The following is a 115,343-nucleotide window of genomic DNA, read 5'->3' as shown; positions in this document are numbered from 1 at the left end:
GGTAGCCGTCCATGTTAGGCATATTAACGTCGGTGAGAAGGATATCGATTTCTGAGCGGCCGATAACGTTCAGCGCATCGATACCGTCCTGAGCTGTTTTAACCTGATATCCGAGGGTACACAACTGCTCGGAAAGCAGCATGCGGTTAATCGGATGGTCGTCGACTATCAAGATCAAAATGTCATTGTTTAAGTCTGGACGTACTAACGCCGGTAATTGGGCCTCTGCGTCATTTGAATCAATCTCCACACAGTAAATTTTTTCCAGCAGCGCTGGCAGCTCATGCGGCGTTGCCGTGCTTATAATCCAGTTTCCCGGCAGGCGCTCAAAAGGTGCATCAATATGACGACTGTCAACAATAATGCCGGTTCGCGCCGCGGGTTTGACGTCGTGCAGAAAGTCGGTAATAACAATATCTTTAGCACTCCAGCTGGGAGCGTCACTACGTAGCACTTCAAAACCGTACGCATCAAGCAAACGCGTGAGATACGCAGCCAACGCATCGTTACGCATTACAAGCCAACAACGCTGCCCCACAAGTGCCTCACTCAGCGACGGCGCCACCACGCTGCCATTATATAGCGGAATGCGCACAATGAACTGACTGCCCATACCCGGCTCTGAGTCCACTTCAATGTCGCCATCCATCATGTTAATCAGCTTTTCGCAGATGGCCAGCCCCAAACCTGTACCCTGAAAGTTACGCTGTACGCCGGTTCCCACCTGGAAAAAAGGGTCGAACAGACGCGTCACCTCGCGGGCCGGTATGCCAACACCAGTATCCCGCACGCGAATAGCAAGGTAGCCATCACGTACAAATGCGTGCAATGTTATACCACCGATGTGGGTAAATTTAATGGCGTTATTCAGCAGATTTGAAATGACTTGCTGCAAACGCATAGGATCACCGTTCATAGAGGCAGGTACATCGCTTTCAATAAATACATAAAGAGCCAGATGCTTTTTTACAATCAGCGAATGATAATTGGCAGTTATATGCGTCAGGATCTCAACCGGCGAAAACTCGCGCGGTTCAATACGTAGCTGTTCAGACTCTATTTTAGAAAAGTCCAGGATATCATTGATAATTTTCAACAGCAGATTTGATGAGTTGTCCATCGCGGTAACCAGCGTATCAACGCCTTTGGGCAACGATTTAGTCTGCAACAAGTCAAGATTACCAATAATGCCATACAGTGGCGTACGCAATTCATGACTGACGGTTGCCAGAAACATCGACTTTGACTGGCTGGCCTGTTCTGCCGCCTGCGCCATTTCATGTAGAGACTGCTCCATTTGGACGCGGGCGCTCACATCGACCAGCACGCAAATCGCCACATTTTCATTACGATAACGCGTGTGGACAAAACTTATTTGCAGATTGGTATTACTACCGGTCAGTACATCAACAAAATTTACCTGCTGACCGTTGATCATCTCCGTCAGGCGCTGGCGATCCTGCTCAGTCAGCATATTAAGATAGTTATGCGCCAGCTCGTTACTGAGAACATTAGTACCATCACTGATACGCAGAATACAGATACCAACCGGCGCGGAGGCGACAATTTTACGATTAAATTGCTCATGCTCTTCAAGCCGATGGGCATTATCCTCAGCCGGTAAAAACATACGCCGCTCAAAAAACCAGGCGAGCGTGACCAGAATTAATGCATCAATAACATTCAATAAGATTGCATTAACCACCATCATCCTAAGCTGTTCAACCAATACCGAACTCGGCACGGAATAAACAATACTTAAATTAGATGGTGGCAATACTCGCTTTAAAACCAGTTGATCATAGCTGTCAATATAGCCAAACCAGCTGTAGTCTGCGGGTAAATTACTCTGGTTAACGGGAATTGAGCGAGACGAGCTCATTAGCGGTTGATTATTTTGATCCACCAACGTGGCGACCACCGGCATACTGCCTGGCATAATAAAATCTACCAGACGCAGACTTTGCTCAACACCAAGCAGCGCCGAGACCTTATTTGCCAGATAGAACGACGTCATCATATAAAAAGAGCCAACGCCCTCCTGACCGTCAGGCGAAACCCATACCATGCTGTTCTTACGCTCACCATCGCTACCGTTACGGTAACGAATAATATGCTCCTGCAGCGATTTGAAAGTCTTATCCTGATCAAAGGCGATATTACCGACATTAAAGTTTGCCACGCACCGACTATCGCTACTGCTAAAAAAAACCCGGTTTAATTCATATGAGGTTGTAAAATTGGATTTCCAGTGTCGCAGGAAATAGCTAAGTGAATTCAGAGAGTTATGCCATGCACCACCCATAAGATGGCAATCTGCTCTGGCGTCCAGCGGATAGAACGCCAGCAGGTTGTTATTCCTATATGACAATGTGCCGTTGACCGTGCCCGGATCGTTAGCAGAACTGTTCAGACGCGTCGCTGCAATAAATTTAAGCTGACGTGTAACATTGACAGAGTCGCGCACAAATGCAGCCAGCTGCTCATAGTTAACCGTAAACTCCTGGCGAATTGCCGCTTCTCGCTTGTGCAAGGCGTTAATAATATAAAACGCCGTCAACAGTGCACCCAATAGCCATAGTAATAGCGCCAGTCCCCTTAACAAATAGCGGGAAATACGAAGCGTAGTACGAAAAGAAACCAGATATTTCAAAGAGTGCTCACTGCAATATGCATGACAGAAAGACAGGTGTTATCAATTGGATATACACTAGCGTTATCCCCTGTAGAAAGCCAGTCACAGACGGCAAATGTACGCAAACAGATGCTGAGTCCTTAAGATTATTAACGGCTAAGATTGATATTGTACGCCCCTGTTGTTTCAGACTCACGGCGTAACAGGAATGACTACACTCCTGTTCAGAGATAGTACGTTGTCACGGCTATCAATGCCGGAGACTATCTCGTTTAATTATCGCGACGGGGGCGCTAAAATCCAGCCTTAATAATTCTCCATCATTCACAAACACTCACCACCCGGGGTAGGGAAAAATATCAGGCCGAACGCTGAAACCTTTAATTATCTGAAGAAATAACGATCAGCGTAAATGCATTCGTGAGTCTAAAATTTTCGCTAACGCAGTCGTCTTCAACAGAACAGTAAAACGCCTCACAGACGAAAGGATAATGCTGCTGATCGACTTCACTCGCAAATCTGGCTTACAAGAGCGGCATCTAACAGGATTGCCGGATATATTGATATTCAACAGGGGTATAAGTTGCTGTGATTTTGCTGGCAAAAAAAAAAGAGCCTTACGGCTCCTTTTTTACTGGCATAAAAAACTTATTCTTCGTCTTCTGTAGGGGCATCGTCACTGTCGGCCTCAGGAGCTATCTCATCTTCCCCTTCTGCCACGCTACCATCGATAGAATCCAGCTCTTCATCTTCGACGGGTTCAGCAACGCGCTGCAAACCTACCACGTTTTCGTCATCGGCTGTGCGGATCAGGATAACCCCCTGGGTGTTACGTCCGACCACGCTGACTTCGGATACACGGGTACGAACCAGCGTACCGGCATCGGTGATCATCATGATTTGATCGCCATCGACAACCTGAACGGCACCAACCACTGGTCCGTTACGCTCTGTGACTTTAATTGAAATAACACCCTGGGTCGCACGTGATTTAGTGGGATACTCGTCGTTGCCAGTACGCTTGCCGTAACCATTTTGCGTAACGGTCAGGATAGCCCCCTCGTCACGCGGTACGATTAATGATACTACGCGATCGCCTTCAGCCAACCTGATACCACGTACACCTGAAGCGGTACGTCCCATCGGTCGCACTGCCTGCTCACTAAAGCGCACCACTTTGCCGCCAGCGGAGAACAGCATGGCTTCATCCTGACCGTTGGTCAGAGACACACCGATCAGCTCATCATCTTCACGCAGATTAACCGCAATAATACCGGCGCTGCGTGGACGACTAAACTCACTAAGCGCCGTTTTCTTCACCGTCCCATTGGCGGTCGCCATGAATACATTCCAGCCTTGGGCATATTCACGTACCGGCAGGATAGCGGTAATACGCTCATTGGCCTCAAGCGGCAATAGGTTGATAATTGGACGACCGCGGGCACCACGACTGGCCTCCGGCAGCTGGTAGACCTTCATCCAGTAGAGGCGGCCACGGCTGGAAAAACAGAGAATAGTGTCGTGGGTATTTGCCACCAGCAATCGATCGATAAAATCTTCGTCTTTAATTCTCGCCGCACTACGGCCTTTACCACCACGGCGCTGTGCTTCATAGTCGCTCAGCGGCTGATATTTTACATACCCCTGATGTGACAGTGTGACTACCACGTCTTCCTGATTAATCAGATCTTCGATATTAATATCAGCACTGTTAGCGGTAATTTCGGTGCGACGTTTGTCGCCAAACTGCTCGCGCATGGCTTCCAGTTCTTCCCGAATCACTTCCATCAGGCGCTCAGCGCTTTCCAGAATGCGTAGCAGCTCGGCAATCTGCTCAAGTAGCTCTTTATACTCATCAAGCAACTTCTCGTGCTCAAGGCCAGTCAGCTTTTGCAATCGCAGGTCCAGAATAGCCTGTGCCTGTTGCTCAGTCAGATAATACTGGCCGTCACGAATGCCGTATTGCTCCTCGAGCCACTCCGGGCGGGCAGCATCATCACCGGCACGTTCAAGCATTGCCGCCACGTTGCCCAGCGTCCAGGACTGTGCCATCAGGCCTGCTTTAGCTTCAGCCGGCGTTGGCGCACGGCGAATAAGCTCAATGATGGGATCGATATTCGCCAGCGCTACCGCCAGACCTTCCAGAATATGAGCGCGGTCACGCGCTTTACGCAGTTCAAAGATGGTACGGCGCGTAACCACTTCGCGACGGTGACGCACAAAGGCTTCAAGAATATCCTTCAGCGTCATGATCTTCGGCTGTCCCTGATGCAGGGCAACCATATTGATACCGAAAGATATTTGCAGCTGAGTCAGTGAATAAAGATTATTAAGAACGACCTCACCCACGGCATCGCGCTTTACTTCGATAACGATACGCATGCCGTCTTTATCAGATTCATCGCGCAATGCACTGATGCCTTCAACGCGCTTATCCTTGACCAGCTCGGCGATTTTTTCGATCAGTCGCGCTTTGTTAACCTGGTAGGGAATTTCGTGAATGATGATGGTTTCGCGACCGCTTTTAGCGTCAGCTTCAACTTCACCACGCGCACGGATATAAATTTTTCCGCGACCAGTACGATAAGCTTCTTCAATCCCACGACGCCCGTTAATAATCGCGGCGGTTGGAAAATCGGGGCCGGGAATATATTCCATCAACCCTTCAACCGAAATGTTTTCGTTATCGATATAGGCCAGGCAGCCATTGATAACTTCGGTGATGTTATGCGGGGGTATGTTGGTTGCCATACCCACCGCTATTCCTGAAGAGCCGTTGATCAGCAGGTTCGGAATTTTGGTTGGCATCACTTCGGGGATCTGCTCGGTACCGTCGTAGTTTGCGACAAAATCAACGGTCTCTTTTTCCAAATCCGCCTGTAACTCATGGGCAATTTTTGCCATGCGCACTTCGGTATAACGCATTGCCGCCGCAGAGTCGCCGTCGATTGAGCCAAAGTTGCCCTGGCCATCGACCAGCATATAGCGCAGTGAGAAAGGTTGAGCCATACGGACAATAGTGTCGTAAACAGCAGAATCACCATGAGGGTGATATTTACCGATAACATCACCCACAACGCGGGCCGATTTTTTGTATGGCTTATTCCAGTCATTGCCCAGCACATTCATCGCAAACAGTACGCGACGATGCACTGGCTTAAGCCCGTCTCGGACATCCGGCAGCGCTCGGCCTACAATGACCGACATCGCGTAATCCAGATAAGAGTTCTTTAACTCTTCTTCAATATTAACCGGTGTGATTTCTCTGGCCAGATCGCTCATCTAGGCGCTTTCCTTCTAAATTATTCCCGGATTCAAAGGTCCAAAATAATATCACATAGTGCCCTACGGGTGAATGAAAAGCATGGCTCAAAAACCGAAATAGCGCTTTTTCGCCGCCTGCCCATTTACCGCAGAACGCGATATACTCGCGCAAAATCAAGTGGAGTGGTAAGCCAATGAATACACAACAGCAAACCAGCTTTGAAAACGTTGACAGACAGGAGATTGCAAAGTTTGAAGCACTCGCCTCGCGCTGGTGGGATACCGAGGGTGAGTTTAAACCGCTGCATCGTATTAACCCCTTGCGACTGAATTACATTGCCAGCCGCGCTAACGGTCTGTTCGGTAAAGTGGTGCTGGACGTCGGTTGCGGCGGCGGTATCCTGAGCGAAAGCATGGCACGCGAAGGCGCGACGGTAACCGGACTGGACATGGGAGCCGAACCGCTGGAAGTGGCGCGGTTGCATGCTTTAGAAAGCGGTCTTGTAATGAACTACGTTCAGCAAACCGTTGAAGACCATGCTGAACAGCATGCCGGTCTTTACGACGTTGTCACTTGTATGGAAATGCTGGAACACGTTCCCAATCCAGCCTCTGTTGTAGCGGCCTGCGCGCGACTGGTGAAACCCGGCGGCGAGGTATTCTTTTCAACCATTAACCGTAATAGCAAAGCCTGGCTGATGGCCATTATTGGCGCGGAGTATGTGCTGCGGATGGTGCCGCGCGGCACCCATGACGTAAAAAAATTTATTCGCCCTGCCGAACTGCTGCATTGGATCGATCAAACCTTCCTGCATGAGCGCCACATTATTGGGTTACATTATAATCCCCTGACCAATAAATTTTACCTCGGTGGTAACGTCGACGTGAATTATATGCTTCACGCACAGCGCCCTCAGGGCAACTGAGCAGGCAAATCGTTGCCGGAGACCGCCGGCGACGTCCCTCCAATCATAATGAATTCTTAGTGCTGCTTCGGCTGACAAATCGTTTTACTGTTTCACAGACCGGCTGCGGCCAATCAGACTGCCGATGAGTACTGGACATGCCGAAGACTTTGGCTGGCTTTCTATCATGGATAAAATAAAACCAACCGCGCGCCGGAGTGCACACGAAATCATCGTTCGATCAAATTTAAAAACATTGATAATTGCGCTTGACAGTAATCACAGCCCTTTAGCTATGCGGCATTGAGATTATTCGGCACCACTAACCTTAAAATTTTCAAAAAATCAAGACTTGTAGCTACTGGGGAACCTACTAGAATATTCATCATCTAGTGATTCTTTCATTCAGTACCCCCTATATATTGTGTTTAACCACTAAGTTACGAATATCGTAGCGGTAAGTGCATAAAACGGGGATACATTCTCATTACGGACAGGATAAAACGCGATATGAATCAGAGTCTGCTTGTCACTAAGCGCGATGGCCGCACCGAACGTATCAACCTCGATAAAATCCATCGTGTCCTTGACTGGGCTGCCGAAGGGCTAAGCAATGTATCCGTCTCACAAGTTGAGTTGCGTTCCCACATCCAGTTCTATGAAGGGATCAAAACGGCAGATATCCATGAAACTATCATTAAGTCAGCCGCTGATCTGATTTCCCGTGATGCGCCAGATTATCAGTATCTCGCAGCGCGTCTTGCCATCTTCCATTTGCGTAAAAAAGCTTATGGCCAGTTCGAACCGCCGGCGTTGTACGATCAGGTCGTGCGCATGGTGGCATTGGGCAAATACGATCGCCACCTGCTGGAAGACTATAGTCAAGAGGAGTTCGAGCAGATGGACAGTTTTATCGACCACTGGCGTGACATGAACTTCTCCTACGCGGCGGTAAAACAGCTGGAAGGAAAATATCTGGTTCAGAACCGCGTCAGCGGCGAAATCTATGAAAGCGCGCAGTTCCTTTATATTCTGGTGGCTGCCTGCCTGTTCTCCGGCTATCCGCGCGAAACCCGTATGGATTACATTAGACGCTTCTATGATGCGGTATCTACCTTCAAAATTTCTCTGCCAACGCCAATTATGGCAGGCGTGCGCACGCCAACCCGGCAGTTCAGCTCCTGCGTTCTGATCGAATGCGGAGACAGCCTTGATTCAATTAATGCTACCTCCAGCGCCATCGTTAAATATGTTTCTCAACGTGCGGGCATCGGCATCAATGCCGGACGTATTCGTGCCTTAGGTAGCCCGATCCGCGGCGGTGAAGCGTTCCATACGGGCTGTATCCCCTTCTACAAGCACTTCCAGACTGCGGTGAAGTCCTGTTCCCAGGGCGGGGTGCGGGGTGGCGCGGCCACGCTGTTCTATCCAATGTGGCATCTGGAAGTCGAGAGCCTTTTGGTGCTGAAGAACAACCGGGGAGTGGAGGGTAATCGCGTGCGCCATATGGACTATGGTGTGCAGATCAATAAGCTCATGTATCAGCGACTGCTAAAAGGCCAGGATATTACGCTCTTCAGCCCCTCTGATGTGCCCGGCCTGTACGACGCTTTCTTTGCCGATCAGGCGGAGTTCGAGCGCCTCTATATCCAATATGAACAGGATGAAAGCATCCGTAAGCAGCGCCTGCGGGCCGTTGACCTGTTCTCATTAATGATGCAGGAACGCGCTTCGACCGGCCGTATTTACATTCAGAACGTTGACCACTGCAATACGCACAGCCCGTTTGATCCGAGCATCGCACCGGTGCGCCAGTCCAATCTCTGCCTGGAAATAGCGCTGCCCACTAAACCGCTGGAAGATGTTAACGACGAGAATGGCGAAATCGCGCTCTGTACGCTTTCCGCCTTTAACCTCGGCGCCATCAATCGCCTTGATGATCTTGAGGAGCTGGCAACTCTGGCGGTACGCGCCCTCGACGCTCTGCTCGATTATCAGGACTACCCTATTCCCTCAGCCAAACGTGGCGCGATGGGGCGTCGTACGCTGGGGATTGGGGTGATTAACTTCGCCTACTATCTGGCAAAACATGGCGTGCGTTATTCCGATGGGAGCGCCAATAATCTGACCCATAAAACCTTTGAAGCAATTCAGTTTTACCTGCTGAAAGCCTCTAATGAACTGGCGAAAGAACAAGGTGCCTGCCCCTGGTTTAACGAAACGACGTATGCGCAGGGTATTTTACCGATCGATACCTACAAAAAAGATTTGGATACCATCAGCCAGGAACCGCTGCACCTTGATTGGGAAACGCTGCGTGAACAGATAAAAACCCATGGTCTGCGCAACTCTACCCTTTCTGCACTGATGCCGTCCGAAACCTCGTCGCAGATCTCAAATGCCACCAACGGTATTGAGCCACCACGAGGTCATATCAGTATCAAAGCGTCGAAAGACGGTATTCTGCGTCAGGTGGTACCGCAGTACGAAAGCCTGAAACAGCAGTATGAACTACTGTGGGAAATGCCTTCCAACGATGGTTATTTGCAGCTGGTTGGCATAATGCAGAAGTTTATCGACCAGGCGATTTCCTCTAATACCAACTATGATCCCTCACGCTTTCCGAACGGCAAAGTCCCGATGAAGCAGCTGTTAAAAGATCTGCTCACGGCCTATAAATTCGGCGTGAAAACGCTGTACTACCAGAACACGCGCGACGGCGCGGAAGACGCTCAGAACGATCTGGCTCCCTCAATTCAGGATGATGGCTGCGAAAGCGGCGCATGTAAAATTTAAAGCCGGGAGGGAGAGGCTCTCTCCCGCCTGTCTGACCTTATGGTATGGCGGATGACCTCCGCCCCTTACTCGCGGACAACGCAATGGCTTACACCACATTTTCACAGAACAAAAACAATCAGCTGGCCGAACCGATGTTCTTCGGCCAACCGGTCAACGTCGCTCGTTACGATCAACAGAAATATGATATTTTCGAAAAACTCATCGAAAAGCAGCTCTCTTTTTTCTGGCGTCCTGAAGAGGTTGATGTATCCCGCGACCGTATCGATTACCAGAGCTTGCCCGATCATGAAAAGCATATATTTATCAGTAATCTGAAATATCAGACGCTGCTGGACTCCATTCAGGGACGAAGCCCTAACGTTGCTCTTCTGCCACTTATTTCCATACCGGAACTGGAAACCTGGGTTGAGACCTGGGCGTTTTCAGAAACGATCCACTCCCGTTCTTATACCCATATCATCCGCAATATCGTGAATGATCCCGCGCTGGTTTTCGATGACATCGTAACTAACGAACAGATTCTGAAACGTGCTGAAGATATTTCCGGTTACTATGACGAGCTGATCGAGATGACCAGCTACTGGCATCTGCTGGGAGAGGGCACTCATCAGATTGATAATAAAACCGTTACCGTATCTTTATATGCGCTGAAAAAGCTGCTCTATATCTGCCTGATGAGCGTAAACGCACTGGAGGCGATCCGCTTTTACGTCAGCTTTGCCTGCTCGTTTGCCTTCGCCGAACGTGAACTCATGGAAGGTAACGCCAAGATCATTCGTTTGATCGCCCGTGACGAAGCGCTGCATCTGACTGGCACTCAGCATATGCTCAACCTGATGCGCAGCGGCGAAGACGATCCGGAAATGGCGAAGATTGCTCAGGAGTGTCGTCAGACCTGTTACGACCTGTTCAAGGACGCCGCGATTCAGGAAAAAGAGTGGGCGGAATATCTGTTCCGCGACGGCTCGATGATTGGCCTGAATAAAGATATCCTCTGTCAGTATATCGAATACATCACCAATATTCGTATGCAGGCAGTGGGTCTGGACTTGCCGTTTGAAACCCGCTCAAATCCTATTCCGTGGATTAACAGCTGGCTGGTTTCCGATAACGTCCAGGTCGCGCCGCAGGAAGTCGAAGTCAGCTCTTATCTGGTTGGACAGATCGACGCCGAAGTCAGTGACGACGACTTCAATGACTTTCAGCTCTGATAATGGCAGAACCGACGATCACGCTGCGCGCTACAGGCGCGCGTATAACGTGTAAAGAACAGCATGGTTCGCTGCTGGCTGCCCTTGAGTCACATAAGGTTTGCGTTGAATACCAGTGCCGCGAAGGCTACTGCGGTTCATGCCGTACGCGCCTGCTTAAAGGTGAAGTCTGTTATGCCAGCAAGCCCCTGGCCTTTCTTCAGCCGGACGAAATATTGCCCTGCTGCTGCCAGGCCAAAGGGGATATCGAAATCGATATATGACACTTGCGGCTGTAAATACCCGGAAGGATATTTACAGCCGCTTTTCCTCAACGACCTCAACCCAGCCATAACCGCCGGTTGCTGGCTTACCCTGCAGCCAGCGGCGCAGCATATTCATTGCCGTCATCGCCACCGTCTCCTGACGGATCCGCAGAGTGTGTCGCAGTATATTGAGCTTAACCCGTTGATAAAAAGCACCCTGTGGGGTACGTAAAACAAAGGGGAGGGTTTCATCCTCCAGCACTGAGCCGACAATCAATGCCAGTGGGCAACCCTGACAGCGTTCTGCCATCACTTCGGGGGTCTCTTTCAGCACGGGCAGCACTTCCCCATAGCTGAGTGGCGCATCAGCGGAGGTAAAATGCCAGCTCAGCAAGCCGCCGGTATAGGCTTCACTGATACCCAGCGTCAATCCACGTGCTGTAATTTCGCGCGCAAGCTGTGCCGGTAACGACTCCATCCCTTCGAAAATCAGGCTATCACCGGCGATCCTGCGAACCTCAGACCAGACCTTTTCCATCTGCCGATGTATTGCCGCCGGCCCGGTCAGCTTGAGTTCAATCACCGGCATTGAGGAGCGATACCCCATCACCGCCCCCTCAGGTAGCGCCAGGCCTTCCAGTTCAGTCGCCAGCGAACTCTCCCCTCGGCCGAAAGTCGTTAATCTCAGGCAGACCGGTCCTGGGCCGGGTGAGAAACGCGTTTTAATGCGTGGAATTATCTGCTGTTTGACCATCAGTCTGAATTCGGAGGGGACGCCCGGCGTAAAGAAGATCCAGCAGCGGTTGAGCTGCATGGCGAAACCGCAGGCGGTACCGATGGGGTTATCCAGCATCTCAGTATTTTCCGGGATTTCAGCCTGCTTACGATTGCTCGCTGCCATTACCTGGCCACGTTCAGCAAACCAGCCCTCCATCTTAGCCAACCACTCTGCATGCATTTTGAGTCTGACCCCGGCCGCCGTTGCTGCGGCCAGTGAGCTGAGATCGTCACTGGTTGGCCCCAGGCCACCGTTAACAATCAGTACGTCGGCAATCAGGCTGCGCTGCTGCAATGTGACAACCAGCTCTTCAAGATTATCACCAACGGTTACCCGACTGGTCATGGGTAAGCCTTCGCTGAACAGCACGTCCGCCAGCCAGGCAGCGTTGGTGTCGACGATCTGACCGTGTAACACCTCTTCACCCGTAGCCAGCATTTCAACTCTTATCATTTTCGCTCCATCAACGCTCTTTGATCAGTCCATTGTGTTGGGATCGATATGCAAACTCAACCGCTAACAGGAAGTTAAAAACGTAACGGGAGCGCCTGGCTCCCGTTGAATTACGTAACAGATAACTCAGCGTCGGGACAGCAGCAGTCCCAATACCAGACCAATGGAAGCACCCACACCAATACCATGCCAGGGTTTTTCATGAACATAATCATCGGCGCGATAAACAGCCTGCTTCGCCCGCACATAGTAGGTATCAGAAGCATTGCTGATACGATTCTTCACATCCTTCAGCGTACTTTCAGCTTTTTTCTTCAGTTCGATATACTTCTCGTCGGACGGGTCGCCTGACGAGGCCAGAACGTCCTCCAGCGTCTCAGCCAGCAGCGCCAGATCGTCATCGAGACGGGTGTCAAACTGCTCAACAGATGTTGCCATATACTCCTCCTTGCTGTTTTATCTCTCTTCCCCCTTATCTTAAATGCCTGAGCATAAAAGATAAGGGGCCTGTGGCTATTACTATAGACAATTATCCTGCTCTACGCTGGCATCAGACTCACAATACGACGGCTCCCCTGATCCTCAGTCGTGTTATGGAACCGTCTGTATGTAAACAGGCTCGCGAATCACTGTAAATGGCGGAAAAAACTTCGCTTCTTTGATTTATCTGGTAAATTTCCACTGTACTGAATTTTTAAACGGATACGATGTCGTAAATGGATTAGCGCGGATACGTTCGGCTAAACCGGTAATGTGCCGCACAGGACGGTCACCTTAATCCTCGTTCAGCAATGGGAAATATTTCTGGCATGAATCGTAGAATGTTTATGAAAGCATCCATGGCCTTCGCAACCCTGAGCGGTATGTCAGGCCTGTCCACGCTCCTGGCGCGCTCGGCGTGGGCCAATGCTGACATCGCCGATGGCGTAGCGCAACCATTTGACTTTAACCTGTTGAAAAAGCATGCCGCGAACCTGGCTAAAAAGCCTTATGGCGGCGCTGCCGCGCCATTGCCTGACACCCTGGCAAATCTCACTCCGCAAGCCTATAACGAGATCGCCTATGATCCGGCACACGCGTTATGGAGCAACATTAAAGGCCATCAACTTGACGTACAATTTTTTCACGTGGGTATGGGTTTTAAGCGCCGTATCCGCATGTTTTCAGTTGACCCGGCAAACAGGGAAGCGCGTGAAATTCACTTCCGACCAGAATTATTCAATTACAATAAAGCCCATGTCGATACTAAACAGCTTGAAGGCAAAACCGATCTGGGCTTTGCCGGATTTCGCGTTTTCAAAGCGCCTGACCTTAGCAGCCGCGACATCGTCTCCTTTTTAGGGGCCAGCTACTTTCGCGCGGTCGACGATACCTACCAGTATGGTCTTTCTGCACGCGGCATCGCGATCAACACCTTCAGCAGCACCCCAGAAGAATTTCCTGATTTTACCGCGTACTGGTTTGAAACACCGAAAGCAGGCGACACCACCTTTACCGTCTATGCATTGCTGGACGGACCAAGCTGTACCGGTGCTTACAAGTTCACTATTCATTGTGAGAAAAAGCAGGTTGTGATGGAAATCGAAAACAATCTGTACGCGCGGAAGGATATTGCTCAGCTGGGCATTGCACCGATGACGACCATGTTCAGCTGTGGGACCAATGAACGCAGGGTGTGCGATACCATTCATCCACAAATTCACGACTCTGACCGCCTCGCTATGTGGACCGGTAAAGGCGAATGGATTTGTCGACCGCTGAATAATCCTCAACGCCTGGCCTTTAACGCTTTCGAAGATGAAAATCCACGCGGTTTCGGCATGCTTCAGACGGATCATAATTTCGATGATTACCAGGACGTTATTGGCTGGTATAACAAACGCCCCAGCCTGTGGGTTGAACCGGTCGGCAATTGGGGAAAAGGGACCATTGATCTGCTGGAGATCCCGACGACTGGCGAAACGATGGATAACATTGTTTGCTTCTGGAATCCCGCAGAAACCATCACTGCCGGCAGCGAGCACCGTTTTTCCTACAAGCTGTACTGGAGTAGTTTACCACCGGTACACAGCAACCTGGCGCGTGTATACGCCACTCGCACCGGCATGGGCGGGTTCCCCGAAGGCTGGGCACCAGGCGAACATTATCCCGATGTGTGGGCACGGCGCTTCGCCGTTGACTTCATTGGCGGCGATCTGAACGCCGCAGCGCCGAAAGGCATTACACCGGTGATTGATATCAGCTCGGGTACCATAAAACAGGTAGAGATCCTCTACGTTCAACCGTTTAACGGCTATCGCATTTTGTTTGACTGGTATCCGGACACGCCTTCAACGGAAGCCGTCAACATGCGTATGTATCTGCGCACCGGCAGCGAAACGCTGAGCGAAACCTGGCTGTACCAGTACTTTCCACCACCGCCGGATAAACGTAATTACGTTGACGATCGGCAAATGCACGCCTGATGACAAAAACGTCCTCCTGTCGGAGGGCGTTTCATTAGCGATTCTGCATATCAACATGTGGAATACCATCTTCCAGATAAATGTCGCTCATCGCCTGAAAACCAAAATGACCGTAAAAATTTTGCAGATGCGCCTGCGCTGAAAGAAATACCGTCCGTTGCGCCCAGTGTTTTTGGCAGCTCGCCATCGCGCGCACCATCAGTTGCTGACCGATTCGCGCTCCCCGCGCCGACTGCGACACGCTCACCCGACCGATTTTCACCGGTTTATCATCCTGCGTCGGAGCCAGGATGCGGGCACAGGCAACAATCTCACCGCTCCGTGAGCCAATGATATGCCGGTTTTCACCCTGGAGATCCTGATTATCAATATCCAGATACGGGCAGTTTTGTTCAACGATGAACACCTGGTTGCGCAACGCCAACAGCGCATATAGCTGGAGGGTAGTAAGTTCACTGTGATGAATATCCTGCCACGTCAGATCCATAAATAACTCCCTTAAAAGCGCGGCTTAATGGGTAAATATCCAGAACCACAGACCGCTTACCACCAAACCGTTCAGACGTCTTAAGTGCGGTGGGTAGACTGATAAAAAAAACGGGCGCCTGAGCGCCCGATCCAGTAATGTTGCCGGTTACATCAGTGGCTGAGCCATTTGCACCAGCGTAATCAGCGGCTGAGGATATACGCCCAGCGCCAGCACCAGAATAGCGGAGATCAGTACGACTATACCGCCTGCAGTAAAAGCCCAGTTAGCCGACGTGTCGCGATGGAGCAACTCAGGCGGACTCAGGTACAGGCTGACCGTTACGCGCAGATAATAGTAGAGACCAATGGCACTACCCACCACGACCGCGCCGGTCAACCACCACAGGTGCGCGCTGACCCCTACCGCCAGCACATAAAATTTACCGATAAAGCCGAGCGTTATCGGAATACCCGCCAGCGAAAGCATCATCACGGTCATCACCGCCGCGAGAACAGGACGGTGCCAGAACAATCCGCGATAGGAATGCAGCGACTCCGCATCCGGACCACGATAGGGGCTGGACATCAGGCTTATCACGCCAAATGATCCCAGACTGCTGAACAGATAACCTGCAAGGTAAACGCCGACGGTTTCCAACGGCAGCTGATGACTTTGTACGGCAATCAGCGCAACCAGCAAATAACCCATATGAGCGATAGACGAAAAGCCCAACAGCCGTTTTATGTTGCGCTGCGAGATGGCCATGATATTGCCGAACAGGATCGAAGCGAAGGCAATAATTGCCAGCACCAGGCGAACCGATTCGTTGTCCGTTACCGGGGCATAGAGAAGCAACCGCATCACTACGCTGAAGATGGCTATCTTGCTGGCCGTTGCGAGAAAAGTTGCAACCGGTGCGGGCGCACCCTGATAAACGTCAGGCGTCCACAAATGAAATGGCACCAGTGACAGTTTAAAGCCCAATCCAACAATCATCATACCTACGCCGATCAACAGCAGCGGCTGTGAGATCATGCCATCATTCAGGCTATGACCGAGAGTAGCGAAGCCGAGATTACCTGAATTAGCGTAGATCAGCGCAATGCCAAACAGCAGAAATGAAGAGGCTGCTGCCGACAGGATGGTGTATTTAATGCTGGCTTCAAGCGAACGTTTCAGCTGAAAAGCATAGCCGGTTAAGCCAAACAGCGGCAGTGAGATCAACTCAATGCCGAGGAACAGCGAGGCCAGGTGGTTAGCGCTGGCCAGCAGCAAACCGCCAAGCGCTGCAATCAATACCAGCAGATAGAACTCTTCTTTGTTGTCAGGAAAGCCCGCCAGCCACGGATAAGCGAAGGTACAGGTTGCCAGACTGGCGAGCAGCACCAGCCCGCTATAAAGCATTGAATAACCATCAATACGTAACAATGGCGTAACGTCCATCGCGCCGACATGCCCGACAAACCAAAGTGACAGCAGCGCAAGGTTAAGGCCAATCACGGTCAGTGTGGCATTGACGAAGTGGTTGCGTCGCCACGCAATGGAGAGCATCACCACCACCACCGTCAATCCGACGATCAGCATCGGTAGCAGCGCGATCAGTTGTTGAGATGTTATTGTCATGGCGAATTACGGCCTTGTAGTTGAAATTGAAGCGTTAAACCACTGCTGAATATTGCTCATCGCGGCATGGGATGTATCCATGATTGGCTGCGGATAAACGCCCAGTAGTATCAGCAGAACTACCAGAACCATAATCATGGTAAATTCGCGTGGCGTCATCCCTTTTAGCGGTGTATCCGACTTAGGCGCACCGTAATAAGCACGCTGCATCATCACCAGCGAATACACTGAAGCAAACACCAGGCCGAAAGTGGCAATGACGGTAATAACCGGAACCACATGATAACTACCGGTCAGGATCATAAACTCACCGACAAAGTTACCGGTACCCGGCATACCAAGGTTAGCCACGGCGAAGAACAGTGACAGCCCAGGGATCCATCTGATGCGTTTCCAAAGGCCGCCCATCTGACGCATATCACGGGTATGCAGACGTTCATACAGCTGACCGCAGAGAATAAACAGCGCGGCGGCTGAAAGGCCGTGGGCAATCATCTGAACCACCGCCCCCTGAAACGCAAGCTGGCTACCAGTATAGATGGCGATCAGCACGAACCCCATGTGGGAAACAGAAGTGTAAGCGATTAAGCGTTTGATGTCGGTTTGCGAGAACGCCATCCATGCGCCATAGAAAATACCGATGAGTGCCAGCACCATTACCACCGGCGCGAACTCTGCCGACGCGTTCGGGAACAGCGGCAGGCTGAAGCGCAACAGGCCATAAGCAGCGGTTTTCAGCAGTATCCCCGCAAGGTCAACTGAACCTGCGGTGGGTGCCTGACTATGTGCATCTGGCAGCCAGCCATGAAAGGGAACCACGGGCATCTTGACAGCAAAAGCGATGAAGAAGCCCAGCATCAGCATGAATTCGACGCCGTGTGACATTGGCGTTTTCAGCAGATCCTGATAGTTAAACGTCCAGACCCCGGTCGCGTTGTAATGCACGAATACCAGCGCCAGAATCGAAATCAGCATCACCAGGCCGCTGGCCTGGGTGTAGATGAAAAACTTTGTTGCCGCGTATATGCGGGTTTTGCCGTCTGTTGAATTATGTCCCCAAAGTGCGATGAGAAAATACATCGGCACCAGCATCAACTCCCAGAAGAAGAAGAACAGGAACATATCGATAGCAAGGAACACGCCAATGACACCCCCCAGTATCCACAGTAGGTTGAGGTAAAAGAACCCCTGACGATCCTGAATTTCCTGCCAGGAACAGAGAATAGCCATGACGCCCAGCAGACCCGTTAACACGATCATCAGCAGCGAAAGACCATCCAGCGCCAGATGAAAGCCAATGCCAAAGCGCGGAATCCAGGGCAACAAGAATTCAGACTGCCATTGCGGAATGCCTGCAGGCTGAATGAGGGAATAGCCGCCTTGCAGCCAGAGCTGCAACGACAAAGCCAGCGTCAGTCCCATCGCGATAAGCGCGATCCAGCGAGGTAATCTGACACTGAAGCGCTCACATTGCCAGCTCAAAAAACCGCCGATAAAGGGGATGAGGATTAGCCAGGGTAATAACATGGCAGTTTATGTCCCTTTCTTTAAATCCCGGCAAGCGATATGAGAAATCCGTCATGCCAGAATATTTTCTTTTAGATTCTTAAGGGATGGAGACAAACTCCATCCCGCCACTCACTTAAACCACCAGCAGCAACGCCAGCACAACCACCGCACCGATGCTCATTGAAGCCGCATACCAGCGCAGCTGACCGTTTTCGCTGAGCACCAGCCCTTTATTGGCTATCCGCGTAAGAAGAGATGGAATGTTCATCAGCGCATCCAGCGGATCGCGCGCCAACAGGCGGGCAATCGCTTTATAAGGTTTGACGAAGATCCAATCATACAGCCAGTCAAAGCCCCAGGCTGCAAACCACCATGCGGCAAAGAAACGCCCCGGCGCACTTTGGGCAATACGGGTTACCAGGGTACGTTTACCCAGCCAGAGCGCGGCGGCAATCGCAATACCGCTGATAGCGATCAAGCCAGAGGCGATTTCCAGTGTTGTTTTGCCTGCCTCACCGACGTGGTTTTCAGGCAGCACACCCGCCAGCGGTGGGGTAATCAACGCGCCAACAAAGGTGGAAAGCACCAGCAGCACGATTAACGGCAAATGGTGAGTGATACCTTTACCCGCGTGAGCGTGGATCTGTTCTTTACCGTGAAAGACGATAAAGATCATGCGGAAGGTATAGATGGAGGTGAGGAAAGCGCCGACCAAACCTGCCGTCATCAGATTGATATGCCCGTTAGCCAGCGCACCAAACAGAATTTCATCTTTACTGTAAAAACCAGCGGTAATCAGTGGCAGTGCTGACAGCGCTGCCCCCCCGACTAAAAAGCAGGCATATACCAGAGGGATACGCTTACGCAGCCCCCCCATTTTGAAGATATTCTGTTCGTGATGGCAGGCGAGGATAACGGAACCTGAAGAGAGGAAAAGCAACGCCTTGAAGAAAGCATGCGTCATCAGGTGGAAAATTGCCGCGTCCCAGGCCTGAACACCCAGCGCCAGAAACATATAGCCAATCTGGCTCATCGTGGAGTAAGCCAACACACGTTTGATATCGGTTTGCACTAGCGCGGCAAATCCAGCCAGTACCAGAGTGATTGCACCGATAATACCAACCAGGTGTAGCACTTCCGGTGTCAGCAGGAACAGGCCATGACTGCGTGCGATAAGATAAACACCGGCGGTCACCATAGTAGCTGCGTGGATCAGTGCGGAGACCGGTGTTGGACCAGCCATCGCATCGGCAAGCCAGGTTTGTAACGGCAGTTGAGCAGATTTACCGACCGCCCCGCCCAGCAGCAGTAACGTAGCCCACTGCAACATGTGATTATCAGCAGCAAAGTGGGCCGGTGCCAGCCTCACCATCTCGTGGAAATTCAGCGTACCCAGTTCGTTGTAAAGAATAAACAGAGCAATAGCAAGGAACACATCACCGACGCGCGTGATAATGAAAGCCTTCATGGCGGCTGCGCCATTTTTCGGATCGGTATAATAAAAACCGATCAGCAGATAAGAGCACAGCCCTACGCCTTCCCAGCCAAGATACATTAGCATCAGGTTATCAGCCAGTACCAAAACCACCATGCTGGCAATGAAGAGGTTGGTATAGGCAAAGAAGCGTGAGTAGCCCTCTTCTCCGCGCATATACCAGGAGGCGAACATATGAATAAAAAACCCTACGCCGGTTACCACTGACAACATGGTCAGTGAGAGGCCATCAAGTGCCAGGTTAACGTTGATCTCGAACTGACCAACATGCATCCATGTCCACAGAGCCTGAGTAAAAGGCTGTTGACCGTGACTGAAGAAGTCAACACCAACATAGATCGTGACCAGCGCAGCCAGCCCAACAGAGCCCATGCCGACAGTCGCGGACAGATTCTCAGACCAACGCCCGCGTGAAAAGGCCAGCAGTAAAAAGCCAATCAGCGGAAAGAGTATGGTTAAGTAAAGAAGGTTCATCCGCGCATCTCGCTTACAGTATCAATGTTCAGATTCTGGCGGCGACGATGCAGCTGCAACAGCAGCGCCAGTCCAATACTGGCTTCAGCCGCCGCGAGGCTTATCGCCAGAATATACATCACCTGGCCATCCGCCTGCCCCCAGTAGCTGCCTGCCACGATCAAAGCCAGCGCGGCGGCGTTGATCATAATCTCAAGGCTTATCAGCATAAACAACAAATTGCGGCGAATGACCACTCCGGTCAGACCCATAACAAACAGTATGGCAGCCAGAATGAGCCCGTGTTGTAGAGGGATCATGCGTGCTCCTCCTTTTTACTTTTTCCATCGCCCTGGCGATTAGCCAGCACGTCGCCTGCCCGCTCTTCGCGTCCGACATGAAATGCCACCACCAGGCCTGCCAGCAACAGCATTGATGCCAGCTCAACCGCCAGGACATAAGGGCCAAACAGGCTGATGCCTACCGCTTTAGCATCAATCATTTTGCCATCAATGCCCTGATCGTTAAGGGTATGAATGGCATAGACCATCACACATAGCAGAATGAACGATAGCACGGCCGGGCCTAGCCAGGCAGAAGGCTGCAGCCAGCGGCGCTCCTGCTCCTGAATAGAGTCGCCGAGATTGAGCATCATCACGACGAACACAAACAGCACCATAATGGCACCTGCGTAGACGATAATTTCCAGCGCGCCGGCAAACACCGCGCCCAGCGCGAAAAATACGCCCGCTATCGCCAGTAACGAAATAATCAGATACAGCAGCGCGTGAACCGGATTGGTACCAACAATGACCCTCAGGGTTGCCAGTACCGCGATTACACCGCAAATATAAAACGCAAATTCCATCTCTGGCTCCTTAAGGTAACAAGCCTTTGACGTCGACAGGCCGGGCTTCGTTTTCTGCGTCGCCTTTATCTTTGCCTTCGATCGCCATGCCCGCCATACGGTAGAAGTTATATTCCGGATATTTACCCGGACCTGAAATCAGCAGGTCTTCTTTTTCGTACACCAGATCCTGACGTTTAAACTCGCCCAGTCCGAAATCGGGTGTTAGCTGGATTGCAGTTGTCGGGCAAGCCTCTTCACACAAACCACAGAAGATGCAACGCGAAAAGTTAATGCGAAAAAATTCCGGATACCAACGACCGTCCTGCATCTCAGCTTTCTGCAACGATATACAACCAACCGGACAGGCAACCGCACAAAGGTTACAGGCAACGCAGCGTTCAGCGCCATCAGGATCGCGCGTCAACACAATGCGACCGCGGTAGCGCGGCGGCAAATACACCGGCTCCTCCGGGTACATCTGGGTCTCACGCTTAGCGAATGCGTGCATTCCGATCATCCAGATACTTCGTACCGTGGTGCCGAAACCAACGACAATATCTTTTAATGTCATATTGTTAACCCTCTACTGCGCGTTGTACAGAATCACTGCTGCGGTTGCCAGCAGGTTCAATAGCGTCAACGGCAGACAGACTTTCCAGCCGAAGGACATCACTTGGTCATAGCGCGGACGCGGCAGCGCTGCACGAATCAAAATGAACATCATCATGAAGAAAGCCGTTTTGATTGCAAACCAGATAAATGGCGGCAGCCAGGGACCATGCCATCCCCCGAAGAATAAAGTGACCATCAGCGCAGAAACCGTGGTAATACCGATATATTCTCCAACAAAGAACAAACCGAACTTCATACCGGCATATTCAATGTGGTAACCATCGGCCAGCTCCTGTTCAGCCTCTGGCTGATCGAAGGGATGGCGGTGACAGACAGCGACACCCGCGATAGCAAAGGTTACAAAACCAAAGAACTGCGGAATGATATTCCATAAATGTGCCTGGCTATTGACGATATCGATCATATTGAACGACCCCGCCTGTGCCACGACACCCATTAGCGACAGCCCGAGGAATACCTCATAACTCAGCGTCTGGGCAGAGGCGCGCACCGCCCCCAGCAGTGAATATTTGTTGTTACTGGCCCAACCGGCAAACAGCACCGCATAGACAGCCAGGCCTGCCATCATCAGAAAAAACAGGATACCAATATTCAAATCGGAAGCGGCCCAGGTTGGACTCACCGGGACAATCACAAACGCCATCAGCATTGACGTAAAAGCGATCATCGGTGCCAGCGTGAAAATGGCCCTGTCGGTAAACGGCGGGATCCAGTCCTCTTTAAAGAACATTTTGATCATATCCGCTGCCAGCTGCAGCGAGCCACCCCACCCGACACGATTAGGTCCGTAGCGGTTCTGGAACAGCCCCAGCAAACGACGCTCGGCAAAACTCATAAATGCGCCGCAAACCACGACGACCAGCAAAATAACGATCGCTTTCAGAATGCCGATTAAAACAGCAATCACTTCTGGTGTCAGCCAACTCATTGTGCAGCCTCCCGCAGCGATTCAATATGCTGTCCTGACAGGAAAGGCGGAACCCCCGGGAAGCCAAGCGGCAGACCTATCTGTCCCGCTTTTAGCGCACTGGAAAGCCGGACGGGTAAACGCAGCGTTTCACCGGCGCACTGCAACTCAACAGTCGTGCCCGTATTCACGCCCAGCCTCGCTGCGTCTTCCTGGCTGACAATGGCACAGGCTTGCTGCATACGCTGCTGAATGGCTGGCGAACGCTGGGTCATTTCCTCGCTACCAAACAGATTAAAGTATGGTGCCACCGTCCAGCCCTCCTCCGCTTTCCAGGCTGCGGGAATACCGCTGTACCAGGACAAATTCCCGGCGTCGGCCTCGAACAGCCTTACGCCGGGATCGCCGTTACGCAGCTTGCCGCCCACTTCATCCTGAAACTTGTTCCAGGCCTGCGGTGAGTTCCAGCCTGGCGCCCAGGCAAATGGGATTTGCGAACGCGGAGCGCCGGGTTGATTGTTACCTTCCATTGAGAAGGCAAACATGGTGTCTTTATCCTGCGGCTGACGCGGTTCATGCACACTGATATTGGCACGCGCAGCGGTACGACCACTGAAACGGTGCGGTGAACGCGCCAGCTTCTGACCGCTGATGCGGAAACTGGCATCCGGCGCAGCATCTTTGATACCTGCCATTTGAGGTAGTTTCGCGACGACAGCATCAATAACGTGATCCAGCTGACTCCAGTCAGGATGGCGATTGTTAATCATGCTTTCCAGCGAATGCAGCCAGCGCCAGCTTTCCAGCATGATTACACTGTCATCGTAATAGGACGGCTCATAAACCTGGAAGAAACGTTGGGCGCGGCCCTCCTGATTAATCAGCGTACCGTCGCTTTCCGCAAAGCTGGCGGTTGAAAGCAACAGGCCTGCCTTTTCAGTGGTAGCAGTACGCTGATGATCAATCACGATGATATGTTCGCTACGGCTCAGCGCCGCATCGACAGCCGCTTTAGCCGCATGACGATAGAGATCGTTTTCCATAATCACAACGGTATCAGCCGCGCCACTGCTCAGATCGCTCAGCGCTTCATCGAGGGTTTTCCCCCCCATGATGCCAAGCCCCATGCTGTTAGCTGCACTCGCCAGTAGCGTAATCCCGACGTCTGAGCCACGATTTTTTAACGCTTTAGCCACGTTGGCGGCAGCCTGAATCATCGCTTCACTGCCAGAGTGGGTGCCGGAAATAATCAGCGGTTTCTTCGCGCCAGCCAGAGCCTGAACGACGACGTCAATCTTTCCAGCCAGCGCCTTATCGAGATCGTTAACCGCAGGTGCACTGTCATCCAGCGCATGGGCAATAGCAAAACCAAGGCGCGCCTGATCTGCCACCGGTGCGCGGTAACTCCATGCGGAGATATCATCCAGCCTTGTTTCATCCACGCTGGTAGTGAATAGCGGGTGCTTAGCATGCTGGCCAATATTGAGAATAGCGGCAATCTGCCAGTCAGCGACTTTCTGTGCAGCTGCCATCTCACGCGCTTTACCTTTTACGGCCTGACGAACCGACAGCGCAACGCGCGCGCCCGTTTGGGTTAAATCCTCGCCCAGCACCAGAACCGCATCGTAGCTTTCAATTTCGCGTAAAGCCGGCGTATGAACACCGCTTTCCCGCAGGATATCCAGCATCAGTGCCAGACGTTGCTGTTCACCCGCAGGCATACCGGTGTAGAAGTTTTCGGCACCAACCAATTCCCGCAGGGCAAAATTACTTTCCACGCTGGCCCTTGGTGAACCGATGCCGATGGTACGTTTGGACTGACGCACTATATCCGCCGCACCGCCCAGTGCCTGATCGGCGTTCAGTTTTATGAGATCATGTCCGCGACGCTGTTCAGGCTGCCGCGGGCGATCTTTGCGGTTGACGTAGCCGTAACCAAAACGACCACGGTCACATAAAAAATAGTGGTTAACCGTTCCGTTGTAGCGGTTTTCAATGCGACGCAATTCGCCGTAGCGTTCACCAGGGCTGGTATTACAGCCTACGCTGCACTGATGGCAGATACTCGGTGCGAACTGCATATCCCATTTACGGTTATAACGTTCGGAGTGGGTTTTATCGGTAAACACTCCGGTCGGGCAAACTTCGACCAGATTGCCGGAAAATTCGCTTTCCAGAACGCCATCTTCGGCACGACCGAAATAGACATTATCATGCGCGCCATAAACGCCCAGGTCTTTACCGTCCGCATAATCTTTGTAGTAGCGAACGCAGCGGTAGCATGCGATGCAGCGGTTCATCTCGTGGGAAATGAATGGGCCAAGATCCTGATTACGATGGGTGCGCTTGGTAAAACGATAACGACGGAAGCTGTGTCCTGTCATCACCGTCATATCCTGCAAATGGCAGTTCCCCCCTTCCTCACAGACCGGACAGTCGTGCGGATGGTTAGTCATCAGCCACTCTACAACGCTTTCACGGAATTCGCGCGCTTCACCATCTTCGATCGAAATAAAGGTGCCATCGGAAGCCGGCGTCATGCAGGACATCACCAGCCTGCCACGGGTGTCTTCGGCATTTTGAAATTGCTTCACCGCACACTGACGGCAGGCACCTACGCTGCCAAGCGCCGGGTGCCAGCAAAAGTAAGGAATATCGAGGCCCAGCGACAGGCAAGCCTGAAGCAGATTATCAGCGCCATCAACCTCATATTCTTTACCGTCTACATGGATTGTAGCCATAGTGAACATGCTTCCATAAATCTCGTCTGAGACGAGCGTTAAACACAATGCTTCTTTCTCCAGCCTGTTCGCACCACGGCGACGTTGGCTACTGTCTGCCGGTCCGGCAGCATACCCTGGTATGCTTTCGGTGCCTTAATTTGCACTTGGATCCAAAAAGCCTGGAGTTTATAAATTATTACCAGCGTGCCTTAAGCAAGTTAGGTTGAATGCCATTTATCGCGTGCACATTGCCAAAAACTTGCGGCGCAATACCCGCTTCAAACTCTTCACGGAAATACTTGATTGCGCTTTGTAGCGGTTCTACGGCACCCGGCGCATGAGCACAAAAGGTCTTACCCGGCCCAAGTTGACGACAAAGTTGCAGCAGCGTTTCAATGTCGCCCGGTTGACCCTCTTTACGTTCGAGCGCACGTAATATTTTTACGCTCCACGGCAAACCGTCACGGCACGGTGTACACCATCCGCAGGACTCGCGGGCAAAAAATTCTTCCAGATTACGCACCAACGAAACCATATTAATTTCATTATCAACCGCCATCGCCAGGGCCGTGCCAAGACGACTGCCCGCCTTGCCAATGGTGGCGAACTCCATCGGTAGATCCAAGTGCTGATCGGTCAGGAAGTCAGTTCCCGCGCCACCCGGTTGCCAGGCCTTGAAAGTGAGTCCGTCACGCATACCACCCGCATAATCTTCCAGAATTTCACGCGCCGTGATGCCAAAAGGCAGTTCCCAAACGCCCGGATTTTTCACCCGACCGGAAAAGCCCATCATTTTGGTGCCTGTGTCATCGCTTTTCGAAATACCCTTATACCAGTCAACACCATTGGCAATAATGGCCGGTACATTAGACAGCGTTTCGACGTTATTCACACAGGTCGGTTTACCCCATACACCCGCGCTGGCAGGAAACGGCGGTTTAGAGCGCGGGTTGGCACGGCGGCCTTCAAGCGAGTTAATCAGTGCGGTTTCTTCCCCACAGATGTAGCGGCCAGCGCCGGTATGCACAATCAGTTCGAAATCAAAGCCGCTACCGAGAATATTTTTCCCCAGTAAGCCTGCTTCGTTAGCCTCCGCGATAGCGCGACGCAGATTTACCGCAGCCTCTATATATTCACCGCGCAGGAAGATGTAACCCCGCCAGGCTTTCAGCGCAAAAGCGGCGATAAGCATCCCCTCCACCAGCTGATGAGGTATCTGCTCCATCAACAGGCGGTCTTTATAGGTTCCAGGCTCCATTTCATCCGCATTACATAACAGGTAACGGATATTCATGGATTCATCTTTCGGCATCAGGCTCCATTTAAGACCGGTGGAAAATCCTGCGCCGCCACGGCCTTTTAGCCCGGCGTCTTTTACCTGAGTGACGATCTCATCAGCCGTCATACTTTTTAGCGCTTTCTCCGCACCGGCATAACCATTCTTATTACGATACTCATCAAGCCAGACTGGCTGTTTATCTTCACGTATACGCCAGGTAAGCGGATGTGTTTCAGCTGTACGAATAATCTCTTTCACACTCATGGATACTGCTCCAGTAATCCGGGAATACCTTCCGGTGTGAGATGAACGTGGGTATTCTCATCTACCATCATGGTTGGCCCCTTATCACAGTTGCCGAGACAGCAGGTAGGCAGCAGCGTGAAGCGTCCGTCGGCCGTTGTTTGGCCCGGCTTAATGTTAAGCTGTTGCTCCAGGGCAGCCTGAATCCCCTGAAAACCGGTAATATGACAAACCACGCTGTCACAGTAGCGAATAACGTGGCGACCAACCGGCTGGCGGAAGATCTGACTGTAAAAAGTCGCGACGCCTTCCACATCACTGGCGGGTATACCCAGAATGTCGGCAATGGCGCTAATCGCGCCGTCGGGCACCCAGCCACGCTGTTTTTGAACAATTTTCAACGCTTCAATCGAAGCGGCTCGCGCATCCTCATAATGGTGCTTTTCATTCTCAATCGCTTCACGTTCGCTGGCGCTCAACTCAAAAACCGCAGTCGGGTCGATCGTTGCGATCTCAATTCTTTGATCGTGCATTATTAGCGGTCCACATCTGACATAACAAAATCAATACTGCCGAGGTACACGATAAGATCGGATACCAGACAGCCCCGGATCACCGAAGGTATCTGCTGCAGGTGTGGGAAGCTTGGCGTACGTACCCGGGTGCGATAGCTGGTAGTGCTTCCATCACTGGTCAGATAGTAGCTATTGATCCCTTTGGTTGCCTCGATCATCTGAAATGATTCATTAGCAGGCATCACCGGCCCCCATGAAACCTGCAGGAAGTGGGTGATCAGGGTTTCAATGTGCTGTAACGTGCGCTCTTTCGGCGGCGGCGTGGTCAGAGGATGATCGGCCTTAAATGGTCCTTCCGGCATATTGTTCAGGCACTGCTCAAGAATGCGCAAACTCTGGCGCATCTCTTCCATTTTCAGCACGACACGGCTGTACGCATCACTGATACCATCACCGGTAGGAATTTCGAACTCGAAGTTCTCATAGCCGGAATACGGACGCCATTTGCGCACGTCAAAATCAAGGCCGGTCGCTCGCAGACCCGCGCCAGTAGTCCCCCATTCTAACGCCTCTTTCATATTGTAAGCGGCGACGCCTTTAGAACGACCAATCAATACCGTGTTTTTCAACGCGGCAGTTTCATACTCTTTCAGACGTTTCGGCAGCCAGTTAAGGAACTCACGAAGCAGACGCTCCCAGCCCTTAGGCAGATCGTGTGCCACACCGCCAATGCGAAACCATGCCGGGTGCATACGGAATCCGGTTATCGCCTCGACGATATCATAAATTTTCTGACGATCGGTGAAGGCGAAGAACACCGGGGTCATTGCCCCAACGTCCTGAATAAACGTCGAAATATACAGCAAGTGGCTGTTTATACGGAACAACTCAGATAGCATAACCCGAATAACGTTAACACGGTCGGGTACGGTAATACCGGCCAGCTTCTCGACGGCTAAGACGTATGGCATCTCGTTAACACACCCACCGAGATATTCGATACGATCGGTATAAGGAATATAGCTATGCCAAGATTGGCGTTCTCCCATTTTTTCCGCACCACGGTGGTGATAGCCCACGTCCGGCACACAATCGATAATCTCTTCGCCATCGAGTTGCAAAATAATGCGGAAAGCTCCATGCGCCGAGGGATGATTCGGCCCGAGGTTGAGGAACATATAGTCCTCATTCTGCGTACTGCGCTTCATTCCCCACTCTTCCGGCTTGAAGGTCATCGCCTCCATCTCCAGGTCTTCTTTCTGCTTCGTTAACAGATAGGGGTCAAATTCCGTCGCGCGCGCCGGATAATCTTTACGCAGCGGATGACCCTCCCAGTAGTGCGGCATCATAATACGGCTTAAATGTGGATGGCCGTCGAAGGTGATACCAAACATCTCCCAGGTCTCACGCTCATACCAGTTAGCGTTAGGATAAATTTTGGTCAGCGTCGCAAGGTGTAGATCATTTTCCGTGAGCGCAACCTTAAGCATGATGTCGTGATTGCGCTCAATTGAAATCAGATGGTAAAAAACAGAAAAATCCGCAGCAGGTAAACCGGCGCGGTTGGTACGCAGACGCTCATCCATGCCATGCAGGTCGTACAGCATGACATAAGGTTTTGGTAATTTACGCAGAAACTCCGCGATTTCCAGCAATTGCTCACGCTTAATCCAGACTACCGGAACGCCAGTGCGCGTTGGTTGGATGGTAAAGGCTTCCGGCCCAAAACGGTTACGCAGCTCGCCGATCACCGGATCATCCCGGTGATCGCGTGTTTGCCATGCTGGCTGAGCGAGATCTTGCGTGGTCAAATCAGTCATAATTTTTTTCACCATGCTGGCCCGATAAACTCAGGCACTCAGTGTTGGCGTAAGAAACTAATCTGCGCTTTACATTGTGTGTTTATTCGCGCTGATAATGTTCAATTCACTTCTGTTTAGATTTCATCCGGCGTACGCAGGTTGGTGACAGCAATGCGTTCGTCACGCTTTCTTTCCCGCTCGGATTGCATATTCGCACGGTATACCCCCTGGTCACCTACCACCCACGATAACGGACGACGCTCTTTACCGATTGATTCACGCAGCAATAACAGTGCCTGCATGTAAGCTTCCGGGCGTGGTGGGCAGCCTGGAATATACACATCAACCGGCAGGAACTTGTCTACGCCCTGTACGACAGAATAAATATCGTACATGCCACCCGAGTTAGCACAGGCCCCCATAGAAATAACCCATTTAGGCTCCAGCATCTGATCGTAAAGACGCTGTACTACCGGTGCCATCTTGGTAAAGCAGGTTCCCGCAACCACCATAAAATCGGCCTGACGCGGCGAAGCGCGCAGCACCTCGGAACCAAAACGCGCAACGTCGTGCACTGCGGTAAAAGCGGTGGTCATTTCCACATAACAACAAGAAAGGCCGAAGTTATACGGCCAGAGAGAATTTTTGCGTCCCCAGTTCACCACGTCATGCAGGGCATGCTCAAGTTTGCCCATGTAGACGCTCCGGTGAACGTGTTGCTCCAGTGGGTCGGCGACGACTTCCTGCTTTTGCAGAGGATAGCGGTCGTTACCGTTGCCCTCACCATTGGGGTCTATGCGGGTGAGCGTATAGTCCATCTGAATGCCTCGCTGTTACTGCGTATGATGGTTGGTGTGCGAGAGGTCAGTTTTTTCCGGCATTCGGCGTGAGCGTACAGGCGTCCAGTCAAGAGCGCCAATACGAGCCAGATAAACCAAACCAGCTAACAGCACCAAAATGAAAATGGCGGCTTCCGCAAAGCCAACCCATCCGCTTTCACGGATAGATGTCGACCACGCGTATAAATAGAGGGCCTCAACGTCAAAAATGACAAAAAACATGGCAACCAGATAAAATTGTGCGGAGAGGCGCAGCCTGGCTGAACCAACCGGGTTAGCCCCCGATTCGAAAGGTGTGTTTTTGTTTCTGCCTCTTGCCCGACCACCCAGGAACCAGGCTGCGGATAGCATCAGGCAACACAGGCCAACAGAAGCAATAACAAATATTGCGAATGCCCAGTGATGAGCGACGACTTCGGTGGTTGTAGACATACTCATTGCTTACTCATCAAAAGTGACGTTTAGCGTCAAGCCCTGTTTAATGGCGTTTCGCTTGCCACAACGATACAAGGGAAGGAGAAAACCTTATAAACAATGCTGGTAATTATCAAGTAGCCAGCAATTTTATGGGGGTTTTTACCCTTTTCTATAATCTTTTGTCAACTTTGACAAAGGCATATACACGCTAATTTACATATACACTGAGTTATTAACATATGATGCGAAGAAATCAGGCTTAATCGAGTCAGTCGTTAAGTATGAAAAATCCTTTTAGATGGTGCAGATGCACGATTTGTGCAGTAACCCCACATATTCTGGCAGAAACCTGCCGCTTTTCCTGTATATAACCAGGGATATTTTTTTGATCCAGAGCACACTTTTAATGTTTGAGATAAAAAAAACATCAATTCAACGCATCTGAATTTGAGCATGTGCACTGGGTTAAATTTTAAGCAACGGCAGTCGCACAATCTGCAGACCGATTCAATCCGACTTATAGAGAGCGTATTTGTCTGTTTACTAGACCTTTTTTATATGAAATTTATAGAAAAGCCTCCATAATGAGGTGATCACATGGAGGCTTTTAAAAGTTAAATATAAGCTATATTAAAAATAATTTTCTGAAGTGCGTTATTTGATTACTCCTCTTCATCAGCGTAAACAATCCCACCCTGACTATCTGTCATGCTATAGGGGTTGTTGTTCGACTCCATTGTATTGAAGATAGCTAAAGCCAGCTCATTATCACTGTCAGGGTTGCGGCACAATAAATACTCGGTGTCGGGCAGTACTGGTAAACCTTCCGCGGCCCCCATGACCCGCAGTTCAGGACTCATCATCTCTACGGGCCGGGCAGTCACGCCTAGACCTGCTTTTACCGCTGCACGCACAGCCGCCAGTGTCGAGGCAACGTAGGAGATCCGCCAAGGGATCCCAGCCTCATTGAGGTAATCAATTGCCATATCACGGTAGGGACTTGGCTCATCCAGCAATACCAGCGGAATCGCTTCACATGGCTGAAAAATATAATCAGCAGCGCAATACCACAATGTCGGCGAAGTACGCAGCACCTGCCAGGCAAAATTCACTGGACTGGAGGTCGTAACGACGAGATCAACTTCTCCCTGATTGAGCATTTCCATCATAAAAGGATTACGCTTAACCCGTACGTCAATCGCCAGCTTGGGATAAACCGACGTTACGCGGTTAAGCAGGAAAGGCAAAATGGTGTCCGAAGTATCGTCAGAAGCGCCGATCGTCAACACACCTTGAATATTGCTATACATCAGTGAGGTGCAGGCTTCATCGTTGAACCGCAAAATTTTGCGGGCGTAGCCTAACAGTTGGATGCCATGCTCTGTAAGCAGTTTATTACGTCCATGTCTGGCAAATAACTCTTTACCAACCAGCTGTTCCAGACGCTGCATTTGCTGGCTGACAGCCGACTGAGTGCGGCAAACCGCAGCTGCGGCCGCCGCAAACGTATTAAGATCCGCCACGGCTACAAAGGTACGTAACAGATCGAGATCAAGATTCATTATTGGACGATTTGCACTAGTCATATTTTTTGTTCACTTATAAGATTTTCAAACAGCTACCCTGGTGTTGTCATTCACAAAATTTGCCGCGAATGACGAGTGCGTAATAACTACCATGTTGGACAATAGGATGCATCCATTGCATCACGTTTTCGAGTCAACAGTGCTGACGCAATAACGAAGTGAGTTTACAAAATTCAGGCATCACATCGTCAAATTATCTGCTCTGTCTTATACATTGCTCATGCACGCTGTACTAACTCATAAGTTGCAGACAGTCGTACTGAAGTAATTAATTCAACCCCAGATGCCTTAACCTCGGGCCTCGATGGTACCGATAGTATTCAACAGATAAAAAAATTGAATTACCAAGACACTGTAATTGCAGTCGTTTATATTAAACATGCTTGAACAGTATAGGTATGAAACAAAATACTTTACCTATCTGAAGAAGTTCTGGTCTGGTGTAAACCACTTCTGCTGGTTATCCTGACACACTGTCGCTGGGTTTTTAAGCCCCATGCGTAAATCTTTTCACTAAAATAAGATTTCATCGACACGCGTTGTAAAACACTTTTTTCTCCGTTGAAATTTATCAAATCTCACACGCATTAAACAAAAAATTACATTTTATCGCAATCGCCGACCTGTTTTAGTTGAAGTTGAGATCGTCATTCAGCGCAAAAATCTCATATTTATCTTAAGCTGTGTTTGACGGTTTCAGAGTTCATCAATCCATAAATTTTTAACAAATTATATATATCCCGCTATGTTTAGCTTTACCATGGTCTACAACCAACGACTTGAATTGCTAGACACTATTATTTAATGAAATCAATATGCTCTTTCGAGTATTACACTTACCTCATGATCAATAGCTAAACGTATTAAAGCCTGCTTACAGCCTTCAAAAGCGACTATGAGAGGAGTACATTGAGCGGGTACATTTTCCACGGCAGGAACGGATCACTGCCAGCAAAGGCGAACGCAATGATTACAATAGAGAAATCGACAAAACTGGATAACGTCTGTTACGACATTCGCGGCCCGGTTCTGAAAGAAGCAAAGCGGCTCGAAGAAGAAGGTAATAGGGTTCTCAAGCTCAATATTGGCAACCCGGCGCCATTTGGTTTTGAAGCACCGGATGAAATTTTGGTTGATGTTATTCGCAATCTTCCCAGTGCACAGGGCTATTGCGACTCCAAAGGTCTCTATTCAGCACGTAAAGCTATCGTCCAGCATTATCAGGCGCGTGGAATGCGTGAAATGACGGTAGAAGACGTCTATATCGGTAATGGCGTTTCCGAGCTGATCGTGCAATCGATGCAGGCACTGCTTAACAGTGGGGATGAAATGCTGGTGCCTGCACCAGATTATCCACTCTGGACCGCTGCAATTTCCCTTTCAGGCGGAAAAGCCGTGCATTATATTTGTGATGAATCAGCTGGCTGGTTTCCCGACCTTGACGATATTCGCAGTAAAATAACCCCCCGGACGCGGGGCATTGTCATTATTAATCCTAATAATCCGACTGGTGCGGTCTACAGCAAAGAGTTGCTGATGGAAATCGTTTCGCTGGCCCGTGAGCATAACCTCATCATCTTTGCGGACGAAATCTACGACAAAATTCTTTACGATGCAGCTCGTCATCATTCAATTGCCGCATTAGCACCTGATCTGCTGACCGTGACGTTTAATGGTTTATCCAAAACTTATCGCGTTGCCGGCTTTCGCCAGGGTTGGATGGTGCTCAATGGCCCAAAGAAACACGCCAAAGGATACATTGAAGGACTGGAGATGCTGGCATCAATGCGCCTGTGTGCTAATGTCCCGGCGCAGCATGCCATTCAGACAGCAATAGGCGGTTATCAGAGCATCAGCGAATTTATTGTTCCCGGAGGCAGATTGTATGAGCAACGCCAGTGCGCCTGGGAGCTAATTAATGAGATCCCCGGCGTTAGCTGCGTAAAACCGGATGGCGCGCTGTATATGTTCCCAAAAATTGATGCCAAAAAGTTTAATATTCATGACGATCAGAAAATGGTGCTTGATTTCCTGCTGCAGCAAAAGGTTCTACTGGTTCAGGGAACTGCGTTTAACTGGCCCTGGCCAGACCATATTCGTATCGTTACGCTGCCGCGCGTTGACGAGCTGGAAATGGCCATCACCAAATTCGGCCGTTTTCTGGAAACTTATCATCAGTAAACACGAGTAAAACCCGTTTTTGAGCGGTGTATGCCGCTCAAAAACCATATCGGACGCTTACAATGACACAAAGCCACTTCTTCGCCCACCTTTCACGACTTAAATTAATTAACCGCTGGCCGCTGATGCGCAATGTGCGCACGGAGAACGTCTCTGAGCACAGTTTACAGGTCGCAATGGTAGCGCATGCGTTGGCTATTATTAAAAACCAGAAGTTCGGTGGCAAACTCAATGCCGACAGAGTCGCAATGCTGGCACTCTACCATGATGCCAGTGAAGTGCTGACCGGGGATTTACCCACGCCGGTCAAGTACTACAATGCACAAATTGCGCATGAATATAAAAAAATCGAAAAGATCGCCCGGCAAAAGCTGATTGAAATGCTGCCGGCTGAATTACAGGATGCCTATCGCTTGCTACTGGATGATAACCTTCACGATCCGGAGGAGACGGCTATCGTCAAGCAAGCCGACGCACTCTGCGCCTACCTTAAGTGCCTGGAAGAGCTTTCAGCAGGGAATAACGAATTTTTTCTGGCAAAAAACCGGCTGGAAGCCACCCTCAGGGAGAGGAGCAGTGAGGAAATGAACTGGTTTATTGAAGTATTTGTACCCAGCTTTAGCCTGTCACTGGATGAAATCTCTCAGGATACGCCGCTCTGAAAGCAAACGGCCAACAGCACTGGCCGTTATAATTAATGGCGGCAGTGTATGCTTACCCATCCTTCACGGTCTTCATTGATAATTATCTCCGCAAGACAGTTTAATACCATTGCTACGGCATCGAGCCACGGCGCATCCCATGAGGACTTACCGCGATGACATGTCAGCCAGTTCAGACAGAATGCCGGCATGCGCATCTTCAACAACCACGCATTCCTCCGGCTCCCATACCAGCAGCTGCGCTCCTTGCATATAAGGGGCCTGCTCTGGCTTGCCCCGCACTACTCGCTCTGCGGTAATAAAAATATCCGGAGTCGCAGGGCGACCATAGGGTTGCATGCTGAGGCAACCTGCATGCTTTGCCAGGTAACAATCGCTTAGGGAATTTGTTGCTCATAAAGCGTATCCAACAGCCGATCGACACCAGACAACACCTTAATGCCGTCAGTGTCCTCCGCCCCCTGCTTTTCCAGCAGCAAAAATTCCTGCTGGTTTTTTCTCGCTGGCGTCCTGCATAACGTATCTTACCTGGCTGATAGATTGCTTTCCGTGAACAAAATTCAGAATAGTATCGGCATCAGCGCCATGACGCGCCCCATTCTGTTCATGCACGTTCAAACACCGGCAACATACCCTATAAATCAAATAAAAATCCTTGATTTTCAATACATTATACCTTATCAGGCATCAAGGACTTGCGCTATCTCGTTTGAACTTAAATGATATTGCCGTGGGCAAGTTTGCCAAATAGCCAGCATTCGTTGATACTTTTCCCACATTGGCGTTTGGGCATTGAATCCATGCTGACCCGCATCAAAATCAGAATAACGTCCTTCGCTTTCAATCAAAAAGCGCACATATCCCAGTAACTGACCTTCAGTGGCAGCATCAAAACCCAGAAAACTCAGCCGACGTTCATTAATACCATTTTTTTCTTTCAGATTATTCCATGACACCTGGAGCGCATGATACATCTCCATTGTTTGAACAACATTCCGACAGGTCTCTTCGCTTATCAACACTCCAAGCTCGCACTCCAACTCGCGCATTTGTAGACCGTAACCGCGCTCAACGATAGTACTCAATCGGCGGTAGTGTTTCTCTTGTGTCGGCTCCAGCAACGCCAGAAGACGATACTGGTTGGAAATGATTAATCGCTGTGCATGAGATATATCCATGATGAGCTCCTGTGAGGCTGCGAAAGTTAGTTTCTGTTAAGGCAAGGAGCATGCCACAGAGATAAAATTGCAAGAAACGGAAGGGTGCGCGAATTTGATGTAGCGCAGGAAGACAGGAAATATAGTTCCCCGCGCCAAAGCCAATGGGATTAAAGATCGTCGAGGAAGGTTTTATCGAGCTGTCGGAAAGCCCGTTTGAGTATATCAGCCAGCGCCTGATAGGTGGGATGACCTTCAATCGGTGCCAGCGCCTGACCTGATTCAGCCAGCCTGGCACGAACCTCATTAAACCAGCGAAGCAAAGCCGGTGGCAAAGGCCTGACAGAACGTTTCCCCAGCCACCACAAACCTTGCATTGGTAAGCTGCAAGCGAAGAGTGCTGTTGCTACAGCTGGCCCTAATTGTCCGCCCAGGGCCACCTGCCAACAAAGTACAAATGCAGCAACCGGCGGCATAAACCGTACAGCGAAGCGCGTGGCTCTGATGACACGATTCTCTGGAAACACAGGCGCAAGCTGTTTCTCTACAGGCCATGTTTTCATGTAATGCTGACCGCGCTGGAACAGCTTAAATCCACTGATCGAATCTGAATCATTCGCCATAGCTGACCTCGTCTTCTACTTGAAAATTTAAAAAAACTCTCTAAAACACTTTACCGTGTAACTTTCAAAATATTTTGTCTTTACGGGTGGCCTTGGTTATCCTGAGCACAATTTCATTCCTGAACATGCGTCATACTAAAATCCTTAGTCAGCGAGTTCCTGGCACCCACCTTCAAAAAAATGAGCATTTTTTGCATTATTTTTTTAAAATGACTCCGATTTTTATCGATAGCATGACACCAATCATTAATGCAACAGCTTTCATACGCTACGCTGATCACCTGATTGAGTTTTTTTTCGCCATTTTTGATAAATAGGTACTTCCATGTCGAGTAAGTTAGTATTGGTTCTGAACTGCGGCAGTTCATCACTTAAGTTTGCGATCATCAATCCCGCTGACGGTGAAGAGTTCCTTTCCGGCCTGGCCGAATGTTTTCATCTTCCTGAAGCCCGTATTAAATGGAAAATCGATGGCGGCAAGCAAGAAGCACCACTGGGGGCTGGCGCCGCCCACAGCGAAGCACTTGACTTCATTAGCCAACAGATTCTGGCAAAAAAACCCGATCTTTCGGCGCAAATTACCGCAATTGGCCATCGTATCGTTCACGGCGGTGAAGCATTTACTCAGTCTGTCCTTATCTCTGACAAGGTGGTCCAGGCGATAAAAGATGCCTCTTCCTTCGCACCACTGCATAATCCCGCACACCTTATTGGTATCAACGAAGCGATGAAAAACTTTCCACATCTCTCTACGAAAAATGTGGCCGTTTTTGATACTGCGTTCCACCAAAGTATGCCTGAAGAATCTTACCTGTACGCGCTGCCTTACAATCTTTACAAAGAGCATGGCGTTCGCCGTTACGGCGCTCACGGCACCAGCCACTATTATGTCACCCAGCAAGCGTCAGGCTTTCTCAATAAGCCGATAGAAACGCTAAATCTCATCACCTGCCATCTGGGCAACGGTGGCTCTGTTTCCGCCATTCGTAATGGCCAGAGCGTAGATACTTCTATGGGGCTGACACCGCTGGAAGGTTTGGTCATGGGTACGCGTAGCGGTGATATCGATCCGGCGATTATATTTTTCCTGCATGACAGCCTGGGCATGAGCGTTGATGCCATCAACAAGCTGCTGACCAAGGAGTCCGGCTTGCTTGGGCTGACAGAAATAACCAGTGATTGTCGCTACGTTGAAGACAACTACTCGCAGAAAGAAGATGCTAAGCGCGCAATGGATGTTTACTGCCATCGACTGGCGAAGTACATCGGCTCCTACAGCGCTCTGATGGAAGGCCGACTTGATGCGGTGATATTCACTGGCGGTATCGGCGAAAATGCCGCAATGGTGCGTGAAATTACGCTGGCAAAACTGGGTCTGCTGGGCTTTGAAGTCGATCATGAACGCAATCTGGCAGCACGTTTTGGCAACGCCGGCTTTATTAATAAAGAAGGTAGCCGCCCTGCTCTGGTTATCCCAACCAACGAAGAACTGGTTATCGCTCAGGATGCGGCGCGCCTGACTGCATAAGCACTCCGCCGTCAGCAGCCGCTGGCGGCGCTTTTCCAGACACTCAGTAAATTGCCTGAGAGGTTTATTGTGTCACGTACAATAATGTTAATACCCACCAGCACCAGTACCGGTCTCACCAGCGTCAGTCTCGGCGTAATCCGCGCAATGGAGCGCAAAGGCGTGCGCCTGAGTGTGTTTAAACCCATCGCTCAGCCACGAAGCGGCGGGGATCATCCTGATCAAACCACCACTATTCTGCGTAAGAACTCCTCTATTCCTACTGCCAACCCGCTGACGATGAGTTACGTTGAATCACTGCTGAGTACTAACCAGCAGGACGTGCTGATGGAGGAGATCATCGCGCGTTTTCATGAAAACACCCGCGATGCTGAGGTTGTGCTGCTTGAAGGTCTGGTACCTACTCGTAAACACCAGTTTGCCTCTGCGCTTAATTACGAAATTGCCAAAACGCTCAACGCAGAAATTGTATTCGTAATGTCGCTGGGCAATGATTCACCGGCAGAGTTGATGGAGCGTATCAAACTGACCCAGAGTAGTTTTGGTGGCAGTAAGAACAAAAATATCACCGGCGTAATTATCAATAAGCTGAATGCCCCGGTGGACGATCAGGGACGCACTCGTCCGGATTTATCGGAAATTTTTGACGACTCAAATAAAGCCAGCGTGGCTAATATCGATCCCAACGTGTTGTTTGCCAACAGCCCGCTTCCGGTACTCGGCTGCGTGCCATGGAGTTTTGACCTGATCGCCACACGCGCTATCGATATGTGCCGCCACCTGAACGCCCGGATAATAAATGAGGGTGATATTGCCACCCGCCGCGTACGCTCAGTCACTTTCTGCGCACGTAGCTTACAGCATATGCTGGAGCATTTCCGCCCGGGTTCACTGCTGGTAACCTCTGCCGACCGTCCTGACGTTCTTGTAGCTGCCTGCCTTGCAGCGATGAATGGGCTGGAAATCGGTGCAATTCTGCTGACCGGTGGTTATGAAATTGATGAGCGCATTAGCAAACTTTGCGAACGCGCCTTCCAGACAACCGGTCTGCCAATATTTATGGTGCCAACAAACACCTGGCAGACCTCACTCAGCCTGCAAAGTTTTAATCTGGAAGTACCGGTTGACGATACACAGCGCGTAGAAAAAATTCAGGAATATGTCGCAAGCTTCATCAATCCGGACTGGATTGAATCACTGACTGCGGAATCTGAGCGTAGCCGTCGCCTTTCCCCCCCGGCCTTCCGCTATCAGCTCACCGAGCTGGCACGTAAAGCGGGCAAACGTATCGTACTTCCAGAAGGCGACGAGCCACGAACGGTTAAAGCCGCCGCTATCTGCGCCGAACGTGGTATTGCTACCTGCGTTTTGCTGGGTAATCCGGAAGAAATCCAACGTGTGGCAGCAGCCCAGGGCGTGACGCTGGGTAAAGGCGTTGAGATTATCGATCCGCATGTTGCTCGTAATAATTACGTGGCGCGCATGGTTGAGCTGCGTAAGAGTAAAGGTCTGACTGAAGTTGTCGCTCGTGAGCAGTTAGAAGACAACGTGGTACTTGGCACCATGATGCTGGAACGTGCTGAAGTCGATGGTCTGGTTTCCGGCGCAGTACATACTACCGCCAACACCATTCGGCCACCGCTGCAGCTGATTAAAACTGCGCCAAACAGTTCGCTGGTTTCTTCAGTATTCTTTATGTTGCTGCCGGAACAGGTTTTGGTTTACGGCGACTGCGCGATCAACCCCGATCCGAATCCAGAGCAGCTGGCCGAAATTGCTATTCAGTCCGCCGATTCAGCCATCGCCTTCGGTATCGAGCCGCGAGTAGCCATGATCTCCTACTCTACAGGCGACTCAGGCGCTGGTAGTGATGTAGATAAAGTCCGCGAGGCTACCCGTCTGGCTCAGGAGAAACGCCCTGACCTGATTATCGACGGTCCGCTGCAATACGACGCGGCAATTATGGCTGACGTAGCCCGATCTAAAGCGCCGAACTCACCGGTTGCAGGGCGCGCTACGGTATTCATCTTCCCTGATCTGAATACCGGTAACACCACTTACAAAGCGGTACAGCGTTCCGCCGATCTGATCTCTATCGGTCCGATGCTACAAGGGATGCGTAAGCCGGTTAATGACTTGTCTCGCGGCGCACTGGTTGATGATATCGTCTACACCATCGCCCTGACGGCAATTCAGGCGCAGCAGGCGGCAGAACAGAAAGTGTAATCGACTGCTGGTGACCGTTAAACACCAAAAGGGACCTTGCCCGGTCCCTTTTTTGTGGCCGGAACCACAGCGTTACTCAACCTACTGCTGTGCTCCTTTCGGCTTCGCTATAGCGGCTGATCCATAACGATAAAGCTTTGAGCGAGTCCGGTGTAAACTCATCACAACGCGCAGTAATTTCTTCCGGTTTCATCCAGTAAACGTCTTCAACTTCCTCTTCCTGCATAGCAAAAGGACCACGAGAGACGCAGCTAAATAACCCGCCCCAGACGCGGCAATGCGCATCTTCAAAGTAAAAAATGCCATGCTCAGCAAAGGGAACATCAGCAATGCCTAACTCTTCTTCTGCTTCCCGGCGGGCAGAGTCCAGCAATATCTCTCCGCTTTGTACTACGCCACCGGCAGTGGCATCCAGCATCCCTGGCATGAAGTCTTTGGTATCAGTGCGACGCTGAACCAAAATTTTTCCCATCCCATCATGCACCACAATGTAGGTGGCACGATGACGCAAGCATTGCGCACGCATTTGGACACGGCTGGCCTGTGCGATTACGTTATTATTTTCATCAACGATATCCACCCACTCTCCGCCCTGCTGTTGCTCCAACATTCGTTATCCTTAATGTTCAGCCTTAACTTTGCCTCGCCTCTGGCGCGGCAATTGATCCCATCCCGGTCTCTCAGTCTGCCGGTGTATGGTTCCCGAATAGCGGCGTAATTAGCTACATGAGCCACCACAGACTACTGGCTACGCTCAGCGTAAGCAACCAGCAGGCCAGACCGATATCATGATTATTTACGCCAAGCTTTGGCCAGTCATAGCTGCACCGAAGCCCGCAGTCACTGAAAATATGCCTATCCAGCCAACTGTTGAGGAACCAAATCGCCATGTAATACCAGACGATTTAGCATGACAGCCAGATCGGTATCCGCCTTTGACCACTTTCCGAAAAGATCTTGCTGTCCTGATAGCAGCCAGCGCGTGGCGACGGCGATCAGCTTTGCGCCGTCTGCTCATCCGCTTCGTCACGAGGCACAAAGCGTTGCCTGTAAAAATAACCTCAGTCGGACGCCGTTGCCATAGCGGATGAAGATCGCTTAACAGCCATGCCTGAACTTTGCGCGTTCTGGCACGCAGATCCCCATCGCCTGGATAAAGGCGCTCGTATTCTGGTGGCGCAAAGCGCTCTTCAAAATTTTCAGCATTAGCTGAAGATTCAGAAAGGTGAAAACCGGCAAACTCCAGCGCAGGCGCCCGACGTGTAAGAGAAATAGCCGTATAGTCCTCACTTTGTTATCCGTTACGCGATAGATCGACACATTCGACTGTAAAAGATATGTCTTTTTCAGATAGTGCCACATATACCGACGTGATATAGGGGATAAAATAATAGCCATCTGACCAACGCGTCACATTTGGGTTATTCATCCTGATTTCTCATCAGAAAATCAGCTTCGAGTAATTTTTGTTTATAGGTTTTCTTCCGGAATGACAATAGTTGTTAAGGATACGGTTAAATAATTTCCAAAAAAGTCCTCTTTTTTAAACTTAAAAAGTTGCACTATATTTTTTTAAACAATAGCCTCAAAAAACTGGAACAATGGATAAACTCATGATCGACCTCTATTTTTCAGCAACGCCAAATGGACAAAAAGTTGCACTCCTTTTAGAAGAAACAGCTTCACCCTATCAATTAAAACAGATTATTCTTAATAAAAATGAGCCATCGGGTAGGTATTTTCTTAATATCTCACCCAATAATAAAACTCCGGCTATCGTTGATTATCAACCTGTGGACGGTGGTAAACCAGTTGCCCTGTTTGAGTCAGGGGCAATTCTTATTTATCTGGCGGAGAAAAGCGGTAAATTTCTTAGCGCGGAATGGCGCGAGCGCGCTATCACCCTACAATGGTTATTCTGGCAAACATCAGAGCTTGGTCCAATATTCGAACAAAATTATCATTTTAATCAGGTGGCCATGCAAACTATTCCTTATGCTATCGAACGTTTTCAGCTAAAAACTCAAGGTCTATATAAAGTGCTTAATCATCAGCTTGAGCAAAATCCCTGGGTCACAGGCGATCATTATAATATTGCCGATATGGCAATCTGGCCCTGGATAAACTGTCATCAGCAGCAGCGTATTGATCTGACAAACTATCCGTCTATTCATAATTGGTTCACCCGCATTCAGAGCCGCCCGGCAACCCAGCGTGTAAGAAAAATGATGCAGAAAATCAGCTAGATCCTGTCATTGATTCTATGCTGATAAAAAGAAAAACGGTATTTAATTATGTTTGAGAAGGAAAGTCAGCGTGCATATTTTGTTTACTGGTGGTACAGGTTTGATAGGCAGCCATATTATCCCGGCCTTACTTTTCCGTCAGCATCAGGTGAGCGTTGTAACGCGCGATGTTGCCAGCGCACGCGAGCAGCTGGATAACCGCGTTAACTTATGGCCTGACCTTCATCAAAAAACCTCTTTGGACGGCATCGATATCGTCATCAACCTGGCAGGTGAACCGATTGCCAAAAAACGCTGGCGTGAAGCACAAAAACAGCGTCTTTGCGATAGTCGCTGGCAAATTACCGCACGCATTGTTGAGCTGATTAAAGCCAGTACAGTGCCGCCTCAGCTATTGATTTCGGGCTCTGCAACCGGCTTTTATGGCAATACCGACGATCTGGTACTCACCGAAAACGATCCCGGTCATCACGAGTTTACCCACTTGCTTTGCTCTCGCTGGGAAGCGCTGGCACGGCAGGCTGAGAGTAGCCAAACTCGCGTTTGTCTGCTGCGCACAGGCGTTGTGCTAACAAAATCGGGTGGCGCATTAAGCAAAATTAAACTGCCCTTCAAAATCGGGCTTGGCGGCCCACTCGGTAACGGTAAACAATATCTTCCTTGGATCCACATCAACGACTTGGTAGAAGGCGTTCTGTGGCTGATTAAACATCGCGAATTGAGCGGCCCCATAAATATGGTGGCACCTTATGCAGTCAGAAATGAGCAGTTCTCAGCTATCCTGGGAGCAGTAATGCATCGTCCGGCGCTAATACGTACTCCGGCTTTTGCTATCCGCCTGATCATGGGGGAATCCGCGGTGCTGGTGCTTGGAGGACAGCATGTACTGCCGAAAAAACTGAGTGATTCAGGCTTTTCATTTCGTTTTCGTGAACTGGAAAACGCGCTTTCCGACCTGGTATAATCAAGGCGGAGCGGGACAGCATGCCCGCTACCCGCGTTTATTATTGGGCTATTTCAGCGCTCCGGAGAGAAATTGCTGTAAGCGCGTACTTTTCGGGTTACCAAATAGCTCATCGGGTTTTCCCTCTTCTTCAATTTTACCCTGGTGCAGGAAAATCACGTGGCTGGAAACGTGGCGGGCAAACGCCATTTCGTGGGTAACCACCACCATCGTTTTTCCTTCTTCAGCCAGCTTTTGGATAATACGTAGCACCTCACCAACCAGTTCTGGATCGAGGGCAGACGTCGGTTCATCAAACAGCAGAACTTCAGGCTCCATAGCCAACGCACGGGCAATAGAAACGCGCTGTTGTTGCCCGCCAGATAAATTGATGGGATATTTGGCCCGCGCGCGTTCGTCTATTCCCACCTTATCCAGGTAGTGCACCGCACGTTGTTGCGCCTCCTGCTTGCTCAAACCCAGCACCTGGATCGGTGCCTCCATGACGTTTTCCAGCACCGTCATGTGGCTCCACAAATTGAAATGCTGGAAAACCATCGTTAATCGGGTGCGCAGCAAGCGTAGCTGTTCTTTATTTGCTACTTTAAGCTGACCATCGGAGTCACGCACCAGATTGATATTCTCGTTATTGAGCGCAATCGACCCTTCACCAGGCTTTTCGAGGAAATTAATGCAGCGCAGAAAGGTACTTTTGCCTGAGCCAGACGAGCCGATAATGCTGATGACATCGCCTGCATTGGCGCGCAGCGATACGCCCTTCAACACCTCAAGCTCACCATAACGCTTATGAAGATCGGTTACCTTTAATTTATTTCTAGACATAGATCAACTCAGTGAGACGATGAGGGTTTAACGTGTTGCAGCCAGCGTTTTTCCGCTTTGCGAAACAGGCTTATCAACACATAAGAAATCACCAGATACAGCACTGCTGCAATACCAAAAGCGGTAAAGGGCTGGTAAGTCGCGGAATTGATATCGCGCGCAACTTTCAGCAAATCAGGTACTGTTGCGGTAAACGCCAGTGCCGTAGAGTGCAGCATCAAAATAACTTCATTGCTATAGGCTGGCAGTGCGCTACGTAGGGCCGACGGTAAAATAATGCAGCGATAAAGCTTAAAGGTTGAGAAGCCATAAGCACGTGCGGCTTCAATTTCTCCATGTGCTACACCGCGAATAGCGCCGGCAATGATTTCCGTAGTATAAGCGCAGGTATTCAAGGCCAGCGCCAACACGGTACAGTTCATGCCACTGCGAAAAAATGTGTTCAGTAATTCATTTTCCTTCACCAGCGCCAGGGTATACAGGCCCGAATAGATAATTAAAAGTTGCACGTAAAGTGGCGTACCGCGAAACACATAGGTAAACACCCAGACCGGTAAACGAACCGCTCTGTAGGGTGAAACACGGGCAATGGCCAGCAGTACCGCTACGCTGCCGCCCATGACCACTGAAAGCACCAGTAGCCACAAGGTGATTGCTACGCCAGAAAAACGATAACCATCGGTCCATAGCAGGGCTTTCCAGTATTCCTGAATGATGTCTATCATATATCAGCCCGCCTTACGCCAACTGAATAGCGTTTTTCTAACCACAAAAGTACAGCGTTCGAAAGCGTGGTAAAGACCAGATAAATCACACCCGCCACGATAGCGAAATAAAACGGCTGCCAGGTACTTTTTCCTGCAAGCTGCGTGGCCTTCACCACGTCTTCCAGACCCAATAATGAAACTAATGCCGTAGATTTCAGAATAACCAGCCAGTTATTGCCGATACCGGGTAATGCAAAACGCATCATTGCCGGAAAAAGAATGCGACGAAAAGTCTGGGAACGGGTGAAACCAAAAGCAATAGCCGCTTCAATATGCCCTCCGGGTACCGCCAGATAGGCTCCGCGAAAAGTTTCGGTAAAGTAAGCACCATAGATAAAGCCGAGGGTAATGATACCGGCCCCCATCGGATTGATATCAATCTGATTAATACCGAGCAGATCGGTAATGTTATTAAGTGCAATTTGCAGACCATAGAAAATAAGTAACATCAGTACCAGGTCCGGCACTCCGCGTATCAGGGTGGTATAACCTTCAAAAATCAGCTTCAAAATACGGTTAGCGGAAAGTTTTGCACTGGCACCAATCATTCCAATGATGACAGCCAGCACCAGGGAACTCAGCGCCAACGCCAGGGTAACTGCCGCACCTCTCAAAATTACGTCTGAATATCCATACAACATAAAGTAATCCTGATTTATCTGATCTTTCCTGCATTGTGCTTTTAGCCAAAAACAGCGCCCTGCAGCGGCTCCTTATATCAGGCGTTGCTCAATCGCCGTACACGTTAAAACTGAAATACTTTTTAGCCAGCTTATCGTATGTCCCATCCTCACGCATGGCCCGGAAGGCGCTATCAACAGCCGCCTTCAGCTCAACGTTATGCTTCGGCAAGCCCATTCCAGTACCAACACCGAAAAGCTTGTCATCTCTAACCGCCGGGCCGGCAAACGCATAGTCTTTACCGATTGGCTGTTTAAGAAAGCCCTCGCTGGCAGCGACTTCATCCTGAAACGCAGCGTCAATACGCCCCGCAATTAAATCCTGGTACACCAGGTCCTGATTTGCATAAGGGGTGATAGTCACTCCCTCAGGTCGCCAGTTCTGATTGGCATAAGTTTCCTGCGTGGTACCCTGCAGCAGGCCGATATTTTTGCCCTTTAGCGACGCCAGTGTCGGCTGAATTTTTGAACCTTCAGGCGCTATCAGGCGCGCATTAGCCGCGTACAGCTTATCCGAAAAACCGATCTCTTCCTGCCGTTTAGCGGTAATTGATAAAGACGAGATAATGGCATCAATTTTCTTCGCTTTCAGAGAGGGGATAAGCGAATCGAAGTCGCTTTCAACAAAAGTACATTTTGTGTGAATACGTTTACAGATCTCATTTGCCAGATCGATATCGAACCCCACTAACTGTCCCTGCGTATTTTTTGACTCAAATGGGGCATAGGACGGATCGGTACCAATCCGTAGCGTTTGCGGCACCGCCGCCACTACGCTTCCAATGCTGGATATAGTCAGCAGTAAATAAAGGCCCAGAAGCTGCTTTTTCATTGTTAACCCTCTCATGAAGTGATTTTTATTATTTACTACTCTATAGGGGCTGATAACCTGCAGTTTTCATGCCATAAATCGCGGTGGGCCTTAATTTTGTCACGGTTTACACCGCCTGTACCCGACGGGCACAGGCTGCAGCGTTTGCGCAAAAGTTATAACAGATTTGTCATCAAGAAGTGGCTAAATTGTTTCATTATGGTGCAAATGATGCGTGGAATGCGATGCAGCACCATCGTATGCACTAACAGGGTGCATTACTGCGGGGGATTTCTACCCTTCCAGCGCAGGAATAAATCGTCAGGCAGCTCAATATCAAGTTGGTCAATAACCCGATTTACTGTCTGGTCGACAATATCCATCAAGCCAGTGGGACGGTGATAGAAAGCAGGCACCGGAGGCATAATCACGGCCCCCATCTCTGCCGCCGAGGCCATCATTCTCAGATGGCCAAGATGCAGTGGGGTTTCGCGCACGCAGAGCACTAAACGCCGCTGCTCTTTCAACATGACATCCGCTGCTCGGGTCAGCAGGTTATCAGTGTAGCCATGAACGATACCAGAGAGCGTTTTGATCGAGCAGGGCAGGATCGCCATACCGTGAGTTTTAAAAGAGCCTGAAGAAATACTGGCAGCAATATTACGCCCATCATGTACAACGTCGGCCATTGATTGCAGATCGCGCAGGCTGAAATCGGTTTCCAACGCCAGCGTCTGCCTCGCCGCGTGGCTGATCACCAGATGGGTTTCCACGTCATCTGCCTGCTGCAATACCTGCAACATTCTGATGCCATAGATAGCTCCGCTGGCACCAGAGATACCAATAATCAGTCGCTTCATTGCCTGTCCTTAAAACAAACTGGGCCGGGAATTATTTCGGCCCAGTGTAGCTGATTTATGCGCGTAAAGACTAATCAGCCTTCGTTATGCATCTCGAGGCTTTCGACTTCGTTTTGGCGCGCAAGCGCCTTGGCATCATCGTTACGCAGCGACTGGAGATACTCAAGATAATGTTGGTCGACGTCTTTGGTTACGTAAACACCGTTGAATACTGAACATTCAAACTGGACAATATCGGGATTCTCTTCATGCACCGCCTCAATAAGATCGTTGAGATCCTGAAAAATCAGCGCATCGGCTTTGATTAACTGGCAAATTTCATTCACTTCACGGCCATGAGCAATCAGTTCAGTCGCACTTGGCATATCGATGCCATAGACGTTAGGAAAGCGGATCTCCGGCGCCGCTGAGGCAAGATAAACCTTCTTCGCTCCTGCTTCGCGGGCCATCTCAATAATCTGCTCTGATGTCGTACCGCGCACAATAGAATCATCAACCAGCAGCACATTTTTATCGCGGAATTCTGCGCGATTAGCATTCAGCTTGCGGCGAACCGCACTACGACGCATCTGCTGACCGGGCATAATAAAGGTGCGCCCTACATAGCGATTTTTTACAAAACCCTGACGATATGGCTTGTCCAGAATGCGCGCGATTTCCAGCGCGATATCCGTCGAGGTTTCCGGGATAGGAATGACGACGTCAATATCAAGATCTTCCCACTCGCGAGCAATCTTTTCACCCAGCTTAGTGCCCATACGCACCCTCGCGCTGTACACCGAAATCTTATCGATAAATGAATCTGGTCGGGCAAAATAAACATATTCGAACAGGCAAGGATTACTGCACGGATTATCGGCGCACTGACGGGTAAACAGCTGACCTTTTTCGGTAACATAAATCGCTTCGCCTGCTGCCACATCGCGCAGGAATTCAAAACCGAGCGTATCAAGCGCCACGCTCTCCGAAGCGACCATATACTCCGTGCGTCCATCGCTTAGCACGCGTCTGCCGAGCACCAGTGGACGGATCCCGTTAGGATCGCGAAAGGCGATCATGCCGTGTCCTATTATCATCGCGACACAGGCATAAGCACCACGGACTTTGGTATGAACTGCAGCAATAGCCGTAAAAATATTTTCCGCCACCAGCGGATGCTGACAGCGATCCAGCTCTTCGGCAAAAATATTCAGTAAAATTTCTGAATCGGAAGTGGTATTAACATGACGACGCCCACTTTGAAAAAGGTAGCTACGCAATTGATGCGCATTGGTAAGGTTACCGTTGTGCGCAAGAGTAATGCCATACGGAGAGTTTACATAAAAAGGCTGAGCCTCCGAAGCGCTGGAACTACCGGCTGTGGGATAGCGAACGTGACCAATACCTATATTCCCCTGCAAGCGTTGCATATGACGTGCTTCGAACACATCATTGACCAACCCGTTTGCTTTGCGCAGTCGGAAACAATTCGTGGCATCAATGGTGACAATGCCTGCGGCATCCTGGCCACGGTGCTGAAGCACCGTTAACGCGTCATAAATCGACTGGTTTACCGGCATGAAACCGGCGATCCCGACAATACCACACATGCTGTTATTTCCTCATAGCCGCTGCCCCAGCGCGATTACTGAGACATAAAACTCGACGTGCTCTTCAGATAATCAAAAAACCACCTGATGATGGAGCTGAACTCCGGGATAAGCTGTGACTGATGCCAGTCCGGACTCTTTGAAAATCCGGTAAATGTATCAAGGAAAAATAAAAACGCCGCGACAATCAATACCCCGCGCAGTGCCCCAAAACAGACGCCCAGCACCCTGTCTGTACCGGACAGACCCGTTTTTTCAACCAGCGATCCGATAACATAGTTCACAATCGCCCCCACAACCAAGGTGGCAATAAACAGCACGGCGATGGCAATACCATTGCGAATCAGCTCATCTTTAAAACCGGTAAACCAGATGGCAAGGTAAGGATAGTAATGACTGGCAACAAAAAAAGCACACCCCCAGGTAACCAGAGACAGCGCCTCGCGAACAAAACCGCGAATCAGGCTAATCAGTGCTGAAAAACTAATAATGCCAATGATGGCGTAATCAATCCAGTTCATGAACTATCCCAGCGATAAGGCCCCTGCATCCAGTTCGGGGCGCATTTTATCAGAAAAAGAAAACGTTTGCGTAGGGTTTTGCTGACCAACAAAAAAGAAAAGCAAGCTGATCAATAAATATGTTAGATTACAACAATTTAATATCTATCTTCACCCTGGAATTACCACGAAAATCAGCGCTTCTGGCACCCAACCGCTGGCCGAATCTCCGTTGCCGGTTAACGCACGCTGTAAGGCTTAACCACGCCCCCTAACCCGCTGATGGTTTTTAACTCGCTCACAGCAGACTGCATTTTCGCCCTATTCACATCCGGACCGACGTAGATACGCGTAATTTGCCCCTGAATCGGCGTTGCCGGAATTGTATAAGCACGATAACCAGACAGCCGCAGTTGGGCGATGATCTCGTTAACCCGGCTGGCATTTTTCAACGCACCAAGCTGTACCACCCAGGCCCGCCCTGTTGGTACACTTCCCGACGGCGGTGTCTGCTCGTTAGTTTTCGGCATCTCAACCGGTTCAGATTGCTGCAGATTCTTAATTTTTGGCGGCGTGGCCTCAGGCTGCAGTTTTTGTACGGGCTCAGACACAGTCTGAGACGATGGCTGTTTTACAGGCGGCAGAGAGATAACTGTTGGCGGAGTGGATTCAGCAGGCTTGCTGCTGCCCGTATCCGCGAGATTATTGCCCGCGATCGCGCCAGCCGTAGCGCTGTTAGCGTCGGTACCCGCTGACGGCAGTGAAGGCAGAGGCTGCGTTACCGGTGGTAGCATCTCCGTATCCTGCTGATCCCCTGGTTTTGGCACCAGAGGGATGGCGGCAAAATCATCTTTGTAATGCTTTTTTTTACCATCCAGCAGGCCGGGGAGGATAATCACACCCAGCGCGACAATAACTATCGTACCTACCAGGCGGTTTTGAAACTTACTGGCCACAACCCTTCTCCGTTTCCATTGTGTTCATTACTTCAGCGACGGTGTGAAACGAACCACAAACCAGCACAATATCCTGATCCGTTGCTTGTTTCATTGCCCGCCGCCAGGCAATCGTAACAGAATCATAATTTCTCGCTCGTGGCAGGTGGGCGCTAAGCTGTTGTGCACTGGCACCGCGTGGTCCGGTTAATGGCGCGCAATACCAGTAGTCAACGGCCGGAGCCAGCGCCGCCAGGGTACCGGCAATATCTTTATCATGCAACATGCCAACCACGGCATGCACCTCACCCGATGGATTAAGCTGTGTAATCTGCCGGGCCAGATAGCTTGCTGCATGGGGGTTGTGCGCGACATCGAGAATCAGCCTGGGCGACTGCTGCACGGTCTGAAAACGGCCCGGCAGCTCGGCCGTGGCAAGATATTCACGGATTACATTCTCGCGAACAACCAGCCCTGATGCCTGTAATGCCGCCAGCGCCGTTGCTGCATTTGCCAGTGGCACCTGCGGAAATGGCAGATCATTCAATACGCTCTGGTTAAAACGAAAAGACCAGCCGCTGTCACTCTGCTGTAGCGACCAGTCACGATCGCGGCACAGTAGCTGCGCGCCTGCCTCTTCTGCCACAATCGCAATGCTTGCCGGCATGTCTGGATCGCCAACCACTGCCGGCTTACCCGCGCGAAAAATGCCGGCTTTTTCCCGGCCGATACTTTCACGGTCTGGCCCAAGCCAGTCGGTATGATCCAGTGCAATACTGGTGACGACAGCAACGTCGGCATCAACAATATTGGTAGCATCAAGACGGCCACCCAATCCGACCTCAAGAATGACTACGTCCAGTTGAGCTGCGCGAAACAGCCATAGCGCCGATAGTGTACCGTATTCAAAGTAGCTTAATGAGAGGGTCTCTCGTCCCGCTTCAATAGCAGAAAAAGATGCAGTGTGAGCCGATTCACTGAGTTCCTGTCCCTGCACGCGCACCCGCTCGGTATAGCGAACCAGATGCGGAGAGCTATAAACACCGACGCGGAACCCGGCCGCTAACAGCAGCGTTTCCAGCGTCCGGCAGGTAGTGCCTTTGCCATTAGTTCCGGCAACGGTAAAGACGAATGGTGCTGGTTTAAGTAGATCGAGGCGACGAGCCACCTGTTGCACTCGGGTGAGGCCAAGCTCAATTGCCTGACTGTGAAGATTTTCCAGATAATAAAGCCACGTTGCAAGAGGCGACGTGGCTTCAGGGATGTGAAGATTGTCCATGGATACCGTTATTTATTGACGATACGTTGCGGGAGGGAATACCTCCCGATCATCTGTCAGGCTTCCTGGCGATCAGCGTCATTAGCTGCCTGAATTGACGCATCTTCCGGCGCTGACAGATTCATCATTTTTGCCAGAATGCTAGCCAGCCTGAAACGAAGATCCGGGCGGCGAATAATCATATCAATCGCACCTTTTTCTATCAGGAACTCGCTACGCTGGAAACCGGCAGGTAACTTTTCACGTACAGTTTGTTCGATAACACGCGGACCGGCAAATCCTATCAGCGCTTTCGGCTCCGCCACGTTCAGATCGCCCAGCATCGCGAAGCTTGCAGAGACACCGCCCATCGTCGGATCAGTCAGCACGGAGATATAGGGCAAACCCCGTTCGCGCATTTTGGCTAATGCTGCGCTGGTTTTTGCCATCTGCATCAGTGACATCAATGCTTCCTGCATACGCGCACCGCCGGAAGCGGAAAAGCAGATCAGCGGGCAGTTATCTTCAAGGGCCTGTTCCACCGCACGCACAAAGCGGGCGCCCACCACGGATCCCATAGAGCCGCCCATAAAAGCGAACTCAAAGGCAGCAGCAACGACCGGCTTACCGTAAAGTTCACCTTTCATGACAATCAGCGCATCTTTTTCTTCGGTTTCTTTTTGCGCGGCGGTCAGGCGATCTTTGTACTTTTTGGAATCCCGGAACTTGAGGACATCTTTCGGCTCCAGCTCGCTACCCAATTCCAACAGGGTACCTTCATCTAACAGACTGTTCAGACGCTCGCGCGCATGCATACGCATGTGATGGTCGCACTTAGGACAGACCTCAAGGTTACGCTCCAGCTCGGCGCGGTAGAGCACCTGACCACAGCTATCGCATTTGGTCCATACCCCTTCAGGAATACTCGCTTTACGCGTTGGCGTCGTGCTCTTACTCAGAATTCGTTCAATCCAGCTCATTGATGATAAACAATCCGGTTATTATGTAAAATCAGTTAGTTATCGTGTTTTTTAGCCTGCAATTTAGGCGATATTAGAGCACATATCACAACATTACGCTACATATACATCAATAGGATAGATACCCATTTTGGATGAATTTATCCATTAAAATGGCGCACTGCGCCGACGATTTGTAACCCGGAGTTACCTTACGACAGGCAGATCCGAGTATCTCGTCGTATAAGCCGGTGATAGCCTTTCACGTTTCATTGCCCAGTGCTTTTGTATTCCCTGCCCTGCAAACCAAAGCTTACCTTTTCCACTCTGGTTTATTCCATCGACGACCTGCATCAGTGCGTTGCAGTCAGCACGCGGGGCGTTGTCGTCAAACAGCTGAAATTGCGCTACGCCATGACTATAAAAATCACCCAGCATGACGCCTGCTTTCATATATCGATGTCCCTCTATCCATATTCGATCCAGGCATTTCACCGCAACACCAATAATATCCCGGGTATCGTTAGAGGGCGTGAGCAGTTTTTCACTGGCCTGATTACCATAAAAGGTCTCACCGGATATATGGGGATTGGTGCGAATAAACACGCTGATATATTTGCAATACTGACTTTCACCTCTGAGTTTCTCAGCAGCCCGCTCCGCATATGCGCAAACAGCTTGCCTCATAGACTCATAATCAGTGATACGCGCGCCAAATGACCGACTGCAAACTATCTGCTGTTTTGTAGGCACTTCTTCAAGCGCCAGGCAAGGCTCACCGCGCAACTCACGAACCGTTCTCTCAAGCACGACATTAAACGACTTCCTGATTGTCCACGCGCTGGCGTCAGCAAGATCCAATGCAGTACTGATGCCCATCGCTTCCAATTTCTTACTAATACGAAGACCAACGCCCCATACCTCATTAACCGGTACCAGCGCCATCAGTTTTCGTTGTCGATCGACATTTGACAGGTCAACGACACTGCCTGTTCCTCGGTATTTTTTGGCCGCATAATTCGCCAGTTTTGCCAGGGTCTTTGTCTGCGCAATCCCCACGCCTACTGCCAGATGCGTTTCACGCTGAATGCGTTGCCTGATTTGATGCCCGAACACCTCCAGGTTAATGCAGTTTCGTACTCCCGACAGGTTGAGAAAAGCTTCGTCAATGCTATACATTTCCAGCGCCGGAGCCATCTCCTCCAACGTAGACATCACGCGATGGCTCATATCGGCATATAGCGCATAGTTACTGCTAAACACCTGCACTCTGTGCCGTCTGATAATGTCACGCATCAGGAAATACGGCGCCCCCATTTTAATATTGAGCTTTTTGGCTTCAGCCGATCGGGCTATCACGCAGCCATCGTTGTTACTGAGCACAACGATCGGTAACCCACGGAGGTCGGGACGAAAAACTGCCTCACAGCTTGCATAGAATGCGTTGACATCAACCAGGGCAAACATGTCAGTGTGTCGATTTAATCACGTACGTTACCACACCAAAGACGTCCAACGCGTCCTCGCTACTGATAGATATCGGGCTGTATGCGCTGTTCATGGGCATCAATTGGACGTTAGGGCGTAGCAGCAGTTTTTTAACCGTGAACTCGCCACCAACCGAAGCGATGACAATATCGCCGTGGCCTGCCGTAAGCGAGCTGTCCACAACAAGCATATCGCCATCGCTGATACCGGCGTCAACCATTGAGTCACCGCTGACACGCACAAAGTAAGTCGCACTGGGACGCTGCACCAGCAGTTCATTGAGATCAATCCGCCGTTCAACGTAGTCCTGTGCAGGCGATGGAAAACCACACTGGACACGTTCTATGTATAGCGGTAGTGGGAGAAAACCCCGAATTTCAACAGGTGGGATAAGCCGCATAATAAGCACCGTAACAATGAATACTGTATATTAATACAGTAATATCGATCGCTGATGACAATCAAGTCTATTTTTGGCATTTTTGGGAAGGGACTGAGCGGCAAAGAAATTTAAAAAAACATCGGTGGAACACCGTCCTTGGCTCCCCTCGTGGCTTTTGACATTAGCACTGAATTGCCTCACTCATCGCCATAGCGCCAATTTTTTCGCAAATGGCTACCGGGATGTGCCAATGCACTCCCCGCAATTTCCGCTCCGCACAGAAATGCAATCGCCCCACAACCTGCCCGTGCATATCGCCCGGCCCGCAGCGATCATTTCGCTCCTCACACCGGCTGTTTTCCTGCGCTTTATGAAGTCCGGTACGCCGGAGTAACCATGAATCAGCCGATGAGCGTATTTTGAAATGAAGGAGAGACCAGGGATGATATCGTCCGTCAACACCAGTCGTAATAACGTCTGACAGGCGTCATGTATAAATTGACAGTGAGTTTTATTATGCCCCTTCAAGTTGGAAACGGCGATTCACGCGCCGCAATCAGCAGCCGCCATCACATAACGCCTACCGCCTGCCCTGATACCCCGCCTGAAATAAGCGTATGGGAAAAAATTGAGGCGTTTTTCTGCTCAACGAACAAGCCTGAAGTGCTGGCGCTTATCCGGCAGATTTGTCATCCTCCGGCCGGCACGACGCGGGAGGCGATGGCCGGCAGATTTGAACAGCTCAGAACGCTCGCGTATGGCGGATTTGAGGAAAACATTCAGTCCGGCCGGCACGAGGAAAACCACTTCTGTATTCTGGACGAAAACAGCCGGGAGATGCTGTCGGTCACCCTTGATGAGGCCGGGAAATATACCGTGACGTGTCAGGGGCATGATAAAACGCACACTCTCCACACGGACACGGCGCGGGCGGAGGATTGTGCAGAACAGGCGGAAGGTGCATACGGAACGCTCCGGGCAGAACATACCGCCGCCACAACCGCACCACTGACGGCAGAAGATGATGAAGCGGCCTGGTCCGCGTGGGAAAGGGCTGCGCCGACAGGAGAGGCCACAGATCGTGCTCAGGTTGTACAGATATTGCGCAAAATTCAGAACAGTGACTTAAATGTACTTAACCTGTGAGGCTTAAAGATTTCTTCCTTACCCGACCATTTACCGCCCTGTATTAAACAAATACAAATCAACAACATCCCACTGACCAGCCTGCCAGCGCTGCCGGCCACGTTGACATGGATGGTGGTGAATAACACTTCAATCACCAGTCCGCCGGAAAGCCTCACCAGTCTGCGCCGGGATGCCTCTGTGGATATAGAAAATAAACCTTTGTCAGAGCGCACACGCCAGGCCCTGCAGGTCATGACCAGCGACCCGGATTATTCGGGCCCCCCGATATATTTCAGTATGGCCGGTCCTTCCGCTCCCCCGGAACCCCGTCCATTACACCAGGCGGTCGCTGACTGGCTGACGCCGGCCAAACAGGGCGAGACTGCGCCCACAGACAGCTGGCAGTCCTTTGGGCGGGAAGATAATGCCGCTTCCTTCAGCGCTTTCCTGGACAGGCTGAGGGAGACGGCAAACTGCAAAAAAGACCCCAGTTTTAAAGCACAAATATCGTCCTGGCTGACACAGCAGGCCAAAGATGATGCACTGAGAGCAAAAACCTTTGCCGTGGCAACAGAGGCAACGTCAAGCTGCGAGGATCGGGTCACCCTTACGCTGAACCAGATGAGGAACGTACAGCTGGTCCATGATGCAGAAAAAGGGAAGTACGATAACAATCTTTCTGAACTGGTTTCTAACGGACGTGAAATGTGCCGGCTGGAGAAGCTGGAGAAGATTGCCCGGGATAAGGTCAGCACGCTGCGCTTCGTTGATGAAATTGAGGTTTATCTGGGCTTTCAGAACAAACTGAAGGAATCTCTTGGGCTGACCAGCGTGACGAAGGAAATGCGGTTCTTTGATGTGTCCTACATTACTGAATCAGACCTTCAGGCTGCTGAACTTCAGGTGAAGACCGCGGAAAACGAAGATTTCAGGGAGTGGATACTGCAGTGGGCGCCGTTACGCAGCGTGCTGGAACGCGCGTATCCGGAAGACTGGGAAACGCTCAATGAAAAGAAAGTATCAGACTATGACAGCGCGTACCGGACACTGCTGGACACAGAGCTGAAACCGGCGGGACTGACTGGCAATGCCGATGCTGAGCGCGAAATCGGTGCAAGAGCACTGGATAGCGCGGAAAAGGCATTTCTGGATGGTCTTCGCCCTCTGGCGAATAAGATGCTGGGCGGAAATCTTAAAGCCCGGTGGCCTTAACTGAGGCCTGTTTTCACCGCACCGGGAAAATCCAGTGCGCTATGACAATTATTCCCGGATACCACAACAAAGACGTTCAACACGTCCTCGCTACAGATAGATATCGTGCTGTAAGCGCTGTTCATGGCCATCAATTGAATGTCAGGGCATAGCAGCAGTTTTTTAACCGTGAATACACTCTCCGCAATATCCGCTCCGGGCAGAGATGCAATCGCCCCATAAAAGGGGCGATTAAACGTCGATCAGAGAGGAAGTTTTACTGGCGTTAACTACATCTTCTGCTGGTGACGCACCGCACGGCGATGCCGCCAGACTTCGAAAATCCCAGGCAGTACCGAGAGCAGGATGATGGCAACGATCAAATAATGAATGTTATCTGTCACGCCCGGCAGGTTTCCAAAAAAATAGCCAGCATAAGAAAACAGCACTACCCAAAAAATGCCGCCGGTAAGGTTATACAACGAAAAATGGCGATAAGACATTTTACCCATTCCGGCAACAAAGGGGGCAAACGTCCGAACAATCGGAACAAAGCGCGCCAGAATAATGGTCTTACCACCGTGACGTTCATAAAACTGATGGGTCTTATCCAGATAACTGCGGCGAAAGATTTTTGAATTGGGCTTACGGAACAACCGCTCACCAAACAGGCGGCCAATCGTGTAATTCACCGCATCGCCGGCAATCGCTGCTACGCAAAGTAAAAAAACCATCAGATGAACGTCCAGTGCACTGCCCGGCACCGCCGCCAGGGCACCGGCGACAAACAACAGTGAATCCCCCGGTAAAATGGGCGTTACCACCAGCCCGGTTTCACAAAACAGAATCAGGAACAAAATGGCGTAAACCCAGACGCCATACTGCGTCACCAGGGCCTGCATATGGACATCAATGTGCAATATAAAATCTATTAACTGATGAATCAGCTCCATTCGTACATCCTTCTGACACTCTGACGTTAATCTTCGAGGAACAGTGGCCCCATCGGTGTATGGGGTAATGCAAATTGCTGAGGATAATCAACGGCAACAAGATAAAGCCCTTCGGCTCGTGCCGTCGCTGCCGCACGCGTGCGATCTTTAGCCACCAGCAACTCCGCCATCCAACCTTCATGCTGGTTACCACAGCCAATTTCCAGCAGGCTGCCAACGATATTGCGCACCATGTGATGCACAAACGCATTGGCTTTAATGTCAACCACGACATAGGCACCGTAGCGGCGCACATTGATAAAGATCAGATTACGCCAAGGCGTGCGTGACTGGCACTGTACCGCCCGGAAAGACGTAAAATCATTTTCCCCCAGCAGACATTGTGCAGCACAGTGCATTTTTTCTGCATCCAGTGGATGATAGAAATGCGTTACGCCACACCCGAGTACCGCCGGACGCAGCCTGTGGTTATAAATAATGTAGCGATAACGACGCGCAGTGGCGCTAAAGCGGGCATGGAAATCTTCACGCACCGGCTTCATCCAGCGTACAGCAATATCCGACGGCAAATTAGCATTCACGCCCAGCGTCCAGGCCCCATCGGTCCGCTGCGACAAGGTTTCGAAATGCACTACCTGTCCGGTACTATGCACCCCCGCATCAGTACGCCCGGCGCAAAAAACCGTTACCGGATGATTTGCCACCTTAGAAAGCGCTCGCTCAAGGTTGGCCTGCACGCTCGCCACTTCCTGCTGACGCTGCCAGCCATAATAATGGCTACCATCGTATTCCACGCCCAGCGCAATTTTATAGCCTGCCGACGCAGCGCTTTCACTATCCTCAGCGATCAATACAGATACTCCTGCACCAGCTTTTCTGCTGTCTTAACCGCCATCAGTGCGCCACCAAACAGCACATTGTCCGCCACCGTCCACATCTGCAACAGTTCCGGCATGCCATAATCGTTACGTATATTACCAATACTCAGCTTTGCATTGCCTGAGGCATCTGTTACCTGAGTCGGATAATCAGACTCTTCCGATAACGCCACCGCTTCCCTACGCTGCAAAAGCTCGCGCGCTTCCGAAGCAGAAAGCGGTCGCAGGCTTTCCAGATGAACAATTTGCGCGTTACCATAAAAAACGGGTGTTTGAACGGTGCTGGTTGCGATCGGCAAGCCTTCGTCCTGCAAAACCTTTCGTACCTGATCAACCACAATCCGCTCATAGCGCACGCTGCCCTCAGCATCCGGTGCCAACGGCAGCATATTAAATGCCAACTGGCGGCCAAAAAAATGCGCTTCCGCCGGTATGCCGTTCAGCAGGCGGGCGCTCTCACCTGCCAGCGAATCCAGCGCGGCTTTGCCATGCGCTGAGGCTGCAAGCAGGCTGGTCACCTGCAGGCGGTTCAATCCGGCCTCGTCAATCAGCGGCTTTATGGCGCTGAGTAACTGGCAGGTCAGGCTGTCCGCTACGCTGATAATATTACGATTGCGATAATCAGCCAGAACCTGTGGATTAACATCCGGCACCACCAGCGGAACATCAGGCTCCAGGGCAAAAAAGCCGCTACTGTCGATGACCAGGCATCCAGCCTCAGCCGCCTCTTCGGCATAGCGCGCTGAGGCTTCGCTACCGGCGACAAAAAAAGCCAGCTGGGCTTGTGACCAGTCAAACTCCTGTACATCACTAACCTGCAGCGTTCGCCCGCCAAAACGTACCGTTTCACCAGCACTACGATCGCTGGCAAGTAACCAGATCTCGCCCAACGGAAACTGACGTTCAGCAAGTTGCTCAATTAACGCTTTTCCTACGGCGCCTGTGGCACCTAACAGCGCTATATTCCAGCCGTCAGACATGGTAATAACTCCAGACAATAACGTAAAAACAGGAGATGGCAATGTTCCTCTCCTGTATGCAGACTTTTCCCGACACGACTGGCCGGTATGATTTAACGTGCAGCAGCGCTAAAGCCCAAGGCCCTGAGCTGCGAAGCAATGTGTTCATTATCGCACGTGACGTGCAGCGACGACCACTCGCGGCGCTCCAGATAGTTTTTACGCAACCGATCAAACTCACCGGGAACAGCCGCAACTTTGCGCAACGGCGCATCGTCGCGGCGCACATCATACACCAGATGGACCAGCCGTTTCAGCGCTGGCTGGTCAAGGGGACCATGTAACTCGATATTGGAGAAATCCGCGACCGGCAATAGCGAATCTAGCGCCACCGGATCAGGTTTACCAAGGAACTCACACCAAGCCTCATAAACCTGAGTCGTGCCGCGTGCCTTACCCTCAAGGGTATAGCCGGCAATATGCGCGGTGGCAATATCAGTCTGCGCCAGCAGCGCTATCGATAAATCTGGCTCTGGCTCCCAAACGTCAAGTACAACGCTGAGATCGTGGCGCTGTTGCAACACCCGTAGCAACGCCGCGTTATCAACCACTGGCCCACGGCAGGCATTAATCAAAATAGCGTCTGGCTTCAGCGCCCGCAAACGCGCTTCATCCATCAGATGCCAGGTGCAATAGGGTCCTTCTTTGTACAACGGGGTATGGAACGTCAAAATATCAGCGTCGTTAATCAGGCTATCGATATCCTGAAAACTTTCGCGATCACCGCGATCGGCCCTGGGGGGATCGCAAAGTAGCGAACGGACCCCCAATGCTTGTAAACGCTGCTGCAGGCGCATGCCGACATTACCAACGCCTACGATGCCGACAGTGCGATCGGTAAGCGCAAAGCCATCACGTTCGGCAAGCAGTAACAACGCGGAAAAAACGTATTCAACCACCGCCACCGCATTACAGCCGGGCGCCGAAGAAAATATGACGCCTTGCTGCGCCAGTGCCTGTTGATCAATATGATCGGTCCCCGCTGTCGCGGTGCCGACAAACTTAACCGGCGTTCCTGCCAGCAACGTCTGATTCACTTTAGTGACCGAACGCACCATCAGGCCGTCGGCATGCTTAAGCACGTCATGTGGAATCGAGCGTCCCGGAACTGCCGTAACCACCCCACTGCGGCTAAACAGCTCGCGGGCATAGGGCATATTTTCATCAACCAAAATTTTCACAGATTGCGTCCTGATGGCAGAGTACAGATGGCAGATGATGCCACAATTGCAAGAGCTAATTAACCTCGTAGTTGCTACTCAATCTTTTTGACGTCGGGATACGATACCTGCTGTAGAAACATGACAATGAGCGCTGATGCCCGATGAATGCCTTTTTTGCCCACGACCTGCAAGGATGAGGAGGAAGATACTCTTCGTGGGCATTAACGCGTTGGTAGCGAAAAAGGACTGTTGGCATCTCATCCCCCTTCGGTCATATGACGGTACCCTACTCAATCATTATCATGTTCAGCGTTGATGTTATCTGATTTTAATTATCTGAAGGTAACAAGAGAAGCTAGAATAAAGCCTAATCAACGATGTACCGGGTCAATAATGAATTTTCTCTTCCCTCTGCTGGCGGTTTTTATCTGGTCGATCAACGCCATTGTAAGCAAACTTTCCGCGACGGCTATCGATCCAGCCGCCATTTCGTTTTATCGCTGGCTGCTGGCATTTATTGCACTGACACCCACAGCGCTTCCCGGGGTCTGGCGACACCGCCACGAAATCCGGCGCGTATGGTGGAAACTGTTTATTCTCGGCCTGCTGGGCATGGTGCTCTATCAGAGCCTGGCCTATTACGCTGCCCACAGCGTCAGCGCGCTGTTTATGGGGATACTGAACGCGTTGATTCCACTGCTAACCGTGTTGCTAAGCATTTTCGTGCTGCGACTGGCACCCACGCGCGGTATCGTCATTGGTAGCATTATCTCCCTTGCGGGACTGATTTGGCTTGTCAGCGCCGGCGATCCACTGCGCTTACTGCAGCACGGGTTGGGTAAAGGCGAGCTGATGATGTTGATTGCCGCAGCCTCATATGCCTTATATGGCGTATTGACGAAACGCTGGTCTCTGGCACTGCCAAACTGGCAAAGTTTGTATATGCAAATTTTATTCGGCGTACTGCTACTGCTACCCGGTTTCCTGCTCACCCCCGATGTCAGCCTGAACGCCCACAATATTCCGCTGGTATTGTTTGCCGGTCTTGGCGCGTCGCTGATTGCGCCTTATCTCTGGATTCAGGGCGTTTTTCGCCTTGGTGCCAGCAATACGTCGCTGTTTATGAATCTGATGCCCATCATTACCGCGATTATCGCCGTCATGTTTCTGCACGAACAATTACACAGCTACCACGTTATCGGCGGAGGTATCACGCTGTTTGGCGTCTGGCTGGCGCAAACGTTAAAAACGCCCCTGCGCCGCCAAAAACTCCATTTAAAGCAAAATAACTCATCTCGTCGGCCCCCGTGGCAACGCTGAAATACTTTTAACGCTTCCCTCAGCGCCGCCTCTGTATATTGCCCGACGGGATTGTTATCATAGCTCCCACTTTTTATCCGGTGCGCCCCGGATACCACCCTATTTTCTAAGGATCCTGCCATGCAACCATTGAGTGGTCCTGGTGCGCCGTTACCTGGAAATCGCCCTCAGCTGGACGGGCAAACGGGCACGTCTCGCACCGATAGTCAGACCACGCCTGGCGATCAGCCGATGACGCCCGCTCAACGCACTTCACTGGAGCGTATGGTAGTAAAACTTCTGGCGATCAGCTCGCTAAAACCGGCTGAAGTCTGGGCAGGTATTCGTCATCAGGTTGGAGTGAAAAATGATAATGAGCTGCTGTCACGCCACTTTCCGGCGGCGGAGCAGTTTCTTAACGCTCGGTTAAGCGAAGCGCAAGTCAGTCACGGTACTCGCCAGTTAATGCAGCAGCTAACAGCAATGCTGCCGCAGGGCAACAACCGTCAGGCTGTCAGCGATTTTATCCGTCAGCAGTTCGGCCACACCGTGCTGAGCGCTCTGACGCCCAATCAGCTGCGTCAGGTACTGACCATGCTGCAAACCGGTCAGATGACCATTCCTCAGCCAAAACTGACCAGCCCGACTGACCGCTCTTTGCTTCCCGCCGAACATCAGGCACTGAATCAGCAAATAGCCCGGCTGTCTGCGACAACCGGCGAGTCTGCGGTCAAAATCTGGACCAGTATGCTGAAGATGGTCAATCTACAAAGCGGCGATCCGGTGCCCTCTCGTCTTTTTCCACTGCTGACGCAATATCTGCAAACCCATCAGACGCTCAGCCAGCACGGTATGCCGACGATCAACCTGCTGGTAGCATCGCTTAAACAACCGCCGACGCCGCAGGAGCATCGCCTGCTGGAAAATACCCTCACCCAACAATTTCAGCTGACGCCGCAGTCGGCGCTGAGCAACGCGCAGATGCAAATTCTGCTGGAGCTGCTATTCAGCCAACGGGCGGAACGTTTACGTGAGCAACACCAGGCTGACAGCGCCATTGCGCCACAGCCGATCGTTGCACCGATATGGGGCTTTCTTCCGAGTTTCATGCAGCCGGCAACTCAGCGGCCGCTACTTAGCCTCTTTATTGCCTTAGCCGTGATTGCCTTGCTTTTCTGGCTGCTATAACGTTGTTCAGTCTAGGTGACTGATGAACAAGCTGTGATATTACCGGCAGCGCTAATCCGGCGGTCAGATAGGTAAGAAATACGCCAAATGGGATGCATGCAAGATGTGCGTTTGACTGCCCTGGAGGGGTAAAAGTGGTTGATGACATCAGTCACAGACTCCTTATTATGAAGACGACGCCATTGTTTTAATGATGACTTACGCGAGACATATCCATGCTTCCGCCTCGCAGCCCTTAAGTGGATGTGGGGAGGTGGGCTAGCCTGAACGGCCTGTGTGGCACCCGACGTATCAGGAAATCCGAATAGTATCGGATTCGTTAAGATGGTAATGCACCCAATACAAACGGCATAAAACCGGCCCCTTGTGACGAAGGGAAAAAAAGGAGCGCCGCGGCGCTCCTGAGTCGATATTGTCTGTCGCAGTTAGCGCACTTTGCGCATCACCAGAGAAGCGTTAGTACCACCAAAGCCAAAACTGTTAGACATAACGGTAGTCAGCTCACGCTCTGTCGGTTTGGTGATAACGTTCATCCCTTTCGCCTGTTCATCGAGATCTTCGATATTGATGCTGGGGGCAATAAAACCGTGTTCCAGCATCAGCAGCGAGTAAATGGCTTCCTGCACGCCCGCAGCGCCCAAAGAGTGCCCGGTCATCGCTTTAGTGGCCGACAGTGCTGGCGTATTATCGCCAAAGACTTCGCGAATGGCACCAAGCTCTTTCACATCACCAACCGGCGTAGACGTTCCGTGGGTGTTCAAATAGTCAACCGGCGCATCCAGATCTTTCATCGCCATCTTCATACAGCGCACCGCACCTTCACCCGATGGTGCAACCATATCGGCACCGTCTGAAGTTGCGCCATAACCGACGATTTCCGCATAGATGTACGCACCGCGTGCCAGCGCGTGTTCCAGCTCTTCAACGACAACCATGCCGCCGCCGCCAGCGATAACAAAACCATCCCGTCCATTATCATAAGTGCGGGATGCCCTGGCCGGATCGTCGTTATACTTAGTTGAAAGTGCGCCCATCGCATCAAACTCGCAGGCCATTTCCCAACATAACTCTTCGCCACCACCGGCAAATACAATGTCCTGTTTACCCAGCTGGATCTGCTCAACCGCATTACCAATACAGTGCGCAGAAGTGGCGCAAGCAGAGCTGATTGAGTAGTTCACACCGTGAATTTTAAACGGTGTCGCAAGACAAGCTGATACCCCCGATGCCATCGATTTGGTGACCACATAAGGGCCAACGGCCTTAAGGCCGCGCGAACTGCGCATCGCATCGGCACCAAAAACCTGAAACTTAGGTGAACCACCACCGGAACCGGCAATCAAACCAACGCGCGGATTGTTCTGATACTGCTCATCAGTCAGACCGGAATCCTCAATAGCCTGCTGCATGGACAGATAAGCATAAACTGAGGCATCACTCATAAAGCGCACGATCTTACGATCGATAAGGCCTGTAGTATCGAGTTTAACATTGCCCCAAACGTGACTACGCATACCGGAGTCTTTCAGCTCCTGAGAGAAAGTAATACCTGAGCGCCCTTCACGCAGGGAAGCCAGTACTTCCTCCTGGTTATTACCGATGCTGGAAACGATACCCAGGCCAGTAATTACTGCACGTTTCATTCAATACCTCATCCGACACTAGTTAGTTTCAGTGACGCACTCTAGCGTACAGTTGTACGCTGAACAAGTCCGATCTGCTGTTATTATGTAAATTTGCACGCGTCAGTACACACAGATAAAATTGCGCCAGTACCTGACAACAGAGTCAACGATGTGAATAACCTTTCTGTCGAACAGGCTTCTCTTAGCTGGAATGAACAGGGTACACCTGTTTCCCGAGCTTTCGACGACGTCTATTTCTCCAATCAAAACGGTCTTGAAGAAACACGCCATGTGTTTCTCGGGGGAAATCAGCTGCCTGTACGTTTCTCCAGCCATCCTCATCCACTGTTTACTGTTGCCGAAACTGGTTTTGGCACAGGCCTGAATTTCCTTGCCCTTTGCCAGTCGTTTACTGATTTTACGCGGCATAATCCTCAGGCCAGGTTAAAACGTCTGCATTTTATTAGCTGTGAGAAATTTCCATTAACCGCAGCAGATATGGCTCAGGCACATCAGGCTTGGCCGGAGTTAGCCCTCTGGAGCAAAGCACTGATCGGTCAGTGGCCTCAGGCTTTACCCGGTTGTCATCGCCTGTTGCTGGATGACGGTCGCATAACGCTTGATCTCTGGTATGGCGATATTAACCAGCTAATTGATACTTTTGATGACAGCCTGCAGCATCAGATTGATGCCTGGTTTCTCGACGGCTTTGCACCGGCTAAAAATCCCGATATGTGGACCCCAGCGCTGTTCGATTGCATGGCACGCATGGGGCGGGAGGGCGCTACTCTGGCAACGTTCACCGCCGCCGGTTTCGTCAGACGCGGCTTACAGCAAGCAGGGTTTGTCATAGAAAAACGCAAGGGTTTTGGCCGTAAACGGGAAATGCTATGTGGCACCCTCAGCCAGCTACGCGCGCCGCAACAACGTACCCCCTGGTATCGGCGCCCTGCTGGCCACGACGGTGATATTGCTATTATTGGCGGGGGCATAGCCAGTGCCCTTCTGGCGCTGGCGCTGCTGCGCCGGGGGCGTCGCGTCATATTGTACAGCGACGCCAGCGCACCGGCAGAAGGCGCATCCGGCAACCGTCAGGGCGCACTTTATCCACTGCTTAACCCGCAGGACGCGGCGCTAAAGCGTTTTTTTCCTACCGCCTTTACCTTCGCCCGCCGCTGTTTTGACACACTGGATTTTTCCTTTGAACATCAGTGGTGCGGCGTAACGCAGCTCGGCTGGGATGAAAAAAGCCAGCGTAAAATCGATAAAATGCTGGAAATGACGATGCCTGCAGCACTGGCTCACCCGATAAGCGCCGGGCAGGTAAACAGCCTCGCCACCCTGACAATCGGCTGTGGTGGGATTCATTATCCGGCGGGCGGCTGGCTTTGTCCGGCCGAAATGACCCGTGGATTAATCCATAGCGCCCAAAAAAAGGGTCTGTCCGTACTCTGGCAACATCGCCTTATCCACCTTGAGAATGAACATGAGAGCTGGCTGCTACATTTCTCTGATGGCCGCAAGGCGCAGCACGCTAATCTGGTACTGGCTAACGGTGCCGGTCTTAACCAGCTAGCTCAAAGTGAAATGCTGCCGGTCTATCCCGTTGCCGGGCAGGTCAGCCACGTACCGACTAACAAACAGCTTAAATCCCTGACGCATGTGCTTTGTTACGATGGCTATCTGACGCCGGTCAGTCCGAAGCACCAGCAGCATTGTATCGGCGCCAGCTATCACCGTGGCAGCATGCAAACTGAATACAGTGCTGACGACCAGACGAACAATATCGCACGGCTGCAGAAATGCCTGCCACAAGCTGCATGGACGCAGACTATCGACGCCAGTGCTGGCGAAGCCCGCTGCGGCGTGCGCTGCGCTACCCGCGATCATCTTCCCATGTTGGGCGCACTGCCGGATTATGCACGCACGCTACAGCTTTACGCTAATCTGGCGCAGATGGAAATACCGCGCCAGGCTGCGCCGGCGCCCTGGCACACCGGCGCTTTCGTGCTGGGCGCATTAGGGTCAAGAGGTCTGTGCAGTGGGCCGCTGGCAGCCGAAATTCTTGCAGCGCAAATCTGCGGTGAGCCAATGCCGCTCGACGCACAAACGCTGGCAGCACTCAACCCGAACCGTTACTGGCTGCGCAAATTACTTAAAGGTAAGCCGGTCGTCCACAGCTGACAGTGAGGCTCTGCACTGCAGGGGATCAAAATCCGCTCAGAGTAAAACGCTGCGATGCCGAAAACACTGCCGCCGCAGAGCCTCCCCCAGACAGAAATGTGATCATCAGGCGATCTGACACGCCTGGGCAAATAAATTGTCCCACATTCCGATAACTAATGCCTGATCGCGTGGTGAAAGCTCACCGGCATGGATTGCTTTTTGCAGGCTATCTTTCACCTGAATCTCTAGCGCTTCCGGGGTGTGATCGCCTGAGTGTTCAAGCTCTGAGACCGCCAGGGTCAAATGACCTCGCAGATAACCGCTGGCAAAAAGTTCATCTTCGCTGGCATGCTCAACCATATCATCAATCAGAGCCAGAATACGCGCCTCAAATTCATCAATCATGACCTGTCCTTAATTCAGTTCTTCACGCCCGGCTCAACACAAATCTTCCGGCCAGGGAAACTGCGCCGCCGTCAGCGGGGGGGTATTGTAATATGCATGAAGCGCAGCAATAAAGCGCGCCGGACGCGCCGGTATCCCTTTTTCCAGATAATTCACTACTTGCTGATGAACCTTGCGCTGAAAGGCAATACGGTCTGGTTCACATTCACCGTCGAGGTTGTCACAGCTGACGTTAAAAGGAAAACCAGCAGCAACGCAAAATAACCATTCCAGCGCCTGCGGTTTGATCTCAACCACTTCAAACGCGCGCTGCGTTTCGGCATTACGCCCGTCCGGACAGTACCAGTAGCCAAAATCTACCTGCTTGCGACGCGCCTCCCCGGCGATACACCAGTGAGAGATTTCATGCAGTGCGCTGGCATAAAAACCGTGGGCGAAAACCACCCGATGCCAGGCAGAGGTTTCATCCGAAGGTAAATAAATCGGCTCATCGTCGCCCTTAATGAGGCGGGTTTGATAATCTTCCTGAAAGCAGCTGTCAAAAATCGTAATCAACTGTTGGTAATGATGGTTGGTTTGCATCTGTGTAATCTCAAAATCACCCATCGCCGAAGTCTGGCGCATCATGTCGGGCATAATAAACGTTCTTTTAATTGAACAGGCGATGTAAAAAAATCGCCACCACACCGCCGTGGCTGTCATAAAGCAGCTTGGCACTCATCAGCGCGGAGACGACAACGACCAGGGGTCTGATCAGCGACTGGCCCTTACTCAACACCATGCTGGCACCCAGTCGCGCGCCAATCGCCTGACCAATCAGCATTACCAGGCCTACGCCCCACACCACCTTGCCGCCCAACATAAACAGCAGCAGCCCACCAACGTTGGAGGTAAAATTAAGCACCTTCGCATGGGCGGTAGCTTTTGCCAGGTTAAAGCCTGCCAGCGTAACAAAAGCCAGGGCGTAGAATGAACCGGCGCCCGGGCCGAAAAAACCGTCATAAAAGCCGACGCAGCCTCCGGCAACCAGCGCGAAAGGCAATCCGGAAAGTCGGTGTTGACGATCTTCGCTGCCAATGCGCGGCATCAGCAGGAAGTAAAAACCAATACCCATGACCAATAACGGCAAGATCTGACGCAATATCGCTGAATCGACGCGCTGCACCAGCAAAGCACCAGAAACCGAACCTATCAGCGTGAGTAAAATATTGCGTTTTTGCGTCGCAAGGTTAACAACGCCGCTACGCACAAAATAGAGGCTGGCGGAAAAAGAGCCGCCTACTGCCTGTAACTTGTTAGTCGCCAGCGATTGAGCGGGCGACAAACCCGCACTCAGCAACGCAGGAATGGTTATCAGCCCGCCGCCGCCAGCGATCGAGTCAATAAACCCGGCCACTATCGCGACGGCAAACAACCCTGCCAGTACGGCAGGCCCGACAATGAACCATTCCATTTGCGCTATTTATCCTTACAAAAGATGTTTATCCAGCAGGGCCTGACATGAGGGTGGTAACAGCGGCGGCTGGCGTTTAACCGGCTTAGCCGTCGCGGCTTTCGCGGGAGCAAACCAGCTATCAAGCTCGGCACCACAGCCATCTCCCGCTGGCGGCGGCAGCTGTTTCTGACATTCGGGGCTGCCCGCCGGACAACGTAAACGAACGTGCATATGAGCGCGATGGCCAAACCACGGACGAACCTTATGCAGCCAATCGCGATTTGCGCCTGCTTCGGCGCACAGCTGCTTTTTGATTGCGGGTGCCACAAAGATACGCGTCACCTCACTATCTTCTGCCGCGAGCTTTACCAGACGGCCTATCTGCGGCTGCCAGTTACGATTAACCGCACGACCATCGGCACTGATCAAATCGAGCGGCTGCGGCGTTAATAACATCGCTTCACTCCAGCGGGACTCTGGCAGCTGTAGCCAGATATCAACGTCCAGCCCGCTCTGATGACTGGCATGACCGCTGCTGAAACGCCCTCCTGCCGCCATGCCCATATCACCGATCAACACCTCGCCCAGCCGTGATCGTTTCACCTGATTGCTCAGCCGCTGAATAAACCTGATCAGCGTGGGATGACCAAAATAACGTCGCTGATCCTGACGCATAACCTGATAACTGTCGGACTGGAGGGGCAGCGGTTGAGCGCCAATGATACAACCATTAGCAAATGCCCCGATCGACTGAGCTGGCCCGCTGACTGGCTGACGAATATTTTGCCAGGGCGCCGCCGCCAGCAGCGGAGTGCTGAAAATCATTGCCGAGAGAACCAACAGCGCTTTTTTCATCCGATTACCAACGCGGCACCGACGAATTGACGTCGGCATTCTGCCCCCGGTGACGCAGCAGATGATCCATCAACACGATCGCCATCATCGCTTCGGCGATCGGCACGGCACGAATGCCTACGCAGGGATCGTGACGGCCTTTGGTAATCATCTCGACCTCATCACCGGTGCGGCTAATCGTTTTACCCGGCACGGTAATGCTGGAGGTCGGCTTCATTGCCAGATGGGCGATAACCGGCTGCCCGCTGCTAATACCACCAAGAATGCCGCCAGCATGATTACTCTGAAAACCGTTGACGCGGATCTCATCACGATGCTGGCTGCCACGCTGGCCGATAACGGCAAAACCATCGCCAATCTCAACGCCCTTCACGGCATTAATACTCATCAACGCATGAGCCAGATCGGCATCGAGGCGATCAAACACCGGTTCACCCAAGCCCGGCGGCACGTTCTCCGCCATCACCGTGACCTTTGCGCCGATCGAATCACCGTCTTTTTTTAGTGCGCGCATCAGCTGATCCAGCGCCTCAAGTTTATCTGGGTCGGGGCAGAAAAATGGATTCCGCTCAACCAACTGCCAGTCTTTCAGCTCACAGGCGACGTCACCGATCTGCGCCAGATAGCCGCGTACCTGAACACCAAAACGCATTGCCAGATATTTCTTGGCGATGGCCCCCGCCGCAACACGCATCGCTGTTTCACGCGCCGACGAACGCCCGCCCCCGCGATAATCGCGCAGACCGTATTTCTGTTCATACGTATAATCAGCGTGCCCGGGACGAAACACATCCTTAATCGCACTGTAATCTTGCGAACGCTGATCGGTGTTTTCAATCAGCAGACCAATGCTGGTTCCCGTGGTCACACCGTCAAAAACGCCGGAAAGAATTTTGACCCGATCGTCTTCCCGCCGCTGCGTGGTATAACGTGAAGTGCCCGGACGACGCCGGTCCAAATCTCGTTGCAGATCATCTTCGCTCAAAGGGATACCAGGCGGAACACCGTCCACAATGGCACCGAGCGCTAAGCCATGCGACTCACCAAAAGTGGTGACACGAAACAGTTGCCCTAATGTATTACCAGCCATTCAAGCCTCAATTATTTTGATTACGCTCTAAATGCAGCAAAATGATGCTGCGCCGCAACGATTTGATCGCGCGTAAGCATGAACACGCCGTCACCACCCTTTTCAAATTCCAGCCAGCGGAAGGGAATATCGGGATAGTTATCAATCAAATGCACCATGCTGTTACCTACTTCGCAAATCAGCACACCCTGTGCACTGAGATAATCTGGTGCATTCGCCAGGATACGCTTCACTAAATCCAGCCCATCGTGTCCGGCTGCCAGCCCTATTTCTGGCTCATGGCGGTACTCATCGGGTAGATCATCCATATCCTCAGCATCCACGTAAGGCGGGTTGCTGACGATTAAATCGTAGGGAACTGGCGTCAGCGAGCGAAACAAATCGGAACATATTGGCGTCACCTGATGCTGTAATCCGTGTTGATGAATATTCAGCTCAGCAACCGCCAATGCGTCGGATGAAAGGTCGACAGCATCCACCTGCGCCTGGGGAAAGGCGTAGGCGCAGGCTATGGCGATACAGCCACTGCCGGTACACATATCAAGAATATGTGCAGGAAAATTGGGGATCAGGCTGGCAAAATTCTGCCCGATCAACTCGCCAATCGGCGAACGAGGCACCAGAACCCGTTCATCAACGTAAAACTCATGGCCACAAAACCAGGCCTTATTAGTCAAATAGGCAACCGGTATATACTCTTTTACCCGGCGGATGATACGCTCAACGATCTGCTGACGCTCACTGAAGGTGAGACGCGAGCCATACATGTCCTCCGGAATATCGACGGGCAAATGAAGCGTCGGTAACACCAGCTGTACTGCTTCATCCCAGGGATTATCCGTACCGTGACCGTACCAGAGACCAGCTGCGGAAAAACGGCTGACGGCCCAGCGCAACATATCCTGAATGGTATGCAGTTCGCTTACTGCTTCTTCGACAAAAATTTTGTCCACATAGCCCTCCACAGGCCGGTCAATCAAGCTTTACATTAGTTTGCCATGAAGAAATCGCTATTTCACCGCATCTGAATTAAAAAGCTGATATTTGTTGAACCGGAATGCGCTTTTTACCGGTAGAATTATGTTTGTCACCCCCAGTCGGCCATAGCGAACGACAAGCATTAAAGGCAAAATACAGACAACAATGAGCAAAAAACATCCTCTGAGCGCCGAAGATCGGGCTTTGTTTAACGAGCTTGTGCGTGGCACGACCAGGCTGAAACAGGACATTGTTCAGCACCAGCCGGTACCTAAAATAAGCAAAGTGCTTTCGACAAAGCGCTTGTTATCAGAGCAGATTGATGCCAGTCACTACTTTTCCGATGAATTTCAGCCTCTGCTGGCATCGGAGGGACCGGTACGCTACGTTCGCACTGACGTTGATGCCTATGAGTTGAAAAAACTGCGTCGCGGCGACTACTCGCCGGAGATATTTCTTGATTTACACGGGCTGACTCAGCGGCAGGCTAAACAGGAACTGGGGGCGCTGATTGCGGCCTGTCGGCGTGAACATTTGTTCTGCGCAAGTATTATGCACGGTCACGGCAAGCATATTCTTAAGCAGCAAACACCGCTCTGGCTGGCACAGCATCCTGATGTGCGCGCCTTTCATCAGGCACCCAAGATATTCGGCGGCGATGCCGCACTCCTGGTACTTATCGAGCTTGAAGAGTGGCACCCCCCTTCACTGCTGTGAATTATCAAGCAAAACGCCAGCGTGTTATCGCCGACGCAGAGAGAGGGTTTAAATGGCCTTTGCCAGTTTGGCCGGACTGACCTGCCACAGCAGTTTGCCCTGCGCACTGTCAGCATCATAATCGATGCAGGCAATCGCTGATGTCGCAAACATAGGTGGCGCTTCCTGCGGGCAAAGTTCTGAAACCAGATAGCCCACTAAAGGCAGATGAGAAATAATCATTACTGATTTTACCCCCTCAGCTGCCAGCGACTGCAGGTAGCACGCCACCAGAGCCGGATCGCCACCCGGCGTCAGCTCAGGTAGCGCCTCCTTTCCCTTCGGTAGAGGTAAGATTTCACACACCGCCTGCTGAGTTTGTTCAGCTCGCAGATAAGGACTAACCAGAACCCGTTCGATGTCCACATTCTGATTTTTCAGCCAGATAGCCATCTGGCGAGATTCGTCACAGCCGCAATGCGTGAGAGGCCTGACGGAATCACTCGCCGCATCTAACGCCGCATCACCATGACGCATGATAAAAACTTGCATATTGCACCGCTGTTGTTAAACAAAAACGCTGGTCAAAGGTTTCATCGCCAGCCCTTCATTTTACAAATGAACGTTGTGTTGTACCTTATCGCCTTCACCATAGTCAACAAGTCGCTCATTTATTAAACGCTTATACCCCGCCTGAGAGAGAACATCAGCAGGGGACAGCTTGCTAACCCGCTGAAGATGAATGGGTATTATCTTGCGAGTCAATTTTGTAAAATTTTTCGTCATCACTATACATCCCCTGTAGACGTTGACAGGGAGTGAATCGCGCACCGTGCTGTTGCGATAACGAGGTTAGAATATTGACAATGCGTGCAATTCCATACTGCTCCATGTAACGGAAAGGCCCACCGAGAAAGGGTGGAAAACCGATACCCAAAATAGCGCCAATATCACCATCCCGGGGGCTTTTAATTACGCCTTCGTCCAGCGCACGGGCGGCTTCATTGAGCATCATCATCAGACAACGTTCAGCTATCTGCTGCGGTGTCTGGCGCGCGCCGGGGGTTACCTGCAGCAGCTTATAGATCTGTTTATCAATTTTTCTCTTTCTCCCGCCACCAGCCGGATAAAGATAAAATCCGCGCTTGCTCTTTTTTCCTTTACGACCATCAGCCAGAACCCGTTCAAAGACAGAGGGTACAGCAAAACGCTCACCGAAAGCCTCAGCCATGATGGGTAAAATTTTGCTGCCGACATCAATGCCAACCTCATCCAGTAGTTGAAACGGGCCAACCGGAAAACCAAATTTCACCAGCGCCTTATCTACCCGGTCAATAGCTTCGCCTTCGAGTACGCATTGCAGCGCTTCGTTTATATAGGGCGCCAGAATTCGATTAACGTAAAAACCGGCGCTGTCAGCAACGACTATCGGGGTTTTGCCCATTTTGCGAGCCAGCGCAACACTCCTGGTGATGGTCTGCTGCGCGGTCTCAGCGTGAGGGATTATCTCCACCAGCGGCATCTTGTCGACCGGGCTGAAAAAGTGCAGTCCGATAACCTGCTGTGGACGCATTGCGTGCGCCGCGATGGCACCTATCGATAATGACGACGTATTTGAGGCGAAAATCGTTTGCTCATCACAGTTATTTTCAATATCACTGACCATCTGCTGCTTAAGCGTCAGATCTTCAAACACCGCTTCAATGACCAGATCAAGCCCGCCAAATCCCCGATAATCAGTACCACCGGAGATCAGTGCCATCTGCTGATTACGCTGCGCCGGGGTAATGTGGCGCCGTTTTACTTTACGGCCCAGCAAATCCCAACTGTATTTCAGCGCGTGGTTGATTCCTTTAGTATTGATATCTTTGATTCGCACCGGCAGCCCCGCTTTAGTGGCCGCTACGCTGGCAATACCGCCACCCATCAGTCCGCCGCCAAGCACACCGAGTTTGTCGGACGACCTCGTGTTTTCATCGTGTGACTGCTCGCGCTTCATTTCACTGATGGCAAAAAAAATGTGACGCAGTGAGCCTGATTCCGGAGTCATGACCAGTTCGCCGAACGCGCGAGCTTCAGCGATATACCCACTGCGATTTTTTTGCTCCAGCCCAGTTTTTACCACCGTGAGTATGCGTTCAATAGCCGGATAATTTCCCTGTGCCTTCGCTTGTGCTTTTTTACCTGCAAGGCTGAACAGAAACTGTCGGCCCAGCGGGGTGTTCAGCAGGCGCTCACTGAGCGGCCAGGGCTGACGTTTGAGCACACCTTGCAGCACCATTTTTACGGCACTCTCCAGTAAAATACTTTCAGCCACCACGTCATCGACCAGCCCTATCCTCAACGCCTGATGTGGGCGTAACGCTCTACCGGTGAGGATCATATCCAGCGCTCGCGACGGACCAATAAGCTGCGGCAAACGCTGGGTACCACCTGATCCGGGTAATAGCCCCAGCTGAACCTCCGGCAGGCCGAGGCGGGTTTTTTCGTGTGTCGTGCATATACGTTTGTCGCAGGCCAGTGCCAGTTCAAGCCCGCCGCCAAGACAGGCTCCGTTTATCGCCGCCACCACCGGAAAGGGCAAATCAGCCAGCTCCTGCATGACACGCTGTCCCTGTTCTGATAACGCCTGTGCTTGCTGCGCCGTCTGGCAACCAGCAATCATGTTAATATCGGCACCGGCAATAAAAGAATCACGCTTGCCAGAGATCAAAATAATACCCGCAAGCTGACGATGACTGCGCGCTTCGCGAATGACCGCTTGTAGCTCTGAGGCAAACTGCGCCTTCAGGGTATTCATTTTATCGCCGGGGACATCAATAGTAACAACCGCGACGTGGTCCAGACGATAATTGAGGTTAAAAGCCAGAGGGATCGTCATTTAATAGCTCTCCAGTACCATCGCCGCACCCAGGCCACCAGCCGCACAGGCGGTAACCAGCGCCAGACCACCCCCCCGGCGCTGCAATTCGCGTAACGTCTGAGTGATCATTCTGGCACCTGTGGCAGCAAAAGGATGACCATAAGCAATCGAACCACCTAATACGTTGAACTGCTCCTCGTTGACCTCACCCAGTGCATGTGACCGGTTAAGCATTTCACGGGCAAAGCGTTCATCGGCAAAAAGCTTCATATTAGCCAGAGTCTGGGCGGCGAAAGCTTCATGCATATCGATCAGCGACAAGTCACTGAGCGTCACACCCGCACGATCGAGCGCCAGCGGTGAGGCGTATGTTGGCCCCAGCAGCATATCCTGCCAGACATCAATCGCGCTAAAGGCATAGCTCCTGAGATAGCCAAGCGGCGTGATACCCAACTCCCTGGCTCGCCGTTCTGTCATCAGCATTACCGCAGCCGCGCCATCGGTCAGCGGCGTACTGTTCGCCGCGGTAACGCTGCCGTGTTTACGATCAAATGCCGGACGCAGGCGGCTGTAACTCTCCCACGTGGAGTTGTGACGGATATTATTATCCTGCTCAGTCGCCTGACGAAACGGTACGGTATAGGCCGTCATCACTTCATCATTGAGAAGCCCCTGTTGCCAGGCTCGTGCGGCTCGCTGGTGGGAGCGATGTGCAAAGCTATCCTGGGCTTCACGCGTAATGCCGTGCGTTTTAGCCATCTGTTCTGCGGTATCGCCCATGCGCAGACCGGTGGAATATTCAGTGACTGCCGGCGCTACCAGCAGCAGGTCGCGTGGACGCAGCCGTCTGAGTAATGACAGTTTTTTTCCTGGTGAGCGGGCTTTATTGAGATCAACCAGCAGACATGCCAACTTTTTACTGACACCAATCGGTAACACAGAACTGGAATCAGCACCACCAGCTATACCTATCTGCGCCGTTCCTGCCAATAACCTTTCCGCAACGTTTGCGACCGCCTGTAAGCTAGTCGCGCAGGCGCGACTGACGCTATAGGCATCGGTATGAACGCTCATTCCGCTGCCCAATACTATCTCACGAGCGATATTGGGTGCCTCTGGCGTCGGCACAACCTGTCCAAAGACCAGCAGGTCAATCAGCTCTGATGGTAATTCGCTGCGAAAAAGCAGCTCGCTTACCACCATTTTTCCAAGCTCTACCGCCGGAATACCGTGGAAAGCCGTCGCCTGTCGCACAAAAGGAGTACGAAGTCCATGCGTAATGACAATCCGTTCTCCCGGTCGTGAGAAACGCGGCTGATGGCTCATCTTTTCACCTGTTACGAATAAAAGACCGACGGCATGCTCGCCTTAGTGGTCAGACCTGATCCTAAGTTTTATCGATAAAGGGGAATTAAGCCAAGCAACAGGAGAAAAAATTGAGAGTAAAAACACGCTTTAACATGAAAACCGGCAGCTGACGCTACCGGATGCGGAGGAAATCGCCTAGCGCAAACCCAGCTGGAAGATTAGCGCTTCAGCCTGGCAGCTGAAAGTAAAATTAACATCCAGCCACACGCCAGCAGCATCTTCCTCAAAGCGGGATGAAATGATGCAGGGTTCAGATTCAACCGCACGTGCTTTTTCCGTCAGCGCAGCCAGTGACTGCTGTGCCTGCTGCTGATCGGCATAGAGATGTCGCCAAGAGGCGTCGCAATCAGAATTGTCCATTACGGTGCCAACATCTACACAGCAACAGGCAGCGGTTTCATTTGCGCTGCATTGATTCAGAGAGTTTTTCAAATCTGGCTCCTTGGAGTTCCGACAGGTTAAAGGCTTTATCACGGCCTGCAGTTTACTCCTGTATTAACGCACAGACAGTGTTCCTGCGCGTTATCGGCAAAAAAATTGATCTGCCGCATATCCGGTGAATGAATGAAAACCAGAGAGAAAGATTTTGTTAAGATGATCGCCTTTTTAAAACATTCTAGACACATATAGAAAACAATATTGTAACTTCAACACAAGCTGTACTTATACTAGACCCACTGGTCTGATTTGTCAGGGGTAGACCAGCCCCTACAATCCGCGATCAATTGTTACCCGATGTAAAATATATTTAAAATTTAAATAATGAGGTTGTGGCCATGAACCATAAAAACCTGTTTGCAAACTCTGCATTGGCGGCAGCAGTGGCACTTGTTGCAACACATGTTTCAGCTGCGGGCTTTCAGCTCAACGAATTTTCAGCTGTCGGCCTGGGGCGCGCATACTCAGGCGAAGGTGCTATAGGGGATACGGCGGCTTCTGCCAGTCGTAACCCGGCCACCATGGCGTTGATGGATCGCACAATGTTTTCAATTGGCGCCGTTTACGTCGACCCTGGCGTAGATATTACTGGTCGAACGGCTTCAGGTAACAGCCTTGATGCGAAAAACATTGCTCCCAATCAGTGGATCCCCAACGTCCACTATGTTTATCCGATCAACGATCAATGGTGGGTTGGCGCCTCGGCAACCAGCAATTATGGACTCGCGACAGAATACAATGATAGTTACGCTGCTGGTGGCTACGGCGGTAAAACTGACCTGATGACTACGAACCTCAATCTGAGCAGCGCCTATCGCCTCAATCGTCATTTTAGCTTTGGTGTAGGTTTCGATGCGGTATACGCACGAGCTAAAATTGAGCGTTACGCTGGCGAACTGGGTTCACAGCTACCTGCCGTGGGGTTACCTGCGATACCCACAGATACCCAGGTCGGCCGGCTTAAAGGTAATGAATGGGGTTACGGCTGGAACGCCGGTATCCTTTACGAGGTGGATGAAAACAATCGCTTTGGCTTTACATATCGTTCAGAAGTTAAAATCGATTTTAACGGTAATTATAACAGCAGTATCCCAAGTCAGCTCAATCCTGTCGCCGGTCAGTTCGGCCTGCCTTTCGGCACCAGCGGCAGCACAATTCCTGGCTCTCTGACGCTTAATTTACCTGAAATCTGGGAGCTTTCTGGCTACCATAAAGTGGCGCCGAAATGGGCAGTCCACTACAGCATGGCTTACACCAGCTGGAGTCAGTTCCAGGAGCTTAAAGCCACTGGCACGAATGGTCAGACACTGTTTTATAAACAAGAAGATTATCGGGACGTTTATCGTATCGCACTGGGAACCTCTTATTTCTACGATGATAACTGGACCTTCCGCGCTGGTATCGCCTTTGATGACAGCCCGGTGCCTTCTGAGAAGCGCTCCATTTCCATTCCGGATCAGGACCGTTTATGGCTGAGCCTTGGCACCAGCTATGCCTTCAATGAAAACGCGTCTGTCGACCTTGGCATCTCTTACATGCACGGTCAAAAAGTTACCGTCAAAGAGGGTACCGACCTTGCCGCAACCAGAGCCGCCGGCGGCACACCCGTGCCTTATACCTTTAATTCTGATGGCAAGGCCTGGTTGTACGGCGCCGAATTTAACTATAAATTCTGACCGTCCACTGGAAAAAAAGACCACTTCAAGTGGTCTTTTTTTTGCACCAGGCTAATCTCCGGAGTCAATCTCCTTCAGATCGCCCTGAATGGCCGCAGCATTCGGATTGATCTCTGGTTTAAGCTTGCCACCGTTGGCGAGAAAATCGTTATGCTGGAAATAAGCTTCACGTACGAAGATGTAAGGATCTTTTGAATTACGCAAAATGGCATCAGAACCCAGTAGTTCTGCACGGGTTTCAATGCCCTGCAATACCCACTTACCGGCAGTCATCCAGAAAGTTAGCCAACTTAACACAGGGTAGAGATCGTCAACATAATCGCCCCCGTCCTGGCGCAAAGTGAAACTACCGTAAAATGGCAGCTGCACATAAGGCCCATAGCCAACACCGTAGGAACCAAGCGTAGTGCCAAAGCGTACCGCATCCGTTCGCGCCAGCCGTGGATTAGCTTTGTCAGCAACGTCAATAAATCCACCCATGCCGAGCACCGTATTGAGGAAAAAACGGGTAAAGTGAATACCAGCAGCATTAACGTTACCTCTCAGGATACTGTTAACCATGCTGGCGGGTTCACCAAGATTACTGAGAAAATTACTCATACCCGTACGCGCCGGCATCGGCACATAGTCTCGCCACGCGACTGCAACCGGCCGTAAAACATAGGGATCGACCACATTGTAGTTAAAATCAAACATCGTGCGGTTGAAGCCTTCCAGGGGGTCAGAACGCCCCTGGGGTTTATCCGCCGGTTTGGAGCTGGCGCAACCAGCCAGAAGGACGCTGGCCAGCGCCAAACCAGTCAGGCGAAAATTCATAGGGGTCTTCCTGTGCTATTAGTCATTTCTTACTCTCCCGGCTGCTGCTGAGTTATCTTCATCATTAACTTTTGATGACCATCAAAAGACGATATTGCATTAATACCACGCCAGCCTCACGACTTCAGATTAGCGCGACCATCGCGAGAAATGCGGGTGCTAGCCTGTATCTGATGCTAAGCAGAATATCAACGCACTGACATTATTGTCATCAAATGTCAGCGATGAAGGAAATAGTTCAGAAGCAATTTTTACTGCCACAGGGGCAGATGAAACGCCATCTGTTACGGAAATATACAATACTCCGCAAGCCGGTAACATTTTTTTGGCATCTGCGGCCAAAAAATCTTTAAAGACAGCCAATCAGCCTGCTCGTCAGCCTCGGTTCTCAGCGGCTAAATACCACGTTGGATCATACCGATCTGTTTATCATTCTCTGGCAATAAGGTTAACATTTTTTGTCAGGCACCCACGCTAGGATCATACTACTGCAGGCCGTATGTTGTATGGTCCTCACCCCCAATAGCGCAAGGTTACTATCATCCTGACGCAGCCGCTTCCTGCATGCCACTGAGCACTGAAATCAATCCTCTGATAACCGAATTATTGGTGGCGTATTTTCAGCAAACACGTCCGGCCCCATGCCATGATGCCGATCGAAAAGGTAAAGGATGGTGGCTATTTCATGCGAATGAAGCGTTCAGTATCTTGCCGAGATAACAGGCGAAGTCCTCTTCAAGCATGATGGCGACAAGGAAATGGCGTCCCCTGCAAAAAACCGACAAATAGCATAAGGTACTGAATTAGATTGCTATTTAATTTAACGCGAAGATAAAGCCCACAATGTCATTATGATGATTGGCTGATGTTAATCGTTATCTTCAAAACGGCACATTACTTACTTCAAATGCGATGAGAATGTGAGTGACTACGCCCGCCACGGTCACATCATCCAGCGCTTCATCTTGCAAAATTTCGCTGTCATCAATGATAAAGGTTAGCCCGGATAACTTAAAAATTGGTTTATAGATAATATCTTAAGAAGCAGACCTATTGTCAGGCAGTATTCTGAAAGAGATATTTCAAAAATCCAGGATGAAATAGTTGCTATGAAAATGGAACATAGGCGCCTTGTACGCCGCGACGAAAAATTTTGCGTGGATCGCAGAAAGAAAATCCCGCAGTTACAAGTAAAATCCATATCAAAGATTTAGGAAATTTCGAAGCTTCTCGACTTAAGCAAGATAGACTCGTCAAAGAATCATATCCTGAAGATGTCATATAATAGAAGAGTTACAAAACAATGATGTCTTTTATTCACCCATCACATAAACCGTTAGACTGTTCAAAACTTATTTCTTTGCTGACGAGTGATTGGACAAGTTCGACCAAATGGCAGGGTGTAAAACCTCCGCCGCGTTGTAACTTTTTCTCCACCGATCCGGATGATGACCGCCTGTTTGCCATTGAGGCCGTTTATATCAGCCCGGTTGCCCTGGAGGTATGCAAAATGCGGGGGCAGATCCTGCTATAGGTGCAGAATCCCTGATGCAGCGTGACGGAAAATATTGTGTCCACGGGGGACGCGCGCTTATCAGGATTGCCGTGGGTTGGATAAAAGACGGCTTTCACGACCGCTCAGTGAAATCCTTAATGCAGTATGCAGCTGGTCAGCGTACTTAAAATATCGGCCGGAGGTAACGCCTGACGCGCCGGCAGATTAACGGTAAAAAAGGAGAGCAGATGAACTATGACTGGCAAAAAGAAGGCCTGACGGCCGATGAAAAGGCTGGCCTCGTGCTGGCGCAGATGACGGAAGATGAGAAATACGCCTGGCTGTCAGGGCCGATGGCAATCCCGATGGGCGACGAACCGCTGCCGGAAGGCGCGATAGGCTCCGCCGCTTACTACCCGGGTATTCCGCGCCTGGGCATCCCGGCGATGCAACAGACTGACGCCAGCCTCGGCGTCACCGCGCCAGGAAACGTTCGTCCGGGCGATAACGCCACGGCGCTGGCCTCAGGCCTGATGCTGGCATCGACCTTTAGTCCTGAAATGGCTGAACAGACCGGTGAGGTGGTCGGCCGGGAGGCGTTTGCCAAAGGCTTTAAAGTTCAGCTGGCAGGCGGCGCTAACCTTGTCCGCGAACCCCGCGGCGGTCGTAACTTCGAATACCTTTCTGAAGATCCGCTGCTCACCGGCATTATAGCCGGACACTCCGTGCGCGGCATCCAGTCGCAGCATGTGGTTTCAACCGTCAAGCATTTTGCCATCAACCCACAGGAAACCGGACGGGTCGTCGCCAGCTCCGATTTGAGCGAAGCGGCTATGCGTCAGTCGGACCTGCTGGCGTTTGAGCTGGCCATCGAGACGGGGAAACCCGGCTCGGTGATGCCCGGCTATAACCTGGTCAACGGCGACTGGGCATCTGAAAACGCGCATCTGCTTAATGATATCCTCAAGGGTGACTGGCGGTATCCGGGCTGGGCGATGTCAGACTGGGGCGCCACGCATTCCTCCGAAAAAGCCGCACTCGCCGGGCTGGACGTGCAGTCCGGTGCCAACCTCGACGAAAATGTCTGGTTTGGCGAGCCACTGAGGAAAGCCGTGGTCGAGGGGCGTGTGCCACAGAGCCGCATTGACGACATGGTACGCCGCATCCTGCGCAGCCTGTTTGCCGTTGGCGCCGTTGAAAATGTCGCCCGCCCCCATGGCGATATCGATTACATGGCACATCGCCAGATCGCTCAACGTGAGGCTGAGCAGGGGATTGTTCTGCTTAAAAATGCCGGAGATACGCTGCCGCTGGCGCGCGGTGCCGGGAGACTGCTGGTCGTGGGCGCGCATGCCGATCACGGCGTGCTGGCAGGCGGCGGTTCGTCGTGCGTAACGCCGGTGGACAGCCTGCGCCTGCCGGGCGTGAACTTCATGGGCATACAGACAGACAAGGTCTACCAGCCGTCATCGCCACTTCACGCTATACGCGCAGAATCGGGCGCGGCGGAGGTTAACTATCTCAGCGGCGATAATCTGGCTGAAGCCGTCAGCGCCGCACGCCGGGCGGATGCGGTTATTGTCTTTGCGGACGAATGGCGGTCCGAAGCGCTGGACGCACAGGGGCTAAGTCTCAGCGACGCCCAGAATACGCTGATCACAACGCTGGCAGCGACGCATCCCAAAACCATTGTGGTACTGGAAACCGGCGGTCCGGTGACGATGCCGTGGCTTGAGGCGGTGCCGGCGGTATTGGAAGCCTGGTATCCCGGCTCCGGCGGCGGCGAGGCGATTGCCGGCGTGCTGTTTGGCCGGGTTAATCCATCAGGTCGTCTGCCTGTTACTTTTCCGTCCTCTGAGGAGCAGTTGCCGCACCCGGCGCAGATCGATCCGGCCAGCACCACTTCCCTGCCGGGCACGCCCGTTAAGGGCGGCATCATCCACATAGACTATAATGTTGAAGGCTCCGATGTTGGCTATCGCTGGCACGCCCGCATGCAACAGACGCCGCTGTTTTCATTTGGCCATGGGCTGAGCTACACCACCTTTGAGTATGACGCTCTGAAAGTCACCTCCGACGGGAAGAATATTATAGCCTCGTTCAGGGTCACTAACTGTGGACGTCGCGCCGGTGCAGACGTGCCGCTGCTGTTTGTTGAGCCAGACGATCGCCACTTTGTTCTGCGCCTTGCTGCATTTAAACGTGTGTATCTTAAGCCGGGTGAAAGTTGTGAGGTCGAGCTGCAGCTGGAGCCGCGCGTGGTAGCGAGCTGGGATGAGAAAGTGGCTGCCTGGGTCACCCGGGCTGGTCAGTACAAGGTGCTTCTCTGTAAAACGGCTGATGACGTCGTACTCCATGCAGGAACTGCACTGACAGCCTCTGAGAAATATTACTGATCGCACTCCGGGCAGATGAACGTCTGCCCGCTTTTGATGAGAAGATTCTGCCCTCCCCCATTATTTGGATTATAAGTCGATATATTCAATAAAAGTCAGTAGGTTATAAGTTTTTTTGAATCCGTGTAGATTTGCACGGTTTTTATTCCGTCAATCAGCCTGAAAGGGGATTTATTTCGGCTGGTGGCTTAAACGGGCAGCGTCACGCCACCGCATCGTCCGAGTCGAGCTCAATATGAATCCGGTCATAGGGTAGTGCAATCTTCTCGCCGTCCTTGTCCAGTACTCCCCCGTTCAGCAAAGACTGAACATCGTTATACACGCCGCGAAAATCACGATTTGCGCGATAGCTCGCGGATAGACACGGCCTGCTCTCCTTCCATTACTTCGATGATCTGCCAGCGGTCATGGGCAAGCATAGTTTTGCCAGTGGTTCTACTGTGGAAAATATCAACTCTGAGCCGACGAAATCGCCGTTCATGGCGCGCGAGGCGTCCAACATTGCCGGCCGGAAAGCATCATCAACGATCATTACCCTACCGGTCAGCACTCGCATGGTGTTATCTCCTCAACAGGTTAATATTTGTCTGAAAACTGGCAATCAGGTTTTCAATTTTGCCGCGCTCGTTGTCTTACCTCATGGCGCGCGCACCATCCACAATGCAGGCCAGGCTGTATCTGTACTGATGTGCGCTCCCTGAGATAGCCGTATCTACTTCCAGAATGCGGATTGAAGCAAAAGCGTTATCAGCTATCAGGATTCGGCGGCTCATCAACCTAACAGCAGGCATGGGCTTATCTCCTTATTGATGTGAATAAATACATCATTAAAGCAAGGAAAAATCATTAAAATCATTAAAATCATTAAAATCATATAATTAATGATTTATGCAAAGCGCGGGATACCGGGCAGGGTGAAACAACTACCTAAAGAGTTGCTTCAGTGCCTGTTTCACTTAATATTATGATTTATCTATAAATATAAGTTAGTGAAACATATGAAACAGGTAAAATAAAGCTTATGTATGCGCGCGTAGAATCTCATTTCCTTTTTGCTCTTGATACCATGTTATATCCCAGCCCGACATCATGATCGAAGTCATACGGTGTAACATGCGCCTGCCTGTTGGCGTCCAGATAATCAGCCCATTTTTGCATCATTACGCGTCTTTCCTCCAGGTATTCAGCGGTATGTACATATGGCGCTCTCACATCATTCCTTTCCTGGTGGCTCATCTCCATTTCGCCAGTCTTACGTGACCACAGTCCCGAATCTGCCGTAGCGCTGCACGCCATCGTTCGGAATCCATGCCCGCAGACTTCTGTTGTAGTGTCATACACCCTCGTTCTCAGTGACTTAATGACAATATTTTCGCTCACAATCTGTTGCGGATTGTGGCCACCGGGAAACAGTCTGCTGGTATCACCGCTGTACTCTTTGAGTTCTTTCAGTAGCATCACTGCCTGTTTGCTTAAAGGGGTCACATGCGGAGTTTCCATTTTCATCTCGCGCCAGGAATAGCGCACACCTTCGATTTCTGGCCGTTTAGGTGGCACATGCCAGACAGCCCGCTCAAAGTCAAACTCCTCCCACCAGGCAAAACGCAGTTCACTGGAACGTAGAAACGTAAGCAAGGTCAGCTCCACCGCAAAGCAGGTTACAGGGCTGTCACTGTAAATGCTTATCCGGGAAAGAAGTTCTTCAAAACGGGCATGAGAAAGTGCGGGGGCGGTGTTCTGTTTTTGCTGATCCCAAAGCACCCGCTATATCCAGCGCGGGGTTAATATCAATAATACCGTTCTGCGCGGCATAGCGCATGACAGAGGTAACGCGTTGTCTCAGACGCTTTGCAACATCATGCTTATTCACGGAATCAGCACTGTTTACGGTGGCTAAAAGCTGGCGCTTTTAAGCTGTCGTATGTCATCACCGCCAATATGTTGGAAAACATAATGCTCCAGTGAGCTAAATACGGCTCGTGCATGTGTTGGGATTTACTTTTTCAGGCATCCGCGATACCACTGGCGGGTAAAGTTTCAAAACTATATGCCCCCTCTGCTTCAGCCTGTGACTCTTTTTGTTCCACTTTGGGGTCGAGCCCTTTAGCCAGTAGGCGTTTGGCGTCATCGCGTTTGGCTCTGGCATCAGCCAGGGAAACAGCAGGCCAGACACTAAAGGCTAATCTGTCCTCCTTTTTATCAGAAGGACGGCGGTACTTCATGCGCCAGTATTTAGAGCCTCGCGGGATAATTTCCAGATATAACCCCATGCCATCAGAGAGTTTACAGGCTTTGTATTCAGGCTATGCAGTCTTTGCCTGCCGTGCTGTTAGTTTCATATAAAGGGGCATTTTTAATATCGAACCTGGGGTACCCCCGATTATGCCCCCTCGCATGTATGGATTGCGGTGGACGTTAAAGCATTTACAGTCACAGCGAAGCCGCTAACTCGAAGGATTTTTAAGGGTTTTGTGGACTTTGCTGGAAGTGAAAATACCTTCGAATGGCGCCCCCTGCAAAAACCGCAAAATATCCTAATGCACTGAAATAAATGATATGTTTTTTAATCTAAAATATAATGCCCGCAATAATGCCCACAATGTAATTTTAATGATTGGTTGACGCTGATAGTTATCTTCAAAACGGAACATCACTAACTTCAAGCGCGATGATGATGTGAGTGACTACGCCCACCACGATCACATCATCCAGCACTTCACCTTGCAAAATTTCGCCGTCGTCAATGATAAATGTTCGCCCGGACAATCTAGCAAATCGTTCACTCTCACCGCATGAAATTAATGCTATGTCGCCCTGACCCGGCATTCTGTGTTTCTCGACAAGCGCGTATCCGGCACTTGTTCTCACTATCAGCGTGTTGGCATTAACGCCGCACAGAATTTCAGGCGTTAAACGCTGCTCAACGTAGTCCTGCGCTGGAGATGGAAAGCCCAATCAGAACCCCCCGTTATTCGGATTATAGAGCCTGAACGTCCGGCGCTCACCTTCTTCAGTTGAGATATCGCGGAACGAGTGCTGATAGTTTTCAATCCAGCAGTTCGCCTCAGCAAGCGTGAACTCGTGATTGTACTTTGACAGTGCAGCTACGAAGTCAACTGTAGCGACTGTGCGCCTGCCGTTGGCAGCTATTTTAATGCTGTCTCTGAATGCTATATGTATTTCGTAGCGGCGTGGCACGGTTAGCCTTCCTGATAAATATACTGTATATGCATACAGTATATTTATCGATAGAAGTGATCAAGTGGGAGATGGAGAAAATTTGGGAAAGGATCGTTGGGTAAAGAAATTTAGTAGGAGATTACCTATTCAACAACAGGTTATAATTATTTTTCACACAGTGCGCAATCTACGTTAGATGGATGCGAAAAATATTCAGGGAAATAGTGCGTTAGGCACCACCTAAAAAGGGTTATTTATCAGATGGATAACTTGAGTTTAGTACTGTCTGGGCAACAGATAGAATTGGAGCTTTATCCAATAAAAGAGGCTGATATTGATGGCGTTCAGATGGGCGTTATGAATGATGGCTCTCCATTTTTAACTCTTCGCGGACTTGCTAGGCTGTGCGGCATTGACCATGCGCCTTTACTTCGTTTCACATCTAACTGGCACGAGGAGCGTACAAAACCGCGAGGAATGTTCGTCGATTCTTTGTTAAAGAAGCAAGGTTTAAACTTACAAAAGTTGTTCACAAAGACGGTTATACAAGGGACAGAAGCAAATGCTTTCCCTGACACTGTCTGCATGGCAATTCTAGAATATTACGCATTTGAGGCTAATCAGGCTGGAAGAGAGATAGCTATTGATAACTTCCGTAAGCTTGCAGGTTCACAATTAAGAAGATTTATTTTTTTAAGTGTAGGCATTGACCCCGAGAACCCTCGACGCGGGGCTATGGAGTGTTTCCATGAGCGCCTACTTATGAATGACCAAGTCCCATTTGGTTACTTTTCAGTGTTTAGAGAGATGGCTGATCTAGCTCTGAAGATGGTAAGAAATAACTTTAATTTCGGACCAAGTGCTATTCCAGACATTAGTGTTGGCAAGGTCTGGTCCACATACTGGGACAGAAATGGCCTCGATGAAAAATACGGTCGTCGCACTAAGTATCACCACGTTTACCCTGATTGGTTCCCTCAGCATAGAGCAGGTCCAGTCGATGCATGGATTTATCCAGATGACGCGCTAGGGGAGTTTCGTCGTTGGATGCAAACAGAGTACATAGAAAATAGGCTTGGCGCATATTTAGTTAAGAAATCGGCAGACGGTGACCTGCCAAGAATTGATGCTGAGAAAATTGTTCTTTCAGTACGCAAACCTGAATTACCAAAGCCTCACTGACACCTAACCCCGTCCACCGCGCCGGGGTTACCCCATTTGACACACTGCACTGACTGTCGCATACTCTGATTAGGTGCTCAAAACACCATGACATAGCGGATACCGCGCCCGACAGTCTTGCGGTTTTTTTACGTCCATAGATTATGGTCGGGCGTGCGGCTAATACAATACCAGTAATGGAAATATGCCCGCCGTCTATGTCCGGTTTTGAGCGCCCGACCGCCCTCTCAAAAGGGGTATAAGTAATCGACATAGGACGCTAAAATGAACACTCATCTCGTCATCTCAAAAATTTCCATACACCATGATACTGAAGGTCGCTATTCTCTAAATGACTTGCACAAAGCGGCCGGTAATGAACGCCGCCATGCCCCACACGAATGGGTGCGCATTGACCAGACAAAAGAAACTATTGAGATTTTAAATACGGAAAATCCCGTATTTAATCCGATAGTCTCAAAAAAAGGTCGCAACGGCGGAACCTATGTTTGTAAGGAACTCGTATATGTCTATGCGATGTGGATCAGTCCATCATTTTCACTCGAGGTTATACGTGCGTATGATGCACTCATGTCATCCCGCAACGATAAGAAAACCACAGTAGACGAACGTACCCCACTCCGTGACGCAATCAATATGCTGGTAAGCAAAAAGCACCTTCTCTATCCAGAAGCCTATGCATTGATCCATCAGCGCTTCAGCGTTGAGCATATCGACGAGCTTTCTTCTGAAGATTTGCCAATTGCTATCGAGTACGTCCACAGACTGGCGTTGGAAGGTGAGTTACTCCCCAAGCAGACAGGCACCCTTCCAGCATTGTCAATCCCCGTCAGAGGCGTAATAGCGATGCATTTTGACGGCTCCGAGATTGTGCGCACTGAGTTTGTGCCAGAGGGTGCTACTGTCGCCACGTTAGACCAGTTTGCAAGCCTGGTAAGGCACAGAGGCGGCATAGTACTTTGGGATGAAATGGAGCAAAGAGCGTTCGTCAGAGAGCGGGCAATGTTGCGCCTCTGACTCCCCCGCCTTGAGCGTTAAGCATTAAAAACCCGGCACAATGGCCGGGTTAGTCATTCGTTATGACTCGAATATAATGCGATGACGTGACAAGAGCCTGAAGCGGATTAACTCTCATCGCACATAACAAGCGGGAGTCATATTCACGCGACCAATGGCAGAGCCAGTTTTCAAGGTCTTCTGCCGCATATTCCTTACGTGCCAAACCTTCTGAGATGATAACAACCTCATCACCTGGAGCTGTGAGTTCATAGCCGTTGAGCAGCAAAAACACATAGCCCGCCATAAAAGCGGTTCGTTTGTTTGCATTGGCAAATGGATGGTTCTGGATTAGACTTTCGATCAATGCAGCAGACAGGCGAAACATGTCATCTGTCTGCTCATAGTACCTAACTGTGCCTGGCCTGGATTGCGATGAGCTTAGATTATTGGGATTCAGTACTGCTATCGGCTCATTTGGGGTTTGTGTTTCTATCAAGACCTTGTTAATGAAAACAATATCCTCAATAGAAAGATAGTTAACCCCTTCGGCGTACTCTGCCATCCGTTACTCAGACCTTAGAAAGAGCTTCCATCGCCTTCTCATAACGCGCAAAACCAAATTCGAGTGCATTATTCACCTGATCGGTATGCGAACATGATTTGCTGATCGCTGCTTTTGGTTTCGCCACCGTGGATTTGTCACGAGGCGGAATGTACAAACGATCAGCCTTCTCTAATGCGTGACCCATGGTTGGTTCCCCTTGTTACACTTACGCAGTGCTGGTTGGTATATAGCTTAAGCTATTGGTGTCAGTCTAATACCATAAGTGTTATCGGTCAACATCATGTTGTCTCATACCTGCTCATATCTATACATCGCAGATAGGCTTTTCTGTCTGAAGGTTGCGAGGATGCCAAGCAATGCGCCTCCCCACCCCCCCCAACAACCATCACAAAATCTTAACTGTTTAGTGAAAAGTTGGGGCGGGTGTGGGATGATTGCCATTTGGGCGCACATGTAATTACAGCGAGAGAGTTAGATAAAATGGGGTTCTATCGATTATTTCTTGCAGTTTTAGTTTTGTTTTCGCACTGCGCCATAAAATTTCCGTCATATAACCAGGGTGTAACGGCTGTAATTTCTTTCTTGATAATTAGCGGTTACGTAATAACAAAATTAATTTCATATAAATTCCCCAAAAAATCTGACTTAAAGAGCTTTTATATTGATAGAGCACTGAGACTGTTTCCTCAGTTTATTTTTTATTTGATAATCACTTCATTTTTATACTTATTCTTTGACGGCTCAGGAGAGATAAGTATTTCACAATTCCTTGTGAATTTAATAATGCTACCACTAAATACTTTTGCAGTCTATTTCAATAATTATATCATAGTTCCTCAATCCTGGTCATTAGGACTTGAACTACAATTCTATTTATTAATTCCATTTATTCTATCAGGCCGCAGAAAAGTAATGTGGGCAATCTTATCTTTCGCTCTTTTTGTGCCAGCGTTCGCGGGTTTGATAAACACGGACTACTTCGGCTACAGAATGCTCACAGGGACGTTATTCATTTTTCTGCTCGGAAGTATGATGGCGGAGGGTGAGAAAAAGTCATTATGGGCATTCTATATCGTCTCGTGCGTAATGTTATTATTTTCCCTGACAGTCAAGAATCTTTCCCATGAATTTAATAAAGAAGTGTTATCTGGCATTGTCATTGGCGTCCCAGTCGTAGGGTTGATTTTTAAAATAAACTTAAAAAGTAAAATCGATACGCTAGCCGGTGATTTAAGTTATGGCGTATATCTCAATCACCTGATGTTTTTCTATATATTTAATAAAATGGGATTTAGTGTACTATCAACTAGCGGTGCATTAATAATATTAGGGTCATCCCTGACCATGTCATACATTTCACTAAGGCTTATTGAGCAGCCATTTTATAGAATGAGACACAGAAAAATCAGAAAAGATTTGCCGGAACGTCAGGCATCTAAATGATCATCAACTGCGGGGTTTTTGAATTTATTGCTTGACTCATCGTAAGCGAACCCGACGCCGACATCCCGGCCAGTTACATCAACTGTCGAAGTATTATCTGGCTTTTCCCAGCCATTGCTTTCATCGTTAATTAAAACGGTATCAATAACCAATCCATTTTTAATTATCGCTAATATTTTCATATCACCACTCCACTATCATCAGTCCGGGCGCACCGTCGCCCGCAGAATATGAAAAAAGTGCGTCGGTAGCTCCGTAGGCTCCACCGCTACCCCCACCTCCCGCCCCAAACCCAAATGCGGGCTGCCCCTGGTAATCCTTACCTTCGGGGTTTGATTTTACTGCTCGGGATGCGCCTCCGCCTCCGCCGAATGTAGAGCTTGCTCCTGGTCCGCCGTTGCCAGCATAGTTACCATCCGATCCAGATGACCCGGCCGGATACCCCTCGCCACCATCACCTCCGGCACCGCCGCCGCCAACATAGTCGTTATCCACGACGCCCCCCGCGCCCCCCCCCGAACCGCCCAGGAGGGTGACTAATCCGGTGACAGACGTATTTCCGCCGTTATTCCCGTTATACCCCCCGCCCGCAGTTGAGGCTTGAGCACCGTTCCCTGCTGCCCCGATTGAAATCGTCAGCACTTGCCCGGGCGTTACAGTAAATGCTTGCTTAATGATTGACTGGCCGGCCCCGCCACCCCCGCCACCGCCACCGCCAACTAAAGATGATTTACCGCCGCTGTTTGTCGCGCCGGATGCGCCGCCCCCGCCTGCCGCACAACCTGACAAATAAATAGTTGTCACCCCGGTTGGAACTGTGAAAGAACCGCTGGCTGTAAACTTTTGCTGCCTGTTCACAGCATTCGCCAGCGCATCTTTCACCGCTTTAGGCGTAGCGGCCACGTTCTCCGCGTCGCTATTAGTTGCGCTACTGAGTTGCGTAATACCCGCGTTAGTCAGCGATGCAACCGGGAGAACAGCAGTAATATTTTTCCCATCACAGTAGAGATTATTGCGCCCGGAAGACATAACAAGTCCGGTACCCGTAGAGGTTTTGATGGAAACAGTGAAATTACCCTGACAATTGTTAGTAACGTTAAAGCTACGCTGCCATGCAGGAACAATAAGCGTGATATTTCCTGTCAGAGTTCCACTCAGCGCTATCTCATTCTTCGATGCTTGTAATGTTGAGAGTGTGACAGTTCCTGTCGTCAGTCCTGTTACAGATGACGTTCCGTAATTGTTGACCGGTACCCAGCCCGTCAAAGTAGAGTCTTTAACTTCGGGATTGTTTGTATTGCCGTCTAAAGTATTCAGCCAGAAGCCGTCGCTTGTAGAATTAGGAAGCTTCACGCCAGCCGGATAGCCGCTTATTGCAGCAGCGAAATCAGCGTCAAAAGGATAGCCACCGCCTGCATTCTGCCATCTTAATCCGGCGTAAAGCTCGTTAAAGGCCTGGTTAAAATCCCGCCCGTCAGGTGGCAACCCGCCAGCCGCTTTGATAACCATCGTAACGGGTGGAAAGCCAGCATCATATGACGCCTGATTGCTGCCTGTCGGCGTCTTGTCGGTTAAATCCCGACGCGAGCCGTTTGCTGCAAACGGAACCGGTTTACGTGCGGGTAGGTCTGTTTTTTTCATGTAAAGCTCCGATAAAAAACCCGCCGTAGCGGGTTGGGTAATTGAAAGGTAGTGAATCCGGTCAGCTAAGTCCCTGCTCAATACTCATTCCTGCTCCGTGGATAAACACAGCCACATCGTGAATGGTAGTCAGGTGAATTTTAAGTATCTCTAAATCTACCCACCCCTCATCCTGCATGGCCCTTAAATCGTCAATCGCAGTTTTAGCAACATCAATGACTGTGTCAGAAAGCTTGAGTATTCCTTCATGGAGATATCCAGGCTCAATTTCACCTCCCTTGATAGAAACAACATTCATTAGAAAATCCTCTTCAAAATAATGCTGTTAACCTCTCGCCACGCCTCAGCAGGCCATGCCTTAACCGTCCCATATGTTTCATCAGGAACGTCTTTGGCACTTAATCCGTGTTGCTTACACCACTTACGCATTGGGTAAGGGCTATATTTCGTGCCGGTCTCACGCTCAACAGCTTTAATTGTTGCAAACTTCGAGCACTCACCCAGCTTTTCAGCCAATGCATTAGCTCGCCGCTTCTCAACTGATGCAGTTGCCATAGCAGTGGCCTCGCGCTTTTCACCAATCCACGCTTTGGTTTCTATGGCTCGGTCGCGCTGCTCGGACAGTAAGCGATTCTCTTTCACCTTCGCCAGCAAATCCTCAAGCGCATGTTCATAACTAAGTGGCAGAACCGATGCGGCCTGCGACCTAAAGTAGGAGTACTCTAGTTTCTCAAAGAAGTTCCATGCTTCATCGGTGTCGACAATCTTGGACATACGCGCTGCGCCCTTCTCTGTCCATAGAGTTAAAGACCTGGCGCGTTTACCAACAGAGTAGCTTTCATTTACTCTGTTCTTAAATTCCCTTAGATCTGAACCAGTTAAAGAAAAGTAATGAACGCCAGCAATAAACCTGTTCTTATTGTTGCTCAGATTCATACGGATATTGACTTCATCGGTGCCATAGCCTGATGCTAACGACTCCGTTGTCACCACCCGAACGCCATCCCACTCAATAACAGGCAGCGCATGGGGATCGACAGCATGGTTTGTTTTTGCTACATTAAAACCAGTTGATGAAGATTGTTGCATGTAAGACTCCAATCAGTAGTTGATGTAGACCGCCAGCTACCCACTGGCGGTTTTTTTTCAGTTCAGATAATGATTAACCTGATCCCGTACAAATTCTCTTTTCTGTTTATCGTCTAACAAAAAAACAGCGCCCTTGTGTTTCATCCAGATTTGCCAACTATCCACATCATCAACCGTCTTATCCAGCCCAAACATTTTGATTTTCACTTGCTTCCCATTTTCAACACGACAAAGTACCTGATAGGAAAGCGGAGCTAAGGCATTCTGTTGGTCATCTTTGCCTAGAAACTCACCTTCTATTGGCACCCTTGCGGCCAGTGACAATGCTTCAGTGAATTGTTCTTCATCGATTTCTTTGTATGAACACCCGAAATGAGATTTCAGAGACGACCAGAGTGTGATAATTGCTTTGGCCTGTTTATCCTGCGGAAGACTACGCCCACGACTCAGCACCAGTTGTTTGATGGCTTCCTGTTGTTCAGAAGTGATTTTGCCGGGAAGTGCTTTTTTTGCTTTGCGCGGGTTAGTTACCAGTCCTTTAGTCCAGTATTCGTAGAGAACGTCGTCGCACTCTTCCTGATACTGAATGACCTTGTCGCGGATCTCAGGCTTAACTTTGTTTGCGCTAATGGTCTGAAGCCAACCGTTCAGCTTACGAAGAGCAAGGCAAAGCATTGATTGTTCGCCGCCTTTTGTAGGTATCATGATTATCCTGACCCCTTTAGAAAAGCGCGATTTAAGCTTTTCTGCTTGTCCCTGATAAGTTAGTCCCATACCGTCAATAATTGGGCGCATTGGGGTGTACGCTTCATTATTTATACTGACAACATAGAGTTCTGCTCCGTGAAAAGGTACGTTGATGGTCGATGTTGCGGTTGCTATACTTGACATTGTTAGTTCCTCGGAAGTTACTGACACAGAAGCCCCGTTAGTGTTGACGCACTGCGGGGTTTCGCCGTTTTTACTGACCATTCGCTCTTTCCTCACGCAAGCTTTTAGCCAAGCGCATGATGATCGCAGAGTTTAATGAGATGAAATCCATGCCGGCCTTTTCCTCTAATTCTTTCCTCATTCGCTCAGGTAAATTCAACGTAAACCGACTGCTTCTGTTCTGACTGTGTAAATCGTTACTCATTACGCCCCCATATATGCACCAAATTGGTACTATAACCAATTTATCACCATTCAAAGATATGTCAAGTTGGTGCTATTATGATTTTATTGATTCTTCTAACTAAGCGATTTAACGAGCATGAGTAAGTTTCCTAGCCAAGAAATGGACAGATTCAATGTTCGATTACCTAATGGAATGCGTGATGCCGTGGCTGAGAAGGCCAAGAAAAGCGGTCGATCTATGAATTCAGAGATTATTGCGGCCCTAGAGTTCTGGCTTTCTAGCGATATGCATGACAGCTTGCAACAAAAGGAAACTGACAGAGTAATCCGTATAGCCACCAAAGCTTTTGCGGAAGAGATATCCAGAAACTACGATTTGTTTCCTAAGGGTAAAGGCAATTAATACAGATTCTGTGCAGGGAAGAAGAATGATGTTACCTGAAAGTCTTACATATCTTACAAACGCTGATTTAAATGACCTTTCCGAAAACGCTTTGGTTATGGTCATACCTATTAGTAAGTCAAAAAATTTCCCTTTAGTGGAGTCATACGCTGGCATGATGAAATCTGCCAAGTGCATCGTTAACGGAAGGGAAGTTATCACATGTCTTGCGGATCTTTCATCGCCAAGAGACTGTGATTTATCGATGACTATAATTAATGCCGCGCATAACTGGAAAGGCTTCGAGGTTATAGCAAAAAGAAAAATTGTTTCATCTTTTAGCTACTACCAAGTTATCCCTTGCATTATCGAGGCCATGCAATGCAAAAACAAAAATGCTCATTGCCACACAAGGGTAAACAACGCATCTTTTTTGAGAACCTATGCACTTCAACCTTTAACTCTACTTGAGCAACAAGACCTTGAGGTCATACTTCCATGTAAATTGGCTAGCTATGGTTTTTTCGATCCCAAAATTGATGCAAGTCTAGAAGACCAGTATCAGGCTCTTGCAGTATCAAGAGGGGTTCACTGGTGCCCTAACTTTGATGCGTCATTGATAAAGGTTTTCGACAATAAAAATTCTGAGAAATCGATTTCTGACTGCGGAATAGAAATTGTTATACAGAACAAAAAGCCCTCGGAATGAGGATTGATGTAGCGATTATTTGTTTTCGCTTTTCCTGTAAAATGGAGACCAGGCTGGCCCACCTCCGCAGACATAGCCAAAAAATAGCGAAACTATGGGCCATATCAGGAACCCGAAGTCATGGATGAATACGTTAAACTGTTCCAATATTATTCTCCTCTGATTACTACCACCATCTAATTTGACCAATCAGGTAACCTATGGCAGTGATTAGCATCACTACCCATATCAATACAAACTTCCAGTCTGGTAATTGCTTAATCATCAGTCGCAACTCCCGTATCATTTTGCTAAGATCTAACACATGTTCCTCGTTAATCCGCTAACGCTGGAAAGCAGAAAGCCCCGCTTCGCTTGCAACGATCGGGGCTTTCGGTTTTGTGAGGTAAAACCCCCTGCACAGAACAGGGGCGGATATTAACTAAAGTGCTGCGGCGTAAAACGTACCGTCATTGAAGGGGTAGGCATCATCAGCAAAACCAAAGTATGGCGGTACAAGCTGATAAGCAGTTATCCGAACGCCCTGTGGCACGGGCAGAACGTCATAGTTCTGTAAGATAGATTTTTCATACGGAGCCAGTGCAAACTCACAGACAATCCCCATCGTCATTTTTCCGTAGTCAGCACAGAACGCCCGCCCACGCCCTTTAAACAATAGGGACAGGAAACGGTTTATCTCCGGTATCGTGGCAATGCTGATGTTTGAGAAAGCTTTTGCGAGTATCAGTGTGCGATATGCTTCATCGGTTAATCTGACCGTTTCGGTTTCCTGCACGCCGGGATAAAAAGGCTCATCGTTAAACGGCGACGGATAGTGTTTCGCATCGCCGTTATCTGCCTCACCAAAGCCGAATGAGTTATTTTCAATCTCTGCCTGAACATACCTTGAGATATTGACTATTTTTCCCCACACGTCCAGCCCATAGGTTTTATTAGTCGTTATATCCCATACTTCATCGATAAATTTCTCTGTGAAATCATCCAGGCTGACAGCCTGACTGAAGGTATCTATCACGGAGAGTAATTTACTGCTTGCTGAATATTGCGTCAGTATCGTCTCTTTCCAGCTCACACTTTCACCACTTCAATATCGTCAGCCTGAATTGTCGGGATCTGGTCAATGCCAGCAGTCACAGATTGCGCCCATGTTTTACCGTCTGCGGAGATTTCAACAGACAGGATATTCATGTATTCGGGAGAGATTGAAATAACAGGCGCGTAGTAGGTTCCGCTGCTGATTCTTGCGCCAATTCTGGCTTTTGTAATTCCGTCATATTCTCCGTTGAATACGCCAGCGACCATCGACTTAATTTGTGTTGTCACATCGGATGGAAGGTTGATTTTATCGTTCGCGATCCTGACTCTGAAAAATACTCTCAGCGGCTTTGCGGTCTGCCACTGAATGGTGTACTGAGGATATGGCGGGCTGTAGTTTTCCTTATCTTCAATGATATAACTAGTGTCGCCGTTAAGATTGACGCCGGGATTTTTAGTTGAATATATCGCCGTTGCTATGTCAGCATCAGAACCGCCATAAACACAGGCATAGAGTGAATGGCTTTTTACCGAATAAGATGTGACGCCCTGATTTACTGCGCTATCTTCCCGGTTTGACCAGACATAAGCATCCAGTACGCCGTTTGTTGCCAGCAATGCCGCCAGTGTTGAGGCGTCTGTGTTCCTGCCGTTTCGTGCGACTGACTGCTTGCGGCGCGTCTCAAAAGCAATGCGTGACTCAACATCAACCCCGACGACGCCGGGAACGGTATTATTTATCGTGTCCCATCCCGGCACGGCGCGATAAATCTGATTCAGTGCGCCAACGGCACAGGGCAGCGGCCCGGTTGTGGTGTTGACGAATTCAGTATCGACAGTGCCACTGGCCGGAATTGTGGCGGCGTTGATGGACTGATAAATATAGCCGCTGGTGTCTGTGGCCGTGCTGCCTGCCGGGATGAGGGTCCCCACTTTTCCTGTGCATGTAGCCGTTACTACTGTTCCCTGTGCAGCTATACGCTCGATAAAATAGAGTCGCCCAATTCCGTCCTGAAATCTTCCAGTGGCGAAATCCGGGTTAATCTGATTAAAAAGGCAGAGTAATTTGTCATAGTTCTGCGCGATGATTTCCGTGTCAGATTGAGCAATCTGCCCCTGCGGCGAGCTTAAAGACTGGCTGGCACCACCTCCTAGCGCAGTTGCCATGTCAGTTAGCCTGCCTGCCAGAACATCTGCAATGTCAGGAACAAGCAGGCCATTTTCAGTGATTGTTACGTCCGGTACTGCCGTTTCAATTATCGTCATCAGAATGCCTCCGGGAAACCTCGGCCTTCAGGCCGGGGAGCAGTCAAAAAGTGGCCTGCGCTACGTTTCCGTCTTTATCAGTGACGCGAATAGTTCCGCGCACTGTGCGCGTTGTTTTGTCAAAAAAGATGCTGGCCAGCGCCTCATCAACGACAGAAAGCTTTTTTGCCTCTTCCTGCATCTTTTGCGCGATAAAACCCGCCGAGGGTCGTTTGCCCATGACATCCGTTTTCCACGGAATGCCGAGCGTGTTGTCGTAAAAACACTCGCCTGCGAACACAAGGCATGAACTGGCGACATCCTGCGCCACGGAATACGCCCCGTCTGCCACGGCAAGATACCCGTTGCCATCAAGCATTAAATCCCACGTTGATGTATTCAACTGCATGTTTCGATAGGTCATGTCGGCTTGTCCGTTACGCCAGACGTGACAGCCGAACCGCCCGTCTGCACGCCGTTGATAACGTGCTTGTGCTCGTCGTAGCTGTCACGCAGTGATTTAAGTGAAGCGCCCTGAGAGCCACTATTGTCTGTAATGTCGCCGCCTGCGATTATGCTTCCCGTGACATGCACAACCGGCGTTGTCAGCGTGACGCCCTCTGGCGCGGTAATGTTGGCCGATGAGCAGTTGATGTTTACCGGGTTTGGAGTTCGAATGTTTATTGATCCGTCAGCGAACTCTATTACCTGATTTGGGATAGCGTTAAGCAAGCCGCCCAGGTAAATGGCGTCTGACTTGCTGTGTCTGCGGTTACTCCCCGCCGCCGACTCTTTGCGATTTGCTCTGACAAGCGAGGTGTCGCGGTCGCAAACGGCAATCATGCCAATGTCTCCAGGCTGAGGATTCATTATAATGGCGCTCGTTCCCCGCTGAAACCTGAAAACAGGCAAGTCATAAACTGTCGAGCCGGGTATGATTGCGCCTGCCTGGTCTTTTCTTGCCACCAGCGGCAAAACATCGACAACCAGGTCAGGGGCCTCTCCCCTGATTTCCAGCACTTTAACTATCTCAATAAAGAAGTATCCCGACAGAATTCTGTCGACAGCAAAGGCCATGGCCTCCGCATCGTTCATTTGTGCGCTGGTCGGCGTGAACTGGTTATCTGCCATTTTTCTGATCCTCCGTCCTTTCCTTCTGCTCTCTGTTTGCAACACACACTGAATGCCACGATCCGGACGAGAGCCAGGAAGATAATTCGTGGCTAACTGAAGTGAGCTTATATTTTCCGCTCGCCCACGGGACCTCTGTTTTCAACTCGATGACACGCCCGATTTGCAACAAAGAAGAATATTGCGTCTGAAACATCACGCCGCCGTTGGAAAACACCGGATAACCAATCAAACCATATTCTTTGGATATATAAGGGGTTACATCATCCCTCTTACTGTCAGATTTCCAGAATGCAACTTTAGCGGGCGGAGAAACCTGCATAGCTAACCCGTAGGCGATGCAAATCTGATGAAGCTGATCGAGTACGCTTCCCTCAAAATGAGGACTTCCCGATGTTTTCATGCCTTTTATACCGCTAAATTCAGCGGTATAACCCGCCGCGCTGCATACAGAACTGATAACGTCAGTCAAATCCTGAGCGCCACGCGCTGAGAACGGGCTGACCGCGCGGCTCTGCATATCCGCATTTGCAGACGCAGCGATCATCAAGCCTGCCTCCGGAGCAAGGTTCATGTTCGCTATCGAAGCCGTCATAACGCCATAGAACACAAGCGCGTCATCGGCATAGATGGCCATGTCGATTTTCTGCTCAGAGCGTAAGAAATTGCCGTTTGCCTTACCTGACAATTCCGCTATACGCTCAAGGCTTAGCCCGTAAAGCGAAACATTAGCTGTGGTCCCGGTCATGCCGATGACTGAGCCAAGCGAAGCGGTGGATTTGATATTGTTAATGGTGATTTTGTCATTACCGGCATCATCAAACTTTGTCGTCTGATTGATGAATTCGTATCTGAGGGCGTGTTGCTTATACAAGTTCGCTCTCCTCCAGATAGTAAAGAATGAAGCGTGAGCCAAGTCCCTCATAAGCCGGATCTCGCTGTCCGGTGTTGTCAATGAAAACCAGATCGCCCACAAATCCGAGATATGAATAACCGACCAGCCGGTTGCCAAACAGACACGGAACCCCCTGCATTACCGGATTCCCGTTAACCGTCAAATCCATGTAAATAAAACTCTCGCGCTGTATTAAGCGTATAACGCACTGTTGACCAGCCAGCACTACAGACAGCACCTGCGACTTTTTGGGCTGAATAGTTATCGTCTGCACAGTCACTTACTCCCCGGCCCGGTGAGATTTTCACTGATGTTTTTCACCAGCTCAGACGCCTTTTTTGTTGCGCTGGCGGCAACATCAACGGATGCTGTTTTGACAGTATCAAGCGCACTTTGAAAACCACTCGTGATCGGGTCTGTTATTTTTTGAGCAATATCTTTCACAGATTCTTTAAGAGATGACCAGGACTTGCTTAGATCATCGACTGTGGCAGGTTTTGACGCCCCCTCTTTCTGTGCGTCACCCGTGCCATTCGCTCCTTTACTGATCTCGTCTTTAGTGGGCTTTTTATCCGCCTGCGCCCCCGACAGCGTCACTTCCATCTGTTGAATCACTTCCTGGAAATAAAGATAAATCCTCAGCATTGTCACGCCATGCTGTGAATTAACTTCGTATGAATGCTCAACGAGATCATAGCTCGTTAGTGTTTCTTTGGGAGTTTCAATATCGTAAGTGTTAGCGGTTTCCAGCATCGATTTAAGGGTTCTTAACACGCTGCTCTGGCTTGTGAACGTCAGATCGAAAATGTTGGGAATGCTGCCTGAGAATCCTGTCAGGCCAGAAACGATAATTTCACATCTTACAGTCGCCGGGTCTTTGACTTTATTGATGCTCTGATACTGTCCCTTCTCTACCGGAGCCGTTGTTATCTGCGCCCTGCCTTCCGGCTGTATAGAGGACATTCCGCTAAATTCCAGCGCCACACTACCAGTTTTACTATCCCGGATGACGTATTGTGGGTGCAGAGCGCTGTCAATGATTGAAAGCGGAGAACCGCCGCCGATAGCATTAAATATGTCGGCTGTGTTGAGGTCGATGATGCTCATGCTTTCTCCGGACGAAAAAAACCCGCATAAAGCGGGTTATAAGGGTAAAGTGGAGAGTTGGCTGTTATAAATCATTTTACAGCGCTGGCGAACGCCTGATTATTTCTACTTCTTACAAGCTGATTATTCAGGCTCTTAGTAATCGAACCAACGGTGCTTGCATCGGCCTGATTTACTTCTACTTTGTTAACGTTGTTAGTAATGACTGTCGAATGGGTTTTATTATATGGGGGTAATCCATTTTGCATTCCTCTCATGTTGTAATCGCTCATAACTTTTCCTGCATACTCTAAACTTTCTGTCGGTCTTTTTATGAAACGCCCATTATTGTTAACAAAGCCTTCTCCTCTGCCCTGGTCGATCCATTTTCTTGTGTTACCAGGCCCCCAATTGTAGGCTGTCAACGCATCCCCTACATTGCCGTCAAACATTTTCAGAAGTTTGGAGAGATAGCTCTGTGCTGCGGCTCTTGACTTCTGCGGGTCCAGCCTCTCATCAATACCATTTGCAACTACGAGTCCTTCACTTTTCGCCGTTCCGGGCATCAGCTGATAGTCACCCACAGCACCCGAAGGACTGAATAAATTAACCCCTCCGCTGGACTCCACTTGCCTGACAGAGTCCATCATTCGCCCCATATCGAAATTTTTCAATTCCAGGCGTTGCCCTTCAGTAACGTTTCCATTTGTTGAAGATAGCATTGTTCCGAAGGGTCCAGAAATCGAGTTCCAGGCAGATTTTGCTCTTGAATCCAGCCATGCATCAGCCTTGTGAGCGCCGCTATCTATTGAGTCCATCCACGCGGTCATTTTGTCTGTAGCGGCTTTCCCGTTGGGTATCCAGCTACCTATGCGAGATATGATGTCTTTGATGAACTGAACAAAATGTCTCCATATCGCTTCAAATTCAACGCCAACTTGTTCCATGATCGACGTAAATTCCCTTATTGCCTTCTCAATCTCTCCAGGTGACTGATTAAGCGCCTTATTGAATTCATTCATTGCTTTAACAAGCCAGGGTCCGAAGGCGACTGTGAGATTGTTTTTTGTTGTTTCCCAGGTCGTATCCAGCCCCTTTAAGGTGCTAAGAAGCTTTTCCTGTGCCTGAATTTGCTCTGCTGTAAGCTTCGACTTTCTCGTTTCTTCATCAACCAGCTTTGTGAGTTTACCGGATTTTATACCGCTGGCATCATTGGGGTTATATCCCAACGCCGAAAGTGTTTGCATCAAATCTTCGGTACTGTGATTTCTCCCATAGCGTTGCAACTCTTTCAAAGCTGACTGCGGATTACCCAGCTTCTGAATATCAATCCCGGTTCTGGCTCCAATTGTCAGTAAGTTTTGTGCATCACCGGTCAACCCTCCAAAAATGGTCGGATTATTGATATTTGCCAGTGCTAATCTCGAATTTATTGTCCTGTGAAGAAATGACTCGCCATCAAGCCCCGCTCTTGCAAACCCATTACGAACACCGATCACATTATTAGCTGTTCCCCCGAACAACCTTGCCATATTGTTAGCCTTCACAATGCTTTCCGCTGTTGACTGAAACATGCCCTTTAGCGCGACGAGTCCGGCTCCGAGTGCCAGAAACGCACCAAAAGCAAGCCCCAGTCCACGAAACGCTGTAACAGCAGTACCTGCACTCTTACTCATCCCCTCAGAGGCATCTGAAAATGATTCACCCATCCCTTTGCTGGAGTCAGAAATCTGATTTTTGAGTTTTCTTACCTCTTCAGATACCTTTCTTTTTCCGTTGAGAAACTCATCGGCTTTTATCGTGACCTTATAAGCCAGCTCGTCGATAATCATGTTTTTTCCCTATGTTTATGCCACACACGCTGGTTGAAGTTCTCAACAGAAATTATCTCCAGCAGGTTGTACATATCTGCTACAGAAAGCCTTTCCTGAAGGTCAAGATAAGAAGCTTTACCAGAGCAGATAACGGCACTGAGGGAGGGGGATATATTTGCGGGAGTGACTAGTTTTGCCGGCAGAGATTCATCTTCAAGATATGGGTACTTTACTCGCCGGCGATCGTTAAAAAATCAAAATTCACTTTGAAGACGTTGTCCAGTAAAGCGCGAATGGTTGATACTTCTTCAAAGTCCAGATTTCCTTTCACTTTGCGCCTTTGCTGCTTGCCGTCGTCTTCAATAACTATATCAACGGTCGACATCATGCGATCGCGCAAATCACGGGCAATCTCAGGAGATGAGGCAGACAGAACACTCAGCCCAACCGTCGCTAAACCCGCACATCCCATTGAAATAACATCTGCCGGTATTCCTGTAAAATTGGCCTCACCCATCGCCCGGAAAATATCCTGCGCGAGTGTTTCAGCATCCCACGCCGACATTTCTGTGATGATGAACTCTTTACCCTTATCGCGACTTTCATTTTCAACAACATAGCTGATTTCTTTACGTGCCATCAGATTGCGCTCCGTGTGACTGATTCAAAATGAAAAACAGCAGGACGTGGCTGTAAAATCCGCCGACCTGGCGGTGTGGGCGTCCACGTATAAAGCACGCCGTTAACAAAGTTCCACTTAGCATTTAACGCCGGAACAGTGAGAACCGCATTACACGCAAATGCAGAAATAGCCGTGCGCTCTGCGGCCATCCAGTCATCGATGAGGCTGCTGGCGTTGGATGTTGCCATTAAATTAATAGTGAATTCAGTGGGATTGAAGATGAAGCCAGCATGGTATTTACCATCTGCCGACATCATATCCTCTTTATTTTGCAGTGCAGCGGTCTCAAACATGTTATCAGCGGCATAGTCGTCTACATCAAAACCGCCCGGATAGTAAGCGGGTACGACGATGCGCAGCTTTGAATTAGCACTTGTAATATCTATTGGCATTTTATCGTCTCTCAGAGAATGGCGGTTGATGACATAGTGATGCTCTGGATTAAGCCACCATCTACGTAGTAAAAAATGACACCCTGCAAGTCACGCGCCAGACGCGCCGCGCCGGTCTGCGTTGGGATGTAGAGAAACCAGCCCTGTGAGTAGAGCGTCGCTGAGATATCTTTTCCAACAGTGTTGTTAACAATGCGGGTCTGCGCGTTGTCGAGCGTCACGCCGCGTTGTATTGCACCGAAATTAAGAGCCTGCTGTGCAACATCGATGACAGCAGCAGAGACAGCGGCATAGCCAGCACTGTTAAAGGCATAGGACTGATTGTTAGTAAACAAACTGGCAAAAGCACTTACCAGATTCGCATTAATCCAGACCTGATTGACGAATGTATCCAGCCACAAGAATTTACCCGTGATTGCGCCGTTGGATGCATACTGCTTCATCGTCTTGTTGAGACTATATGAGCCATAAAAGTTGTAGCCGTTAGACTTCAGAGCCTGCGCAGTCGCAAGATCACTGACATTAGGCTCAATGCCCGGAAATTCCCGGAACTTAAATGAGATACGCCCGTTTTTGCGACTAAAATCGACAGAGGCAGCGTAAGCCAGTGCGGTGACCGCGTAGAGATATGAGCCATAAACAGGGAAGACGTTTTCATAACCGTTTGCCACAACAACATTCTGGACGAAACACTCAGCGTTGTTCGCTACTGTCCCGGCATTAGTTGAATCATGAACAACATAGCCAAACCTGTTGTGACTTGCGCTCGCCCAGCTGCACAGTTCCTGTTTCTGGCCATCTGTAAGTTCAACCAGTGAGCTGAATAGAATCCAATCCTGATTCTCATTGATAACGCTGTTCATCGTGTCTGTGAGCGATGTTGCAGCAGCGCCGGGGGAAACGACGGCAGCCGTTGCGGCTGTCAGCAACAGCGCATTAGCCAGCGAACCAGCAATAGCGTAAGACACTTCACTATCAGCGCCGGTCGTTGCTGAACGGATGATGAAACGATTTGCCAGCGGCAACCAGGCAACATGCACTTTACTTTCACCGATGCCCGCTTCAATTTTTGCGGCGATATCAGAGAAGCTTGTTGCTGAGGAAAGGTCGATTGATGCGCTTGTCGTGGATGTACCATCGACAATGAGTGTCAAAGTACCGGCTGAGGTTTCTTTCAGGGCTGCGAGGGATGCCCCTTTCAGACTCCCGGACAACAGATAACCGGCTGCATCTGCGGTTACAATACGCTGCAAAAATAACTCGCCTGGGATAACCGTTGAGTTATCGTAGCCGTTGAAATATTGTTGCGCGGCTAGATACTCTTTCGAGTTGCTACCCATCAGCGCTGCCACATCAGCGGCGGCAAAATACGAAGCCACCTTGCCCACCGGGACAAGCTCATTGTCGGTCAGCATCAGGCCGTTAGCATCAACCGCTGAACCGGTCGGCGTTACGACATTGGGCGTGATGGAAAAATCTTTAGATAATGGAATAGTCATATATCAACCTGTTGAGTGGATATTTCTGTTTTGTCGAAATAGTCCTGCGGAAGCGACACGGTAATGTGAGATTGCAGCGAAAGAGTTACGATGTATCTCTCTTGCCACTGACTTTCGGCGTTAATCATCGGAGCCTGGATGGCTGCGGATGAATAAAGAGGCGCTAATCGCAGGTCCAGGGCTTTAATTGCGTCAAAGCCGTAGCTACTGGTAAATAACGTTTCAAGCGCGATAGCCCGATCGCCAGCATTTGCGCCATAGATATCTACTTGTATATCGGCCTGACGGACTTCTGTATAACCCATTGCGCTGTCTGTTGGGCTTCCGGTGTCCTGCATGATATCGCGTGCCGTTGACAGCCGGGTAAATCTGAGCGGTGTCATGATGCAGAATTCGCCTTTCGGCATGGGAATTCTGTCAACCTGTGCCTGCTGAACTTTCCCGCAAATTGGCTCAACGAAATCAGCCAGGGTGTCGATGATGTTGTCAAGGGTATAATTGATCATGTTTCTACCTGCATACAGACCAGCAATCTCGACCAGTCCGGCCACAATTCCAACGGTTCAATGACAAGCCACGTTTTGCCATCGACGATGAACAGATCACCACCCTTCTGCATCTCACGGTTAACGCTGTAGAAGCTTCCGTTAACGTGTATAGACTTAAATAACCCCTGAATATTAAGCCCGTCTACGTGCTGCAGGTCGCCTTTAGTTAGTGGCTGAAACTGGATTGTGATCTGTTCATCTGGTGCATATTGCGGGATTGGTTTTCTGCCTGGGCCCATCACCTCACCTATGTAACGCTTTGCGATGGCCGGGATGTTTGGGTTAATGTTCGCTGTCGCACGATTAGCTATTTGTCTCAGGTTCAATGTCGCTCACCTCGTAACTGACGTCGCCAATCATTACCTTGCTGTCAACGAGCGGCTTAGTGGATTCAGTGGGGCGCTCTTTTCTGGTGCGCCTGATGTGCAGAGTTGTCGGTGAGAGGGCTGGCTCAACCAGCGTTGCTATAGACTCCTGAACGTCACCCTGTATTTTTGCGCCGATTAGCTCAAGCACCTGCTCAACCGGATACCCGGCACGCACGCCACGCGCCACTGCCTCAGACCACTCCTTTTCATGCAGCGCTATCGCATTACGAAAGAATGGTCGGGGCGGCTGATTGTTTTCTGGAATTCCATACTCATTATCTGTTGCCACAGATGCAACTGACGTGCCATCTGGATATGTAGCCCCATCGATAAAGCCAACCTTTACCTGTTTAGATTCAAGCTGCGCAGCCACTTTGTTAAGAAAGTTTTCTATCAAATCAGCCATAAGGACTCCCCGGATAATAGGCTACCATCCGGTAGACTTTCGTTGCCTGCCAGAAGTCGAAGCCATACGCGCTTTGCGTATACCATGCGCTTGATCCACTCATGGCCCCAAGTTCAGACGACACTGAAACGCTACCTTCCGATGCCGATGACAACCTCCCCACCAGTCCTGATCCACCATTGGCCTTAGCATCGCCATATCGCATGTATGACAGATGTGCCATAAGCAGATAGAGCAAACGCTCGCGCTTATTGACATCTGTAATTAGCGAATATTCGGTGTTGCTCAGGTAATCAGTAGCAAAGTCAAAGAGGAGGGAAAGTTGTGCATCGGTAACGTTAGAGAACTCAGGAAACATGGCGCGGAACTTGGGGATATCAAGCACCACTATTGCCATCGTTAATCCTTGTCTGGCTGAGTCTGCTGTTTGTTTGGATCAAGCTGCTCAAGCCCTGTTTTCTGGTCTTGTCGTTCTTCAGATGCATCCTTTGCTGATTTATCATCATTCACGGCAAAAACGAGGCCGTTTTTAATCAGCAACTGGTCAGCGAATGTTTTCTCAAATCCTTCCCACAGACCAGCCGGAACGTCGCGAGTAATGCCAAAGCCGTTAATCAGCAATGAGTCGTTGGCTCCTGCCAGTGTCACGATCTGGCCTTCATGGCTGATAGTCAGGCCAGCGGGCAACTTGCAGCCAACGACATATTTTTCAGGTTTAGCAGCCATTTAAGCCCCCAGCATTTGCGCGAAAAGGAAGGGCTGAGTAATCACAGCGCCATAGGTGGTGCCTGAATATTTCTGTTTGTAGTGTGAAAGTTCGGTAATCAGCGGATGAGCACGCAGTTTTTCACTGAATGCCATAAAGCCAACTTCCTGCCCCTGCGCAGTCTCAACAAACATCTGAATAAGCTCTCCAGCGGAAGTGCTGTATTGTGGGGCCGTCTCAATACGCATGTTTGGGAAAGCTTTCTTCAGCATATCTTCAAGCGAGGTTGCGAATACTTCATTTGCTGATTTGAGATTTACGCTGAGCTTGTTTGACATCGCCAGCACAATATTTGATGACATATCAACACCGTCACCTACGATGCCATTTGTCCGTGTAACCAAATCTTCGTACAAAGCAAGAATATCATTATACTTATCAATAACCTGCTTATCCTTCCACTGAATTTTACTGTTTACGCTCAGTGGTGTAATCGGAGCCGGTAGCTCCGGGTCGTTCAACAGTCCGTAGTTGCGAAGGCCAGCAATGCCGTAGAAATAGAACTTATTCTGATCCTGGTCTAAAACGTTGACAGCGGCACGTTGTTTTTTAGCCGCATATGGGAGCATAGCCAGCCCGTATCGTTCCTGCTCAAGTTCGCCGTACTGCACCACTGTCTGATACCGATATACGTCCCGGTTCTCCCATGATGGCGTCACCTGCACCGCTCCCTGTTCGCTGTAGTCGTCATAAGCTACAGTGTCGCCGGTTTCTTCGATGCGCTGGATCATGAAACTGTCCTGCGCCCATGTACCGCGTTTTTCCTCCCGCCCCAAAATCGCAACAGCGCGGTTTGGCGTGAAAAGAGTTTCGACAATGGTCGGGTCAATAAATGTAGAAACAATTGCCGGAATACCGCCGTTAGCGGGTAAGTTTGGCTGAGGATCGGCGTCCATAGCGAGCCTGTTAACTGTCGAAGGGAAGCTAATTCCCTGTGCACTGGCAACTTGAATGAAATCATTAAATGATGGTCGTGACATTATGCTTTACTCCAGGATGAGATAATTACCAGGTCACCGACTACGGCCCCTTGCGATACATACCAGTCAGTTTCAACATGACCGGTTACAGTTGCACCAGCTGCGCCAGTAGCGATTGTGCCGTCAGTCACGCTGGCGAATACCTTCTGGCCTTCAGTGGCAGCAGTTGAGGATTTAGCCCAGAAATCACCGCCTACTTTGGGTGAAATTTCCACCCCGCCACGAACCTGCATACTGTCGCTCTCACCATAGCCAATTGTTGCCTGTCCAAGATTCTGAATAAATCCAATAGCTTTGGAATCTGCGGCAGGAGCTACGTTACTAACAATCCGTGGATCTGTAGCATCGCGAAAGACAAATGTGCCGATAGTTACGCCAGCAGCGGCAGTTTTGAATGCTCCTGGGCCACCAGCAGCGGCAATAATTGGCGCACTTGATGCTGGGTGACCTACCTGTCCAACGCCACGATACATGCCTACTGATTTCTGAAATGCCATGTTATTTACCCCCGCGAATCATTTTCAGTACTTCTGATTTGGTGTCACCACTCACAATGTGCGGTGTTGAATCTTGTGCAAGCGCTGCTGGTCGAGCGTAGGCTTTAAATACTGATCTAAGAGCCGAAACCGGTAAAGCGTCATGGTCATTACAGCCCAACTGTTTCAGCGCAGTACGATAAACATCTTCAGCACTATCGCAGGCCAGATCGCCGACTATCGGGCGCACATCCCGCTCAGCCTGACGCAATGCAATATGACGCTCTTCAACGCGCTTAACTTCACGACGAATGGCGGCATCCATCGCTAAGCGACTATCGTTAGCCATTTTTTCTTTATCTTTTTTGTCATCTTCATCCTTAGCTGCTTTTTCTTTATCCTCGTGCTCTTTTTTATCCTCTTCGGTTTTTTCATCCTCGGCGCGGCGCTCTTTATCTTTGCTTTCCTCGCTTTCATCTTTAGCGGTCTTTTCCGCGTCGTCTTTGATGACTTTGCTCACTTCTTTCTTAACTTCATCTGGATCAGCATCACTTGCCAGCTTTGGCAGAATGTAATTCCACAGCTTGTCGAGTTTTGACATTATTTTGCTTCCTGTAGGTTTGGAGTCATAAACAAACACGTCGGGGCCAGCCCGACCACTTGGCACGATTGCCACGTGATTACAAACGATGTCGCGCATAACTCCATCGTATGCCTCTCCCTCGTACATTCCGGGCGTCATGTCGAGCCGGTATCGATACGAGGATGAAATTTCTTTCTGCCTTTCTGTCTCTACGCCCATAATGGAATCAAGGTCATACAGAGCCATTGAGTTGTAGAGGTATGGTGGTTCGAACTTCGCGTCGGTGCCCATTGAGCCAACAATGAACTCTTTCGGCGGGTCGATAACGTTGAATCCCAGGTGTTTATTGAGAACCGGCTTATTGTTGAATGTCGGCGCGGCTTTGCGTAATTCTTCGGGGTCACGCAGCAGGCGATATGCTTTATTCTGGATAAGTCCTAACGCTTCAGAGTCAGGAATTTCGTGCCCGTAATAAACGCATACATTCGCTTTGCTGATGGGCGTCTTGCTTACGTGAAGCATCCCGTCAGCGTCATATCTGCGAACACTGGCCTTATCAAAGGCAAACTTCACATCATTCATGTTGTTACCTTTATTCAGGCAATAAAAAGGCCGCATGAGCGACCTTGTGTTGTTGGTTAAATCAGAATGGCAAAACTGGCCGCCAGGTACACCCGCAATTCGGCAACTGCCCAGGCATGATGTATTCGCCGCCAATTAGACAGCCCTCAGCCAGCTTGAATCGCTTCCGCTCTTTACCTGCTTTAACGTGACTCTGACGAGGCTTATGACCGCCTCCGCTGTGTACCCATTCGGCCTCAACTATACCTGCGGCCTGCTGCCTTGCTGATGAAAGAGCGCTGGTTGCTTTCCGTGTCTGGTCGCGGGCGATGAACTCTGCTCTGCGCCGTGTAATGCCGTGCCGCTTGCCGAAACTGGCTTCAATCTCATCAGCAAGCTGCTTACGGTCACCACCTTTTGCCACTGCCCGATATACCATCCCTTCAATCTCGGTAAAGTATTTTTCGGGTATCGAGCGAATCAGCGACACGTTCTCAGCAATCATTGCATCAACTTTTTCAGTCATCGCCGGAGTCCACTGCATATTGATAGTGAGTGATTCTTTCCGGAAAGAGGCCAGTAAGCCGCGATCGACAGCCGACACAGTTTTCTTCAGAAGATCATCAGATATGGGCATTGCATTTTTGATGAATCGGTCTATCCATTTGCGGGCCAGCGCATCGATAGCACGCTTGACCAGTTGCACAGGGTTAGCATCCATTGCCAGTTGCGAGTCCTCTGCAAGTGGATTGCTGAGGATGATTTCCAGCACCGCTTGCTTCACGTCATCATTCATAGAGCGGATTTCAGCAAGCAATTCACGCTGATACCACTTTATGTTTCCTGCGTTATAATTGACTGCTTTCAGGCTCTTCCTCTTCTTCCGGCTCATAATCACCTTCCAGTGTTTCGAATCCGGCGTTTTCTACGCCCTTAAGCGCCTCTCGCGCCTCTTCCGAACTGACTAGTTGACTGTCAGCAGCAACTGCGACTGTCTCAACGCGCAGTTTTGCAATTTCCGCACGCTCTTTTTCGCTGATTTCGTCAAGAGGCCTGAACTCGAAATAAATGTCGTCGTTGATAGCGCCGAACTCAGAGAGCTGGATAATTTTGAAGATATTTTCAAGCGGGCGGCGCATTTCTCCGTCCTGGTAACCAGATACCGTTTCATGCCACGTATCTAACTCAGAGTCGCCGGACGCATTCAGCCCAGCCGGGGCATTCCCCAGCAATTTAAGGTTAGTAATACGAGCGGGCATACAAAGCTGATCCTGATAATTTGACAGCAGGTTAGATAACTCACTCAGAGATGTTTGCATTTGAAGCAAGTCTTCTTCCGTGTCCAGCGCCCATATTCCAAAATTGTCCTGGTATTGCGTGAATAGTTTAATGCGTTTATCAAACTGCCCAGGCTCCTGCAGACGTGCTTCCATGTCAGTTTTTAGCGCTCGCATGCGCAGCGATCGAAGAATCTTAATCACGTTTTTTTTTGCGTCGCGCCAGTCAGTAACGTAATCCTCCATCAGCTGCGTCAGCGACAATCCCCCGAAGCAGTAAGACGCTTTAAGAATGTCCGGCACTGGCCGACTGACAATATCCATGAATCGCGACTCATGGACGGTATCGCCCATTACGTACCACGCTTGGGGCTTATAAAACCCCGGCTGCAATGGCCATCGTGTGTTATACATCGCTGGATAAACCCATGTCGGATCAACAATTCGCAACCCTTTAAGCGAACCTTTAGTAATTTTTCGGGGATCAAGAAAAAGCGGTTTTGCTAGTTCATCACCTGCTGCTGCGGTGTCGATGTAAATATGTGCTACACCGAACATTGAGTCATGACGAACAGCTTCATGCATCAGACGCTTGATGTCATATTTCTCTAGTGCTCGCTCCATGTCATCGATCGCCGGATCGTGGTCGCCATCCTTCCGACTTTTGACCTCAATCCAGTTTCTGGTCATCTCGTCAGCGAACACGCTGTGCATATTTGCGTATTCTACGTGCTGGGACATCGCGGCCAGGGCAGGATAACCACGGAATGAGGAATATTCAGTACCTGCATAAATCGCGTTGATAGCATCGTATGGCGTTGCATCCATTGCAAACGTGGCTTTTTCTTTTCCACCAGGAATCACGCCGGGCAGCGGCTCGTATCTTTTGAACTCAGTAAACGGCTTTTCATCCTTAGCAACAGCTGCATAATCGAGGTGCATCTGTGTAATCTTTGCCACTTCCCGTCGAGTTGCTGGCGCTGTTTTTCGTCTTGTCATTGAAGTATCTCGTCAGGAATGTGAAACGGCTTATGAACGGGAGCGAAAGCCATAATCAGCGAGTCAGCCATATTTGTAGACGGTATGCCGCGCTTTTTCATGTCTTTTTTGCTCTCAACTTTCACTCGTCCATTGTTGTCATAGTCGACCCAAGGGCGTGACAATTCAGCTTTAAGATATTCAAGCTGCCTGATGCCGGATGAAAGACTTATTAACTGGTCGTCGCTGAACTGCTTCACAAACTCAGTATCTTTTGGGTTCGCCTCAAGATGTTTAATTACGCGCCAGGTGTTATAGAACCGGTCACGCACACCCCACCATGCCTGAGCTTTGATGTTTGAGAACATGTCTTTGTTGGTCTTACCGTCTGCGTATTTCGCGTCAGGCTTAAACACTGATTCACCGGCATTAAATCCTGTGGCAGGAATGCGACATACGCGCTTCAGATGGGCTTTAACGCCAGCGCCTACGCCGATTGAGTCGTAAACAATCTCACCAGCCCTAGCCTCTTCTGCGTAGTTTTTAACGCGGTCGGCAGATGTAATGACATCGCCTTTATTCCACTGATTGCAGTCCAGGACAACTGAGCCATGAGCCAGAGTTATTGCGTTGCTATCCTCACCCTCATCAGCCACGTCAAAGCCGACGCGCTTTTTGCCAGAAGGTGTAAATCCAATTTTCAGATGAGCATCAATAGCAGCCGCTATCCATGAAGGCTTGATGATTGCCATGTCGCTGTCAGCAACCGGCTCGCCTTCCCAAATGTGCAGGTAAAGGTCGTAGTCGCGTTCTTTGCACTCAGCCATCTGTGCTGGAAGTGGAGACTCATGGAAAAACGGGTTGTTGTTGTAATTTGCCTTGAGCACTATTGCGCCAGAGGGCGGATTAACAATGAATCGCTGGTATGTATCGTCGAGTATATTTTTTGGGTTAAAACTTACCCATATTTCTGAATGCTTATCACCGCGAATTGAAGGAATGAGTACATCCCAAGATTCTTTAGTTACTGCTTCGGCTTCTTCAACCCAGCAAATACCAACACCCTGTATTGATTTTATTTTTGTGACATTATTTTTTATTCCAGAAAATACAAAACTTGCGCCTGTTCCGTGATGCACGATTGTATTTTTCTGTATTTCAAACTCTAAAGAATAACCCAGCCTTTCTATAGTCTCACATAGCAATCTGTGAACTGAGTCGCTTATCGACCCCTGGAATTCACGCGTACATAAAATCACTGTGTTTATTCGTCGCGCTACTTCTACAGCCAACTCAGCAAAGAAGTATGACTTCCCACTTCCCCTTCCACCGTAGGCCACTTTATATGGGGCGCTTTCTGCGAAGGGACGGAAGTAAGGATTAGCCACTGAATATGTCCTTGATTGACTTACGCTCTACTTTAATGCCGCCCGTTAGCTCGACTACGACTTTATCAAGCCCGGTCAGTTTCGCTTTACCCATCGTCGCAGCAACGGCGGCGGATGATTGCGGCGTCTCTGCAGCTAATGCGGCTTTCCTCGCTTCTTCCAGCTCTTTAATTAGCGAATCAACTGTAACGTTGTGTCTTTCTTTAATTTCACTTTTCAATTTAGATATCATTGCCGAAACCTTGACGTTATCTAATACCTCTTTGGCTTTACGATTTACGCTTTCTGGCTTCATCTTGTCAGCGGCATACGATAAGCGGTACGCCTCCGACGCGTTACCCGTTTCAATGTATGCCCGACAAAAAGCCTCTTGCTTAATTGTCAGTTCTGCCATTTAGAATTTCCTGCTAAGAAGTAAGTATTCCGCCACGGGTCGCACAGTAAATTAACTCTGCTATTTCGCTGATTGGCAGTTTAATAATCTGTTGAAGTTAAAAGCCGTTGTGAAAGTGGCTCTCGATTATTTTTTAGTGCTGGAGAATATTGAGCGTAAAGCACTGTAAATGAGGTATGAACCTATGACGGTTGCCCAGGTAATCGGAATTACTGCATTGAACCCTGCAGCATGTGCAAACATGTTCCACGCATTAAGTAGAATCCAGCTGAACAACAGGCCAATTGTTGCCGCACCGATAAAAACCAACGCAATCAGAAGCACAGCCTGACTCGTTGATAGTCCTTGCATCTTTAAATTCATCACATCAACACCTTATTTTTCTGATACTTTTTCGCCCATGCTTTCGCTATGCACAGGCAGTCATCAAACATCTTTCCTTTTGCGCTGGCTGAAGCTGAACGGCGGTAATGGTCTACCGCCCGATCAGCGCTTATGCGGGCTACTGTATTGTCAAAGCCCTGCTTAACCAGCTCAGAGATGACGTTTTTCTCTATGAACTGTATTGGCGTCATGCGGGATCTCCATCGGGAAAGTTGCCCAAGTCTGGTATTTGTACCTGTGACAATTCAGCGATGACCTTTTGCACCGCACGGATTTTTTTCAAATGACCCTT

General features: G+C 50.2%; 110 protein-coding genes and 4 pseudogenes (1 of these 114 running past the window's edge). 24 read left to right on the top strand and 90 right to left on the bottom strand.

What is annotated here, in order from left to right:
- Together rcsC and gyrA are read right to left on the bottom strand one after the other, a co-directional pair.
- Positions 1-2,653: the 5' portion of a two-component system sensor histidine kinase RcsC gene (rcsC, locus tag BM191_RS09380; protein ID WP_092877473.1), read on the bottom strand. The gene continues 209 nt to the left of window position 1, outside the view; only the first 2,653 of its 2,862 coding nucleotides appear in the window; the start codon lies at positions 2,651-2,653; its stop codon lies off the left edge, out of view.
- A 630-nt stretch (positions 2,654-3,283) separates the two neighbouring features.
- A complete protein-coding gene (gene gyrA / locus BM191_RS09375; RefSeq protein WP_092877471.1) occupies positions 3,284-5,917 on the bottom strand; it encodes a DNA topoisomerase (ATP-hydrolyzing) subunit A in 2,634 nt (877 codons plus the stop codon).
- A gap of 176 nt (positions 5,918-6,093) precedes the next feature.
- On the opposite strand from gyrA, the gene ubiG reads away from it, so the two are divergent.
- The 4 genes from ubiG (at position 6,094) to yfaE (ending at position 11,077) form a co-directional block, all read left to right on the top strand.
- Entirely contained in the window at positions 6,094-6,825 is a 732-nt protein-coding gene (gene ubiG, locus BM191_RS09370; RefSeq protein ID WP_092877469.1) for a bifunctional 2-polyprenyl-6-hydroxyphenol methylase/3-demethylubiquinol 3-O-methyltransferase UbiG, read from the top strand.
- Between the two features lie 489 nt (positions 6,826-7,314).
- Positions 7,315-9,600, top strand: coding sequence for a class 1a ribonucleoside-diphosphate reductase subunit alpha (gene nrdA / locus BM191_RS09365; RefSeq protein WP_092877467.1), 2,286 nt, complete (start codon positions 7,315-7,317; stop codon positions 9,598-9,600).
- 83 nt (positions 9,601-9,683) lie between these two features.
- Entirely contained in the window at positions 9,684-10,814 is a 1,131-nt protein-coding gene (gene nrdB / locus BM191_RS09360) for a class Ia ribonucleoside-diphosphate reductase subunit beta (protein ID WP_092877649.1), read from the top strand.
- Between the two features lie 2 nt (positions 10,815-10,816).
- Entirely contained in the window at positions 10,817-11,077 is a 261-nt protein-coding gene (gene yfaE, locus BM191_RS09355) for a class I ribonucleotide reductase maintenance protein YfaE (protein WP_092877465.1), read from the top strand.
- Between the two features lie 31 nt (positions 11,078-11,108).
- Here the strand turns inward: yfaE and BM191_RS09350 are convergent, their stop codons facing one another.
- Positions 11,109-12,290 carry a nicotinamide mononucleotide deamidase-related protein YfaY gene (locus BM191_RS09350; RefSeq protein ID WP_092877463.1) on the bottom strand — a complete coding sequence of 394 codons (1,182 nt, stop codon included), beginning with the start codon at positions 12,288-12,290 and terminating at the stop codon, positions 11,109-11,111.
- Positions 12,291-12,416: 126 nt separating this feature from the next.
- Positions 12,417-12,728, bottom strand: coding sequence for a stress response protein ElaB (elaB, locus tag BM191_RS09345; RefSeq protein ID WP_092877461.1), 312 nt, complete (start codon positions 12,726-12,728; stop codon positions 12,417-12,419).
- Positions 12,729-13,099: 371 nt separating this feature from the next.
- Between elaB and BM191_RS09340 the strand changes: the two genes are divergently transcribed.
- A complete protein-coding gene (locus BM191_RS09340; RefSeq protein WP_092877647.1) occupies positions 13,100-14,755 on the top strand; it encodes a glucan biosynthesis protein D in 1,656 nt (551 codons plus the stop codon).
- A 34-nt stretch (positions 14,756-14,789) separates the two neighbouring features.
- On the opposite strand, the gene BM191_RS09335 is transcribed toward BM191_RS09340, so the two are convergent.
- The 15 genes from BM191_RS09335 to lrhA form a co-directional block, all read right to left on the bottom strand.
- Entirely contained in the window at positions 14,790-15,242 is a 453-nt protein-coding gene (locus BM191_RS09335) for a GNAT family N-acetyltransferase (protein WP_092877459.1), read from the bottom strand.
- A gap of 147 nt (positions 15,243-15,389) precedes the next feature.
- Entirely contained in the window at positions 15,390-16,847 is a 1,458-nt protein-coding gene (nuoN, locus tag BM191_RS09330) for an NADH-quinone oxidoreductase subunit NuoN (protein WP_092877457.1), read from the bottom strand.
- A 6-nt stretch (positions 16,848-16,853) separates the two neighbouring features.
- The gene (gene nuoM, locus BM191_RS09325) at positions 16,854-18,374 is read right to left on the bottom strand and encodes an NADH-quinone oxidoreductase subunit M (protein ID WP_092877455.1); all 1,521 of its coding nucleotides are present in this window, start codon (positions 18,372-18,374) and stop codon (positions 16,854-16,856) included.
- Between the two features lie 115 nt (positions 18,375-18,489).
- Positions 18,490-20,325, bottom strand: a complete 1,836-nt coding sequence (gene nuoL, locus BM191_RS09320) for an NADH-quinone oxidoreductase subunit L (RefSeq protein ID WP_092877453.1) — start codon at positions 20,323-20,325, stop codon at positions 18,490-18,492.
- The gene (nuoK, locus tag BM191_RS09315) at positions 20,322-20,624 is read right to left on the bottom strand and encodes an NADH-quinone oxidoreductase subunit NuoK (RefSeq protein WP_092877451.1); all 303 of its coding nucleotides are present in this window, start codon (positions 20,622-20,624) and stop codon (positions 20,322-20,324) included. Before nuoK ends, nuoL begins: the two co-directional genes overlap by 4 nt.
- Positions 20,621-21,172, bottom strand: coding sequence for an NADH-quinone oxidoreductase subunit J (gene nuoJ / locus BM191_RS09310; protein ID WP_092877449.1), 552 nt, complete (start codon positions 21,170-21,172; stop codon positions 20,621-20,623). Before nuoJ ends, nuoK begins: the two co-directional genes overlap by 4 nt.
- Before the next feature lie 10 nt (positions 21,173-21,182).
- The gene (gene nuoI / locus BM191_RS09305) at positions 21,183-21,725 is read right to left on the bottom strand and encodes an NADH-quinone oxidoreductase subunit NuoI (RefSeq protein WP_092877447.1); all 543 of its coding nucleotides are present in this window, start codon (positions 21,723-21,725) and stop codon (positions 21,183-21,185) included.
- Between the two features lie 12 nt (positions 21,726-21,737).
- Entirely contained in the window at positions 21,738-22,715 is a 978-nt protein-coding gene (nuoH, locus tag BM191_RS09300) for an NADH-quinone oxidoreductase subunit NuoH (RefSeq protein WP_092877445.1), read from the bottom strand.
- Positions 22,712-25,435, bottom strand: a complete 2,724-nt coding sequence (gene nuoG, locus BM191_RS09295; protein WP_092877443.1) for an NADH-quinone oxidoreductase subunit NuoG — start codon at positions 25,433-25,435, stop codon at positions 22,712-22,714. The genes nuoH and nuoG overlap by 4 nt, the downstream gene beginning before the upstream one ends.
- A 178-nt stretch (positions 25,436-25,613) precedes the next feature.
- On the bottom strand, positions 25,614-26,954 hold the full coding sequence (gene nuoF, locus BM191_RS09290) for an NADH-quinone oxidoreductase subunit NuoF (RefSeq protein ID WP_092877645.1): 1,341 nt from the start codon (positions 26,952-26,954) through the stop codon (positions 25,614-25,616).
- 2 nt (positions 26,955-26,956) lie between these two features.
- Complete coding sequence (gene nuoE, locus BM191_RS09285) at positions 26,957-27,472, bottom strand: NADH-quinone oxidoreductase subunit NuoE (protein WP_092877441.1); 516 nt, start codon at positions 27,470-27,472, stop codon at positions 26,957-26,959.
- Between the two features lie 2 nt (positions 27,473-27,474).
- Positions 27,475-29,274, bottom strand: a complete 1,800-nt coding sequence (gene nuoC / locus BM191_RS09280) for an NADH-quinone oxidoreductase subunit C/D (protein WP_092877643.1) — start codon at positions 29,272-29,274, stop codon at positions 27,475-27,477.
- Positions 29,275-29,390: 116 nt separating this feature from the next.
- A complete protein-coding gene (locus tag BM191_RS09275; protein WP_092877439.1) occupies positions 29,391-30,074 on the bottom strand; it encodes a NuoB/complex I 20 kDa subunit family protein in 684 nt (227 codons plus the stop codon).
- Between the two features lie 15 nt (positions 30,075-30,089).
- Positions 30,090-30,533 carry an NADH-quinone oxidoreductase subunit A gene (locus tag BM191_RS09270; RefSeq protein ID WP_092877437.1) on the bottom strand — a complete coding sequence of 148 codons (444 nt, stop codon included), beginning with the start codon at positions 30,531-30,533 and terminating at the stop codon, positions 30,090-30,092.
- A 641-nt stretch (positions 30,534-31,174) separates the two neighbouring features.
- Complete coding sequence (gene lrhA / locus BM191_RS09265; protein WP_092877435.1) at positions 31,175-32,098, bottom strand: transcriptional regulator LrhA; 924 nt, start codon at positions 32,096-32,098, stop codon at positions 31,175-31,177.
- 966 nt (positions 32,099-33,064) lie between these two features.
- Between lrhA and BM191_RS09260 the strand changes: the two genes are divergently transcribed.
- Both BM191_RS09260 and yfbR read left to right on the top strand, forming a co-directional pair.
- Positions 33,065-34,279: a pyridoxal phosphate-dependent aminotransferase gene (locus BM191_RS09260; protein ID WP_092877433.1), complete on the top strand. Its 1,215-nt coding sequence runs from the start codon at positions 33,065-33,067 to the stop codon at positions 34,277-34,279.
- 62 nt (positions 34,280-34,341) lie between these two features.
- Positions 34,342-34,941, top strand: a complete 600-nt coding sequence (yfbR, locus tag BM191_RS09255; RefSeq protein ID WP_092877431.1) for a 5'-deoxynucleotidase — start codon at positions 34,342-34,344, stop codon at positions 34,939-34,941.
- A 147-nt stretch (positions 34,942-35,088) separates the two neighbouring features.
- On the opposite strand, the gene BM191_RS17140 is transcribed toward yfbR, so the two are convergent.
- The 4 genes from BM191_RS17140 to yfbV all read right to left on the bottom strand — a co-directional run bounded on the left by BM191_RS17140 (position 35,089) and on the right by yfbV (position 36,721).
- Positions 35,089-35,280 (bottom strand): HAD-IA family hydrolase, encoded by a 192-nt coding sequence (locus BM191_RS17140; RefSeq protein ID WP_230479568.1) that lies wholly within the window; start codon positions 35,278-35,280, stop codon positions 35,089-35,091.
- 105 nt (positions 35,281-35,385) lie between these two features.
- Complete coding sequence (locus BM191_RS17135; protein WP_230479567.1) at positions 35,386-35,553, bottom strand: hypothetical protein; 168 nt, start codon at positions 35,551-35,553, stop codon at positions 35,386-35,388.
- A gap of 68 nt (positions 35,554-35,621) precedes the next feature.
- The gene (locus BM191_RS09245) at positions 35,622-36,119 is read right to left on the bottom strand and encodes a YfbU family protein (protein WP_092877429.1); all 498 of its coding nucleotides are present in this window, start codon (positions 36,117-36,119) and stop codon (positions 35,622-35,624) included.
- A 149-nt stretch (positions 36,120-36,268) separates the two neighbouring features.
- On the bottom strand, positions 36,269-36,721 hold the full coding sequence (gene yfbV, locus BM191_RS09240) for a terminus macrodomain insulation protein YfbV (RefSeq protein WP_092877427.1): 453 nt from the start codon (positions 36,719-36,721) through the stop codon (positions 36,269-36,271).
- A 325-nt stretch (positions 36,722-37,046) separates the two neighbouring features.
- Here yfbV and ackA point away from each other — a divergent pair, with 325 nt between their 5' ends.
- Entirely contained in the window at positions 37,047-38,249 is a 1,203-nt protein-coding gene (ackA, locus tag BM191_RS09230; protein WP_092877423.1) for an acetate kinase, read from the top strand.
- A 69-nt stretch (positions 38,250-38,318) separates the two neighbouring features.
- On the top strand, positions 38,319-40,475 hold the full coding sequence (gene pta / locus BM191_RS09225; protein ID WP_092877421.1) for a phosphate acetyltransferase: 2,157 nt from the start codon (positions 38,319-38,321) through the stop codon (positions 40,473-40,475).
- 76 nt (positions 40,476-40,551) lie between these two features.
- On the opposite strand, the gene yfcD is transcribed toward pta, so the two are convergent.
- The 3 genes and pseudogenes from yfcD to BM191_RS17530 all read right to left on the bottom strand — a co-directional run.
- Positions 40,552-41,085: an NUDIX hydrolase YfcD gene (gene yfcD / locus BM191_RS09220; RefSeq protein ID WP_092877419.1), complete on the bottom strand. Its 534-nt coding sequence runs from the start codon at positions 41,083-41,085 to the stop codon at positions 40,552-40,554.
- A 245-nt stretch (positions 41,086-41,330) separates the two neighbouring features.
- The gene (locus tag BM191_RS17535) at positions 41,331-41,471 is read right to left on the bottom strand and encodes a hypothetical protein (protein ID WP_407927872.1); all 141 of its coding nucleotides are present in this window, start codon (positions 41,469-41,471) and stop codon (positions 41,331-41,333) included.
- A gap of 49 nt (positions 41,472-41,520) precedes the next feature.
- Positions 41,521-41,613: pseudogene (locus BM191_RS17530) on the bottom strand (glutathione transferase); the annotation flags it as partial.
- Positions 41,614-42,088: 475 nt separating this feature from the next.
- On the opposite strand from BM191_RS17530, the gene BM191_RS09210 reads away from it, so the two are divergent.
- On the top strand, positions 42,089-42,721 hold the full coding sequence (locus BM191_RS09210) for a glutathione binding-like protein (RefSeq protein ID WP_092877641.1): 633 nt from the start codon (positions 42,089-42,091) through the stop codon (positions 42,719-42,721).
- 70 nt (positions 42,722-42,791) lie between these two features.
- A complete protein-coding gene (locus tag BM191_RS09205; RefSeq protein ID WP_092877417.1) occupies positions 42,792-43,685 on the top strand; it encodes a TIGR01777 family oxidoreductase in 894 nt (297 codons plus the stop codon).
- A 48-nt stretch (positions 43,686-43,733) separates the two neighbouring features.
- On the opposite strand, the gene hisP is transcribed toward BM191_RS09205, so the two are convergent.
- From hisP to umuD, 12 genes are all read right to left on the bottom strand, one after another.
- On the bottom strand, positions 43,734-44,507 hold the full coding sequence (hisP, locus tag BM191_RS09200; protein ID WP_092877415.1) for a histidine ABC transporter ATP-binding protein HisP: 774 nt from the start codon (positions 44,505-44,507) through the stop codon (positions 43,734-43,736).
- Between the two features lie 8 nt (positions 44,508-44,515).
- On the bottom strand, positions 44,516-45,232 hold the full coding sequence (locus tag BM191_RS09195; RefSeq protein ID WP_092877413.1) for an ABC transporter permease: 717 nt from the start codon (positions 45,230-45,232) through the stop codon (positions 44,516-44,518).
- Positions 45,229-45,915: a histidine ABC transporter permease HisQ gene (hisQ, locus tag BM191_RS09190; RefSeq protein WP_092877411.1), complete on the bottom strand. Its 687-nt coding sequence runs from the start codon at positions 45,913-45,915 to the stop codon at positions 45,229-45,231. Before hisQ ends, BM191_RS09195 begins: the two co-directional genes overlap by 4 nt.
- An 88-nt stretch (positions 45,916-46,003) precedes the next feature.
- Positions 46,004-46,786 carry a lysine/arginine/ornithine ABC transporter substrate-binding protein gene (locus tag BM191_RS09185; RefSeq protein ID WP_092877409.1) on the bottom strand — a complete coding sequence of 261 codons (783 nt, stop codon included), beginning with the start codon at positions 46,784-46,786 and terminating at the stop codon, positions 46,004-46,006.
- Positions 46,787-47,043: 257 nt separating this feature from the next.
- Positions 47,044-47,625, bottom strand: a complete 582-nt coding sequence (locus tag BM191_RS09180) for a UbiX family flavin prenyltransferase (RefSeq protein ID WP_092877407.1) — start codon at positions 47,623-47,625, stop codon at positions 47,044-47,046.
- Positions 47,626-47,699: 74 nt separating this feature from the next.
- Complete coding sequence (gene purF, locus BM191_RS09175; RefSeq protein WP_092877405.1) at positions 47,700-49,214, bottom strand: amidophosphoribosyltransferase; 1,515 nt, start codon at positions 49,212-49,214, stop codon at positions 47,700-47,702.
- 35 nt (positions 49,215-49,249) lie between these two features.
- Positions 49,250-49,735 carry a colicin V production protein gene (cvpA, locus tag BM191_RS09170; protein WP_092877403.1) on the bottom strand — a complete coding sequence of 162 codons (486 nt, stop codon included), beginning with the start codon at positions 49,733-49,735 and terminating at the stop codon, positions 49,250-49,252.
- 218 nt (positions 49,736-49,953) lie between these two features.
- Positions 49,954-50,670, bottom strand: coding sequence for a cell division protein DedD (gene dedD, locus BM191_RS09165; protein WP_092877401.1), 717 nt, complete (start codon positions 50,668-50,670; stop codon positions 49,954-49,956).
- Positions 50,660-51,928, bottom strand: a complete 1,269-nt coding sequence (gene folC / locus BM191_RS09160; protein ID WP_092877399.1) for a bifunctional tetrahydrofolate synthase/dihydrofolate synthase — start codon at positions 51,926-51,928, stop codon at positions 50,660-50,662. The genes dedD and folC overlap by 11 nt, the downstream gene beginning before the upstream one ends.
- Before the next feature lie 56 nt (positions 51,929-51,984).
- Positions 51,985-52,887, bottom strand: a complete 903-nt coding sequence (gene accD, locus BM191_RS09155) for an acetyl-CoA carboxylase, carboxyltransferase subunit beta (RefSeq protein ID WP_092877397.1) — start codon at positions 52,885-52,887, stop codon at positions 51,985-51,987.
- A gap of 186 nt (positions 52,888-53,073) precedes the next feature.
- Positions 53,074-54,333, bottom strand: coding sequence for a translesion error-prone DNA polymerase V subunit UmuC (umuC, locus tag BM191_RS09150; RefSeq protein WP_092877395.1), 1,260 nt, complete (start codon positions 54,331-54,333; stop codon positions 53,074-53,076).
- Between the two features lies 1 nt (position 54,334).
- Positions 54,335-54,754, bottom strand: coding sequence for a translesion error-prone DNA polymerase V autoproteolytic subunit (umuD, locus tag BM191_RS09145; protein WP_092877393.1), 420 nt, complete (start codon positions 54,752-54,754; stop codon positions 54,335-54,337).
- Positions 54,755-55,465: 711 nt separating this feature from the next.
- Between umuD and BM191_RS09140 the strand changes: the two are divergent.
- Positions 55,466-57,076: pseudogene (locus BM191_RS09140) on the top strand (NEL-type E3 ubiquitin ligase domain-containing protein); the annotation flags it as partial.
- A gap of 269 nt (positions 57,077-57,345) precedes the next feature.
- Here the strand turns inward: BM191_RS09140 and BM191_RS09135 are convergent.
- From BM191_RS09135 to pdxB, 4 genes are all read right to left on the bottom strand, one after another.
- Positions 57,346-58,008 carry a DedA family protein gene (locus BM191_RS09135; RefSeq protein WP_092877391.1) on the bottom strand — a complete coding sequence of 221 codons (663 nt, stop codon included), beginning with the start codon at positions 58,006-58,008 and terminating at the stop codon, positions 57,346-57,348.
- A gap of 26 nt (positions 58,009-58,034) precedes the next feature.
- Complete coding sequence (gene truA, locus BM191_RS09130) at positions 58,035-58,856, bottom strand: tRNA pseudouridine(38-40) synthase TruA (protein WP_092877639.1); 822 nt, start codon at positions 58,854-58,856, stop codon at positions 58,035-58,037.
- Entirely contained in the window at positions 58,856-59,866 is a 1,011-nt protein-coding gene (locus tag BM191_RS09125; protein ID WP_092877389.1) for an aspartate-semialdehyde dehydrogenase, read from the bottom strand. The genes truA and BM191_RS09125 overlap by 1 nt, the downstream gene beginning before the upstream one ends.
- A gap of 92 nt (positions 59,867-59,958) precedes the next feature.
- Positions 59,959-61,086, bottom strand: coding sequence for a 4-phosphoerythronate dehydrogenase PdxB (gene pdxB, locus BM191_RS09120; RefSeq protein WP_092877387.1), 1,128 nt, complete (start codon positions 61,084-61,086; stop codon positions 59,959-59,961).
- A 375-nt stretch (positions 61,087-61,461) separates the two neighbouring features.
- On the opposite strand from pdxB, the gene BM191_RS09115 reads away from it, so the two are divergent.
- On the top strand, positions 61,462-62,388 hold the full coding sequence (locus BM191_RS09115) for a DMT family transporter (protein WP_092877385.1): 927 nt from the start codon (positions 61,462-61,464) through the stop codon (positions 62,386-62,388).
- A gap of 120 nt (positions 62,389-62,508) precedes the next feature.
- Positions 62,509-63,555: a flagella biosynthesis regulator Flk gene (flk, locus tag BM191_RS09110; protein ID WP_092877383.1), complete on the top strand. Its 1,047-nt coding sequence runs from the start codon at positions 62,509-62,511 to the stop codon at positions 63,553-63,555.
- 425 nt (positions 63,556-63,980) lie between these two features.
- Here flk and fabB read toward each other — a convergent pair whose 3' ends face one another.
- Complete coding sequence (gene fabB / locus BM191_RS09100) at positions 63,981-65,198, bottom strand: beta-ketoacyl-ACP synthase I (RefSeq protein WP_092877379.1); 1,218 nt, start codon at positions 65,196-65,198, stop codon at positions 63,981-63,983.
- A gap of 153 nt (positions 65,199-65,351) precedes the next feature.
- On the opposite strand from fabB, the gene mnmC reads away from it, so the two are divergent.
- Complete coding sequence (gene mnmC / locus BM191_RS09095; RefSeq protein WP_092877377.1) at positions 65,352-67,364, top strand: bifunctional tRNA (5-methylaminomethyl-2-thiouridine)(34)-methyltransferase MnmD/FAD-dependent 5-carboxymethylaminomethyl-2-thiouridine(34) oxidoreductase MnmC; 2,013 nt, start codon at positions 65,352-65,354, stop codon at positions 67,362-67,364.
- A gap of 105 nt (positions 67,365-67,469) precedes the next feature.
- On the opposite strand, the gene BM191_RS09090 is transcribed toward mnmC, so the two are convergent.
- The 6 genes from BM191_RS09090 to prmB all read right to left on the bottom strand — a co-directional run bounded on the left by BM191_RS09090 (position 67,470) and on the right by prmB (position 72,084).
- Complete coding sequence (locus BM191_RS09090) at positions 67,470-67,751, bottom strand: YfcL family protein (protein ID WP_092877375.1); 282 nt, start codon at positions 67,749-67,751, stop codon at positions 67,470-67,472.
- Between the two features lie 33 nt (positions 67,752-67,784).
- Positions 67,785-68,333 carry an elongation factor P hydroxylase gene (locus BM191_RS09085; protein ID WP_092877636.1) on the bottom strand — a complete coding sequence of 183 codons (549 nt, stop codon included), beginning with the start codon at positions 68,331-68,333 and terminating at the stop codon, positions 67,785-67,787.
- A 67-nt stretch (positions 68,334-68,400) separates the two neighbouring features.
- A complete protein-coding gene (locus BM191_RS09080) occupies positions 68,401-69,204 on the bottom strand; it encodes a TSUP family transporter (RefSeq protein ID WP_092877373.1) in 804 nt (267 codons plus the stop codon).
- A gap of 15 nt (positions 69,205-69,219) precedes the next feature.
- Positions 69,220-70,041, bottom strand: a complete 822-nt coding sequence (gene mepA / locus BM191_RS09075) for a penicillin-insensitive murein endopeptidase (protein WP_092877633.1) — start codon at positions 70,039-70,041, stop codon at positions 69,220-69,222.
- 4 nt (positions 70,042-70,045) lie between these two features.
- Positions 70,046-71,131 carry a chorismate synthase gene (aroC, locus tag BM191_RS09070; RefSeq protein WP_092877371.1) on the bottom strand — a complete coding sequence of 362 codons (1,086 nt, stop codon included), beginning with the start codon at positions 71,129-71,131 and terminating at the stop codon, positions 70,046-70,048.
- Positions 71,132-71,151: 20 nt separating this feature from the next.
- Complete coding sequence (gene prmB, locus BM191_RS09065) at positions 71,152-72,084, bottom strand: 50S ribosomal protein L3 N(5)-glutamine methyltransferase (RefSeq protein WP_092877369.1); 933 nt, start codon at positions 72,082-72,084, stop codon at positions 71,152-71,154.
- A gap of 190 nt (positions 72,085-72,274) precedes the next feature.
- On the opposite strand from prmB, the gene smrB reads away from it, so the two are divergent.
- Entirely contained in the window at positions 72,275-72,826 is a 552-nt protein-coding gene (gene smrB / locus BM191_RS09060) for an endonuclease SmrB (RefSeq protein ID WP_092877367.1), read from the top strand.
- 48 nt (positions 72,827-72,874) lie between these two features.
- Here smrB and sixA read toward each other — a convergent pair whose 3' ends face one another.
- From sixA to BM191_RS09040, 4 genes are all read right to left on the bottom strand, one after another.
- A complete protein-coding gene (gene sixA, locus BM191_RS09055; RefSeq protein WP_092877366.1) occupies positions 72,875-73,357 on the bottom strand; it encodes a phosphohistidine phosphatase SixA in 483 nt (160 codons plus the stop codon).
- 172 nt (positions 73,358-73,529) lie between these two features.
- Complete coding sequence (fadJ, locus tag BM191_RS09050; protein WP_092877364.1) at positions 73,530-75,686, bottom strand: fatty acid oxidation complex subunit alpha FadJ; 2,157 nt, start codon at positions 75,684-75,686, stop codon at positions 73,530-73,532.
- Positions 75,687-76,994, bottom strand: a complete 1,308-nt coding sequence (fadI, locus tag BM191_RS09045) for an acetyl-CoA C-acyltransferase FadI (protein WP_092877362.1) — start codon at positions 76,992-76,994, stop codon at positions 75,687-75,689.
- A gap of 177 nt (positions 76,995-77,171) precedes the next feature.
- Positions 77,172-77,468, bottom strand: a complete 297-nt coding sequence (locus BM191_RS09040; RefSeq protein WP_092877360.1) for a YfcZ/YiiS family protein — start codon at positions 77,466-77,468, stop codon at positions 77,172-77,174.
- A 344-nt stretch (positions 77,469-77,812) separates the two neighbouring features.
- On the opposite strand from BM191_RS09040, the gene fadL reads away from it, so the two are divergent.
- Complete coding sequence (gene fadL, locus BM191_RS09035; RefSeq protein WP_092877358.1) at positions 77,813-79,150, top strand: long-chain fatty acid transporter FadL; 1,338 nt, start codon at positions 77,813-77,815, stop codon at positions 79,148-79,150.
- Between the two features lie 51 nt (positions 79,151-79,201).
- Here the strand turns inward: fadL and mlaA are convergent, their stop codons facing one another.
- Together mlaA and BM191_RS09025 are read right to left on the bottom strand one after the other, a co-directional pair.
- Complete coding sequence (mlaA, locus tag BM191_RS09030) at positions 79,202-79,966, bottom strand: phospholipid-binding lipoprotein MlaA (RefSeq protein WP_092877356.1); 765 nt, start codon at positions 79,964-79,966, stop codon at positions 79,202-79,204.
- A 159-nt stretch (positions 79,967-80,125) separates the two neighbouring features.
- Complete coding sequence (locus BM191_RS09025) at positions 80,126-80,329, bottom strand: hypothetical protein (protein WP_092877354.1); 204 nt, start codon at positions 80,327-80,329, stop codon at positions 80,126-80,128.
- 1,380 nt (positions 80,330-81,709) lie between these two features.
- On the opposite strand from BM191_RS09025, the gene BM191_RS09015 reads away from it, so the two are divergent.
- Positions 81,710-83,857, top strand: coding sequence for a beta-glucosidase family protein (locus tag BM191_RS09015; RefSeq protein WP_092877350.1), 2,148 nt, complete (start codon positions 81,710-81,712; stop codon positions 83,855-83,857).
- Between the two features lie 407 nt (positions 83,858-84,264).
- Positions 84,265-84,558: a hypothetical protein gene (locus BM191_RS09010; RefSeq protein ID WP_092877348.1), complete on the top strand. Its 294-nt coding sequence runs from the start codon at positions 84,265-84,267 to the stop codon at positions 84,556-84,558.
- 340 nt (positions 84,559-84,898) lie between these two features.
- On the opposite strand, the pseudogene BM191_RS09005 reads toward BM191_RS09010, so the two are convergent.
- Both BM191_RS09005 and BM191_RS09000 read right to left on the bottom strand, forming a co-directional pair.
- A pseudogene (locus BM191_RS09005) lies at positions 84,899-86,196 on the bottom strand (tyrosine-type recombinase/integrase).
- Positions 86,197-86,494: 298 nt separating this feature from the next.
- Positions 86,495-86,812, bottom strand: a complete 318-nt coding sequence (locus tag BM191_RS09000; protein WP_092877346.1) for a LexA family transcriptional regulator — start codon at positions 86,810-86,812, stop codon at positions 86,495-86,497.
- Positions 86,813-87,298: 486 nt separating this feature from the next.
- Here BM191_RS09000 and BM191_RS08990 point away from each other — a divergent pair, with 486 nt between their 5' ends.
- Together BM191_RS08990 and BM191_RS08985 are read left to right on the top strand one after the other, a co-directional pair.
- Entirely contained in the window at positions 87,299-88,219 is a 921-nt protein-coding gene (locus tag BM191_RS08990; RefSeq protein WP_177203320.1) for a hypothetical protein, read from the top strand.
- Between the two features lie 264 nt (positions 88,220-88,483).
- Positions 88,484-89,236, top strand: coding sequence for a KilA-N domain-containing protein (locus BM191_RS08985; protein ID WP_092877342.1), 753 nt, complete (start codon positions 88,484-88,486; stop codon positions 89,234-89,236).
- A gap of 49 nt (positions 89,237-89,285) precedes the next feature.
- On the opposite strand, the gene BM191_RS08980 is transcribed toward BM191_RS08985, so the two are convergent.
- Together BM191_RS08980 and BM191_RS08975 are read right to left on the bottom strand one after the other, a co-directional pair.
- Complete coding sequence (locus tag BM191_RS08980; RefSeq protein ID WP_092877340.1) at positions 89,286-89,780, bottom strand: type II toxin-antitoxin system death-on-curing family toxin; 495 nt, start codon at positions 89,778-89,780, stop codon at positions 89,286-89,288.
- Between the two features lie 7 nt (positions 89,781-89,787).
- A complete protein-coding gene (locus tag BM191_RS08975) occupies positions 89,788-89,967 on the bottom strand; it encodes a hypothetical protein (RefSeq protein ID WP_092877338.1) in 180 nt (59 codons plus the stop codon).
- A 257-nt stretch (positions 89,968-90,224) separates the two neighbouring features.
- On the opposite strand from BM191_RS08975, the gene BM191_RS08970 reads away from it, so the two are divergent.
- Positions 90,225-91,226 (top strand): acyltransferase family protein, encoded by a 1,002-nt coding sequence (locus tag BM191_RS08970; protein ID WP_143088812.1) that lies wholly within the window; start codon positions 90,225-90,227, stop codon positions 91,224-91,226.
- Here the strand turns inward: BM191_RS08970 and BM191_RS08965 are convergent.
- The 6 genes from BM191_RS08965 to BM191_RS08940 all read right to left on the bottom strand — a co-directional run bounded on the left by BM191_RS08965 (position 91,211) and on the right by BM191_RS08940 (position 95,091).
- Complete coding sequence (locus tag BM191_RS08965) at positions 91,211-91,408, bottom strand: hypothetical protein (protein ID WP_092877334.1); 198 nt, start codon at positions 91,406-91,408, stop codon at positions 91,211-91,213. The two genes, BM191_RS08970 and BM191_RS08965, sit on opposite strands and share 16 nt — an antisense overlap.
- A gap of 1 nt (position 91,409) precedes the next feature.
- Entirely contained in the window at positions 91,410-92,867 is a 1,458-nt protein-coding gene (locus BM191_RS17390) for a phage tail protein (protein WP_092877332.1), read from the bottom strand.
- A 61-nt stretch (positions 92,868-92,928) separates the two neighbouring features.
- Positions 92,929-93,165, bottom strand: a complete 237-nt coding sequence (locus tag BM191_RS08955) for a hypothetical protein (protein ID WP_092877330.1) — start codon at positions 93,163-93,165, stop codon at positions 92,929-92,931.
- A complete protein-coding gene (locus tag BM191_RS08950; protein ID WP_092877328.1) occupies positions 93,165-93,956 on the bottom strand; it encodes an ORF6N domain-containing protein in 792 nt (263 codons plus the stop codon). Before BM191_RS08950 ends, BM191_RS08955 begins: the two co-directional genes overlap by 1 nt.
- 57 nt (positions 93,957-94,013) lie before the next feature.
- Positions 94,014-94,847, bottom strand: a complete 834-nt coding sequence (locus BM191_RS08945) for a phage antirepressor N-terminal domain-containing protein (RefSeq protein ID WP_230479570.1) — start codon at positions 94,845-94,847, stop codon at positions 94,014-94,016.
- Between the two features lie 70 nt (positions 94,848-94,917).
- The gene (locus BM191_RS08940; RefSeq protein WP_092877327.1) at positions 94,918-95,091 is read right to left on the bottom strand and encodes an Arc family DNA-binding protein; all 174 of its coding nucleotides are present in this window, start codon (positions 95,089-95,091) and stop codon (positions 94,918-94,920) included.
- A gap of 117 nt (positions 95,092-95,208) precedes the next feature.
- Between BM191_RS08940 and BM191_RS17110 the strand changes: the two are divergent.
- Positions 95,209-95,335, top strand: a pseudogene (locus tag BM191_RS17110) (Arc family DNA-binding protein); the annotation flags it as partial.
- A gap of 165 nt (positions 95,336-95,500) precedes the next feature.
- On the top strand, positions 95,501-96,163 hold the full coding sequence (locus BM191_RS08930; protein WP_092877323.1) for a hypothetical protein: 663 nt from the start codon (positions 95,501-95,503) through the stop codon (positions 96,161-96,163).
- Positions 96,164-96,584: 421 nt separating this feature from the next.
- Here the strand turns inward: BM191_RS08930 and BM191_RS08925 are convergent, their stop codons facing one another.
- The 25 genes from BM191_RS08925 to BM191_RS08805 form a co-directional block, all read right to left on the bottom strand.
- On the bottom strand, positions 96,585-97,235 hold the full coding sequence (locus BM191_RS08925) for a DUF2612 domain-containing protein (protein WP_092877321.1): 651 nt from the start codon (positions 97,233-97,235) through the stop codon (positions 96,585-96,587).
- Positions 97,232-98,464 carry a baseplate J/gp47 family protein gene (locus BM191_RS08920; protein ID WP_092877318.1) on the bottom strand — a complete coding sequence of 411 codons (1,233 nt, stop codon included), beginning with the start codon at positions 98,462-98,464 and terminating at the stop codon, positions 97,232-97,234. Before BM191_RS08920 ends, BM191_RS08925 begins: the two co-directional genes overlap by 4 nt.
- 43 nt (positions 98,465-98,507) lie before the next feature.
- Positions 98,508-98,867: a hypothetical protein gene (locus BM191_RS08915; protein WP_092877316.1), complete on the bottom strand. Its 360-nt coding sequence runs from the start codon at positions 98,865-98,867 to the stop codon at positions 98,508-98,510.
- On the bottom strand, positions 98,864-99,574 hold the full coding sequence (locus BM191_RS08910; protein ID WP_092877314.1) for a phage baseplate protein: 711 nt from the start codon (positions 99,572-99,574) through the stop codon (positions 98,864-98,866). The genes BM191_RS08915 and BM191_RS08910 overlap by 4 nt, the downstream gene beginning before the upstream one ends.
- The gene (locus BM191_RS08905) at positions 99,564-100,448 is read right to left on the bottom strand and encodes a hypothetical protein (RefSeq protein ID WP_230479566.1); all 885 of its coding nucleotides are present in this window, start codon (positions 100,446-100,448) and stop codon (positions 99,564-99,566) included. The genes BM191_RS08910 and BM191_RS08905 overlap by 11 nt, the downstream gene beginning before the upstream one ends.
- Positions 100,441-100,743 (bottom strand): phage baseplate plug family protein, encoded by a 303-nt coding sequence (locus BM191_RS08900; protein WP_092877629.1) that lies wholly within the window; start codon positions 100,741-100,743, stop codon positions 100,441-100,443. Before BM191_RS08900 ends, BM191_RS08905 begins: the two co-directional genes overlap by 8 nt.
- Before the next feature lie 2 nt (positions 100,744-100,745).
- Positions 100,746-101,576, bottom strand: coding sequence for a phage baseplate protein (locus tag BM191_RS08895; RefSeq protein ID WP_092877310.1), 831 nt, complete (start codon positions 101,574-101,576; stop codon positions 100,746-100,748).
- A gap of 71 nt (positions 101,577-101,647) precedes the next feature.
- Positions 101,648-103,387: a lytic transglycosylase domain-containing protein gene (locus BM191_RS08890; protein WP_092877308.1), complete on the bottom strand. Its 1,740-nt coding sequence runs from the start codon at positions 103,385-103,387 to the stop codon at positions 101,648-101,650.
- Between the two features lie 211 nt (positions 103,388-103,598).
- Positions 103,599-104,009, bottom strand: coding sequence for a hypothetical protein (locus tag BM191_RS08885; protein ID WP_092877306.1), 411 nt, complete (start codon positions 104,007-104,009; stop codon positions 103,599-103,601).
- On the bottom strand, positions 104,009-104,443 hold the full coding sequence (locus BM191_RS08880; protein ID WP_092877304.1) for a phage tail fiber protein: 435 nt from the start codon (positions 104,441-104,443) through the stop codon (positions 104,009-104,011). The genes BM191_RS08885 and BM191_RS08880 overlap by 1 nt, the downstream gene beginning before the upstream one ends.
- Before the next feature lie 11 nt (positions 104,444-104,454).
- A complete protein-coding gene (locus tag BM191_RS08875) occupies positions 104,455-105,942 on the bottom strand; it encodes a DUF3383 domain-containing protein (RefSeq protein WP_092877302.1) in 1,488 nt (495 codons plus the stop codon).
- Complete coding sequence (locus BM191_RS17105; protein ID WP_230479565.1) at positions 105,939-106,448, bottom strand: phage neck terminator protein; 510 nt, start codon at positions 106,446-106,448, stop codon at positions 105,939-105,941. Before BM191_RS17105 ends, BM191_RS08875 begins: the two co-directional genes overlap by 4 nt.
- Positions 106,445-106,816 (bottom strand): hypothetical protein, encoded by a 372-nt coding sequence (locus BM191_RS08865; protein WP_092877300.1) that lies wholly within the window; start codon positions 106,814-106,816, stop codon positions 106,445-106,447. The genes BM191_RS17105 and BM191_RS08865 overlap by 4 nt, the downstream gene beginning before the upstream one ends.
- A complete protein-coding gene (locus BM191_RS08860) occupies positions 106,794-107,264 on the bottom strand; it encodes a hypothetical protein (RefSeq protein ID WP_092877298.1) in 471 nt (156 codons plus the stop codon). Before BM191_RS08860 ends, BM191_RS08865 begins: the two co-directional genes overlap by 23 nt.
- Positions 107,257-107,661: a DUF4054 domain-containing protein gene (locus BM191_RS08855; protein WP_092877296.1), complete on the bottom strand. Its 405-nt coding sequence runs from the start codon at positions 107,659-107,661 to the stop codon at positions 107,257-107,259. Before BM191_RS08855 ends, BM191_RS08860 begins: the two co-directional genes overlap by 8 nt.
- 2 nt (positions 107,662-107,663) lie before the next feature.
- Positions 107,664-107,990 (bottom strand): hypothetical protein, encoded by a 327-nt coding sequence (locus BM191_RS17100; protein WP_230479564.1) that lies wholly within the window; start codon positions 107,988-107,990, stop codon positions 107,664-107,666.
- Positions 107,991-109,010, bottom strand: coding sequence for a major capsid family protein (locus tag BM191_RS08845; RefSeq protein WP_092877294.1), 1,020 nt, complete (start codon positions 109,008-109,010; stop codon positions 107,991-107,993).
- Complete coding sequence (locus BM191_RS08840; RefSeq protein WP_092877292.1) at positions 109,010-109,507, bottom strand: structural cement protein Gp24; 498 nt, start codon at positions 109,505-109,507, stop codon at positions 109,010-109,012. The genes BM191_RS08845 and BM191_RS08840 overlap by 1 nt, the downstream gene beginning before the upstream one ends.
- Before the next feature lies 1 nt (position 109,508).
- The gene (locus BM191_RS08835) at positions 109,509-110,651 is read right to left on the bottom strand and encodes a DUF2213 domain-containing protein (RefSeq protein ID WP_230479563.1); all 1,143 of its coding nucleotides are present in this window, start codon (positions 110,649-110,651) and stop codon (positions 109,509-109,511) included.
- Between the two features lie 61 nt (positions 110,652-110,712).
- The gene (locus BM191_RS08830) at positions 110,713-111,522 is read right to left on the bottom strand and encodes a phage head morphogenesis protein (protein WP_230479562.1); all 810 of its coding nucleotides are present in this window, start codon (positions 111,520-111,522) and stop codon (positions 110,713-110,715) included.
- The gene (locus BM191_RS08825; RefSeq protein ID WP_092877288.1) at positions 111,479-112,906 is read right to left on the bottom strand and encodes a phage portal protein; all 1,428 of its coding nucleotides are present in this window, start codon (positions 112,904-112,906) and stop codon (positions 111,479-111,481) included. The genes BM191_RS08830 and BM191_RS08825 overlap by 44 nt, the downstream gene beginning before the upstream one ends.
- Positions 112,903-114,273, bottom strand: a complete 1,371-nt coding sequence (locus BM191_RS08820) for a PBSX family phage terminase large subunit (RefSeq protein ID WP_092877286.1) — start codon at positions 114,271-114,273, stop codon at positions 112,903-112,905. Before BM191_RS08820 ends, BM191_RS08825 begins: the two co-directional genes overlap by 4 nt.
- The gene (locus BM191_RS08815; protein ID WP_092877284.1) at positions 114,266-114,667 is read right to left on the bottom strand and encodes a terminase small subunit; all 402 of its coding nucleotides are present in this window, start codon (positions 114,665-114,667) and stop codon (positions 114,266-114,268) included. The genes BM191_RS08820 and BM191_RS08815 overlap by 8 nt, the downstream gene beginning before the upstream one ends.
- Positions 114,668-114,793: 126 nt before the next feature.
- Positions 114,794-115,033: a hypothetical protein gene (locus tag BM191_RS08810; protein ID WP_143088811.1), complete on the bottom strand. Its 240-nt coding sequence runs from the start codon at positions 115,031-115,033 to the stop codon at positions 114,794-114,796.
- The gene (locus tag BM191_RS08805) at positions 115,030-115,242 is read right to left on the bottom strand and encodes a hypothetical protein (protein WP_092877280.1); all 213 of its coding nucleotides are present in this window, start codon (positions 115,240-115,242) and stop codon (positions 115,030-115,032) included. Before BM191_RS08805 ends, BM191_RS08810 begins: the two co-directional genes overlap by 4 nt.
- Between the last annotated feature and the right edge of the window lie 101 nt (positions 115,243-115,343).

Source organism: Izhakiella capsodis, assembly GCF_900115045.1.
GTDB classification, from domain to species: Bacteria; Pseudomonadota; Gammaproteobacteria; order Enterobacterales; family Enterobacteriaceae; genus Izhakiella; species Izhakiella capsodis.
The sequence above is the reverse complement of the archived record's forward strand: the minus strand, read 5'-3'. Positions and strand labels throughout refer to the sequence as shown.

Coding starts and splice junctions, on each gene's coding strand:
- gyrA (WP_092877471.1), bottom strand. CDS start 5,917: ATGAGCGATCTGGCCAGAGAAATCACACCGGTTAATATTGAAGAAGAG.
- ubiG (WP_092877469.1), top strand. CDS start 6,094: ATGAATACACAACAGCAAACCAGCTTTGAAAACGTTGACAGACAGGAG.
- nrdA (WP_092877467.1), top strand. CDS start 7,315: ATGAATCAGAGTCTGCTTGTCACTAAGCGCGATGGCCGCACCGAACGT.
- nrdB (WP_092877649.1), top strand. CDS start 9,684: ATGGCTTACACCACATTTTCACAGAACAAAAACAATCAGCTGGCCGAA.
- yfaE (WP_092877465.1), top strand. CDS start 10,817: ATGGCAGAACCGACGATCACGCTGCGCGCTACAGGCGCGCGTATAACG.
- BM191_RS09350 (WP_092877463.1), bottom strand. CDS start 12,290: ATGATAAGAGTTGAAATGCTGGCTACGGGTGAAGAGGTGTTACACGGT.
- elaB (WP_092877461.1), bottom strand. CDS start 12,728: ATGGCAACATCTGTTGAGCAGTTTGACACCCGTCTCGATGACGATCTG.
- BM191_RS09340 (WP_092877647.1), top strand. CDS start 13,100: ATGAATCGTAGAATGTTTATGAAAGCATCCATGGCCTTCGCAACCCTG.
- BM191_RS09335 (WP_092877459.1), bottom strand. CDS start 15,242: ATGGATCTGACGTGGCAGGATATTCATCACAGTGAACTTACTACCCTC.
- nuoN (WP_092877457.1), bottom strand. CDS start 16,847: ATGACAATAACATCTCAACAACTGATCGCGCTGCTACCGATGCTGATC.
- nuoM (WP_092877455.1), bottom strand. CDS start 18,374: ATGTTATTACCCTGGCTAATCCTCATCCCCTTTATCGGCGGTTTTTTG.
- nuoL (WP_092877453.1), bottom strand. CDS start 20,325: ATGAACCTTCTTTACTTAACCATACTCTTTCCGCTGATTGGCTTTTTA.
- nuoK (WP_092877451.1), bottom strand. CDS start 20,624: ATGATCCCTCTACAACACGGGCTCATTCTGGCTGCCATACTGTTTGTT.
- nuoJ (WP_092877449.1), bottom strand. CDS start 21,172: ATGGAATTTGCGTTTTATATTTGCGGTGTAATCGCGGTACTGGCAACC.
- nuoI (WP_092877447.1), bottom strand. CDS start 21,725: ATGACATTAAAAGATATTGTCGTTGGTTTCGGCACCACGGTACGAAGT.
- nuoH (WP_092877445.1), bottom strand. CDS start 22,715: ATGAGTTGGCTGACACCAGAAGTGATTGCTGTTTTAATCGGCATTCTG.
- nuoG (WP_092877443.1), bottom strand. CDS start 25,435: ATGGCTACAATCCATGTAGACGGTAAAGAATATGAGGTTGATGGCGCT.
- nuoE (WP_092877441.1), bottom strand. CDS start 27,472: ATGCACGATCAAAGAATTGAGATCGCAACGATCGACCCGACTGCGGTT.
- nuoC (WP_092877643.1), bottom strand. CDS start 29,274: ATGACTGATTTGACCACGCAAGATCTCGCTCAGCCAGCATGGCAAACA.
- BM191_RS09275 (WP_092877439.1), bottom strand. CDS start 30,074: ATGGACTATACGCTCACCCGCATAGACCCCAATGGTGAGGGCAACGGT.
- BM191_RS09270 (WP_092877437.1), bottom strand. CDS start 30,533: ATGAGTATGTCTACAACCACCGAAGTCGTCGCTCATCACTGGGCATTC.
- lrhA (WP_092877435.1), bottom strand. CDS start 32,098: ATGACTAGTGCAAATCGTCCAATAATGAATCTTGATCTCGATCTGTTA.
- BM191_RS09260 (WP_092877433.1), top strand. CDS start 33,065: ATGATTACAATAGAGAAATCGACAAAACTGGATAACGTCTGTTACGAC.
- yfbR (WP_092877431.1), top strand. CDS start 34,342: ATGACACAAAGCCACTTCTTCGCCCACCTTTCACGACTTAAATTAATT.
- BM191_RS17140 (WP_230479568.1), bottom strand. CDS start 35,280: ATGCAACCCTATGGTCGCCCTGCGACTCCGGATATTTTTATTACCGCA.
- BM191_RS09245 (WP_092877429.1), bottom strand. CDS start 36,119: ATGGATATATCTCATGCACAGCGATTAATCATTTCCAACCAGTATCGT.
- yfbV (WP_092877427.1), bottom strand. CDS start 36,721: ATGGCGAATGATTCAGATTCGATCAGTGGATTTAAGCTGTTCCAGCGC.
- ackA (WP_092877423.1), top strand. CDS start 37,047: ATGTCGAGTAAGTTAGTATTGGTTCTGAACTGCGGCAGTTCATCACTT.
- yfcD (WP_092877419.1), bottom strand. CDS start 41,085: ATGTTGGAGCAACAGCAGGGCGGAGAGTGGGTGGATATCGTTGATGAA.
- BM191_RS09210 (WP_092877641.1), top strand. CDS start 42,089: ATGATCGACCTCTATTTTTCAGCAACGCCAAATGGACAAAAAGTTGCA.
- hisP (WP_092877415.1), bottom strand. CDS start 44,507: ATGTCTAGAAATAAATTAAAGGTAACCGATCTTCATAAGCGTTATGGT.
- BM191_RS09195 (WP_092877413.1), bottom strand. CDS start 45,232: ATGATAGACATCATTCAGGAATACTGGAAAGCCCTGCTATGGACCGAT.
- hisQ (WP_092877411.1), bottom strand. CDS start 45,915: ATGTTGTATGGATATTCAGACGTAATTTTGAGAGGTGCGGCAGTTACC.
- BM191_RS09185 (WP_092877409.1), bottom strand. CDS start 46,786: ATGAAAAAGCAGCTTCTGGGCCTTTATTTACTGCTGACTATATCCAGC.
- BM191_RS09180 (WP_092877407.1), bottom strand. CDS start 47,625: ATGAAGCGACTGATTATTGGTATCTCTGGTGCCAGCGGAGCTATCTAT.
- purF (WP_092877405.1), bottom strand. CDS start 49,214: ATGTGTGGTATTGTCGGGATCGCCGGTTTCATGCCGGTAAACCAGTCG.
- cvpA (WP_092877403.1), bottom strand. CDS start 49,735: ATGAACTGGATTGATTACGCCATCATTGGCATTATTAGTTTTTCAGCA.
- folC (WP_092877399.1), bottom strand. CDS start 51,928: ATGGACAATCTTCACATCCCTGAAGCCACGTCGCCTCTTGCAACGTGG.
- accD (WP_092877397.1), bottom strand. CDS start 52,887: ATGAGCTGGATTGAACGAATTCTGAGTAAGAGCACGACGCCAACGCGT.
- umuC (WP_092877395.1), bottom strand. CDS start 54,333: ATGTTTGCCCTGGTTGATGTCAACGCATTCTATGCAAGCTGTGAGGCA.
- umuD (WP_092877393.1), bottom strand. CDS start 54,754: ATGCGGCTTATCCCACCTGTTGAAATTCGGGGTTTTCTCCCACTACCG.
- BM191_RS09135 (WP_092877391.1), bottom strand. CDS start 58,008: ATGGAGCTGATTCATCAGTTAATAGATTTTATATTGCACATTGATGTC.
- BM191_RS09125 (WP_092877389.1), bottom strand. CDS start 59,866: ATGTCTGACGGCTGGAATATAGCGCTGTTAGGTGCCACAGGCGCCGTA.
- BM191_RS09115 (WP_092877385.1), top strand. CDS start 61,462: ATGAATTTTCTCTTCCCTCTGCTGGCGGTTTTTATCTGGTCGATCAAC.
- flk (WP_092877383.1), top strand. CDS start 62,509: ATGCAACCATTGAGTGGTCCTGGTGCGCCGTTACCTGGAAATCGCCCT.
- fabB (WP_092877379.1), bottom strand. CDS start 65,198: ATGAAACGTGCAGTAATTACTGGCCTGGGTATCGTTTCCAGCATCGGT.
- BM191_RS09090 (WP_092877375.1), bottom strand. CDS start 67,751: ATGATTGATGAATTTGAGGCGCGTATTCTGGCTCTGATTGATGATATG.
- BM191_RS09085 (WP_092877636.1), bottom strand. CDS start 68,333: ATGCAAACCAACCATCATTACCAACAGTTGATTACGATTTTTGACAGC.
- BM191_RS09080 (WP_092877373.1), bottom strand. CDS start 69,204: ATGGAATGGTTCATTGTCGGGCCTGCCGTACTGGCAGGGTTGTTTGCC.
- mepA (WP_092877633.1), bottom strand. CDS start 70,041: ATGAAAAAAGCGCTGTTGGTTCTCTCGGCAATGATTTTCAGCACTCCG.
- aroC (WP_092877371.1), bottom strand. CDS start 71,131: ATGGCTGGTAATACATTAGGGCAACTGTTTCGTGTCACCACTTTTGGT.
- smrB (WP_092877367.1), top strand. CDS start 72,275: ATGAGCAAAAAACATCCTCTGAGCGCCGAAGATCGGGCTTTGTTTAAC.
- sixA (WP_092877366.1), bottom strand. CDS start 73,357: ATGCAAGTTTTTATCATGCGTCATGGTGATGCGGCGTTAGATGCGGCG.
- fadJ (WP_092877364.1), bottom strand. CDS start 75,686: ATGACGATCCCTCTGGCTTTTAACCTCAATTATCGTCTGGACCACGTC.
- fadI (WP_092877362.1), bottom strand. CDS start 76,994: ATGAGCCATCAGCCGCGTTTCTCACGACCGGGAGAACGGATTGTCATT.
- fadL (WP_092877358.1), top strand. CDS start 77,813: ATGAACCATAAAAACCTGTTTGCAAACTCTGCATTGGCGGCAGCAGTG.
- mlaA (WP_092877356.1), bottom strand. CDS start 79,966: ATGAATTTTCGCCTGACTGGTTTGGCGCTGGCCAGCGTCCTTCTGGCT.
- BM191_RS09015 (WP_092877350.1), top strand. CDS start 81,710: ATGAACTATGACTGGCAAAAAGAAGGCCTGACGGCCGATGAAAAGGCT.
- BM191_RS09010 (WP_092877348.1), top strand. CDS start 84,265: ATGGGCAAGCATAGTTTTGCCAGTGGTTCTACTGTGGAAAATATCAAC.
- BM191_RS08990 (WP_177203320.1), top strand. CDS start 87,299: ATGGATAACTTGAGTTTAGTACTGTCTGGGCAACAGATAGAATTGGAG.
- BM191_RS08985 (WP_092877342.1), top strand. CDS start 88,484: ATGAACACTCATCTCGTCATCTCAAAAATTTCCATACACCATGATACT.
- BM191_RS08980 (WP_092877340.1), bottom strand. CDS start 89,780: ATGGCAGAGTACGCCGAAGGGGTTAACTATCTTTCTATTGAGGATATT.
- BM191_RS08975 (WP_092877338.1), bottom strand. CDS start 89,967: ATGGGTCACGCATTAGAGAAGGCTGATCGTTTGTACATTCCGCCTCGT.
- BM191_RS08965 (WP_092877334.1), bottom strand. CDS start 91,408: ATGAAAATATTAGCGATAATTAAAAATGGATTGGTTATTGATACCGTT.
- BM191_RS17390 (WP_092877332.1), bottom strand. CDS start 92,867: ATGAAAAAAACAGACCTACCCGCACGTAAACCGGTTCCGTTTGCAGCA.
- BM191_RS08955 (WP_092877330.1), bottom strand. CDS start 93,165: ATGAATGTTGTTTCTATCAAGGGAGGTGAAATTGAGCCTGGATATCTC.
- BM191_RS08950 (WP_092877328.1), bottom strand. CDS start 93,956: ATGCAACAATCTTCATCAACTGGTTTTAATGTAGCAAAAACAAACCAT.
- BM191_RS08945 (WP_230479570.1), bottom strand. CDS start 94,847: ATGTCAAGTATAGCAACCGCAACATCGACCATCAACGTACCTTTTCAC.
- BM191_RS08940 (WP_092877327.1), bottom strand. CDS start 95,091: ATGAGTAACGATTTACACAGTCAGAACAGAAGCAGTCGGTTTACGTTG.
- BM191_RS08930 (WP_092877323.1), top strand. CDS start 95,501: ATGATGTTACCTGAAAGTCTTACATATCTTACAAACGCTGATTTAAAT.
- BM191_RS08920 (WP_092877318.1), bottom strand. CDS start 98,464: ATGACGATAATTGAAACGGCAGTACCGGACGTAACAATCACTGAAAAT.
- BM191_RS08915 (WP_092877316.1), bottom strand. CDS start 98,867: ATGACCTATCGAAACATGCAGTTGAATACATCAACGTGGGATTTAATG.
- BM191_RS08910 (WP_092877314.1), bottom strand. CDS start 99,574: ATGGCAGATAACCAGTTCACGCCGACCAGCGCACAAATGAACGATGCG.
- BM191_RS08895 (WP_092877310.1), bottom strand. CDS start 101,576: ATGAGCATCATCGACCTCAACACAGCCGACATATTTAATGCTATCGGC.
- BM191_RS08890 (WP_092877308.1), bottom strand. CDS start 103,387: ATGATTATCGACGAGCTGGCTTATAAGGTCACGATAAAAGCCGATGAG.
- BM191_RS08885 (WP_092877306.1), bottom strand. CDS start 104,009: ATGGCACGTAAAGAAATCAGCTATGTTGTTGAAAATGAAAGTCGCGAT.
- BM191_RS08880 (WP_092877304.1), bottom strand. CDS start 104,443: ATGCCAATAGATATTACAAGTGCTAATTCAAAGCTGCGCATCGTCGTA.
- BM191_RS08875 (WP_092877302.1), bottom strand. CDS start 105,942: ATGACTATTCCATTATCTAAAGATTTTTCCATCACGCCCAATGTCGTA.
- BM191_RS17105 (WP_230479565.1), bottom strand. CDS start 106,448: ATGATCAATTATACCCTTGACAACATCATCGACACCCTGGCTGATTTC.
- BM191_RS08860 (WP_092877298.1), bottom strand. CDS start 107,264: ATGGCTGATTTGATAGAAAACTTTCTTAACAAAGTGGCTGCGCAGCTT.
- BM191_RS08855 (WP_092877296.1), bottom strand. CDS start 107,661: ATGGCAATAGTGGTGCTTGATATCCCCAAGTTCCGCGCCATGTTTCCT.
- BM191_RS17100 (WP_230479564.1), bottom strand. CDS start 107,990: ATGGCTGCTAAACCTGAAAAATATGTCGTTGGCTGCAAGTTGCCCGCT.
- BM191_RS08845 (WP_092877294.1), bottom strand. CDS start 109,010: ATGTCACGACCATCATTTAATGATTTCATTCAAGTTGCCAGTGCACAG.
- BM191_RS08840 (WP_092877292.1), bottom strand. CDS start 109,507: ATGGCATTTCAGAAATCAGTAGGCATGTATCGTGGCGTTGGACAGGTA.
- BM191_RS08835 (WP_230479563.1), bottom strand. CDS start 110,651: ATGAATGATGTGAAGTTTGCCTTTGATAAGGCCAGTGTTCGCAGATAT.
- BM191_RS08830 (WP_230479562.1), bottom strand. CDS start 111,522: ATGAGCCGGAAGAAGAGGAAGAGCCTGAAAGCAGTCAATTATAACGCA.
- BM191_RS08825 (WP_092877288.1), bottom strand. CDS start 112,906: ATGACAAGACGAAAAACAGCGCCAGCAACTCGACGGGAAGTGGCAAAG.
- BM191_RS08815 (WP_092877284.1), bottom strand. CDS start 114,667: ATGGCAGAACTGACAATTAAGCAAGAGGCTTTTTGTCGGGCATACATT.
- BM191_RS08805 (WP_092877280.1), bottom strand. CDS start 115,242: ATGACGCCAATACAGTTCATAGAGAAAAACGTCATCTCTGAGCTGGTT.